This is a genomic window from Xanthobacter luteus, from assembly GCF_040049235.1.
Taxonomy (GTDB): Bacteria; Pseudomonadota; Alphaproteobacteria; order Rhizobiales; family Xanthobacteraceae; genus Xanthobacter.
Genome location: NZ_JBDZDO010000001.1, coordinates 1222775 through 1331977 on the forward strand (window position 1 = coordinate 1222775; position 109203 = coordinate 1331977).

The 109203-nt window shown below is 69.6% G+C and carries 118 protein-coding genes, 2 tRNA genes and 1 pseudogene (2 of these 121 only partly in view); 49 read left to right on the forward strand and 72 right to left on the reverse strand.

What is annotated here, in order from left to right; translation table 11 throughout:
* Positions 1 to 424, reverse strand: partial view of a hypothetical protein gene (locus tag ABLE88_RS05940; protein ID WP_348830519.1) — the 5' portion only. Its footprint begins 20 nt before the window's first position; only the first 424 of its 444 coding nucleotides appear in the window; it begins with the start codon at positions 422 to 424; the stop codon falls past the left edge of the window.
* Between the two features lie 273 nt (positions 425 to 697).
* On the opposite strand from ABLE88_RS05940, the gene gph reads away from it, so the two are divergent.
* From gph to ABLE88_RS05955, 3 genes are all read left to right on the forward strand, one after another.
* Positions 698 to 1381 carry a phosphoglycolate phosphatase gene (gene gph, locus ABLE88_RS05945; protein WP_348830520.1) on the forward strand — a complete coding sequence of 228 codons (684 nt, stop codon included), beginning with the start codon at positions 698 to 700 and terminating at the stop codon, positions 1379 to 1381.
* 164 nt (positions 1382 to 1545) lie between these two features.
* Positions 1546 to 1620 (forward strand) — tRNA-Val (locus tag ABLE88_RS05950).
* A gap of 150 nt (positions 1621 to 1770) precedes the next feature.
* Positions 1771 to 2886: an acyltransferase family protein gene (locus ABLE88_RS05955; protein WP_348830521.1), complete on the forward strand. Its 1116-nt coding sequence runs from the start codon at positions 1771 to 1773 to the stop codon at positions 2884 to 2886.
* 170 nt (positions 2887 to 3056) lie between these two features.
* Here ABLE88_RS05955 and ABLE88_RS05960 read toward each other — a convergent pair whose 3' ends face one another.
* Entirely contained in the window at positions 3057 to 4355 is a 1299-nt protein-coding gene (locus tag ABLE88_RS05960) for a hypothetical protein (protein ID WP_348830522.1), read from the reverse strand.
* 247 nt (positions 4356 to 4602) lie between these two features.
* On the opposite strand from ABLE88_RS05960, the gene ABLE88_RS05965 reads away from it, so the two are divergent.
* On the forward strand, positions 4603 to 5415 hold the full coding sequence (locus ABLE88_RS05965) for an alpha/beta fold hydrolase (RefSeq protein ID WP_348830523.1): 813 nt from the start codon (positions 4603 to 4605) through the stop codon (positions 5413 to 5415).
* 194 nt (positions 5416 to 5609) lie between these two features.
* A complete protein-coding gene (locus ABLE88_RS05970; protein ID WP_348830524.1) occupies positions 5610 to 6200 on the forward strand; it encodes a L,D-transpeptidase in 591 nt (196 codons plus the stop codon).
* Between the two features lie 113 nt (positions 6201 to 6313).
* On the opposite strand, the gene ABLE88_RS05975 is transcribed toward ABLE88_RS05970, so the two are convergent.
* From ABLE88_RS05975 to ABLE88_RS06010, 8 genes are all read right to left on the reverse strand, one after another.
* Entirely contained in the window at positions 6314 to 6520 is a 207-nt protein-coding gene (locus ABLE88_RS05975) for a cold-shock protein (protein ID WP_348831097.1), read from the reverse strand.
* A gap of 336 nt (positions 6521 to 6856) precedes the next feature.
* The gene (locus tag ABLE88_RS05980) at positions 6857 to 7879 is read right to left on the reverse strand and encodes an ABC transporter substrate-binding protein (protein ID WP_348830525.1); all 1023 of its coding nucleotides are present in this window, start codon (positions 7877 to 7879) and stop codon (positions 6857 to 6859) included.
* A 37-nt stretch (positions 7880 to 7916) separates the two neighbouring features.
* A complete protein-coding gene (locus tag ABLE88_RS05985) occupies positions 7917 to 8732 on the reverse strand; it encodes an ABC transporter permease (RefSeq protein WP_348830526.1) in 816 nt (271 codons plus the stop codon).
* A 5-nt stretch (positions 8733 to 8737) separates the two neighbouring features.
* Positions 8738 to 9586, reverse strand: coding sequence for an ABC transporter ATP-binding protein (locus ABLE88_RS05990; RefSeq protein WP_348830527.1), 849 nt, complete (start codon positions 9584 to 9586; stop codon positions 8738 to 8740).
* 220 nt (positions 9587 to 9806) lie between these two features.
* Positions 9807 to 10301 carry a DUF2165 family protein gene (locus ABLE88_RS05995; protein ID WP_348830528.1) on the reverse strand — a complete coding sequence of 165 codons (495 nt, stop codon included), beginning with the start codon at positions 10299 to 10301 and terminating at the stop codon, positions 9807 to 9809.
* A gap of 198 nt (positions 10302 to 10499) precedes the next feature.
* A complete protein-coding gene (locus tag ABLE88_RS06000; protein ID WP_348830529.1) occupies positions 10500 to 11312 on the reverse strand; it encodes a hypothetical protein in 813 nt (270 codons plus the stop codon).
* A 24-nt stretch (positions 11313 to 11336) separates the two neighbouring features.
* Positions 11337 to 11612: a translation initiation factor IF-1 gene (infA, locus tag ABLE88_RS06005; protein WP_012115181.1), complete on the reverse strand. Its 276-nt coding sequence runs from the start codon at positions 11610 to 11612 to the stop codon at positions 11337 to 11339.
* Between the two features lie 261 nt (positions 11613 to 11873).
* Positions 11874 to 13532, reverse strand: coding sequence for a DEAD/DEAH box helicase (locus ABLE88_RS06010; RefSeq protein WP_510182855.1), 1659 nt, complete (start codon positions 13530 to 13532; stop codon positions 11874 to 11876).
* A gap of 354 nt (positions 13533 to 13886) precedes the next feature.
* On the opposite strand from ABLE88_RS06010, the gene ABLE88_RS06015 reads away from it, so the two are divergent.
* From ABLE88_RS06015 to modC, 4 genes are all read left to right on the forward strand, one after another.
* Positions 13887 to 14411 carry a DedA family protein gene (locus tag ABLE88_RS06015; protein WP_348830531.1) on the forward strand — a complete coding sequence of 175 codons (525 nt, stop codon included), beginning with the start codon at positions 13887 to 13889 and terminating at the stop codon, positions 14409 to 14411.
* A 141-nt stretch (positions 14412 to 14552) separates the two neighbouring features.
* Complete coding sequence (gene modA, locus ABLE88_RS06020; RefSeq protein WP_348830532.1) at positions 14553 to 15362, forward strand: molybdate ABC transporter substrate-binding protein; 810 nt, start codon at positions 14553 to 14555, stop codon at positions 15360 to 15362.
* 134 nt (positions 15363 to 15496) lie between these two features.
* Positions 15497 to 16186, forward strand: coding sequence for a molybdate ABC transporter permease subunit (gene modB / locus ABLE88_RS06025; protein WP_348830533.1), 690 nt, complete (start codon positions 15497 to 15499; stop codon positions 16184 to 16186).
* Positions 16186 to 17385, forward strand: a complete 1200-nt coding sequence (gene modC / locus ABLE88_RS06030) for a molybdenum ABC transporter ATP-binding protein (RefSeq protein ID WP_510182873.1) — start codon at positions 16186 to 16188, stop codon at positions 17383 to 17385. Before modB ends, modC begins: the two co-directional genes overlap by 1 nt.
* Here the strand turns inward: modC and ABLE88_RS06035 are convergent.
* From ABLE88_RS06035 to fldA, 3 genes are all read right to left on the reverse strand, one after another.
* Positions 17291 to 17722, reverse strand: coding sequence for a winged helix-turn-helix domain-containing protein (locus tag ABLE88_RS06035; protein WP_348830535.1), 432 nt, complete (start codon positions 17720 to 17722; stop codon positions 17291 to 17293). The two genes, modC and ABLE88_RS06035, sit on opposite strands and share 95 nt — an antisense overlap.
* Before the next feature lie 75 nt (positions 17723 to 17797).
* Positions 17798 to 18202, reverse strand: a complete 405-nt coding sequence (locus tag ABLE88_RS06040) for a DUF2023 family protein (protein WP_348830536.1) — start codon at positions 18200 to 18202, stop codon at positions 17798 to 17800.
* A complete protein-coding gene (fldA, locus tag ABLE88_RS06045) occupies positions 18181 to 18663 on the reverse strand; it encodes a flavodoxin FldA (protein WP_348830537.1) in 483 nt (160 codons plus the stop codon). Before fldA ends, ABLE88_RS06040 begins: the two co-directional genes overlap by 22 nt.
* 378 nt (positions 18664 to 19041) lie before the next feature.
* On the opposite strand from fldA, the gene ABLE88_RS06050 reads away from it, so the two are divergent.
* Both ABLE88_RS06050 and ABLE88_RS06055 read left to right on the forward strand, forming a co-directional pair.
* Entirely contained in the window at positions 19042 to 19884 is an 843-nt protein-coding gene (locus tag ABLE88_RS06050; RefSeq protein ID WP_348830538.1) for a substrate-binding periplasmic protein, read from the forward strand.
* Between the two features lie 233 nt (positions 19885 to 20117).
* Positions 20118 to 20627 (forward strand): YybH family protein, encoded by a 510-nt coding sequence (locus tag ABLE88_RS06055; RefSeq protein WP_348830539.1) that lies wholly within the window; start codon positions 20118 to 20120, stop codon positions 20625 to 20627.
* A gap of 36 nt (positions 20628 to 20663) precedes the next feature.
* Here the strand turns inward: ABLE88_RS06055 and ABLE88_RS06060 are convergent, their stop codons facing one another.
* From ABLE88_RS06060 to ABLE88_RS06090, 7 genes are all read right to left on the reverse strand, one after another.
* Positions 20664 to 20873, reverse strand: coding sequence for a hypothetical protein (locus tag ABLE88_RS06060; RefSeq protein ID WP_348830540.1), 210 nt, complete (start codon positions 20871 to 20873; stop codon positions 20664 to 20666).
* Positions 20842 to 21135 (reverse strand): BrnT family toxin, encoded by a 294-nt coding sequence (locus ABLE88_RS06065; protein ID WP_348830541.1) that lies wholly within the window; start codon positions 21133 to 21135, stop codon positions 20842 to 20844. The genes ABLE88_RS06060 and ABLE88_RS06065 overlap by 32 nt, the downstream gene beginning before the upstream one ends.
* A gap of 98 nt (positions 21136 to 21233) precedes the next feature.
* Positions 21234 to 22253: a ketol-acid reductoisomerase gene (gene ilvC / locus ABLE88_RS06070; RefSeq protein ID WP_348830542.1), complete on the reverse strand. Its 1020-nt coding sequence runs from the start codon at positions 22251 to 22253 to the stop codon at positions 21234 to 21236.
* Between the two features lie 35 nt (positions 22254 to 22288).
* Positions 22289 to 22630, reverse strand: coding sequence for a type II toxin-antitoxin system PemK/MazF family toxin (locus ABLE88_RS06075; RefSeq protein ID WP_348830543.1), 342 nt, complete (start codon positions 22628 to 22630; stop codon positions 22289 to 22291).
* Positions 22611 to 22952, reverse strand: coding sequence for an AbrB/MazE/SpoVT family DNA-binding domain-containing protein (locus tag ABLE88_RS06080; RefSeq protein WP_348830544.1), 342 nt, complete (start codon positions 22950 to 22952; stop codon positions 22611 to 22613). Before ABLE88_RS06080 ends, ABLE88_RS06075 begins: the two co-directional genes overlap by 20 nt.
* A gap of 86 nt (positions 22953 to 23038) precedes the next feature.
* A complete protein-coding gene (gene ilvN, locus ABLE88_RS06085; protein ID WP_348830545.1) occupies positions 23039 to 23554 on the reverse strand; it encodes an acetolactate synthase small subunit in 516 nt (171 codons plus the stop codon).
* Between the two features lie 190 nt (positions 23555 to 23744).
* Positions 23745 to 25505, reverse strand: coding sequence for an acetolactate synthase 3 large subunit (locus tag ABLE88_RS06090; protein WP_348830546.1), 1761 nt, complete (start codon positions 25503 to 25505; stop codon positions 23745 to 23747).
* 398 nt (positions 25506 to 25903) lie between these two features.
* Here ABLE88_RS06090 and ABLE88_RS06095 point away from each other — a divergent pair, with 398 nt between their 5' ends.
* From ABLE88_RS06095 to lpxK, 7 genes are all read left to right on the forward strand, one after another.
* Positions 25904 to 26380 (forward strand): hypothetical protein, encoded by a 477-nt coding sequence (locus ABLE88_RS06095; RefSeq protein WP_348830547.1) that lies wholly within the window; start codon positions 25904 to 25906, stop codon positions 26378 to 26380.
* A gap of 9 nt (positions 26381 to 26389) precedes the next feature.
* A complete protein-coding gene (gene ubiA, locus ABLE88_RS06100) occupies positions 26390 to 27337 on the forward strand; it encodes a 4-hydroxybenzoate octaprenyltransferase (RefSeq protein WP_348830548.1) in 948 nt (315 codons plus the stop codon).
* A gap of 86 nt (positions 27338 to 27423) precedes the next feature.
* Positions 27424 to 28257, forward strand: coding sequence for a 3'(2'),5'-bisphosphate nucleotidase CysQ (locus ABLE88_RS06105; protein WP_348830549.1), 834 nt, complete (start codon positions 27424 to 27426; stop codon positions 28255 to 28257).
* The gene (locus ABLE88_RS06110) at positions 28254 to 28502 is read left to right on the forward strand and encodes a DUF4170 domain-containing protein (protein WP_348830550.1); all 249 of its coding nucleotides are present in this window, start codon (positions 28254 to 28256) and stop codon (positions 28500 to 28502) included. The genes ABLE88_RS06105 and ABLE88_RS06110 overlap by 4 nt, the downstream gene beginning before the upstream one ends.
* Positions 28503 to 28711: 209 nt before the next feature.
* Positions 28712 to 29416 carry a lysophospholipid acyltransferase family protein gene (locus ABLE88_RS06115; protein WP_348830551.1) on the forward strand — a complete coding sequence of 235 codons (705 nt, stop codon included), beginning with the start codon at positions 28712 to 28714 and terminating at the stop codon, positions 29414 to 29416.
* Positions 29413 to 30708 (forward strand): 3-deoxy-D-manno-octulosonic acid transferase, encoded by a 1296-nt coding sequence (locus ABLE88_RS06120; RefSeq protein ID WP_348830552.1) that lies wholly within the window; start codon positions 29413 to 29415, stop codon positions 30706 to 30708. The genes ABLE88_RS06115 and ABLE88_RS06120 overlap by 4 nt, the downstream gene beginning before the upstream one ends.
* Positions 30705 to 31736: a tetraacyldisaccharide 4'-kinase gene (lpxK, locus tag ABLE88_RS06125; RefSeq protein ID WP_348830553.1), complete on the forward strand. Its 1032-nt coding sequence runs from the start codon at positions 30705 to 30707 to the stop codon at positions 31734 to 31736. The genes ABLE88_RS06120 and lpxK overlap by 4 nt, the downstream gene beginning before the upstream one ends.
* Before the next feature lie 25 nt (positions 31737 to 31761).
* Here the strand turns inward: lpxK and ABLE88_RS06130 are convergent, their stop codons facing one another.
* The gene (locus tag ABLE88_RS06130; RefSeq protein WP_348830554.1) at positions 31762 to 31983 is read right to left on the reverse strand and encodes a DUF2093 domain-containing protein; all 222 of its coding nucleotides are present in this window, start codon (positions 31981 to 31983) and stop codon (positions 31762 to 31764) included.
* 179 nt (positions 31984 to 32162) lie between these two features.
* A complete protein-coding gene (gene xseA / locus ABLE88_RS06135) occupies positions 32163 to 33695 on the reverse strand; it encodes an exodeoxyribonuclease VII large subunit (RefSeq protein WP_348830555.1) in 1533 nt (510 codons plus the stop codon).
* A gap of 134 nt (positions 33696 to 33829) precedes the next feature.
* On the opposite strand from xseA, the gene purD reads away from it, so the two are divergent.
* From purD to ABLE88_RS06155, 4 genes are all read left to right on the forward strand, one after another.
* Positions 33830 to 35095, forward strand: a complete 1266-nt coding sequence (purD, locus tag ABLE88_RS06140) for a phosphoribosylamine--glycine ligase (protein WP_348830556.1) — start codon at positions 33830 to 33832, stop codon at positions 35093 to 35095.
* Between the two features lie 30 nt (positions 35096 to 35125).
* Positions 35126 to 35557 carry an acyl-CoA thioesterase gene (locus tag ABLE88_RS06145; protein WP_348830557.1) on the forward strand — a complete coding sequence of 144 codons (432 nt, stop codon included), beginning with the start codon at positions 35126 to 35128 and terminating at the stop codon, positions 35555 to 35557.
* Between the two features lie 186 nt (positions 35558 to 35743).
* Positions 35744 to 36319: a DUF1214 domain-containing protein gene (locus ABLE88_RS06150; RefSeq protein WP_348830558.1), complete on the forward strand. Its 576-nt coding sequence runs from the start codon at positions 35744 to 35746 to the stop codon at positions 36317 to 36319.
* 2 nt (positions 36320 to 36321) lie between these two features.
* A complete protein-coding gene (locus ABLE88_RS06155) occupies positions 36322 to 36951 on the forward strand; it encodes a DUF1254 domain-containing protein (RefSeq protein WP_348831098.1) in 630 nt (209 codons plus the stop codon).
* A gap of 36 nt (positions 36952 to 36987) precedes the next feature.
* Here the strand turns inward: ABLE88_RS06155 and ABLE88_RS06160 are convergent, their stop codons facing one another.
* The 4 genes from ABLE88_RS06160 to ABLE88_RS06175 form a co-directional block, all read right to left on the reverse strand.
* Complete coding sequence (locus ABLE88_RS06160; protein WP_348830559.1) at positions 36988 to 37182, reverse strand: hypothetical protein; 195 nt, start codon at positions 37180 to 37182, stop codon at positions 36988 to 36990.
* A gap of 103 nt (positions 37183 to 37285) precedes the next feature.
* Complete coding sequence (locus ABLE88_RS06165) at positions 37286 to 37630, reverse strand: DUF1491 family protein (protein ID WP_348830560.1); 345 nt, start codon at positions 37628 to 37630, stop codon at positions 37286 to 37288.
* Complete coding sequence (locus ABLE88_RS06170; protein ID WP_348830561.1) at positions 37630 to 38325, reverse strand: peptidoglycan-binding domain-containing protein; 696 nt, start codon at positions 38323 to 38325, stop codon at positions 37630 to 37632. The genes ABLE88_RS06165 and ABLE88_RS06170 overlap by 1 nt, the downstream gene beginning before the upstream one ends.
* Positions 38322 to 39758: a sensor histidine kinase gene (locus tag ABLE88_RS06175; protein ID WP_348830562.1), complete on the reverse strand. Its 1437-nt coding sequence runs from the start codon at positions 39756 to 39758 to the stop codon at positions 38322 to 38324. Before ABLE88_RS06175 ends, ABLE88_RS06170 begins: the two co-directional genes overlap by 4 nt.
* Before the next feature lie 347 nt (positions 39759 to 40105).
* Here ABLE88_RS06175 and ABLE88_RS06180 point away from each other — a divergent pair, with 347 nt between their 5' ends.
* The 4 genes from ABLE88_RS06180 to cydB all read left to right on the forward strand — a co-directional run bounded on the left by ABLE88_RS06180 (position 40106) and on the right by cydB (position 44075).
* Positions 40106 to 40603: a DUF5330 domain-containing protein gene (locus tag ABLE88_RS06180; protein WP_348830563.1), complete on the forward strand. Its 498-nt coding sequence runs from the start codon at positions 40106 to 40108 to the stop codon at positions 40601 to 40603.
* A gap of 93 nt (positions 40604 to 40696) precedes the next feature.
* The gene (locus ABLE88_RS06185; protein ID WP_348830564.1) at positions 40697 to 41119 is read left to right on the forward strand and encodes a SufE family protein; all 423 of its coding nucleotides are present in this window, start codon (positions 40697 to 40699) and stop codon (positions 41117 to 41119) included.
* A gap of 536 nt (positions 41120 to 41655) precedes the next feature.
* Positions 41656 to 43053, forward strand: coding sequence for a cytochrome ubiquinol oxidase subunit I (locus ABLE88_RS06190; protein WP_348830565.1), 1398 nt, complete (start codon positions 41656 to 41658; stop codon positions 43051 to 43053).
* A gap of 17 nt (positions 43054 to 43070) precedes the next feature.
* Positions 43071 to 44075: a cytochrome d ubiquinol oxidase subunit II gene (gene cydB, locus ABLE88_RS06195; RefSeq protein ID WP_348830566.1), complete on the forward strand. Its 1005-nt coding sequence runs from the start codon at positions 43071 to 43073 to the stop codon at positions 44073 to 44075.
* A 291-nt stretch (positions 44076 to 44366) separates the two neighbouring features.
* Here cydB and rnhB read toward each other — a convergent pair whose 3' ends face one another.
* Positions 44367 to 45104, reverse strand: coding sequence for a ribonuclease HII (gene rnhB, locus ABLE88_RS06200; protein ID WP_348830567.1), 738 nt, complete (start codon positions 45102 to 45104; stop codon positions 44367 to 44369).
* A gap of 214 nt (positions 45105 to 45318) precedes the next feature.
* Between rnhB and map the strand changes: the two genes are divergently transcribed.
* Together map and radC are read left to right on the forward strand one after the other, a co-directional pair.
* Entirely contained in the window at positions 45319 to 46146 is an 828-nt protein-coding gene (map, locus tag ABLE88_RS06205) for a type I methionyl aminopeptidase (RefSeq protein ID WP_348830568.1), read from the forward strand.
* Between the two features lie 10 nt (positions 46147 to 46156).
* Positions 46157 to 46861, forward strand: a complete 705-nt coding sequence (radC, locus tag ABLE88_RS06210) for a RadC family protein (RefSeq protein ID WP_348830569.1) — start codon at positions 46157 to 46159, stop codon at positions 46859 to 46861.
* Between the two features lie 12 nt (positions 46862 to 46873).
* Here the strand turns inward: radC and ABLE88_RS06215 are convergent, their stop codons facing one another.
* From ABLE88_RS06215 to ABLE88_RS06230, 4 genes are all read right to left on the reverse strand, one after another.
* Complete coding sequence (locus tag ABLE88_RS06215) at positions 46874 to 47860, reverse strand: Bug family tripartite tricarboxylate transporter substrate binding protein (RefSeq protein ID WP_348830570.1); 987 nt, start codon at positions 47858 to 47860, stop codon at positions 46874 to 46876.
* Between the two features lie 163 nt (positions 47861 to 48023).
* Positions 48024 to 48986 carry a Bug family tripartite tricarboxylate transporter substrate binding protein gene (locus ABLE88_RS06220; protein ID WP_348830571.1) on the reverse strand — a complete coding sequence of 321 codons (963 nt, stop codon included), beginning with the start codon at positions 48984 to 48986 and terminating at the stop codon, positions 48024 to 48026.
* 319 nt (positions 48987 to 49305) lie between these two features.
* Positions 49306 to 50502 carry an amidohydrolase family protein gene (locus tag ABLE88_RS06225; RefSeq protein WP_348830572.1) on the reverse strand — a complete coding sequence of 399 codons (1197 nt, stop codon included), beginning with the start codon at positions 50500 to 50502 and terminating at the stop codon, positions 49306 to 49308.
* Between the two features lie 17 nt (positions 50503 to 50519).
* Positions 50520 to 51107 (reverse strand): amino acid synthesis family protein, encoded by a 588-nt coding sequence (locus ABLE88_RS06230; RefSeq protein WP_348830573.1) that lies wholly within the window; start codon positions 51105 to 51107, stop codon positions 50520 to 50522.
* Between the two features lie 76 nt (positions 51108 to 51183).
* On the opposite strand from ABLE88_RS06230, the gene ABLE88_RS06235 reads away from it, so the two are divergent.
* Together ABLE88_RS06235 and ABLE88_RS06240 are read left to right on the forward strand one after the other, a co-directional pair.
* Complete coding sequence (locus ABLE88_RS06235) at positions 51184 to 51855, forward strand: DUF4286 family protein (RefSeq protein ID WP_348830574.1); 672 nt, start codon at positions 51184 to 51186, stop codon at positions 51853 to 51855.
* 24 nt (positions 51856 to 51879) lie between these two features.
* Positions 51880 to 52530 carry a GntR family transcriptional regulator gene (locus tag ABLE88_RS06240; protein WP_348830575.1) on the forward strand — a complete coding sequence of 217 codons (651 nt, stop codon included), beginning with the start codon at positions 51880 to 51882 and terminating at the stop codon, positions 52528 to 52530.
* A 144-nt stretch (positions 52531 to 52674) separates the two neighbouring features.
* Here the strand turns inward: ABLE88_RS06240 and ABLE88_RS06245 are convergent, their stop codons facing one another.
* The 9 genes from ABLE88_RS06245 to ccmI all read right to left on the reverse strand — a co-directional run bounded on the left by ABLE88_RS06245 (position 52675) and on the right by ccmI (position 65641).
* Positions 52675 to 55644, reverse strand: coding sequence for a bifunctional [glutamine synthetase] adenylyltransferase/[glutamine synthetase]-adenylyl-L-tyrosine phosphorylase (locus ABLE88_RS06245; protein WP_348830576.1), 2970 nt, complete (start codon positions 55642 to 55644; stop codon positions 52675 to 52677).
* 94 nt (positions 55645 to 55738) lie between these two features.
* A complete protein-coding gene (locus ABLE88_RS06250) occupies positions 55739 to 57133 on the reverse strand; it encodes a sensor histidine kinase (RefSeq protein WP_348830577.1) in 1395 nt (464 codons plus the stop codon).
* 28 nt (positions 57134 to 57161) lie between these two features.
* Entirely contained in the window at positions 57162 to 57878 is a 717-nt protein-coding gene (locus tag ABLE88_RS06255; protein ID WP_348830578.1) for a winged helix-turn-helix domain-containing protein, read from the reverse strand.
* Between the two features lie 191 nt (positions 57879 to 58069).
* The gene (locus tag ABLE88_RS06260; protein ID WP_348830579.1) at positions 58070 to 59638 is read right to left on the reverse strand and encodes a Do family serine endopeptidase; all 1569 of its coding nucleotides are present in this window, start codon (positions 59636 to 59638) and stop codon (positions 58070 to 58072) included.
* Between the two features lie 299 nt (positions 59639 to 59937).
* On the reverse strand, positions 59938 to 61440 hold the full coding sequence (locus ABLE88_RS06265) for a carboxypeptidase M32 (protein ID WP_348830580.1): 1503 nt from the start codon (positions 61438 to 61440) through the stop codon (positions 59938 to 59940).
* A gap of 94 nt (positions 61441 to 61534) precedes the next feature.
* A complete protein-coding gene (locus ABLE88_RS06270) occupies positions 61535 to 62020 on the reverse strand; it encodes a cytochrome c-type biogenesis protein (protein ID WP_348830581.1) in 486 nt (161 codons plus the stop codon).
* A 5-nt stretch (positions 62021 to 62025) separates the two neighbouring features.
* On the reverse strand, positions 62026 to 64017 hold the full coding sequence (locus ABLE88_RS06275) for a heme lyase CcmF/NrfE family subunit (protein WP_348830582.1): 1992 nt from the start codon (positions 64015 to 64017) through the stop codon (positions 62026 to 62028).
* A 4-nt stretch (positions 64018 to 64021) separates the two neighbouring features.
* Positions 64022 to 64510: a cytochrome c maturation protein CcmE gene (gene ccmE, locus ABLE88_RS06280; RefSeq protein ID WP_348830583.1), complete on the reverse strand. Its 489-nt coding sequence runs from the start codon at positions 64508 to 64510 to the stop codon at positions 64022 to 64024.
* A 3-nt stretch (positions 64511 to 64513) separates the two neighbouring features.
* Entirely contained in the window at positions 64514 to 65641 is a 1128-nt protein-coding gene (gene ccmI, locus ABLE88_RS06285; RefSeq protein WP_348830584.1) for a c-type cytochrome biogenesis protein CcmI, read from the reverse strand.
* Positions 65642 to 66085: 444 nt separating this feature from the next.
* On the opposite strand from ccmI, the gene ABLE88_RS06290 reads away from it, so the two are divergent.
* Entirely contained in the window at positions 66086 to 68455 is a 2370-nt protein-coding gene (locus tag ABLE88_RS06290) for a transglycosylase domain-containing protein (RefSeq protein WP_348831099.1), read from the forward strand.
* 134 nt (positions 68456 to 68589) lie between these two features.
* Here the strand turns inward: ABLE88_RS06290 and ABLE88_RS06295 are convergent, their stop codons facing one another.
* Positions 68590 to 69441 carry a flagellar biosynthesis protein FlhF gene (locus ABLE88_RS06295; RefSeq protein ID WP_348830585.1) on the reverse strand — a complete coding sequence of 284 codons (852 nt, stop codon included), beginning with the start codon at positions 69439 to 69441 and terminating at the stop codon, positions 68590 to 68592.
* Between the two features lie 212 nt (positions 69442 to 69653).
* Here ABLE88_RS06295 and ABLE88_RS06300 point away from each other — a divergent pair, with 212 nt between their 5' ends.
* Together ABLE88_RS06300 and ABLE88_RS06305 are read left to right on the forward strand one after the other, a co-directional pair.
* Positions 69654 to 70250 (forward strand): superoxide dismutase, encoded by a 597-nt coding sequence (locus ABLE88_RS06300; protein WP_348830586.1) that lies wholly within the window; start codon positions 69654 to 69656, stop codon positions 70248 to 70250.
* A gap of 256 nt (positions 70251 to 70506) precedes the next feature.
* Positions 70507 to 72138 carry a glycosyltransferase family 39 protein gene (locus ABLE88_RS06305; protein WP_348830587.1) on the forward strand — a complete coding sequence of 544 codons (1632 nt, stop codon included), beginning with the start codon at positions 70507 to 70509 and terminating at the stop codon, positions 72136 to 72138.
* Positions 72139 to 72253: 115 nt separating this feature from the next.
* On the opposite strand, the pseudogene ABLE88_RS23805 reads toward ABLE88_RS06305, so the two are convergent.
* The 5 genes and pseudogenes from ABLE88_RS23805 to ABLE88_RS06330 all read right to left on the reverse strand — a co-directional run.
* Positions 72254 to 72709: pseudogene (locus tag ABLE88_RS23805) on the reverse strand (esterase-like activity of phytase family protein); the annotation flags it as partial.
* 86 nt (positions 72710 to 72795) lie between these two features.
* Positions 72796 to 73776 carry a zinc transporter ZntB gene (locus ABLE88_RS06315; RefSeq protein WP_348830589.1) on the reverse strand — a complete coding sequence of 327 codons (981 nt, stop codon included), beginning with the start codon at positions 73774 to 73776 and terminating at the stop codon, positions 72796 to 72798.
* 96 nt (positions 73777 to 73872) lie between these two features.
* Positions 73873 to 75294 carry a M20/M25/M40 family metallo-hydrolase gene (locus tag ABLE88_RS06320; RefSeq protein WP_348830590.1) on the reverse strand — a complete coding sequence of 474 codons (1422 nt, stop codon included), beginning with the start codon at positions 75292 to 75294 and terminating at the stop codon, positions 73873 to 73875.
* Positions 75295 to 75657: 363 nt separating this feature from the next.
* Positions 75658 to 76092: an ANTAR domain-containing protein gene (locus ABLE88_RS06325; protein WP_348830591.1), complete on the reverse strand. Its 435-nt coding sequence runs from the start codon at positions 76090 to 76092 to the stop codon at positions 75658 to 75660.
* A gap of 213 nt (positions 76093 to 76305) precedes the next feature.
* Positions 76306 to 77913: a helicase HerA-like domain-containing protein gene (locus ABLE88_RS06330; protein ID WP_348830592.1), complete on the reverse strand. Its 1608-nt coding sequence runs from the start codon at positions 77911 to 77913 to the stop codon at positions 76306 to 76308.
* 185 nt (positions 77914 to 78098) lie between these two features.
* Between ABLE88_RS06330 and ABLE88_RS06335 the strand changes: the two genes are divergently transcribed.
* The 3 genes from ABLE88_RS06335 to ABLE88_RS06345 all read left to right on the forward strand — a co-directional run bounded on the left by ABLE88_RS06335 (position 78099) and on the right by ABLE88_RS06345 (position 79575).
* A complete protein-coding gene (locus ABLE88_RS06335; RefSeq protein ID WP_348830593.1) occupies positions 78099 to 78479 on the forward strand; it encodes a DUF2267 domain-containing protein in 381 nt (126 codons plus the stop codon).
* Between the two features lie 65 nt (positions 78480 to 78544).
* A complete protein-coding gene (locus ABLE88_RS06340) occupies positions 78545 to 78952 on the forward strand; it encodes a DUF4332 domain-containing protein (protein ID WP_348830594.1) in 408 nt (135 codons plus the stop codon).
* A 547-nt stretch (positions 78953 to 79499) separates the two neighbouring features.
* Positions 79500 to 79575 (forward strand) — tRNA-Thr (locus tag ABLE88_RS06345).
* 59 nt (positions 79576 to 79634) lie between these two features.
* On the opposite strand, the gene ABLE88_RS06350 is transcribed toward ABLE88_RS06345, so the two are convergent.
* The 23 genes from ABLE88_RS06350 to ABLE88_RS06460 all read right to left on the reverse strand — a co-directional run bounded on the left by ABLE88_RS06350 (position 79635) and on the right by ABLE88_RS06460 (position 95364).
* On the reverse strand, positions 79635 to 80018 hold the full coding sequence (locus tag ABLE88_RS06350; RefSeq protein WP_348830595.1) for a hypothetical protein: 384 nt from the start codon (positions 80016 to 80018) through the stop codon (positions 79635 to 79637).
* Between the two features lie 5 nt (positions 80019 to 80023).
* Positions 80024 to 82396, reverse strand: coding sequence for a phage tail tape measure protein (locus tag ABLE88_RS06355; RefSeq protein ID WP_348830596.1), 2373 nt, complete (start codon positions 82394 to 82396; stop codon positions 80024 to 80026).
* Positions 82389 to 84002, reverse strand: coding sequence for a terminase large subunit (locus ABLE88_RS06360; RefSeq protein WP_348830597.1), 1614 nt, complete (start codon positions 84000 to 84002; stop codon positions 82389 to 82391). Before ABLE88_RS06360 ends, ABLE88_RS06355 begins: the two co-directional genes overlap by 8 nt.
* Positions 83968 to 84378 carry a phage terminase small subunit P27 family gene (locus tag ABLE88_RS06365; RefSeq protein ID WP_348830598.1) on the reverse strand — a complete coding sequence of 137 codons (411 nt, stop codon included), beginning with the start codon at positions 84376 to 84378 and terminating at the stop codon, positions 83968 to 83970. Before ABLE88_RS06365 ends, ABLE88_RS06360 begins: the two co-directional genes overlap by 35 nt.
* Entirely contained in the window at positions 84375 to 84692 is a 318-nt protein-coding gene (locus tag ABLE88_RS06370; protein WP_348830599.1) for a phage head closure protein, read from the reverse strand. The genes ABLE88_RS06365 and ABLE88_RS06370 overlap by 4 nt, the downstream gene beginning before the upstream one ends.
* Positions 84689 to 85096 (reverse strand): DUF3168 domain-containing protein, encoded by a 408-nt coding sequence (locus ABLE88_RS06375; RefSeq protein ID WP_348830600.1) that lies wholly within the window; start codon positions 85094 to 85096, stop codon positions 84689 to 84691. The genes ABLE88_RS06370 and ABLE88_RS06375 overlap by 4 nt, the downstream gene beginning before the upstream one ends.
* Positions 85093 to 85347, reverse strand: a complete 255-nt coding sequence (locus ABLE88_RS06380; protein WP_348830601.1) for a hypothetical protein — start codon at positions 85345 to 85347, stop codon at positions 85093 to 85095. The genes ABLE88_RS06375 and ABLE88_RS06380 overlap by 4 nt, the downstream gene beginning before the upstream one ends.
* Positions 85344 to 85676 (reverse strand): hypothetical protein, encoded by a 333-nt coding sequence (locus ABLE88_RS06385; RefSeq protein WP_348830602.1) that lies wholly within the window; start codon positions 85674 to 85676, stop codon positions 85344 to 85346. The genes ABLE88_RS06380 and ABLE88_RS06385 overlap by 4 nt, the downstream gene beginning before the upstream one ends.
* Positions 85676 to 86173 (reverse strand): iron ABC transporter substrate-binding protein, encoded by a 498-nt coding sequence (locus tag ABLE88_RS06390; protein WP_348830603.1) that lies wholly within the window; start codon positions 86171 to 86173, stop codon positions 85676 to 85678. Before ABLE88_RS06390 ends, ABLE88_RS06385 begins: the two co-directional genes overlap by 1 nt.
* 7 nt (positions 86174 to 86180) lie before the next feature.
* Positions 86181 to 86597 (reverse strand): HK97-gp10 family putative phage morphogenesis protein, encoded by a 417-nt coding sequence (locus ABLE88_RS06395; protein WP_348830604.1) that lies wholly within the window; start codon positions 86595 to 86597, stop codon positions 86181 to 86183.
* Positions 86584 to 86901, reverse strand: a complete 318-nt coding sequence (locus tag ABLE88_RS06400) for a head-tail connector protein (protein ID WP_348830605.1) — start codon at positions 86899 to 86901, stop codon at positions 86584 to 86586. Before ABLE88_RS06400 ends, ABLE88_RS06395 begins: the two co-directional genes overlap by 14 nt.
* Before the next feature lie 150 nt (positions 86902 to 87051).
* Positions 87052 to 87375, reverse strand: a complete 324-nt coding sequence (locus tag ABLE88_RS06405; protein ID WP_348830606.1) for an HNH endonuclease signature motif containing protein — start codon at positions 87373 to 87375, stop codon at positions 87052 to 87054.
* 9 nt (positions 87376 to 87384) lie between these two features.
* Positions 87385 to 87648, reverse strand: coding sequence for a spike base protein, RCAP_Rcc01079 family (locus ABLE88_RS06410; RefSeq protein WP_348830607.1), 264 nt, complete (start codon positions 87646 to 87648; stop codon positions 87385 to 87387).
* 229 nt (positions 87649 to 87877) lie between these two features.
* Positions 87878 to 88264: a hypothetical protein gene (locus ABLE88_RS06415; protein WP_348830608.1), complete on the reverse strand. Its 387-nt coding sequence runs from the start codon at positions 88262 to 88264 to the stop codon at positions 87878 to 87880.
* 13 nt (positions 88265 to 88277) lie between these two features.
* Positions 88278 to 89834, reverse strand: a complete 1557-nt coding sequence (locus ABLE88_RS06420) for a phage major capsid protein (RefSeq protein ID WP_348830609.1) — start codon at positions 89832 to 89834, stop codon at positions 88278 to 88280.
* Positions 89834 to 91060 (reverse strand): phage portal protein, encoded by a 1227-nt coding sequence (locus ABLE88_RS06425; protein ID WP_348830610.1) that lies wholly within the window; start codon positions 91058 to 91060, stop codon positions 89834 to 89836. Before ABLE88_RS06425 ends, ABLE88_RS06420 begins: the two co-directional genes overlap by 1 nt.
* A gap of 322 nt (positions 91061 to 91382) precedes the next feature.
* Positions 91383 to 92417 (reverse strand): AAA family ATPase, encoded by a 1035-nt coding sequence (locus tag ABLE88_RS06430; protein WP_348830611.1) that lies wholly within the window; start codon positions 92415 to 92417, stop codon positions 91383 to 91385.
* Positions 92414 to 93064, reverse strand: coding sequence for a hypothetical protein (locus ABLE88_RS06435; RefSeq protein ID WP_348830612.1), 651 nt, complete (start codon positions 93062 to 93064; stop codon positions 92414 to 92416). The genes ABLE88_RS06430 and ABLE88_RS06435 overlap by 4 nt, the downstream gene beginning before the upstream one ends.
* Positions 93064 to 93312 (reverse strand): hypothetical protein, encoded by a 249-nt coding sequence (locus ABLE88_RS06440; RefSeq protein WP_348830613.1) that lies wholly within the window; start codon positions 93310 to 93312, stop codon positions 93064 to 93066. Before ABLE88_RS06440 ends, ABLE88_RS06435 begins: the two co-directional genes overlap by 1 nt.
* A complete protein-coding gene (locus tag ABLE88_RS06445; protein WP_348830614.1) occupies positions 93309 to 93617 on the reverse strand; it encodes a hypothetical protein in 309 nt (102 codons plus the stop codon). Before ABLE88_RS06445 ends, ABLE88_RS06440 begins: the two co-directional genes overlap by 4 nt.
* Entirely contained in the window at positions 93614 to 93859 is a 246-nt protein-coding gene (locus tag ABLE88_RS06450) for a helix-turn-helix transcriptional regulator (RefSeq protein ID WP_348830615.1), read from the reverse strand. Before ABLE88_RS06450 ends, ABLE88_RS06445 begins: the two co-directional genes overlap by 4 nt.
* 1 nt (position 93860) lies before the next feature.
* Complete coding sequence (locus ABLE88_RS06455; RefSeq protein ID WP_348830616.1) at positions 93861 to 94523, reverse strand: hypothetical protein; 663 nt, start codon at positions 94521 to 94523, stop codon at positions 93861 to 93863.
* A gap of 538 nt (positions 94524 to 95061) precedes the next feature.
* Positions 95062 to 95364 carry a hypothetical protein gene (locus tag ABLE88_RS06460; RefSeq protein WP_348830617.1) on the reverse strand — a complete coding sequence of 101 codons (303 nt, stop codon included), beginning with the start codon at positions 95362 to 95364 and terminating at the stop codon, positions 95062 to 95064.
* 95 nt (positions 95365 to 95459) lie between these two features.
* Between ABLE88_RS06460 and ABLE88_RS06465 the strand changes: the two genes are divergently transcribed.
* The 4 genes from ABLE88_RS06465 (at position 95460) to ABLE88_RS06480 (ending at position 96700) form a co-directional block, all read left to right on the forward strand.
* A complete protein-coding gene (locus ABLE88_RS06465) occupies positions 95460 to 95669 on the forward strand; it encodes a helix-turn-helix domain-containing protein (RefSeq protein ID WP_348831100.1) in 210 nt (69 codons plus the stop codon).
* 1 nt (position 95670) lies between these two features.
* Positions 95671 to 95856 (forward strand): hypothetical protein, encoded by a 186-nt coding sequence (locus ABLE88_RS06470; protein ID WP_348830618.1) that lies wholly within the window; start codon positions 95671 to 95673, stop codon positions 95854 to 95856.
* Between the two features lie 234 nt (positions 95857 to 96090).
* On the forward strand, positions 96091 to 96486 hold the full coding sequence (locus ABLE88_RS06475; protein WP_348830619.1) for a hypothetical protein: 396 nt from the start codon (positions 96091 to 96093) through the stop codon (positions 96484 to 96486).
* Positions 96487 to 96490: 4 nt separating this feature from the next.
* Positions 96491 to 96700: a hypothetical protein gene (locus tag ABLE88_RS06480; RefSeq protein WP_348830620.1), complete on the forward strand. Its 210-nt coding sequence runs from the start codon at positions 96491 to 96493 to the stop codon at positions 96698 to 96700.
* On the opposite strand, the gene ABLE88_RS06485 is transcribed toward ABLE88_RS06480, so the two are convergent.
* Positions 96693 to 97931, reverse strand: coding sequence for a site-specific integrase (locus ABLE88_RS06485; protein WP_348830621.1), 1239 nt, complete (start codon positions 97929 to 97931; stop codon positions 96693 to 96695). The two genes, ABLE88_RS06480 and ABLE88_RS06485, sit on opposite strands and share 8 nt — an antisense overlap.
* Positions 97932 to 98297: 366 nt before the next feature.
* Here ABLE88_RS06485 and ABLE88_RS06490 point away from each other — a divergent pair, with 366 nt between their 5' ends.
* Positions 98298 to 98570 (forward strand): hypothetical protein, encoded by a 273-nt coding sequence (locus tag ABLE88_RS06490; protein WP_348830622.1) that lies wholly within the window; start codon positions 98298 to 98300, stop codon positions 98568 to 98570.
* A gap of 56 nt (positions 98571 to 98626) precedes the next feature.
* Here ABLE88_RS06490 and ABLE88_RS06495 read toward each other — a convergent pair whose 3' ends face one another.
* Positions 98627 to 100696 carry an ATP-dependent helicase gene (locus ABLE88_RS06495; RefSeq protein WP_348830623.1) on the reverse strand — a complete coding sequence of 690 codons (2070 nt, stop codon included), beginning with the start codon at positions 100694 to 100696 and terminating at the stop codon, positions 98627 to 98629.
* An 85-nt stretch (positions 100697 to 100781) separates the two neighbouring features.
* Here ABLE88_RS06495 and ABLE88_RS06500 point away from each other — a divergent pair, with 85 nt between their 5' ends.
* From ABLE88_RS06500 to ABLE88_RS06515, 4 genes are all read left to right on the forward strand, one after another.
* Positions 100782 to 101537: a substrate binding domain-containing protein gene (locus ABLE88_RS06500; RefSeq protein WP_348830624.1), complete on the forward strand. Its 756-nt coding sequence runs from the start codon at positions 100782 to 100784 to the stop codon at positions 101535 to 101537.
* 206 nt (positions 101538 to 101743) lie between these two features.
* A complete protein-coding gene (locus ABLE88_RS06505) occupies positions 101744 to 102946 on the forward strand; it encodes an ROK family transcriptional regulator (protein WP_348830625.1) in 1203 nt (400 codons plus the stop codon).
* Between the two features lie 105 nt (positions 102947 to 103051).
* Complete coding sequence (locus ABLE88_RS06510; RefSeq protein WP_348830626.1) at positions 103052 to 103744, forward strand: cyclase family protein; 693 nt, start codon at positions 103052 to 103054, stop codon at positions 103742 to 103744.
* Positions 103741 to 105111 (forward strand): amidase, encoded by a 1371-nt coding sequence (locus ABLE88_RS06515; protein ID WP_348830627.1) that lies wholly within the window; start codon positions 103741 to 103743, stop codon positions 105109 to 105111. Before ABLE88_RS06510 ends, ABLE88_RS06515 begins: the two co-directional genes overlap by 4 nt.
* Positions 105112 to 105113: 2 nt before the next feature.
* Here the strand turns inward: ABLE88_RS06515 and ABLE88_RS06520 are convergent, their stop codons facing one another.
* Complete coding sequence (locus tag ABLE88_RS06520; RefSeq protein WP_348830628.1) at positions 105114 to 105683, reverse strand: GAF domain-containing protein; 570 nt, start codon at positions 105681 to 105683, stop codon at positions 105114 to 105116.
* A gap of 88 nt (positions 105684 to 105771) precedes the next feature.
* On the opposite strand from ABLE88_RS06520, the gene ABLE88_RS06525 reads away from it, so the two are divergent.
* The 4 genes from ABLE88_RS06525 to ABLE88_RS06540 all read left to right on the forward strand — a co-directional run.
* Positions 105772 to 106869, forward strand: a complete 1098-nt coding sequence (locus ABLE88_RS06525) for a mandelate racemase/muconate lactonizing enzyme family protein (RefSeq protein WP_348830629.1) — start codon at positions 105772 to 105774, stop codon at positions 106867 to 106869.
* Positions 106870 to 107079: 210 nt separating this feature from the next.
* Positions 107080 to 108024, forward strand: coding sequence for a TRAP transporter substrate-binding protein (locus ABLE88_RS06530; protein ID WP_348831101.1), 945 nt, complete (start codon positions 107080 to 107082; stop codon positions 108022 to 108024).
* 52 nt (positions 108025 to 108076) lie between these two features.
* Positions 108077 to 108613 (forward strand): TRAP transporter small permease, encoded by a 537-nt coding sequence (locus tag ABLE88_RS06535; RefSeq protein ID WP_348830630.1) that lies wholly within the window; start codon positions 108077 to 108079, stop codon positions 108611 to 108613.
* A 12-nt stretch (positions 108614 to 108625) separates the two neighbouring features.
* Positions 108626 to 109203, forward strand: partial view of a TRAP transporter large permease gene (locus ABLE88_RS06540; protein ID WP_348830631.1) — the 5' portion only. The gene runs 703 nt beyond the window's last position; 578 of the gene's 1281 nt are visible here — the first part of the coding sequence; the start codon lies at positions 108626 to 108628; its stop codon lies beyond the right edge, outside the window.

Consider the following 109203-nt stretch of genomic DNA (forward strand, 5'->3'; position numbering starts at 1 on the left):
ACAGGATGATGGGATCGGTCTTGCCGGCCTGCGGCGCATCGCGCACGTAGCAGATGCTCATCTCGCCGGTGTCGCGGTTGACCCGGAAGATGCCGGTCTCGCCGGCGAAGCGGGTGGGGACGAGATCGTAGCTGCCCGCCGCCTGCGCGCCGGCCCCGTCGCCCTGGGCGAAGCACCGGGTGATGCCGGCAAAGCTGCCCGCCGGACGCTCGAACTGGCACACCGACATCTCGCCGGTCGCGCGGTTCACGCCATAGACCCGGTTGGCCTCCGCCGAGGGCGGCGAGGCGAAGCTGTAGGCGCCGGGAGACTGCGCCGCCGCAGGGCTCGCCAGGGCCGCGCCCGAGAGCGCGGCGATAAGCCCGCGCGTCAGGGCGCGCCCGATCGGTCCGAAGCCCGCCCTCCCGTCGTGCACCATCCGCATCGGCAACCTCCTCGTCCATTAAGAAAAAACAGGCTTCCCCCGGCCGCGAGGGGCCGGGTTCCGAAGCTGCGCGCCGAGCCGTGGCCCGCACGCCGGCTGCGCTGCCCGGCCGCAGGACGCTGGCGCCAAAAAGCGGCAGGATTTAAGGCAGGGTGCTGCGGCGGCGCGCGACGACGGGATCGGCCCGTCCCGCCGGCGCGCCGCATCGTCCGGGATCGCGCGGCCGAGCGCCGCTTCGGTCCGCCCCCGAGGGAAGAACCGCCAAGGACCGCCATGCCCGAAATGCCCGTGATCGCCTTCGACCTCGACGGAACCCTGGTCGACACCGCGCCCGACCTCCTCGACGCGCTCGACGTGGTGCTCGCCGCCCACAAGATTCCGCCGGTGGATCGCGCCGCGGCGCGCAACATGATCGGCGGCGGTGCGCGCCTCTTGATCCGCCGGGCCCTGGCGAGCGAGGGCATCGCGCTGCCGGTGGAGGAGATCGAGGTGCTGAACGCCCAGTTCATCGCCTATTATGCCGACCATATCGCCGACGGCTCGCGGCCCTTCCCCGGCCTGGTCGGGGCGCTGGACCGCCTCGCCGACCGCGGCGCCCGGCTCGCGGTGTGCACCAACAAGTTGGAACGCCTCGCCCGGATGCTGCTCGACCGGCTGGAGCTGACGGACCGCTTCTGCGTCATCGCCGGCGCCGACACCTTCGCGAAATCGAAGCCCGACCCGCTGCCGCTGCTCTCCACCATCGCCGCCGCCGGCGGCGGGGCCCGGCGCGCCGTGATGGTGGGTGACAGCATCACCGACGTGACCACCGCGCGCGCGGCGGGCGTCCCCTCCATCGCGGTCTCGTTCGGCTATACCGAGACGCCGGCGCACGAACTCGGCGCCGACCGGCTCATCGGCCATTTCGACGAGCTGGAGGAGGCGGTCCTGGCCCTGCTGGCGCGCGCGGCCGCCTGAGACCAAGCGCGCGCCCCGCGCGGGAGCCCGAGCACGGCGCAAACGGCCCGGCGCGGCTGGCGGCGGCAGGCCCCGCGGGCAGGCGTGGGCCTGGGGAAACCGGCGGTGCGCCCCTTGACAGCCGGGGTGCTCCCGCCCTACATCGCCGGTCTCGCAATTGGAGCGGGCGATTAGCTCAGCGGGAGAGCACTCCCTTCACACGGGAGGGGTCGCAGGTTCAATCCCTGCATCGCCCACCATTCTCAGCGAAACAGTGCCGCCATCGAACGCCTGCACTGTTTTTTGGTACCGAAGCGGATACCTTTTCGCCTCTTCGCAGCGCAAAATCCAGCCTTCCGCTCTGCACCAGAGCATGCCAAAGTGCGCGCGCGGTCCATGGAGGTGGGGCGATGAAATCGACGTCAGGCGAGTATTATCAGGGACTCGACCACATTCGAGCCATGGCCGCCTTCATGGTGTTCTCGTGGCACTTCGTTCATATCGGCAACGCAAGTGTCCCCTACGAATATGTCCCGACCTTTCCTCTCGCCTCATTGTTTGAAGAAGGACACACTGGCGTCGCCCTTTTCATGACGCTTAGCGGATATCTTTTCGCTAAAATGCTCAACGGCAAGCAAATTATATACAAATACTTTTTTTTCAATCGAGCATTGCGGCTTCTTCCTCTTCTGGTGCTGGTCATCTTCATCGTCGGATTGAGAAAGTATTTTGAGGGCGAGAATATTGCCGCCTATGCCGCGTCCATCGCCAAGGGCGTGGTAATGCCTACCCTTCCGAACGGCGGGTGGTCCATCACGATTGAGGCTCATTTTTATCTGATTCTGCCGTTGCTTTTTCTGATAAGCGCCCAGAATCATAATAGATTACTCTTGATCATTCTCGCATTCGTCCTCCTACGGACTGCAATATTTTTGACTACCGGTACAGTTCAATACCTGTCATACTGGACGATTATTGGACGCATTGACCAGTTTATATTTGGAATGATTCTGTCTTACTGGAGTCCATTTTTAAAAGGGCGACACATCTCCGCACTTTTGGTCGCGATTATATTTTGTATTTATTATTGGATGTTTAATTTGGCCGGAGGATTTTATAAAATAGTCCAATATCCGTCTCCCTCCCCAATCTGGATTATTATGCCGACCATAGAAGGCTTTGGATACGCATTTTTAATTGCCTACTATGATGAGACGTTTCAGTTTAGCAACGCCCTCTGGGCAAGAGCCCTCGCTTTAATTGGAACTATATCTTATTCGATCTATTTGATTCATTTTTTCTTCTATGGACCCATGGTTAAGTTCATTCACGCACACATCATGTCTATCGACAATTACCCTACAGCCTTCCTTTGGTCGGTCGTTGGCTTTCTACTGACATGCCCCATCGCCTACGCGAGCTATCGCTTCGTCGAGACTCCCTTCCTTCGCTTCCGGCGCCCTTACACGATCAAATCCAATAGCATTCAGGAAAGATCGGAGAGCCTGAGCACGAAAACGGCATGACTGCAGCCTCCGGTTGACCGTTTGTGCCCAAGTCTTCCGCCGCACCCTCCCCGCCGGGGACGACTGGAAGCGCGGCATGATCGGGAGCGATTGTCAGGGCACTCGCGATCAGGGCGCTGGCTGGGTCGCCGGTGTGGAAGCCGGCGCCTCCGCCGGAGGCGCCGGGCCGATCAGTTGGCGTCTTCCTCGTCCCGCACGCTGTCCAGCACGCGGTTGGAGCACACGAGCGCGTTCTCCGGCTCCTGAAAGGCGGTCTGGGTCAGGAAGGAGCAGGCGGTGCCTTCGCCCGCCGCGATCCAGCTGGCGATGCGATGATCGACGGCGGCGACCGCCGCCGGGTCCTGCACCGCCTTGAAGGCGGCCTCGTCCGGCGCCTGGGCGCCGGTCCGGCGCGCGGTGCGCAGGCGGGAGACGGACGGCAGAAGCGAGATCGTGTTGCCAGTGTCGGCTGCGGTCACGAGCGGCGTGAGCGTGAGGGTGAACTGGTCGATCTCGCCCTTGCCGAGCCGCGTCGCCTCGGCATCGCCCTGGAGCGTCGCCCCCACAAAGGCAAGGCCGGCCGCGTCGCGCCCCACCTGGAGCCCGGACAGCTTGAACTTGCGCGCGCCGGGGCCGCGGGCGCCCGGCTCGGCGCCGGAGATCAGCCGCGGCAGCACCTGCTCCGCATAGGCCTTGAGCTTGGCCTCGCTCACCTCGGCGCCGTCCATGATGCGCTCGCGCGGCACCGAGACGAGAGCCATCTCGCCGCAGGAGGACGGCAGCGCCACCGCCGTCACCTGCGGCAATGCGCGCAGGGCGCGGGCGAGCTTCGCCTCGCCGCCGAGCGGCGCGCGCACGTCGACGGTGACCGGGGTGGCGTCGGCGGCCAGCACCGCCAGGCGCAGCCGCGGCCACACGTCCTTCAGCTTGGCGGTGGCCCGATTGGCGCGGTTGGGGCCGAGCACCACGTCGAGCGTGGCGAGTTCGGCCGGGGGCTCGGCCGTGCTCTTCAGCGCCTCGGTGCGCAGTTCGACCGCAAGGCCGCCGATGAGCTGCCCGCACCAGTTCGCGCCGAGATGCTGCAAGGCGAGGCCGCTTTCCGAAAAGCCGCCCACCGGCCGGAACAAAGCGACGGGGTCGAGATCGGCGACCGGCGCCGTCTCGCTCCAGACCTGCTGGATGTCCTGCTCGCCCTCGCGCAGATCGAGCGCATAGGCATTGGTGCCCGCGCCGATGACCAGCGTCATGCGCCCGTTGGCGAGCGTGCCGGAAAGCGGCAGGGGCGCGCGCGGGTCGCCGGCCGGCGGCGCCAAGGTGCCGCTCACCTTGCCGTCGTGCACGTCGATGGTGGCGATGGCCACCCGATAGGGCTCGAAGAAGGGCAGGCCGAGGGTCATGTAGCTCTCGGCCGCGCGGGCCGGGGCGGGCGCGAGCGCCGCGCCGCACAGGAGCGCGAGCGCAAGCGCCTGGAAACGGAACCGGATCTGCATGTGCATGCTCCCTGACGTGGTCGGCGCACTCGGAGGCTTACTCGGACGCTTCTTTTGGACGCTAAGCCGGCTCGCCCGCCGGCGGCGAGCGGAAGCTGCGATTCGCCGCTCCTGGTCGCTCATTGAGGCGATACGCCATCGGCGGATCAAGCTCCAGACACGTTCCAGGGGCTTGGCAGACGCCGCGACCTGAGGCAAGCCTCGGACCATGACGGATGCCGCCTTCCCTCCCCCAAGACCGCTGACCGTGGCCACACCCGACGGGCTTTCGATCGCCGCCAGCGTATGGGAGCCGGACGGCGCGGCGGCGGGTCCCGATGTGCTCTTCATCCACGGCTTCTCCCAGTGTGGCCTGTGCTGGTCGCAGCAGGTGGCGAGCCCGCTGCTGGCGCGCCGGCGCCGCGCCACCTACGATTTCCGCGGCCACGGCGCCTCCGACAAGCCGGAGGATGCGGCCTTCTACCAGGAGGCCGGGCGCTGGGCGGGCGAGCTCGCCGCGGTGATCGCCCAGGCCGGGCTGCGCCGGCCGGTTCTGGTGGGCTGGTCCTATGCCGGGCGCATCATCTGCGATTACCTCGCCGCCCACGGCGCGGCCGCGCTGTCCGGCATCGTGTTCGTGGACGGGGTGGTCTCCAACGAGAAGAGCTATTACGGCACCTCCAATCGCCTCATGCGGCAGATGTGCAGCACCGACCCCGCCACCAACGTCGCCGCCACCCGCGCGTTCCTGCGCAATTGCTTCGCGCGGGAGCCGGACCGCGCGGGGTTCGAGACCCTGCTCGGCCTCAACATGATGGTGCCGGCGAAGGTGCGCGCGGGAATGTTCGGGCGGCCGGCGGACTACGACGCCGTCCTGTCCGCCCTCGATCTGCCGGTCCTGGTGGTGCAGGGCGGGCGCGACATCGTGGTGGCGCCCGCCATGGCCGCCCACATCGCCGCGACCGTGCCGGGGGCGCAGCTGCTGATGTTCGACGAGGCGGGCCATGCCCCGTTCCTGGAGCTGCCGGAAACCTTCAACGACGCCCTCGCGCGCTTTCTCGCGGCGATCGGCGGCCCTTGAGCGGCTGCCGGTGCCGGGCGCCGGCGCGGCGGGTGGCCAGGCCGACCGTTGCCGGCGCACCGCAGGGCGCGCGAAAAGCGCATCACACTGGCGTGCGCCGCCGCCGAGTGAGGCACAAACCGGTTGCAGTCGTGTCGGATTTATGGCGACAACGTGCGGGGCCGTCCTTTGCGCCCGCGAGCCGAGACTGAGCCATGATGCATGTGAGAACCCTGGTCGTCGTCGCCTTGGCGGCGCTTCTGGCGGCTGCCGCACCGGCGCGCGCCGACGACCGCTACGAGATCTTCGACTTCTTCAAGATGTTCCACCCGCCGGCCGGCGGCATGTCGATGGGCGGCTCGGGCCCGATCCCGCGTCAGACGGTGTCCATCGACGGCAAGTATGCGCCCGGCACCATCGTCATCCGCACCTCCGAGCGCCGGCTCTATTACGTGACCGGCCCCGGCCAGGCGATCCGCTACGGCATCGGCGTGGGGCGCGACGGCTTCCGCTGGTACGGCGTGAAGTCGGTGAGCGCGAAGCGGGAATGGCCGGGCTGGACGCCGCCGCCGCAGATGCTGCGCCGCCGCCCTGACCTGCCGCGCTACATGCCCGGCGGCATCGAGAACCCGCTCGGCGCGCGCGCCATGTATCTCGGCTCGAGCCTCTACCGCATCCACGGCTCCAACGAGCCGGAGACCATCGGCCAGGCGGTCTCCTCGGGCTGCTTCCGCATGACCAACGACGACGTCGTGGACCTCTACAACCGGGTGCGCATCGGCGCGACGGTCTACGTTCAGCAGTGATCGCGCCGGCGCGGCGGCGTCTTGAGACGGAAAAGGCCCGGGTCGCGAGACCCGGGCCTTTTCGTTTCGCGCGTCAGGCGCGGCGCGGCTCCGGCCAGCCGGCCGGATCGCGCTCAGAGCGCGGCGATGTTCGACGCCTTGTTCTTCCCGCGGTTGTCGGCGACCACGTCGAAGGATACCTTCTGGCCGTCGCTCAGGGAATAAAGGCCGGAGCGCTCCACATCGGAGATGTGGACGAACACGTCGGGGCCGCCACCCTCCTGCTGGATGAAGCCGAAGCCCTTCTGGGCGTTGAAAAACTTGACAGTACCCGTGGCCATTGTGGCCTCCTTGCGTTCGGGCTCGTGATGCGAACCCGGTGCGGCGCCCACGCGCTCGCGCGCCGGCGGCTGCACCCGGTTCAGGACAAGTCCGAAGAAGGAAGGCTTATTTTGACGCGGCCCGAAGGATACGAAAAGAAGCAGGCCGAACCACGAACTGTCCATTGGGCTCGTCCCTTCGCGCACGATGAGAACATGCAAGCGAAGGGAACGAACACCCTTGCCGTCGCGGGATCGGAGTACATCCGTCCGTCTCCCGCACGCGCTCAAAAGCACGTTGTCCGGCTTGGGTGGTCCTGAGATAGGCTTCGATTGCGGCGTTTCAAGGGTAAGGCGTCACTTTCCCCCTTCCGACGCCTTCTTCACGAAGCGCGGATCGAAGGTCTTGGCGAGGTCGACTTTGGCCGCCTTCAGCTCCGGATCGAACTCCACCAGCATGTTGAGGGCGTTCTTCATGCCGCTCTCGGGGATCATGCCCGTCCTCGAATAGATCGGCAGGGAGTTTTTCACCGCGGCGACGTAGAGCGCTTTGTCGCCCAGCAGGTATTCCTCCGGCACCACCGCCGCCACGTCTTCGGGCGTGGCCGTCTTCAGCCAAGCGAGTGCTTTGTAGAAGGCATTGACCAGCTTCTGCGTGGTCACCGGATTCTGCGTCACGAAGTCGGTCTTCATGTAGAGCACGGCGGCCGGATTGGTGCCGCCGAAGATCTTGTCGTTGCCCTGCTCGGTGCGGCTGTCGGCCAGCACGATCACGTCGCCGTCGCTCTCCAGCTTGGTGATCACGGGATCGAGGTTCGACATGGCGTCGAGGCCGCCGCGCTTCATCTGCGCCACCGCCGAGGCGCCGCCGCCGACGCCCACGAACGCCACGTCCTCGGGCTTCAGGCCCTCCTTGGCGAGCAGGAAGTTGACGAAGAAATTGGTGGAGGAGCCCGGCGCGGTGACCCCGATCTTGGCCCCCTTCAGATCCTTCAGGCTCTTGATATTGCTGTCTTTCTTCGCCACCAGAACGATCCCGGGAAAGCGCCCGAGCTCGATCACCGAGACGATGTCCTGCCCCTTGGCCTGCATGCGGATGGTATGCTCATAGGCGCCGGTGACCACGTCCACCGACCCGCCGATCAAGGCCTGGAGCGACTTTGCGCCGCCGCCGAAATCGTTGATGGAGACGTCGAGGCCCTCGTCCTTGAAGAAGCCCTTGCGCTCGGCGATGGTCAGCGGCAGGTAATATAGCAGCGGCTTGCCGCCGACGCCGAGGGTGAGCTTGGGCTTTTCCGCCTGCTGGGCGACGGCCGGCACGGCCGTTGCGGCAATGCCGAGCGCCGCCACGAGGGCGAGCGCAGACTGCAGCACTTTCATCTTATTCCTCCCACTTCGCGTGCACTTCCCGTTGGTCTCATCCCTGCCCGGCGGCGGACTGCGGGCGCCATACCATGAGCCGGTTCTCGACCGCGCTCACCAGCGTGTCGATGAGGATGACGAAGATGGCGAGCACCAGCATGCCGGAGAACACCCCGGTCACGTCGAACACCCCCTCCGCCTGATGGATGCGGTAGCCCAGGCCCGCCGCCGAGCCTAGGTATTCTCCCACGACCGCGCCCACCAGCGCGAAGCCGACGGCGGTGTGGAGCGAGGAGAACATCCAGGACAGCGCCGAGGGCCAGAACACGTTGCGCATCAGCTGGCGCTCGTTCATGCCGAGCATGCGGGCATTGGCGAGCAAGGTCGGGCTCACCTCCTTCACGCCCTGATAGACGTTGAAGAAGACGATGAAGAACACCAGCGTCACCCCGAGCGCCACCTTGGACCAGATGCCGAGGCCGAGCCACAAGGCGAAGATCGGGGCGAGCACCACCCGCGGCAGCGCGTTCGCCATCTTCACATAGGGATCGAACACGGCGGCGAGCAGCGCCTTCCGGGCGAACCAGAAGCCGATCAGCACCCCGCCCGCGGCGCCGATGACGAAGGCGAGCATGGTCTCGAGCAAGGTGATGCCGAGGTGATACCAGATCACCCCGGTGTAGAAATCGTGGAAGGTGCGCTGGAACACCGCCACCGGCGTGGAAAAGAAGAACGGGTCGAGGGGATAGAACGGCTTCGGCGAGAGCGCCGGAAGGTCCAGCTTGAGGGTGGAGCCGAAATGCCAGATCGCGATCAGCACCACGGCGACCAGGATCTGCAGCGCCGCGAGCGCCAGGCGGTTGCGCGTCATCGTCGTCAGCCCGCGCTTTCCGATTGCCTGTAGCCCTTCACCACCTCGTCCTTCAGCGCGGTCCAGATCTCCCGGTGCAATTGGTGGAAGGCGGGTTCGAGGCGCACGTCCATGTCGCGCGGGCGGGCGATGGGCACGCGCCATTCGCCGATGATGCGCGCGGCCGGACCGGCGCCCATGATCACCACCCGGTCGGCGAGCGCGATCGCTTCCTCGAGATCGTGCGTCACGAACATCACCGCCTTGCGGTCGGCGCTCCACAGGTCGAGCAGCAGCGCGCCCATGATCTGGCGCGTCTGGGCATCGAGCGGCCCGAACGGCTCGTCCATGAGCAGGATCTTGGGATCGCGGATCAGCACCTGGGCGAGGCCCACGCGCTTTCTCTGGCCGCCCGAGAGCATGTGGGGATAGCGATCCGCGAATGCGGCGAGGCCGACCCGCGCGAGCCACTGCCGCGCCTGCGCCCGCGCCTCCTCATGCGGCGTGCCGACGATGTCGAGGCCGATGGCCACGTTGTCGAGCGCGGTCTCCCAGGGAAACAGCGCCTCGGCCTGGAACAGGTAGCCCGCCTGCCGGTTCAGCCCGGCGAGCGGCGCGCCGAAGATGGAGACCGCGCCGGCGGCGGGCGCGAGCAGTCCGGCGGTGGCGTTCAGCAAGGTGGACTTGCCGCAGCCGGTCGGCCCGACGATGGCGACGAACTCCCCGTCCGCCACGTCGAGATCGACCCCGTCCACCGCCACGAAAGGCGCATCCGCGCGCCCCGATCCGGGGAAGGCGATGCGCACGCCCGCAAGGCTGACGGCGCGCTTCGCCGTCTCGCGGCCTCCCTGCACCACGCTCAAGGGTCGCGACACCCGCGTCTCCTCCGCCCTTCCACGCGCCCGCTTTGGCCGGCGCCGCCGGTTGTTCCGGCTTGAAGCCTTTCGGCCATCGCGGCCGGGAGGCCAAGGTAGCCACGGGCGCAAAAGAGGCAAGGGGTGCGGAAGCTGCCGCGATGCGGCGCAGGCGCGATCGGCGCAAACGGATCCGGTCTGCGCGGCGAAGCGCCCGCAAAACTCGTGGACAGCGTGTTCTCTAGCGGACCTCCCGCTCCGGCAAAGCGAGCAGGATCAGAACGCCAAGCACCGCCGTGTACAAGCGGAAGGCCGCGGCCTGGCCGTTCCAGTCGCGCGACTGCCACATGGCGAAATACTCGCCCGCGACCACCATGAAGCCGAAGAACCAGACCATGAAGGCGAGCGCGCAGCCGAGATAAGCGAGGCCCTTGGCGCGCTCGAACGCGGCGGCGGGCGCGCCGAGACGGAGCGCCATGCGCACGCCTGCGGCGGCGAGCAGAAGGCCGGTCAGCCCCTCCGCCGCGATGATGGCGGCATAGGCGGCGCGCCAGACGCGTTCGTCGGTGATCGCCCGGCCCCTCAGCGCGTTGCCGGGAAAGGTCGTGTCCATGCTCAGCACGTGGCGCACGAACTGGTAATTGGAATCGTAGTCGACGATGTTGCCGTAGGCGACGACGAGGGCGAAGGCGGCCAGCGCGGCCACCAGCACCACCTTGGCGAAGCGAAGCTCCATCTTCCCCTCCCCTGGCACGGCGCGACGCCGGAATCCGGCGGCCCGCCCCTTCCCGCCGGCGGGGCAAGCACCAGCCGCCGCCCGCAGCCGCGGCCTGCCATCAGCGACGGCGGGCGCCCGCGGCCCAGAAATGGCATTAAGCAGCGTGGACTTGCCGAGGCAAGGGCCGGAAATCGGGCGCGGCCGCGGCCCGCGCGGTCAGGCGCGCCCGGGCAGCGGTGCGGTCTTCCGCCGGGCCAAGCGGGCGGACGTGGTGCCGGAGAAAACCAGCAGCGCCGCGGCACTCGCCACCAGCCACACCATCCGCCCCTCGTAGCGGCGGTTGGGGTTGGAGAGGGCGCCGCAGATGAAGGCATTGCCCAGCACGGCCGCAAGGACGGCCATCGCGAACAGGGCTTGGCGCGGCGCGCGCCGCACCGAAAGCGTGAACACAAGCAGGACCGCAAGGGAGCTGCCCATCACCGCCCGGGTCGGCCAGTTGAGGAGCGAGAAGTCGATGCCGCGCTGCTGCCGCGAATTCCGGAAGGCCTGTGCGCTGTCGGGATACCAGGCACCGATGTGCTGAAGATAATATGGCGAGCGCGGCTGAAGGCCATCACCGGGGTCGGGCATGAGCAATTGCGCGACGGTGAGGTCCAGCGCCTGCCGCGCCACGGCGCCGGGCATGGTTTCCAGCGCCCCGTCCACCAGCGCCTCCGCCTCGCCGCGGACCGCATTCCAGCCGCCGAGGGCATAAAGGGGCGAGGCGATGCGGTTCCAGAGGAATTCGTTGGCCGTGCGCGGCAGCGCATGGCGACAGGCGCAGAGCCGGAACGGCGGCCGCTCTCCATGGTCGGCGGCGTCGGCGCAATGATGGTCCAGATAGGCCTTGGCGACGCCGCCTTCCACCAACATGCCCAGCGTCTGCACGGCAAGGGCCATGAGCGCCCCGGCGGCGAGCGCGCCGGCGCGCTCCTTCTCGCGTGCGCCAGGCGGGGTCTCCGGCAACTCGGCGTGACGCGAAGACGGCATCTGGCTGCCAACCCGAGGAGGGTCTCAGCGGCGGCGGAAGTTCTGTTGGCGGCGCGCGCCGGGCGGCGGGGCGTTGCCCTCGGCCTTGTGGCGGAAGTTGATGCGTCCGCGATCCAGATCGTAGGGCGACATCTCGACCACCACGCGGTCGCCCTCGATGGTGCGGATGCGGTTCTTCTTCATCTTGCCGGCGGCATAGGCCAGGATCTGATGGTCGTTGTCGAGCCGCACGCGGAAGTTCCCGTCCGGGAGCACTTCCGTCACCGTTCCTTCGAACTCCAGCAATTCTTCCTTCGCCATATAGTCGTCTCCGAATGCGCCGTAGGGGGCGCGGAAGAGGCGGACTTCTCGCACAATTCCGGCCCGCGGCCTATAGCCAGTTTGGTCCGCGCGGGACAATCGCCCCGCTTGGCACCGGTTCTCGCGGCTGCAAGCCCGGGAGCCCGCGCCGATCGGCGCGCGGGGCGAGCGATCGGCAAACCCGTTGTCCCGCGTCACGCTGGAGCGCGACCGGCCGGCCAAGCCGCTGCGGCCTGGCCGGATCGCGCGCCAGGGCGTTTTCTAGCGCGCCGGCCGGCGGGCCGGCTTCGCCGCGCCGCTGGCGGGCTGGGCACGCGGCTGCGCGCGCTCGGGCACCGCCTTCATGAAGCCGATGGCACCGATCGGCTTGCTGACGCCGGCCGGGCCGCGCTCGGCGCGCGGGCCGCGGCCCTCGGACCGCTCGGGGCGGCCGGCGCCATGGGCGCGGGCCTCGTCCGAACGGGAATGGTCGGCCCGCGGGTGATCGCCGCGGGCACCGGGGTGGCGCGGCTTGTGCGCCTCCTTGCGGCCATCCTCGCGCCGCTCGCTTGCGCGGGCCTCGCCGGAGCGCGCCTCGATCGGGCGGCCCTCGCCGCTGCGGCCTTCCGCATGGCGGCGCGGCGGGCGCCCCTCGCGCACGGGCTGGCCCTCGCCGAAGCGCTGACCCCCCGGTCCGCCGCGGCGGCCGGCATTTTGCGGCCGCGCGGGCGGGCGGTCGTCCTGGCCGCTGTCGATGATCGCCTCGGGCGCGGCGGCGCCGCGCCGGTCGCTCGCCGGGATCTGCAGCTTGATGAGCCGCTCGATGGCCTTGAGGAAAGCGCGCTCCTCGTGGTCGCAGAACGAGATGGCGATGCCCTCGCGGCCGGCGCGCGCGGTGCGGCCGATGCGGTGCACGTAGCTCTCCGGCACGTTGGGCAGATCGTAGTTCACCACGTGGGACACGCCGGTGACGTCGATGCCGCGGGCGGCGATGTCGGTGGCGATCAGCACCCGGATCTCGCCGTCGCGGAACGCCTGGAGCACGCGGTCGCGCTGGTTCTGGGACTTGTTGCCGTGGATCGCCTCGCACGGATGGCCGGCCTTGGCGAGGATGCGCACCACCTTGTCCGCGCCGTGCTTGGTGCGGGTGAAGACGAGCGCGCGGTCGACCGGCTCCTGGGTGAGCACCTCGGCCAGCAGGGCGCCCTTGCGGGCCTTGTCCACGTGGATCACGCGCTGCTCGACGCGGTCGGCGGTCTTGGCGACCGGGGTCACCGCCACCGTCACCGGGTCATGCAGCATGGACCCGGCGAGATCGGCGATGGCGTGCGGCATGGTGGCGGAGAAGAACAGCGAGTGCCGCTTCTGCGGCAGGCGCCGGACGATGGCGCGGATCGCGTGGACGAAGCCCATGTCCAGCATCTGGTCGGCCTCGTCGAGGACGAGCACCTCCACCTGGTCGAGCCGCACCGCGCGGTTCTCGGCGAGGTCCATGAGGCGGCCGGGGGTGGCCACCAGCACGTCGACGCCGCGCGCCAAGGCGCGGATCTGCCGGCCCATGGGCACGCCGCCGATGGCGAGCTCGGCGCTGATGCCGGCATGGCGGCCGAAGCTCTGGAACGCCTCGACGATCTGGCCCGAGAGCTCGCGGGTGGGCGAGAGCACGAGCACGCGCACCGACTTCGGCTCGGGCCGGATGCGATGGCGGATGAGACGGTCGAGGATGGGAAGGGCGAAGGCGGCGGTCTTGCCGGTGCCGGTCTGGGCGATGCCGATCAGGTCGCGGCCGGCGAGGATCTTCGGGATCGCCTGGTCCTGGATGGGGGTCGGAGTCGTGAGACGCGCCTCTTCGAGGGCGCGGACGAGGGGCTCGGCGAGGCCGAGGGTCGAAAAAGAGGTCAAGCTCTGTCTTTCATGGGGCAGCGCGCGCCGGCGGCCCATGGGGCGCGGCGTAAGGCTGCGGGGTCTTCGACAACCCGCGTGGCCTGGGGTGTCCGTCAATCAGGGATGAGATCGGGCAAAGCCGCGTCTGCAAGCTTCTGAAAGCTCCGAGCGGTCTCCGCTACGCGGCCCGAGTGCGCCCCTTCGGGCCGAAGCGGCCGGAATTGAGCGAAGCGCGTGCACTTCATATGCCAAGGGTGATGTCGATTTCAAGGCGCATCTCGCAAGAACGTCGCCGCGGCGGCCGCCTGCGCGGTTTCGTCGCTCCTTCCCTAACGGCATATTTCGGCAGCGCGGCCGCGCACGCTCTTGCGCGCGCGGGGGCTTCGGCCGACATAAGGTGCGAGAGGTGACATGATCGATCCGGCCGCCATCGTCGACGCGACGACGACCTTCCTGAAGGACCATCCGAACCTCATGCCGTTGGTGATGTTCGCCCTCGCTTTCGGGGAATCGCTCGCGATCATCTCCTTCCTGGTGCCCGCCACGGTTCTCATGCTGGCCATCGGCGCGCTGCTGGAGGTGAGTGGCCTCAGCCTGTGGCCGGTCTGGCTGGCGGCGGTGGTCGGGGCCTCGCTCGGCGACGCGGTGTCCTACTGGCTGGGCTTCCACTACAAGGACCGCGCCCGACGCTTCTGGCCGCTCTCCCGGCGTCCGGACCTGATCCTGCGGGCAGAGGACTTCTTCACCCGCTTCGGCGTGTGGGGGGTGGCGATCGGCCGCTTCTTCGGCCCGCTGCGCGCGGTGGTGCCGCTGGTGGCCGGCATCCTCGCGATGCGCCAGGTGCCGTTCCAGGTGGCGAACGTGTCGAGCGCCATGGTGTGGGCCTTCGCCATGCTGGCGCCGGGCGCGGCCGCGACCAAGCTCCTGGGGTTCTGACGCCGCGCCGCCACGCGCCCCCTCCCCGCCGCGCAATCGGTGACGCCGGAGCCGTCCCGCGACCCCGCCGGGGGCGGGCGCGGCTATTGTCTTGCCATGCGATCCTATATATGAACGAACATATCACTTGGGAGCATTGCCATGACGACATTCGTGCACCTTAGCCGCGGAATGGCTCTGGGCCTCATTCTGGCCGCCACCGTCGCCGTATCCGCCCGGGCCGAGCAGCCCGCCGCGACCACCGCCGGCGCCACATCGACCGTCACCACCTTCGCCGCCGCCAGCCTCACCAACGCCTTCCAGGACATCGGCAAGGTCTACGAGGCCAAAGGCGGGCCGGCGGTGCGCTTCTCCTTCGCCGCCTCCTCGGCGCTCGCCAAGCAGATGGAGGCCGGCGCCCCGGCCGGCATCTTTGCCTCGGCCGACCTGAAATGGATGGACTACACCGACGGCAAGGGCCTGACCCTCAAAGACACCCGCGTGACCGTGCTCGGCAACACGCTGGTCCTGGTGGCGCCGGCCGACAGCGCCAAGCCGGTGACCATCGCCAAGGGCATGGACATCGGCGCGCTCCTCGGCCCCACCGGGCGCATCGCCACCGGCCTCACCGACAGCGTTCCGGTCGGCATCTACGCCAAGACCGCCTTCACCAGCCTCGGCGTGTGGGACAAGGTGGCCCCGCGCATCGTCGGCGCCGAGAGCGTGCGCGCCGCGCTGGCGCTGGTGGAGCGCGGCGAGGTGCCCTACGGCGTGGTCTATGCCACCGACGCCGCCATCGCCAAGAATGTGAAGGTGGTCGCGACCTTCCCGGCCGACAGCCACCCGCCGGTGGAATACCCCTTCGCGCTGGTGAAGGGGCAGGACACGCCGGCAACCCGAAACTTCTTCGCCTTCCTCGTCGGTCCGGAGGCGAAGGAGATCTATAAGAAGTACGGCTTCTCGGTCCGCTGACCTGAACCGGACGCCCGGCGAAGCCCCGCTCCGCCGGCGCCCATGCGGGCCGCGCCGGAGACGGCGCGCCGGGAGGCTTCTCACCGCGGCCGTGCCCGGCTTAAGATTTGCATCGTGCTGGCCGGGATGACGCAATGCTGACGCCGGAAGAATGGACCGCCGTGCGGTTGAGCCTGGAGGTCGCCTTCTGGGCGACGCTCTGGAGCATGCCGCCTGCCATCGCGGTGGGCTGGGCCCTCTCGCGCGCCCATTTCCCCGGCAAGGGCCTGTTCGACGGCATCGTGCACCTGCCGCTGGTCCTGCCCAAGGTGGTGGTGGGCTATCTGCTGCTCCTCACCCTCGGCACCCGCGGCTATCTCGGCCAGTATCTCTACCAGTGGTTCGGCGTCAGCCTCGTCTTCACCACCGCCGGGGCCACGGTCGCCGCCGCCGTGGTGAGCTTCCCGCTCACCGTCAACGCCATCCGCCTCGCCGTCGACGGCGTGGACAAGGGCGTCGAGACCGCCGCCCGCACGCTCGGCGCGTCCAGGCTCGACGCCTTCTTCACCGTGACGCTGCCTTTGATTCTGCCGGGCATCCTGTCCGGCGCGCTGATCGCGGTCGCCTCGGCGCTGGGCGAGTTCGGCGCCACCATCACCTTCGTCTCCAATGTGGAAGGCGAGACCCGGACCATCCCGCTCGCCATCTACAGCGCCACCCACATGCCCGACGGCGACGCCATGGCGCTGCGCCTCACCGCGGTCTCGGTGGTGCTGGCGCTCGGCGCGCTGATCCTCGCCGAGATGGCGGACCACCGCATCAAGTTCGCCCTGGGGCGCATATGATCGAGATCGACGTCTCGCTGTCGCGCGCCACCGGCTTCACGCTCGATGCGACCTTCACCGCCCCCGGCGCGGGCGTGACCGCCTTGTTCGGCCGTTCCGGCTCCGGCAAGACCACCATCATCCAGATCGTCGCCGGCTCGGTGAAGCCCGACCGCGGCCACGTGCGGGTCGACGGCGAGACCTTCGTCGACACCGCCAAGGGCGTGGACCTGCCGATCGAGAAGCGCAACGTCGGCTACGTGTTCCAGGACGCGCGTCTGTTCCCGCACATGAACGTGGAGAACAACCTGCGCTACGGCGAGCGCCGCACGAAGCGCGCGCGCACCATCTCGTTCGACGCGGTGGTGGGCATGCTCGGCATCGGTCACCTTCTGGCGCGGCGCCCCCACACCTTGTCCGGCGGCGAGAAGCAGCGCGTCGCCATCGGCCGGGCGCTGCTCGCCCAGCCGCGCCTGCTGCTCATGGACGAGCCGCTCGCCTCCCTCGACGAGATGCGCAAGGGCGAGATCCTGCCCTATCTGGAGCGCCTGCGGGACGAGCTGAAGCTGCCCATCCTCTATGTCAGCCACTCCATCGAGGAGGTGCTGCGCCTGTCCAGCGCGGTGGCGGCGGTGGCGGACGGCAAGGTGATCGCCTGCGGGCCGCTCGCCGACGTGCTCTCGCGGCCCGAGCTGCTGCCGGTGATCGGCCGCTTCGACGTGGGCACCATCTTCGAATGCATGGTGACGGCGCACGACACGGCCTTCGGCCTGTCCACCGTGTCGTTCGCCGACGGCGAGCTGCGCGTGCCGCTGGTGGGCAGCCCGGTCGGCGCGCCGGCGCGGGCGCGCATCCGCTCGCGCGACGTCTCGCTTGCGCTGTCGCGGCCCATGGATGTGTCGGTGACCAACCGCCTGTCGGGCACCATCGCGCGGATCACCCGGGCGGAAGGCCCGTTCGCGGACGTGGAGGTCGCGCTTGCCCACACCAAGCTCACCGCCCTGGTGACCCAGGAGAGCGTCCAGCGCCTGGCATTGGAGCCGGGCATGACGGTGTGGGCCATGATCAAGGCGGTGACGGTGGATTCGCGGCCCTCCGGATTCTCCTCGCCCGGCGCGGAGATCCTCAGCCCGCCCGCTTCCCCGACGCCGGAGGCGCCTCGACCTCATCGGCTTCTGCGTGTGGTCCCGGGCGGAAATCCGCCGCGAGGGACGCCGTGAGCTCGTCCACCGCCGCCCGGGTGGCCTTCGCCGCCTGCCGCTCGCTCGCCCGGTAGAGCGCGATCACGCGCGCGCCGAAGGCGGTCACCTCGGTGCCGGCGCCGCGCCGGCCGGGATAGGTGAGGATCACCTTCTCCTCGAACATGCGGTCGAGCTCGTCGATGAGCAGCCAGGCGCGCCGGTAGCTCATGCCGATGGCCTTGGCGGCGGAAAGGATCGAGCCGTGGACCAGGATCGCCTCCAGGAGCGCGATCTTGCCCGGCCCGAGCCTGCGCCCGTCGGGAAAGTCGATGCGCAGGAACAGGCGGGGCTCGGCGGGGCGGGGATCTACGGTCACGGCGGGCGCTCCTCGGTGGCAAAGCATAGCGCGCCGGGGCGCAAAAATCTCGCGCCCCCGCGCCCGCCCCCCGGCTCAGTCCATCGCCTCGGGCGCCACGCCGCCGCGCCGGGCCAAAAAGCGCCGGCACTGCTGCTCGCGGTCGTAGCCGAGCAGGGTGCCGAGCATGAAGTCCTCCTCCGGCGAGAGCGCCGTGAGGGGCTTATTGACCACCGAGCGGGTGGTCTCCACGAAGGCCGGGTTGCCGAAGAACAGATTGACCTTGTGGCCGTTCACGTCGTGCACGTAATGGGCGATGCATTCCCGGCACAGCCGGCCGACGATCTGCCGGCTCTCCGCCGCCGACATGGTCATCATGAACAGGCAGCGCACGCCGCGCCGGTATTCATAGAGGTTGTGGTTGAAGATCCGCGTGACGAGCGGATCGCCGGCACGATCCGGGGCGTCCGGACCCGGCCCTAGAGCAGCGACGCAAGCCATGCCGTGACCCGCTTTTCCGTCATGCCGGACTGGCCGTCCTGGTCGAGGGCGAGGCCGACGAACCGGCCGTCCCGCTCGGCGGTGGAGCCGGTATAGTCGTAGCCGGCGGTGTCGGTGAAGCCGATGACGGTGGCGCCCTTCTCGCGCACCTCGTCAAAAAGGATGCCCATGGCGTCGACGAAGCTGTCGGGATAGGTCGCCTGGTCGCCGGTGCCGAACAGCGCCACCTTCTTGCCGGCGAGGTTGGCCTCGCGCAGCTTGTCGATGTTCTCCTCCCAGTCGGTTTGGAGCGTGCCGTCGCCATAGGTGGGCGAGCCGAGGATGAGCAGGTCGCAATTCTCGAAGTCGGCCTTGCTGGCGGTCTTGATGTCGATGCTCCTGCCCTGGGCCTTCTTGGAGATCTTGGCAGCGACGCCCTTGGTGGCGCCGCCGTCGGAGCCGAAAATCACGTTCACAATCATCGCTTTGTCTCGTTATGGACGACTTATGAAGACAAGGGCGGCAAAAACCGGGGAGCGCCGCCACCACCGAATGCGATGAAAAATAAGTCACGCTCAAAGTTGTCTCAACTGAGGGGTGTCACGAATTGCCCGACACCGGCCGTTCTGCTATAAAGCCAAGAAGATTTTGAATTGCTCCATGTTTAATCTGGAGCACCGCGTCTTTATTCGTTCTGAAGTGCAGGCTCCGGACGTCTGTCCCGCGGTCCCTTGCCCGTAGGATCGCGCGACGCCGGGAGCTCGTCCGCCCTGGCGCGGCCTCAGGGGCGATCGAGTGGCCATTCCCGGACGCCGCGGGGCGATCTATGCTCACAGCCCTTTCGTTGCTCCGGGTCTCCGATGCCACAGCACATCCCCTCCCCGGCGCGGCCTCCGTGGCCGACCGCCTGGCTCTGCGCCGGCCTGCTGCTCCTTGCCCCTGCCGCCATGGCCGACCCGATCCGGACGCTCACACCCGGCGTGCTGAAGGTGTGCCTGTTCCCCACCTTTCCGCCCTTCGCCAGCAAGGATGCGGACGGGCGCTGGAGCGGCTGGGACGTGGCCTACCTCACCGCCTTCGCGGCGAAGCTCGGCCTCGCCTTCACCCCCGTGGAGGTCGACAGCTATGTGGGCTTCTGGAACCAGCCGGGCCTCGACCGCTGCGACATCGCCGCCTCCGGCGTCGCCAACCTCGCCTACCGGCGCGCGGAAACCGGCGACAAGGGCATCTGGTCCAAGCCCTACACCAGGGTCGTCCGGGCCTTCGGCGTGCGGGCGGGCGCGGGCACGGTGGCCTCGATCGAGGACCTTGCCGGGCGCACGGTGATGGTGGTGGAGGGCTCCACCGCCGAGATCGACCTGCGCAACCGCGCCGCCCGCGCCGGCGTGAAACTGACGGTCGTCGCCACCTCCAACGATGCGGACAATGCCCGCCGGGTGCATGAGGGCGCGGGGCCGGACGCGCCCTTCGCCTTCGGCTCGGGGCTCGCCAGCGTGGCCTATTTCAACGCCAAGCTTGGCGGCATGGATGTGGCGTGGCCCCATTGCCTGATGCTCGCCGACGGGACGCTGGACCCGGAACTGTTCTCCTTCATCGTGCGCGCCGCGAGCACCGGCCTTGCCGGCGCGCTCGACCGCGCCATCGCCGATCCGGCCAACCCCTATCCGGGCGGCGCGGGGCCCACCTGCGACCAATTGCGGTGAGCCGCGGCCGATGACGCCTGATCGAGGCGAAGCCGAGCTGAGGAGACGTCTGCACGCAGCCCTCCGGCCGGCGGGCGCGACAGATCAGGCTTGAGCCTCGTCCTTTGACGCGCCTTCCTGAGGCGGAATCCGAACCCGCTTTGCTGAGAACGCTCGATCCGAGACATCCCGTCATTCGGGCCCCCACCGCCACCGACGTTGCGGCGGCCCCCGTCGCAATGATGTAGTGAGGCTTGGCGTCCACCGGCGCGGAGATGTGCGAGATGCTGCGGCGCGCCGTCCTGATCCTGATCCTCGCTCTCACGCCGGCGCTTGCGGGGGCGGGGGAGCCCGCGACGGCCGAGGCCGCCATCCGCACGCGCCTCGCCGCATGGACCGAAGCCTTCAACCGCGGCGATGCCGCCGCCGCATGCACCCTGTTCGCCGACGATCTGAAATCGGACATGCAGGGCGCGCCCGCCGGCGACAAGGCCGCGGTGTGCGGACGCCTCGCGACGGCGCTGGCCAAGGGCGACCGGACGCTTTCCTATGCCTTCGACATCCACGAGATCCTGGTTTCGGGCGACCTCGCCGTGGTGCGCCTGACCTGGGTTCTCACGGAGGGGCCGGGCGGCAGGCTGCTCGCGCGCGACGAGGGCCTCGACATCTTCCGCCGCGGCCCGGACGGCGCCTGGCGCATCGCCCGCTACATGGCCTTCCCGGTGGAAGGCGAGGACGCGCGGGCAGGAAGCGGCGGGAAATAACGGCGGCAGATTGGGGAACGGTCTTCGGGCCGCGCGCTATTCCGCGGCCTTCTTCGGCGGCTTGCGGCGGCTCTTGGCGGGGATCACGAGATCGAACTCGGCGAGCTCTTCGTCCGTGGGCCAGGTCATGTCCTTGTCCCAGGCCCAGTGCGCGCGGATGTCCTCGTCGCTCATGGCGCGCAGCTTCTCCCAGTCGACCTCTTTGATCGCCCGGTCAGCTTCCTCCAATTGCTTCTTGGTAGGCACGCCGCTCGCTCCGCTTCGCCATCCTCAAAGATATGGCGCGGCGCTTCCTGTTCCGCCACGTCCACACGCACAATAACACATCCTCGCCGATGGCGGCGATGGTCTCGAAGCGCAGCTCGGTCTGGGGCGGCTTCAGCGAACGCCGATCGAGGCGCGGCCTGCCATCGAAGATGCGGCCGGCGACGGAGAGCGGCAAACCGTGCTTGGCGCGGTTCGCCGCATCCTTATCGTCGTCCCATTCGAGATCGTCGGTCTCGCCCATAACGCGCCTCTTGGCGGAATGCCGATCAGGCTAAGCTACAGTAACGGGCTATAAGGAACCCCTAACGATCTCTAAATTTTTCGCTATATTATCATACCTCAGTTCTTGGTCTTGTCCACCAGGGCCTTGGCCTTGATCCAGGGCATCATGGCGCGCAGCTTCTCGCCCACTTCCTCGATCTGGTGGGCGTTGGCCTTGGCGCGGGTGGCCTTGAACGAGGTCTGGTTCACCTTGTTCTCCAGCATCCAGTCGCGCGTGAACTTGCCGGACTGGATGTCGGTGAGCACGCGCTTCATCTCCGCCTTGGTCTCGGGCGTGATGATGCGCGGGCCGGTGACGTATTCGCCGTATTCGGCGGTGTTGGAGATCGAGTAGTTCATGTTGGCGATGCCGCCCTCATAGATGAGGTCGACGATCAGCTTCACCTCGTGCAGGCACTCGAAATAGGCCATCTCGGGGGCGTAGCCGGCCTCCACCAAGGTCTCGAAGCCGGCGCGGATCAGCTCCACCAGGCCGCCGCAGAGCACCACCTGCTCGCCGAACAGGTCGGTCTCGCACTCTTCCTTGAAGGTGGTCTCGATGATGCCGGCGCGCCCGCCGCCGATGGCCGAGGCATAGGACAGACCGAGGTCGTGGGCGTTGCCCGAGGCGTCCTGGGCGATGGCGATCAGGGTCGGCACGCCGCCGCCGCGCAGATATTCCGAGCGCACGGTGTGGCCCGGGCCCTTGGGGGCGACCATCAGCACGTCGAGGTCGGCGCGCGGCTCGATCAGGTTGAAGTGCACGTTGAGGCCGTGCGCGAACAGCAGGGCGGCGCCGTGCTTCATGTTGTCGACGAGGCTGTCGCGGTAGATGTCGGCCTGCAGCTCGTCGGGGGTGAGCATCATCACCACGTCCGCCCACTTGGCGGCGTCCGCCGGGCTCATCACCTTGAAGCCCTCGGCCTCGGCCTTCTTGGCGGTGGCGGAGCCGGGACGCAAAGCGACCACAACGTCCTTCACGCCGCTATCGCGCATGTTGAGCGCATGGGCATGGCCCTGGCTGCCATAGCCGACGACGGCGACCTTCTTGCCCTTGATGAGGTTCAGGTCGGCGTCGCGATCGTAGTAAACGCGCATCAGTGTCTCCTTGTGGGCGTTTTCTTAAGGAATGGTCAGGCGGGAAGCGGGATGCCGAGGAGCGTCACGAGGCGTCCGCGGACTTCCGCCAGGAGCTCTTCGGGTCCGCGCTCGATCAGACCGAAAATGCGTGCGGCCTGATCGACGGCGCGCAACTGGTCGACAAGGACCATGCCCCGGGTTCTCGTGCCGTCCGGCAGGGGCACGTTGTAGGGCCAGTCCCTGATGCGCGAGGTGATCGGGCATATGAAGGCGCGGCGCGAGGTCAAATTGTAGAGTTCCACCGAGACCACGAGCGCGGGGCGTCGCCCCGCCTGCTCGCTTCCTCGGACGGGGTCCAGCTCGGCCCAGACGATGTCACCGGCGGCGAGAGGCATCGTCGCTCTTGCCGGGCGCCGGGACATCCTTGCGGCTGCCAGCGGTGTTCGACCACGCGTCGTCGATGATCTCGGAGCCGACGTCAGGCCCCCAGTCCACCGTTTCAGGCTCATTCTCCGGTCCCAGCCGCTTCATCTCTGCCACCAGATCCTCGATCCGGTAGCGCGGAATCTTCACCTTCGGCTCGGCGTGGATAGAGACCGACGCCCCGTCGCGTTCAAGCTCGACGATGCTGCCCGGACGCAAGCCGAGGTCGTCCGCGATGGACTTGGGAATCCGCACGGCGACGCTGTTGCCCCATTTTGCGACCTTGACCTTCATGGCCGTATCGGACCTTCATTGGATATCCGGGCGTATATCCCCAGCGGGCAGAGGGCGCAAGCCCTCCACTGCCGTCATCGAAACGCTCACATCCCCTCCGGCCCGCGGGAGATCGCCACCACGCCGGTGCGCGCCACCTCCACGAGGCCGAGCGGCTCCATGAGCCAGGCGAACTGGTCGATCTTGTCGGACTTGCCGGTGATCTCGAACACGAAGCTCTCGCGCGTCGCGTCGATCACCCGGGCGCGGAAGGCCTCCGCAAGCCGCAGGGCCTCGCCGCGCGCCTCGCCGACGCCGCGCACCTTCACCATGGCGAGCTCGCGCTCGAGCGCGGTGCCCTCCACCGTGAGGTCGCGCACCCGGTGCACCGGCACCAGGCGGTCGAGCTGGTTCTTGATCTGCTCGATCACCATGGGCGTGCCGGTGGTGACGATGGTGATGCGCGAGAGGTGGCCCTCGTGGCTCACCTCCGACACGGTGAGGCTGTCGATGTTGTAGCCGCGGCCGGAGAACAGGCCGATGACGCGCGCCAGCACGCCCGGCTCGTTGTCCACCAGAATGGAGAGGGTGTGGCGCTCGATGGGCTCGGAGGTGTGGGGCATGAGGGGCTCGGGATGAGGGGTAAGGACGGACGCAATCGGAGCGGGCTCCCTCTCCCCTTGCGGGAGAGGGTTGGGGTGAGGGGTCGCGCGGCTTGCCGGAGATCGGGCTCTTCGCCCGGCCTCCCCCTCACCCTTGGCCCCTCTCCCGCGAGGGGAGAGGGAGAAATGCGGGGTGAGGGGCAAAGGCGCCTCACACCAGCATCTTGCCCTCGTCGGTGATGGCGGCGTCGAGGTCCATGGCCATGTCGCCGAGGATCATCTCGTTGTGGGCGCGGCCCGACGGGATCATGGGGAAGCAGTTTTCCTGCTGGTCGACGATGCAGTCGAAGATCACCGGCCGCTTCACGGCGATCATCTCGGCGATCGCCGCGTCGAGGTCGGCGGGCTTCTCGCAGCGCAGGCCCACGCCGCCATAGGCGTCGGCGAGCTTCACGAAGTCGGGCAGCGCCTCCGAATAGGAGTGGGAGTAGCGCCCGCCGTGCAGCAGCTCCTGCCACTGGCGCACCATGCCCATGTATTTGTTGTTGAGGATGAAGATCTTCACCGGCAGGTCGAACTGCACGGCGGTCGACATCTCCTGCATGTTCATGAGGATCGAGGCCTCGCCCGCAATGTCGATGCACAGCGCGTCCGGGTGCGCCTTCTGCGCGCCGATGGCGGCGGGCAGGCCGTAGCCCATGGTGCCGAGGCCGCCGGAGGTCATCCAGCGGTTCGGCTCCTCGAAGCGGAAGAACTGCGCCGCCCACATCTGGTGCTGGCCCACTTCGGTGGAGATGTAGACGTCCTTGTCGCGGGTCGCCGCATAGAGCCGCTCGATGGCGTATTGCGGCTTGATGATCTCGTCGGACGCCCGGTAGGCGAGGCAGTTGCGCGCCCGCCAGCGGTCGATCTGGGCCCACCAGGCCTCGAGCGCCGCGCGGTCCAGCTCGAGCGCGCGCGCCTTCCAGGCGGCGACGAGGTCGGCGAGCACCCGGCCGCAATCGCCGATGATGGGCAGGTCCACCTTGACGTTCTTGTTGATGGACGAGGGGTCGATGTCGATGTGGATCTTCTTCGAGCCCGGCGCGAAGGCGTCGAGACGGCCGGTGATGCGGTCGTCGAAGCGCGCGCCGATGCACACCATCACGTCGCAGTCGTGCATCGCCATGTTGGCTTCATAGGTGCCGTGCATGCCGAGCATGCCGAGCCACTGGCGCGAGGCCGCCGGGAAGGCGCCGAGGCCCATCAGCGTCGAGGTCACCGGCACGCCGGTGAGCCGCGCCAGCTCGCGCAAGAGGCGGCTCGCCTCCGGGCCGGCATTGATGACGCCGCCGCCGGTGTAGAAGATCGGCTTCTTGGCGCCCGCGATCAGCTCCACCGCCGCGGCGATCTGCGGCGCCTCGGCCTTGAGCTTCGGACGGTAGGTCTTGTGCTGGATGTTCTCGCGGCCGACATAGGTGCCGGTGGCGAACTGCACGTCCTTGGGGATGTCCACCACCACCGGGCCGGGGCGTCCGTTCTGCGCCACGTAGAACGCCTCGTGCAGCACGCGCGCGAGGTCGTTCACGTCGCGCACCAGGTAATTGTGCTTGGTGCAGGGGCGGGTGATGCCCACCGTGTCGCATTCCTGGAACGCGTCGTTGCCGATCAGGTGGGTCGCCACCTGGCCGGTGATGCACACGATCGGGATCGAATCCATCAGCGCGTCGGTGAGGCCGGTCACCGCATTGGTGGCGCCGGGGCCGGAGGTGACCAGCACCACGCCCACCTTGCCCGACGAGCGCGCATAGCCCTCGGCCGCATGCACCGCCGCCTGCTCGTGGCGCACCAGGATGTGCTCGATCTCGTTCTGGTGGAACAGCGCGTCGTAGATGGGCAGCACCGCGCCGCCCGGATAGCCGAAGATGTGGGCGACGCCCTGGTCGGCGAAGGCCTGGATCACCATCTCGGCGCCGGTCATCTGCTTTTCCATTGCCTCAAACTCCTTGGGGCGCCTTCGCGCCGCTCGACCCTGCGGGCGCCCGCGCGCCCCGAACCCGAGGGCCCCGGACGCGGCGTGCCGCCGGCGAAGGGCCCTAGAAACGACGAAGGGGCCCGAAGGCCCCCCATGCGCGCGCCACCTGTCGTCCGACCGACCGTCAGGCCGATCCGGCAGTGGCGCGCCCCCCTACGATAAGGATAACGATGTTGCGCATGACGGCGCCGTCCCTTTCAAAAGTTGCGCGAAATTACCGGCGGTCCCGCACCGCGTCAAGCGTCAATGCGCGCCGGGTGCCGCCGGCACCGGCCCCTGCCGTGATGTTGCCCTATCTTTAGGGTCTCTGTATCAACGTTTCCCCTGGGGGCGGCAAAGAGAAGGGGCGAAGCTCCATGAACAGATTCACGCTCGCGATCGCGGTCGCCGGGGTTGCAAGCGCGCTTGCCGCTTCGGGCGCCATGGCGGACTGCCAGACCGACGCCACGGCGGCGCGCGGCGCGCTGGAGGAGGCCGGCAAGGCGCTGGGCGCAGCCACCAAGCGCACCAAGGACCCCCAGACCCTGTGTCCGCTGTTCCGCAACTATGCCAGCGCCGAGCTGCGCTGGAACAAGTTCCTGGTGGACAACAAGGACTGGTGCCAGGTGCCGGAGCAGGCGATCAAAGCCTCCAAGGCCAGCCTGACGAAGACCAATACCGTGCGCGACCAGGTGTGCCAGGCGGCCGCCGGCGGCGCCGGGCCGGGCGGCCCGGCCAAGCCGCCGCAGCAGGGCTCGATCTCGAGCGCGCTCGGCGTCACCACCGGCTATTCCCTGGGTGGCGCCGGCGGCACCGTGTTCGACACCATCAACGGCAACGTCATGAAGAAATAGGCGCGCGCCTTGAGTTCCACGGACCGGTCCGCCCCCCACGTCGCCGACGCCGCGCGCGGCAATTGGGTCGACCACCACGCGCCCGCCGCGCTGCGGCCCTATCTGCGTCTTGCCCGCGTGGACCGGCCGATCGGCACCTGGCTGCTGCTGCTGCCCTGCTGGTGGTCCACGGCGCTTGCCGCCATCGCCGCCGGCAGCCCGTTCCCCGATCCCGCGCTGCTGGCGCTGTTCGCGATCGGCGCGTTCGCCATGCGCGGGGCCGGCTGCACCTGGAACGACATCCTCGACCGCGACATCGACGGCCGCGTGGCGCGCACCCGCAACCGCCCGGTGGCCTCCGGCGCGGTGAGCGTGCCGGCCGCCTTCGCCTTTCTCGCCCTCCAGTGCCTGATCGGCCTCGCGGTGCTGCTCGCCCTGCCGCGCTTCGCCATCGTCACCGGCATCGCCTCGCTCGGCGTGGTGGCGGTCTACCCGCTGATGAAGCGCGTCACCTCGTTTCCCCAGGTGGTGCTGGGCATCGCCTTCTCCTGGGGCGCGTTGATGGGCTGGGCGAGCGTGTTCCGGGCCATCGAGGATCCGGCTCTGCTGCTGTTCGCCGGCTGCGTCGCCTGGGTGTTCGCCTACGACACCATCTACGCCCACCAGGACAAGGAGGACGACGCGGTCGTCGGGGTGCGCTCCACCGCCTTGTTCTTCGGCCGCAACTCCGCCCTCGTGGTGGGCCTGTGCTACGCGCTGACGGTGGTGCTGTTCGGCTTCGCGCTGCGCGCCGCGGGGGCCGGACCGCTCGCGGTCGCCGGCCTCGCCGGCTTCGCGCTCCAGCTCGCCTGGCAGGTGCGCGCCCTCGACATCGACGATCCGGCGCGCTGCCTCGTGGTGTTCAAGTCCAACCGCGACGCCGGACTGATCCTGTTCGCGGGGCTCGCGCTCGACACGCTCGTCCCGGCGCTGCTCTGACGCCGCCGGCGCCGGCGCCGCACGGCGGGTGCAATGCAGCACGAGGCGCCTTGCCTCCGGCCGCCCCGCCGCCTATTTGGCTCCCCATGAGCGCGATCCCTTCCGCCACGACCTGCGACACCGATGCCTTGATGCGCCCCCTCGCCGAGGCGGTGGCGCGGGCCGGCGCCCTGGCGCGCGACATGCGCGCGGTGGGTGTCGCCACCTGGACCAAGGGCAACGATTCTCCGGTCACCGAGGCCGACATGGCGGTCGACCGCTTGCTCCACGACGCCTTGATGGGCGCCGCCCCGGATGTCGCCTGGCTCTCGGAGGAGAGCGCCGACACCGGCGAACGCCTCGCCGCCGGCCGTCTGTGGGTGGTGGACCCGATCGACGGCACCCGCGCCTTCATGGCCGGCGGGGCCGACTGGGCGATCTCCGCCGCCCTGGTGGAGGACGGCCGGCCGGTGGCGGCGGCGCTCTACGCGCCGGCGAGCGAGGAGATGTTCCTTGCCGCCCGCGGCCGGGGCGCGACGCTCAACGGCGCCCCCATCGAGGCCAGCCGGCGGCAGGCGATCGCGGGCGCGCGGGTCGCCGGCCCGCCGGCCGAGCTCGACGCCTTCCGCCCCAAGGTGGCGTTGAGCCGCATGCCGCGCGTGCGCTCCCTTGCTCTGCGCCTCGCGCGGGTGGCGAGCGGCGAACTGGACCTCGCGCTGGTGGGGGTGAACGCCCACGACTGGGACCTCGCCGCCGCCGATCTGATCGTCGAGGAGGCGCGCGGACGCCTGACCGGCTATGGCGGCGCGCCGTTGCGCTACAATCGGCGCGTGCCGCGGCACGCGGCCCTGTTCTGCGCCGGCCTGCCGCTGCACGCCGCGGTGCTCGCCGCGCGCGGCCCCGTTCCCCTTTCGCCACCCTCCCAAGCGGATATGCCATGACCACCACGGCCAAGAAGCAGCTGCCCCACCTCGTGTTCGGCGGCGAACTCACCGCCCTCGACGGCACCGAGTTCAAGGATCTGTCCAAGCTCGACATCGTCGGCATCTATCCCGACTATGCGAGCGCGGCCGCGGCCTGGAAGGCCAAGGCGCAGCAGACCGTGGACAATGCCCTGATGCGCTATTTCGTGGTACATCTGCACCGCCTTCTGGACCCGGAGACCGGAAAGGCGCATGGCGACTGAAGCGTCCTTGCCCACCGGGGCGCACGATCTTGAAGCGGACGCGCGCCGTCCGCCGCCGGCCCGGCCAAATCCCATCTGGCCAAATCCCATCTGGCCAAGTCCCATCTGGCCAAGTCCCTTCTGGCCAAGTCCCTTCTGGCCAAGTCCCTTCTGGCCAAGTCCGATCTAACCAAGTCCGACCGACCGACCCAAGGTGAGAACAAGAAGACATGTGGCGTCGCATCCGGACCAATCGCGCGTTCCAGCTGGCCGCGGGCTCGGCCTTCGCGGGCTATTTCAAGCTCGTGGCCCACACCACGCGGTTCGTCATCGAGCCGGAGAACATCTTCGACGTCATCGACGAGAAGATGCCGGTGATCGTCACCTTCTGGCACGGGCAGCATTTCCTCACGCCGTTCGCCATGAAGCCGCACCACAAGGCCAAGGTGCTGATCTCGCGCCATGCGGACGCGCAGATCAACGCCATCGCCGCCGAGAAGCTCGGGGTGGGCACCATCCGCGGCTCGGGCGCCACCTCGCGCCACGACTTCCACCGGAAGGGCGCGGTCTCGGCGACCTATGAGATGCTGGAGACCCTGCGCGACGGCATCAACGTGGCCATGACCGCCGACGTGCCGAAAATTGCCCGCAAAGCGGGGCTGGGCGTCGTTACCATAGCACGGTATTCTGGCCGCCCCATTCTTCCGCTCGCCATGGCCACCCGCAACCGCATCACCCTCAAGAGCTGGGATCGCGCCAGCCTGAACCTGCCCTTCGGCCCGGGCGCGGCCGTGGTGGGGGAGCCGGTCTACGTGCCGCGCGACGCGGACGAGGCGCAGCTCGCGGCGGCGCGCGCGCTGGTCCAGGAGCGGCTCGAGGCGGTGACCGCCCGCGCCGAGGCGCTGGTGGGCCGTTCCGGCGGAAGCCGCCGATGAGGCCGCGCTCGCTCACCGTGACCCTGCGCCTCTACCGGGGCGCCAGCGCCGCGGCCGCGCTCCTGACGCCGGCCTGGCTCTCCTACCGGGCGGGCAAGGGCAAGGAGGATCGCGAGCGCCTGCCCGAGCGGCGCGGCGTCGCCAGCGCAGCGCGGCCGGAGGGCCCGCTGGTGTGGGTGCACGGGGCGAGCGTCGGCGAGGTGAATTGCGTGATGCCGCTGATCGAGCGGCTGGCGGCGCGGCGCTTCAACGTGCTGCTCACCTCCGGCACCCTGACCTCGAGCAAGGTGGCGGCGCGGCGCGCGCCGCCGGGCGTGATCCACCAGTTCATGCCGCTCGACGCCGGCCCGTTCGTCTCGCGCTTCCTCGACCACTGGAAGCCGGATCTGGTGCTGCTCGCCGAATCCGAGCTGTGGCCGAACCTGCTCTACGACCTCGGCCGGCGCAAGACGCCGGTGGTGCTGGTCAACGGCCGGCTCTCGCCGCGCTCGGCGCAGCGCTGGTCGCGCCTGTCGCGCAGCGCCCGGGCGCTGCTGTCGCGGGTCGATCTGTGCCTCGCCCAGAGCGAGGAGGACGGCGCCCGCTTCCGCGCCTTGGGCGCGCCGCGGGTGGAGGTGTGCGGCAACTTGAAGTTCGACGTGCCCGCCCCCGCCGCCGAGCCGCAGGCCCTGGCGGCGCTGTCCGCTGCCGTCGGCGCGCGCCCGGTGCTGCTCGCCGCCTCCACCCATGCGGGCGAGGAGGTGCTCGCCCTGGCCACCCACAAGGCGCTGCGCAAGGAGATCGGCGGGCTCCTCACCATCATCGCGCCGCGCCACCCCGAGCGGGGCGAGGAGATCGCCGCGCTCGCCGAGGAGGCCGGCCTCGCCATCGCCCTGCGCAGCGCCGGCGCCCTGCCGGAGGCCGGCACCGACGTCTATGTGGCCGACACGATCGGCGAAATGGGCCTGCTCTACCGCTGCGCGCCGGTGGTGTTCATGGGCGGCTCGCTGGTGGAGCACGGCGGCCAGAACCCGATCGAGGCGGCAAAGCTCGGCGCGGTGGTGCTGCACGGCCCGCACGTGTGGAACTTCACCGCCATCTACGCCCGCTTCGACGCCGACGGCGGTGCGCTGCCGGTGGCCGACATCAAGGACCTCGCCCGGCTCACCTTCGTGATGCTGCGCGACAAGGCGCGGCGCGAGCGGGTGGCGGCTGCCGCCCGGGTCAGCGTCGCTGCCCTCGGCGGGGCGCTGGAGCGCACGCTGTCGGCGATCGAGCCCTATCTCGTCCACATCCGGCTGCGGCACCGATGATCGCGACCGCCCCGGCCTTCTGGTGGCGCCCGCCGGGGCTCGCCGCGGCCGTGCTGGCGCCGATCGGCGCGCTGGTCGGCGCCGAGACGCTGCGGCGCATGGGCAAATCGGGGGGGCGCGTGCCGGTGCCGGTGATCTGCGTCGGCAATCCCACCGTGGGCGGCGCCGGCAAGACCCCGGCCGCGCTCGCTCTGCTCGACCTCATCGCGCGGCGCGGCGGGCATCCCTTCGCCTTGTCGCGCGGCCACGGCGGCACCGCGCCTGTGCCGGTGCGGGTCGACCCGGCGCGGCACACGGCGGCGGACGTGGGCGACGAGCCGCTGCTGCTCGCCCGGCGCGCGCCCACCATCGTCGCCGGCGGCGACCGGCTCGCCGGGGCGCGCCTCGCGGTGGCGGAGGGCGCGACCCACATCGTCATGGACGACGGGTTCCAAAATCCCAGCCTCGCCAAGGACGTGTCCCTGCTGGTGGTGGACCGGGGGGTCGGCGTAGGCAACGGCCGCGTGCTGCCCGCCGGCCCGCTGCGCGCGCCGCTCGGCGCGCAGCTGGCGCGGGCCGACGCGCTGCTGATCGTGGGCCCGGCCCCGGAACCCGACACCTTGCCCGCGCTCGCGGCGCTGGCGCGGGCCAATGGCTGTGCGCCCATCGAGGCGGTGCTGGAGCCAGATCCGGCGGCCGTCGCGCGGCTTCGAGGCCGCAAGCTGTTCGCCTTCGCCGGCATCGGCCGGCCGGCGAAATTCTTCGAGATGCTGGCGGCGCAAGGCCTCGACGTGGTGGAGCGCCGCCCCTTCCCGGACCATCACCTGTTCGGCGAAGGCGAGATGGCGGCGCTGGTCGCGCAGGCCAAGGCGCGCGGCCTCAGCCTCGTCACCACCACCAAGGACGCCGCGCGCCTCGCCGCCTTCACCGGCCTGCGGGCGCTGATCGAGGTGGTGCCGGTGACGCTGCATCCCGCCGACGGAGGGGCGCTCGGCCATCTGGTGGCGCAGGCGGAGGCGCGCGCGGCGGCGCGGATGGCGGGCTCCTGAAAGCGCCGGGTCGCGGGACGCCGGCTCAGCGGCCGGAGATCGCGCGCACCCGGGCCAGCACCGCCTCCGGGTCGGCATAGGCCTCCTGGAGGTCGACGCTCCAATAGCGCAGCTCGTCGAGCGCGATCGGCTGGCCGGTCACGGCGCAGCGCACGAAGCTGCCGGGCCGCAGGATCCGGAATTCGCCGTCGAGGTAGCGGACCTCCGCCTCCCCGTGGGGTTCCGGAAAACGTTCGAATCGATTCATCACGGCGAGACGGTCCCGATCCCCGCTTCGGCCGGATCGGAGGGCCGATCGACGCGGGCTCTTGCTATGAGCTTCGAGACGAGGCCGCCATCCCGGCTGGAACGGCCCGGGCGGCACCGGCTGGTGAAGCGATGCTCCTCAAGATAGTGCTTTGCCTGTCCTGGGGAAAGGTCTCCGGCTCAGGGATCGAACAGGGTCGGCGCGTCGGCGCCCGCCGCGCCTTGCTTTGCCGAGCCCCGGCGCGGCCGGCGCACGGCCCCTTCCCGCGGCGGCGGAGGCCCCTCCCCCGCCCCGGCGCGCACGGCGACGCGGCCGTCCGCGAACTCGATCTCCAGCCCCGCGCCCGGGGCGACCGCCGCGGCGGCGCGCACCGCCTGCCCCTGCGCGTCGCGCACCAAAGCGAAGCCGCGCTTTAGCACGCCGTGATAGGACAGGGCTTCCAGCAGCTGGGCGAGGCTGGCGAGCCGGCGCCGCTCGGCGCGCAGCACCTCGTCCACCGCCCGCCCGGCGCGCCGCCCGAGGTCGCCGAGCGCGCGGCGGCCGGCGCCGAAGGCGAGCCGCTGCGCCCGGCCCGCCGCCTCGAAGCGGGCCGCCTGGGCCGCGAAGCGTTCGCCGGAGCGCGCCATGCGGATGCGCAGGGTCTGCGGCGACAGCCGCGCCGCGGCGAGCCGCACCCGGTGCGCCACCGCATTGGCGGCGAGCGCGCGCGGCAGCCGGTCGGCGGCGCCGTCGAGCCGCTGGCGCGGCGCCTCCATGAGGCTCGCGGCGGTGGGCAGCAGGCGCGCGAGCGCGCGCAGATCGGCGCGCCGGCGCTCCTGGAGCCGCACCGGCGCGGCGGCGAGGCGCGCGCCGAAGCCCTCCACCAGCGCGATCAGGTCCGAGCGCACCGGCACCACCAGCTCGGCGGCGGCGGTGGGGGTGGGCGCGCGCAGATCGGCGGCAAAATCGATCAGCGTCACGTCGGTCTCGTGGCCCACGGCGGAGACCAGCGGGATGGCGCTCTCGGCCGCCGCGCGCACGACGACTTCCTCGGAGAAGCCCAGCAGGTCCTCCAGCGAGCCGCCGCCGCGCGCCACCACGATCACGTCCGGGCGCGGCACCGTCCCGCCTTCGGGCAGCGCGTTGAAGCCGCGGATGGCGGCCGCCACCTCGGCGGCGCTGGTCTCGCCCTGGACCCGCACCGGCCACACCACGACGTCGCGCGGGAAGCGGTCGGCCAGCCGGTGCAGGATGTCGCGGATCACCGCCCCCGTAGGCGAGGTGACGACGCCGATCACGCGCGGCAGGTAAGGCAGCTTCTTCTTGCGGGCGGGATCGAACAGGCCCTCGGCGGCGAGCCGCAGCCGGCGCTCCTCCAGCATCACCATGATGGCGCCGGCGCCGGCGAACTCCAGCGCCTCGATGACGATCTGGTAGCCCGATTTGCCCGGATAGGTTGTGAGCCGCCCGGTGGCCACCACCTCCAGCCCCTCCTCCGGCTTCAGCCGCAGGCGGGCGAAGGTGCCTTTCCAGATCACCGCGTCGAGCTTGGCGCCCTGGTCCTTCAGCGCGAAATAAGCGTGGCCCGACGAATGCGGGCCGCGATAGCCGGAAATCTCGCCGCGCACCCGCACGTGGCCGTAGGCGTCCTCCACCGTGCGCCGCAGCGCGGCGGACAGCTCGGACACGCTCCATTCGGGCGCGTTGACGCGGGTATCCTCGGTTTCTGCCATCGAATCGGATCGCCTGGGCTGCACGAGGTCAGCATAAAGGGGCAGCCCCCATGCGGCGAGCGCAGAGCCTTGGGGCTTGTTCGCGAGCCCATGAGCCGATAGCCAATAAGGCAAGAAGAAGGAGAATGCGCGGCATGAACGTTTTGCTGCTCGGTTCGGGGGGGCGAGAGCACGCGCTGGCATGGAAGCTGGCGCAGAGCCCATCCATGGGCCAGTTCTACGCCGCGCCGGGCAATCCCGGCGTCGCCGAGCACGCCGATCTGGTGGAAGGCATTCCCCTGTCGGCCCACGACACCTTGGTGGCGTTCTGCCGCGACCACGGCATCGAGTTCGTGGTGGTGGGGCCCGAGGCGCCCTTGGTGGCCGGGCTGGTGGACCGGCTCGACGCCGCCGGCATCCCCGCCTTCGGTCCCACCGCCGCCGCGGCCCGGCTCGAAGGCTCCAAGCTCTTCACCAAGGAGCTGTGCCGGGCCAACGGCATCCCCACCGCCGCCTTCGGCCGCTTCACCGACCTGGACTCTGCATGCCGCTACGTCAATGAGCAGGGCGCGCCCATCGTCGTGAAGGCGGACGGCCTGATGGCCGGCAAGGGCGTGGTGGTGGCCCTCACGGTGGAGGAGGCGACCGACGCGGTCGCCCAGGTGTTCGCCGGCGGCGGCACCGAGGTGCTGATCGAGGAATTCATGGAGGGCGAGGAGGTAAGCCTGTTCGCTTTGGTGGACGGGCAGACCGTGGTGCCGTTCGGCAGCGCCCAGGACCACAAGCGCGCCTATGACGGCGACCTCGGCCCCAATACCGGCGGCATGGGCGCCTATTCGCCCGCCCCGGTGCTCACCGCGGACCTCGAGGCGCGGGCGATCGCCGAGATCCTGGTGCCCACCGCCAGGGCCATGGCGGCGGCCGGCACGCCCTATCGCGGCGTGCTCTATGCCGGCCTCATGCTGACCGCGCAGGGGCCGAAGCTGGTGGAATACAATTGCCGCTTCGGCGATCCCGAATGCCAGGTGCTGATGCCGCGCTATGCCGGCGACCTGCTGGAGGTGCTCTACGCCACCGCCACCGGCCGCCTCGCCGCGGTCACCCCCGCTTGGCACCCCACCTCGGCCATCACCGTGGTCTATGCCAGCCGCGGCTATCCCGGCCCGCACCAGACCGGCAGCACCATCACCGGCGTGGACGCCGCGGGCGCGGGCGAAGGCGTGCTGGTGTTCCAGGCGGGCACCCGTCTCAAGGGCGCGAACCTGGTCTCGAACGGCGGGCGCGTGCTCAACGTCACCGCCAGCGGCGCGACCCTCGCCGAAGCACGCGCGCGCGCCTACGGCGCCATCGCCAAGATCGACTGGCCGGAGGGATTCTTCCGCAGCGACATCGGCTGGCGCGCGCTCGGCCGCCTTGCCTGACCTCGCCCTTCCGTCGATGGAGCCCGTGCCGTGACCGATCGCGAGAAGCCGCCTTTGCCCACCCTCGACAGCTTTCCGGTGCGCGCCTTCGACACCATCCGCTTCGGCGACACCGACATGCTGGGCCATGTGAACAATGCGGTGTTCTCCACCTATCTGGAGACCGGTCGCACCCAGCTCCTGCGGACGGGCGACCGGCCCATGGCGCCGGACGGCACCTTCTTCTCGCTGGCGCGCATCGTGCTCGACTTCCGCGCCGAACTGATCTGGCCCGGCACGGTGGAGGTGGGCACGCGGGTGGTGAAGGTCGGCCGCAGCTCGCTCACCCTCGAGCAGGCGCTCTACCAGGACAAGAGGTGCGTCGCCACCGCCGAGACGGTGATGGTGCTGGTGGACCGGCAGACGCGCCGCTCCACGCTATTGCCGCCCGATCTCGCCGCCCACCTCGGCGCCTTGTCCTGACCGCCTTCGGGCGGTCGCGGGCGGCGAGGAGCGGCCCGCCTTTTCCCGGCGCGTGTTTTTGTTCTATCAAGGCGCGAGGGCGCGCCCGACCGGTCATCCGCCTGGCGGGCGGTGGTCGCGGCCGCGTCATCCGATCGGATTGCCGCGCAGCGCGATCTGCGCGTTCTCTCGTGTAGGACCTTTTCGGTGCGCCTGCTGCCGCTCGCCTTCACCCTCCTCGCCGCCACCGTGCTCGGGCTCGGCGTGACCTGGTTCGCCGTCACCGAGAGCCGGGGGCTCGACGTGGTGCGCTCCGGCCCCTGGCAGGGCTGGCCGCGCGCCGGCACGGTGAAGGCCGATCCCTATGCCCGCGCGGCGCTCGCCCGCTCGGGCGAACTGCCCATCGAGCTCGCGGACGGCCTGCTGTTCCTCGCCAGCAGCGACGATCAGGGCCGGCCGATCGACGGACGCTGCGTCACCCGCATCGTCGGCGTGCTGCCCCAGGCGCGGCTGTGGACGCTCACCCTCATGGACGCGGACGGGCGTCTCATCCCCAACGACGCCGGGCGCTACGGCTTCACCAGCGCCGAGGTGGTCTATTCCGACAGCGGCGCCATCGACGTGCGCCTGTCGCCGCGGGCTCGCGCGGGCAATTGGCTGCCCACCGGCGCGCGCAGCCGGGTGAAGGTGGTGCTGCGGCTCTACGATGCGCCGTTCTCCTTCGCCTCGGGCGCGGGCGATGCCATGGCGCTGCCGCGCATCGAGCGGGAGGCCTGCCTGTGAGCATGATCGACGCTTTGCGGCACCGCCTGCCCCCCGCCGGCCCGGCGCGCCGCCGGGTGGAAAGCCTGTGGGCGCGGCTGGCGCGCTGGCCGGCCGGCATCCTGTTGTCGGCGGCGGTGGCGGTGGTGCTGGCGGGCATCGCCCACATCATCTCCATCCTCGCCATGCCGGCGCTGGCGGAGCGCAACGCCTATGCCCGGCTGTCGGAGCTCGCCGAGAGCAACCAGATGGTGATGCTGGCGGACCCGACGCCGCAGGAGAGCGTGCTGCCGATGATGGACCCGGCGTTCGTCTCGGCGGTATGCCTCTACGACCTCACGCAGCGGCCGCTGAAGGTGCGCGTGCCGGCCACCGCCGACTACACCTCGGTCTCGTTCTACACCGCCGAGGGCCTCGCTTTCTACGCGCTGAGCGACCAGGCGGCGGGCGCGGTGGTGGAGCTGGACCTCATGACCCCGGCCCAGAAAGCGGCGCTGCCGGAGGACGAGGAGATCACCGCCGCGGACCGGCTGGTGATCGTCTCGCCGACGACCGAGGGCGTGGTGATGGTGCGGGCATTCGTGCGCGAACGGGGCCTGCGCGCCGGGGTGCGCAAGCAGCTCGAGGCGGCGGGCTGCGGCGAGGCCGGCTGACGCCGGCATTGCGCGTCGGCCGCGCTCCTCGGCGGCTCAGTGGACCTTGCGGCCCCAGTCGGGAACGGCGCCGCGCGCTGCGCTCCCGCCATCGTCCGGCGCGGCATGGCGCTCGATGCGCACCACCGGCAGGATCACCACCTTCGGCCCGGAAAGCGGTGCCGGACGCTCCGGCGCGAGCGCGGCCTCACGCCGTCGCCGCGCCGCGCTGAACAGAATGACCGTGCTCATGCCCCTCGTCCTCTTCATGGCAAGCCCACGAACAACGCGTTTCGGGCCGTTATGGTTTCCTGAACCTTAACGACCCATTAACCACGTCGGCGCGGGCACGCCGTCACAGGGGCACCACGTCGAGGAAATGGCGGCCGTCGCGGTCCTCGATCGCCACCACGAAGATGTCGGGGTCGAACTTCGCCTCGCGGGCGATGCGCGCGTCCGCCTCCGCCTCGGGGCGGCCCGGCGGCACCATCTCCACGAACTTGCGGTCGGCGGGGTAGGCCTCGTCGAAGGCGGTCTGGGGGGCGGGGCCGTAGAGCGCGGCGGTGCCGTCCGGGGCCACCACCTTGACGAAGATGGCCCCCGCCTCCTCGGCGCCGCGCCGCGCCACCACGCCGAACGCGCCCTCGACGCTGGCGCGCCGCAGCAAAGCGGAGACGAAGATGGCGCTCTTGAGCCGCATCAGTAGACCGCCGTGCCGGTGACGGCGGCCAGTTCGCGCACCAGGCGGTCCGAGATCTCCCCGTCCGCCGGCAGGTTGCGGTCGCGCTGGAAGCGCTGGATGGCGAGCCGCGTCTCGGCGCCGGGGCGCCCGTCCGCCTTGATGGGGCCGTAGCCGATGCGCGACAGCGCCTTCTGCACCGAGAGCACGCGCCCGTTGGCGGGCAGCTCCGCCGGCGGGCGCACCGCCCCCGTCACCTCGGGCACCGGCGCGGTCCCCACCGCGGCGAGCGGGCGCCGCACGCTTTCGGCCTGGGCGCGCGGCGCGGGCGCGGGGCCGGGCGCGGCGGGCGGCGGGCTGCCGGTGCTGCGCATGACGAGATAGCCGAGCGAGCCCTCGGTGGCGCCCCCCACCGGCGCCGGATGGGCCGGCGCGGGCGCGGCGGCGGGCGCCGGCGCGACGACCTTGGCGGCCTTGGTCCGATCCGGCGCGGCCTCGGCCGCCGGGCGCCGCGGCGGGACCGGCGCGCCGCCGCCCGGGCCCTGCAGCACCAAGGCGTTCACTGCGACGGCGATGCTGAGCGCGGCGAGCAGCGCGCCGGCGGCGAAGTCCGCCGCCTTCAGGCGCCGCCCGCCGCCCGGCGCCGCAGGCTCGGGCGAGACGTCGGACGGTTCGGCGAAATCGGTCATGTCGTGCGCAAGGCCGTGGGGCGTCATGCGGTCCTCCGGGCGGAATGTTCGGTGCCGGCGCGCGGCGCGAAGGGCGCCACCACCTCGCCTGTCGGAGCGTCCACCCCGTCGCGCGCCGGGCGGGCGAGCGGCAGGCGCACGGTGACGCAGGTGCCGCGGCCGAGCACGCTGTCGACCTCGAAGCTGCCGCCGTGAAGCCCGATGAGCCCCTTCACCACGGCGAGGCCGAGGCCGGAGCCGCGCGCCCGCTGGTCGGCGTCGCCGGCCTGGAAGAACGGCTCGCCGAGGCGCTTCAGCTCCTCCGGCCCCATGCCGGGCCCGCTGTCGCGCACGCGCACGCAGAGGCGCTCGGCCTCGGTGCGCAGCACCACCTGGACCCGGCCGCCGTCGGGCGTGAATTTCACCGCATTGGCGATCAGGTTGATCAGGATCTGCCGCAGCGCGCGCCGGTCCGCCTCCACCTTTGGCAGCCGCGCGCCGAGCCCGGCGCGGATGGCGACGGCGCGGCGCGCGGCCTCCACCTGCATCATCTCCACGCAGCCCGACACCAGCTCGGCGGCGTCCACCGGCTCGAAATCCAGCTGGTAGGCTCCGGCCTCCACCCGCGACAGATCGAGGATGTCGTTGACGAGGCCGAGCAGGTGGCGGCCGCTGTCGTGGATGATGCGGGCATAGTCGGCCTTGCGGGCGGCATCCATGGGGCCGCTTGCCTCGGTGGCGAGGATCTCCGAGAAGCCGATGATGGCATTGAGCGGGGTGCGCAGCTCGTGGCTCATGGCGGCGAGGAAGCGGCTCTTGGCGGCGTTGGCGGCCTCGGCCTCGGCGCGGGCGCGCGCCTCCTCCTCGGCCCGCGCCTTGTGGGCGCTGGCCGCGCGCCAGATGCAGCGCACCTCGCCCCGGCGCGCCGGCAGCAGGCGCACCTCGAACGGCAGGAAGGCCGGCGGCCCGCCGGCCGCGGCGCGCGCCCGGAGGTCGCAGGTGGCGGGCACGCCGCGCGCGGCCACCGCCAGCGCCGACAGGAAGGCCGGGCGGTCGGCCACCAGGATGCGCGCATAGACGCCCTGGCCCAGCAGGCCGGCGCCCGCATCGGCGGCGGCCGGGCGGCCGGGGAACGTCGCGCCGCAGGCGGCGGCACCGGACGGGGCATCGAGGAACGGGCCGTCGCGCCGCTCCACGGCGAGCGCGGCGCCCTGGCGGTTGTGGCGGGTGACGAGCAGCGCGTCGTCGTCGGCCTCGCGCCGGCTCACCTGGGCGGCGGCGGCGGCGAGGCCGCGCGCCACGGCGGCGAGCGCGGCGCAGACCAGGCCGGCGCCGAACAGGAAGAAGGCGTCGGCGAGCGCGCCCGAGGCGAGCCCCGCCGCCTCGGCGAGGAACACCGCGCCCGCGCTCGAGGTCGCCACCAGAGCGAGGGCGCCGAGGATGGCGGCGGCGAGCCGCCCGAGGCGGGCGAGCCGCCCCATGCGGTCCCGCCCCGCGCCGGCGGGCGCGCGGAGCCTGCGCGAACGATCATAGGTGAAAAGCGGCACGGCGCCCCTCTGCCCCCCTCTTGGATCCGCGGAGCCCGGGCCGGCCCGGCCGGCGAGCCCGGCCGGCCGTCTCGGCCGAGCGGCGGCGCGCATGCGCGGCCTCCGCCTCGGTCCGGAGCTTGGCGCCGCACCGTTTAAGCAATGCTAAGCGGCCCGCCGGCGACCTGCCCCCAGCGTTAACGATGTCTTTAAAAGTCGCGCCCGCGGGGCCTCGGCGAAGGCCCCGCCTCTGGTATGATCACAGGGCTCGCAACTGGATCGCGGGCGTCAACGAGGCGGACATGTTCTTCCTTTTGCGCATGGGCTTCCTGGTCGCCATCGTGCTGGCGCTGCTGCCCCTCGGGCTGAAGGGGGAGAGCGGGCGCGACGTGAGCGTGTTCGAGGCCATCGGGCTGGTGCAGGCGGTGATCGCCGACGCGCGCGGCTTCTGCGACCGCCAGCCCCAGGCTTGCGACGTGGGCGGGCAGATGGCGGTCCATTTCAAGGAGAAGGCGCAGGTCGGCGCCAAGTGGCTCTACGAGGCGGTGGGCGAGGCCCGCGCCCCGGAGCCGGCCCAGGACCTCGCCAAATCCGGCGGCGCGCCCGCGCCCGCCGCCAGCGCCGCCGGCCTCGATCCGGCGCGCCTGCCCTCCGCCGGCCAGCTCGATCTGACGCCGCAGGACCTCCTGCCGGCCTGGGGCGGCGGCGGCAACCTCCACGCGACGCCGCCGGCGCGGGCGGTGCCGGCCGCGGTGCCCGCGCCCGCCTCCGCGCCCCTGCCCCCGCGCCGCCCGGCGTGAGGACACCGGCCGGCGATGCCGGTATAGTGTCGCCCTGAAGGCCGCCCCGGCGTGCCCGCGACGCCGCCGGACCGCCGGAAGGGATCGAGCTTCATGGATGTCGAGGACCTGATCGCCGACTTCGAGTTCCTGGACGACTGGGAGGACCGGTACCGCCATCTGATCGAGCTCGGCCGCGCGCTGCCGCCTTTCCCCGAGGCGGAGCGCACCGATGCCAACAAGGTGCAGGGCTGCGCCAGCCAGGTGTGGCTGGTGTGCCGGCGCAAGACCGGGCCGGCGGGCGAGGTGCTGGAGTTCGAGGGCGATTCGGACGCCCACATCGTGCGCGGCCTCGTCGCCGTGCTGCTGGCGCTGACTTCCGGCCGCACCGCGCAGGAGATCCTGGAGACCGACGTGCTCGCCATCTTCCGCCGGATCGGCCTCGAGGGTCACTTGACGCCGCAGCGCTCCAACGGCCTGAGATCCATGGTGGATCGCATCCGCGGCTACGCCCGCGCCGCGCACGCCGCCGCCTGAGGCGGGCGGCGCGGCCGGCCGCGCCGCCCCTCCCCCATTGGGCCTGCGGCAAGCTGACCGCTCCAAGGTCGCGCCGGCGGAAAAAGCCAGCGCCCGCCAGGGTCGGCGGGCGGCGCCCCGGCACCGGTCGGCCGGCCGGAGCACCCGCGGGCATCGACGGCGCCGCCGGACTTGGCTATGGTCCGTCCGCAGCAGATTTGGAATGTCTCGAAGGCGCGTCGGTCAGAGCCGGATCCGCCCGGGGCGCGTCGCCCAAGCGATTCGCCACGGGCAGTGAATTCGTATCTACTCAATAAGTTAGAGCACGATCCGCGGGGCCGGCGCCGCGCCGGGACGATCCCGGGGCGCGCCGCCGATGACATCCGGACCTGAACCGCGGCGCGCGCAACGCCGCCATGGGTCCGCAGCGAAGGATTGGGCGCGCTTCCCGAGACCGGCCCCCGTGGCCGCGGGCGGCGGCCCGGCGCGCAAGAGCGGCATCCGGAGCCCGTGCAAATCGCAGGGGGCTGGCCGTCGCGACAATGAAGGAGCCGGCAATGGATCTCGATCCGGTCACTCTCGCACGCATCCAGTTCGCGTTCACCGTCTCCTTCCACATCATCTTCCCGAGCTTCACCATCGGCCTGTCGGCGTTCATCGCCACGCTGGAGCTGCTGTGGCTGAAGACCGGGCGCGAGGTGTTCCACCGCCTGGCGCGCTACTGGACCAAGATCTTCGCGGTCTCGTTCGCCATGGGCGTGGTGTCGGGCATCGTGCTGTCCTACCAGTTCGGCACCAATTGGAGCCGCTTCTCCGAAGTGGTGGGATCGGTGATCGCGCCGCTGATCGGCTTCGAGGTGCTGACCGCCTTCTTCCTGGAGGCCACCTTCCTCGGCATCATGCTGTTCGGCTGGAACCGGGTGCCGGCGTGGCTGCACGTGCTGTCCACCTGCGTGGTCGCGTTCGGCACCTTCATGTCGGCGTTCTGGATCCTGTCCGCCAACAGCTGGATGCAGACCCCCGCCGGCTTCGAGATCCGCGCCGGCGTCGCCTACCCGCTCGACTGGCTGGACATCATCTTCAACCCGAGCTTCTTCCTGCACCGGCTGCCGCACATGCTGCTGGCCGCCTATCTCACCACCTCGCTGGTGGTGCTGGCGGTGGGCGCGCGCTATCTGCTCGCCGGCCGGTTCGAGGAAGAGGCCAAGGTGATGATGGTGATGGCGATCGGCATGCTCGCCGTGGTCGGCCCGATCCAGGCCTTCGTGGGCGACGCCCACGGCCTCAACACCGCCAAATACCAGCCGGCCAAGATCGCCGCCATCGAGGCCCACTGGGACAGCTCCAAGCCTGCCCCCCTGGTGCTGTTCGCCTGGCCCGACGAGAAGGCCGAGAAGAACCTGTTCGAGATCTCGATCCCCGGCGGCGCCTCGCTGATGATCACCCACTCGCTCAGCGGGCTGTTCCCGGGCCTCAAGGACTTCGCGCCGCAGGACCGGCCGCCGGTGATCGGCCCGTTCTTCGGCTTCCGCGCCATGGTGGGCGTCGGCGTGGTGATGATCCTGTTCGGCTGGGTCGGCGCCTTCCTCCTGTGGCGCCGCAAGGTGTTCGAGACCCGCTGGTACCTGTGGTCGGCCTCGCTGTCCTGGCCGCTCGGCTTCATCGCCATCCTGTCCGGCTGGATCGTCACCGAGCAGGGCCGCCAGCCCTGGGTGGTGCAAGGCGTGCTGCGCACCGCCGACGCGGTCTCGCCGGTGACCGGCTGGAGCGTGGCGGTGACGCTGGTGCTGTTCGTGATCGTCTACACCATCGTCTTCGCCACCGGCCTCTATTTCATGAACCGGCTGATCGTGAAGGGTCCGGGCGGCACGCTGATCGAGCCGCCCCGCAAGGAGCGTCCCAGCCGGCCCCTGGCCGCCGCCCACGGCGAAGGACAGATCACCCCCGGCGAATAAAGGCACAGGAGCGGACCATGGAATGGTATCTGCCCGTCATATGGGGCCTGATCATCGGCGTCGCGGTGATCATGTACGTGATCCTCGACGGCTTCGACCTGGGCATCGGCATTCTGTTTCCCTTCGCCAAGGAGGAGAAGCAGCGCGACACCATGATGAACACGGTGGCGCCGTTCTGGGACGGCAACGAGACCTGGCTCGTGCTCGGCGGCGGCGGCTTGTGGGTCGCCTTCCCCCAGGCCTATGCGGTGGTGATGCCGGCGCTCTATCTGCCGGTCATCGTCATGCTGCTGGCGCTGGTGTTCCGCGGCGTCGCCTTCGAGTTCCGCTGGGTTGCGATGACGAGCCGCAAATGGTGGAACTTCGCCTTCTCCGGCGGCTCGGTGGTGGCCGCCTTCTGCCAGGGGGTGATCCTCGGCGGCCTGGTGCAGGGCATCACGGTGGCCAACGGCCAGTTCGCCGGCGGGCCGCTCGACTGGGCGACGCCGTTCGCGCTCCTGTGCGGGCTCGGCGTGGTGGCGGGCTATGCGCTGCTGGGCGCCACCTGGCTGCTCATCAAGACCGAGGGCGCGATCGCCGATCGCGCCCGCGCCCAGGCGCTGGCGCTGCTCTATATGGTGCTCGCCTTCATGGCGGCGGTCAGCCTGTGGACCCCGCTCGCCTTCGACCGCATCGCGGTGCGCTGGTTCTCCACCCCCAACCTGTTCTTCCTGGCGCCGGTGCCGATCGTCACCGCTCTCGTCGCCTATCTGGTCTGGCGCTGGCTGAAGGAGGGCAAGGAGATGCTGCCGTTCTTCGGCACGGTGGGGCTGTTCCTGCTGGGCTTTTTGGGGCTCGCGATCTCCACCTTTCCGTATCTCGTGCCGCCCTCGCTCACCGTGTGGCAGACCGCCGCCGCGGCGCCGAGCCAGATCCTCATGCTGTTCGGCGTGATCTTCCTGCTGCCGGTGGTGCTCGGCTATATCGTGTTCGTGTACTGGATCTTCCGCGGCAAGGTGCGCGAGGGCGAGGGCTACCACTGAGCCTCCGCCGGGCCGTGCACGGCGAGGGCCGGCGGCACCGACGCCATGGCGGCGCGGCGCTGTTCCATGGGGCCGGATCGCGCTTCGGGGCCGACCGGCGCCGGCATGCGGGCGGAGGTCGACAGGGGTAACCCGCATCGGACGGCGGCGCGCCCCCGCCCTGCCCTCTCCCGCCGCGCAGAGGGGTCTGGCCTCGCGCGAAGGCGCTCCCTCTGCCGGAGCGCGCGCCGGGGGCAAAAGGTTCAGCCTTCTGCCAGGACACAGTCCGGCGTTCGGGCCATGGGCCGAAGCCTATTCCGGCACGTCCTCGGCCGCGAACAAGCCGAGCTGCTGCTCGCGCACCGGCGCGAACGAGCGGCGGTGGTGGATGCACGGCCCGTGCCGCACCAGCGCCGCGCCGTGCTCGGGCGTGCCGTAGCCCATGTGGCGCTCGAAGCCGTAATCGGGAAAGCTCAACCCCAATTGCGCCATCAGCCGGTCGCGCGTCACCTTGGCGACAATGGAGGCGGCGGCGATCGAGGCGATGAGCCCGTCGCCGCCGATGATCGCCTCCACCGGACACGGCAAAGACGGCGGGTCGTTGCCGTCCACCAGCACGAAGGCGGGCTTGAGGGGCAGCGCGCGCACCGCATTGGCGAGCGCCCACAAGGTGGCCTGGCGGATGTTGTCGCGGTCGATGCGCGCCGGCGGGGCGAGGCTCACGGCCACGTGCGCGGTGGCGCAGATCTCGAGATAGAGCGCTTCCCGCCGTAGCTTCGGCAGCTTCTTGGAATCGTCGAGGCCCCGCGGCACCCGCGCCGGATCGAGGATCACGGCGGCGGCCACCACCGGTCCGGCGAGCGGGCCGCGCCCCACCTCGTCGGCGCCCGCCACCGGCAGGTGGCCGGCCGCGAGCAGCGCCGCCTCACGGCGGAAGCCGAGCCCCTTGGCGGGCCCCTTGGCGGGCGCCCTGGCGCCGCCGGCCAGCGCGCGCCCGCGGCGCGCGGCGCCTTCGGCGGTCTTGAGGGTGGCGGGCGGCTTCGGCGGCATGGGCGGACCTGGATCGGCGGACCGGGATGGGCGGACCTGAATCGGCGGGCGGAAGCGGCCCGCATCTCCTCCATAGCACAGGGCCAGCGCCCGCCGCGCCTCCCCGCGCGCGCCGGCAGGCGGCGCCTCGCGCGCGCAAGGCTTGCTTTGCCGCCCGCTTGGCCTAAATCTGGTGCCTGAACAAGGCGGCGAGGGCGGCCGGAAGGCAGGATCGATGAGCTACGTAGCAGCGGCCAGCGCGCCGCTCCGCAAGACCGGACACATCAAGCTTTACGGCGCCGACGGCTTCGCCGGCATGCGCCGGGCCGGACAACTCACCGCCAGCGCGCTCGACGCGGTGGCCGAGTTGGTGCGCCCCGGCGTCACCACCGAGGCCATCGACAAGCTGATCTTCGACTTCGCCATGGACCACGGCGCCTATCCGGCGACGCTGATGTATCGCGGCTACCGCTATTCGGTGTGCACCTCCCTCAACCATGTGGTGTGCCACGGCATGCCCAATGCCCGGCCGCTGCGCGAAGGCGACATCGTCAACGTGGACGTGACGCTGGTGCTCGACGGCTGGTACGGGGATTCGAGCCGCATGTTCGCCATCGGCGCGATCCCGCGCCGCGCGGAGCGGCTGCTGGACGTGACCTACGAATCCATGATGCGCGGCATCGCCGCGATCCGCCCCGGCGGCCATGTCGGCGACATCGGCGCGGCGATCCAGGAATTCGTCGAGCCGCAGCACATGAGCGTGGTGCGCGACTTCTGCGGCCACGGCGTCGGCCAGGTGTTCCACGACGAGCCCAACATCGTCCATGTGGGCCGGCGCGGCGAGGGCCCGCAGCTGGTGCCCGGCATGATCTTCACCGTGGAGCCGATGATCAATCTGGGGCGCCCGCATGTGAAGGTGCTCTCGGACGGCTGGACCGCGGTGACGCGCGACCGCTCGCTGTCCGCCCAGTTCGAGCACGCGGTCGGCGTCACCGAGACCGGGGTGGAGATCTTCACCTTGAGTCCGAAGGGCTATCACAAGCCGCCCTACAAGATCGCCTGACAGGCGCGCCATGGCGGAGGAGCCCGAGGACGGCGTCGCCGAGGCCCCCCACTTCCACGGGCACCGCGACCGGCTGCGCGAGCGTTTCCGCGAGGCCGGCCCCGAGGCGCTCGCCGACTACGAGCTGCTCGAACTGGTGCTGTTCCGCGCCGTGCCGCGGCGCGACGTGAAGCCGCTGGCGAAGGTCCTGGTGGACCGCTTCGGCTCGTTCGCCGAGGTGATCGCCGCCCCGCCCAGCCTGCTCGCCGAGATCCCAGGCGTGAAGCAGGCCATCATCACCGAGCTGAAGGTGGTGGAGGCGGCCGCCCAGCGCCTCGCCAAGGGCCAGGTGAAGCGGCGGCCGGCCTTGTCCTCGTGGAGCGCGGTGCTCGATTATTGCCGCACCGCCATGGCGTTCCAGGACCGCGAACAGGTGCGCGTGCTGTTCCTCGACAAGCGCAACCAGCTGATCACCGACGAGGTGCTCCAGACCGGCACCGTCGACCACGCCCCGGTCTATCCCCGCGAGGTGGTCAAGCGCGCGCTGGAGGTGTCGGCCTCCGCCATCATCCTGTGCCACAACCACCCCTCGGGCGACCCGACGCCCTCGCGCGCCGACATCGACATGACGCGCAAGATCATCGAGGTGGCCAAGCCGCTCGGCATCGAGGTGCACGACCACATCATCGTCGGCAAGGACGGGCACGCGAGCCTGAAGGGCCTCAGGCTGATCTGAGCTGCCGCCGCCTCAGTTGATCTCGATCCCGGCGGCCTTGACGATCGCGCCATAGCGCGCCGTGTCGGCCTTGATGCGGGCGAGGAAGGCCGGGCCGTCGAGCCCCACCGCCTCGGCGCCGGCGGTGTTGAGGCGCGCCACCACCGCCGGGTCGGCGAGCGCCGCCTTGAGGTCCGTCGTCACCTTGGCGACGATGTCCGCCGGCGTGCCCTTGGGGGCGAACAGGCCGACCCAGATCGAGGCGTCGAAGTCGGCGATGCCGGCCTCGCGCGCCGAGGGCCAGTCGGGGGCGAGCTGGGTGCGCGCCTGCGTGGTCATGCCCAGCACCTTGACCTTGCCGGACTTCACGTGCGGCAGAGCGGAGGAGACCGCGAGCACGCTCACCGGCACCTCGCCACCGGCGATGGCGGCCGCCGCCGGCGCGCCGCCCTTGTAGGGCACGTGCAGCAGCTTGGTGCCGGTGAGCGTGGCGAACCATTCGGCGGTCAGGTGGTTCATGGTGCCGGCGCCGGGCGAGGAATAGGCGATGTCGCCGGGCTTGGCCTTGGCGGCGGCGATGAACTCCACCAGCGAGGAATAAGGCGCATTCGCGTTCGCCGCCCACAGCAGCGGCGTATTGGTCACCATGGCGATGGGGATCAGATCCTTCTGCGGATCGTGGGTCAGGTTCTTGTAGAGCGCCGGGTTGATGGTGATCTCGCCGTTGGTGGCCATCAGCAGGGTGTAGCCGTCCGGCGCGGCGCGCACCGCCGCGTCGACGCCGATGGTGCCGCCGGCGCCGGGCCGGTTCTCCACCACCACCTGCTGGCCCCACGTCTCGGCGAGCTTCTGGCCCACCACCCGCGCGGCGATGTCGGTGACGCCGCCGGGCGCGAACGGGACGATCAGGTGCACCGGCCGGGTGGGAAAGTCCTGCGCGGCGGCGGTCTGCGGCGCGGCGAACAGCGCGAGCGCGGCGAGCGGCGCGCACAGGCCGGCGCGGGCGATGGTCTTCAGCATGGTCATCCCCTGGAAGGTTCGGGTTTCGCCCGCGAAGGCGGCCGCCTTCGTGCGGGCACAGGCGCGCCGTCCGGCGCCCCAGGCGGGGCGCCGCGCGCAACGTCGCATCGGTCGCGTCAGGTGCCGGCGCCGCGCCCGGCCGGCGGCCGGGGCGCGGGGCGGATCACTTGTCGGGCTTGAGGCCGATGGCCTTCACCAGCGGGCCGAAGCGGGCGTCCTCGTTTTTGTAGAACTGCGCCAGCTCGGCCGGGGTGGAGCCCACGAACACCGCGCCCTGGGGCATCATGCGGCCGCGCAGCTCGGGGTCGGCGGTGACCTTGGCGATGTCGGCGCTCATCTTGTCGACGATCGCCTTCGGCGTGCCCTTGGGCACCACAACCGTGGTCCAGGACTGGGCCTGGAGGAAGGGAAAGCCCGCCTCGGTGGAGGTCGGCACGTCGGGAAGCTGGTCGGAGCGCGTGGGGGCGAGAACGGCGATCGGGCGCAGCTTGCCGGCCTTGATGTTGGGCATCACCTCGGTGGGCACCCCGGCATAAAATTGCAGCCGGCCCGCCACCAGGTCCACCACGCCCTGCCCGCCGCTCTTGTAGGGCACGTGCACGAGGTCCAGCTTCTCCTGCTGCGCCAGCATCTCGCCGATCAAATGCGGCGTGGTGCCGGCGCCCGGCGAGGGATAGGTCAGGCCGGGATTCTTGCGCGCATATTCCACCAGCTCCTTCATGGTCTTGATGGGCAGATCGGCGTTCACCACCAGCACCAGCGGGTAATAGGCGACCAGCGAGACCGGATCGAAGCTCTTGTCGGTGGAATAAGGCAGGTCCGGATAGACGTGCTGGGTGATGATGAAGGGCGGCGGCGCGATCATCATCGTGTAGCCGTCCGCCGGCTGCTTGGCGGTGTAGGCGGTGCCGACCGTGGTGGTGGCGCCGGGCTTGTTCTCCACCACCACCGGCTGCTTCCACATCTCCGAGAGCTTCTGCGCCAGGCTGCGGCCCATGATGTCGGACGAGCCGCCGGGCGCGTAGGGCACCACCAGCGTCACCGGCTTGGTGGGGAAGTCCTGCGCCTGCGCCGCCAATGGGGCGAGGAGCGGCGGCAGCAGCGCGAGAGCATATTTCCAGCTCATGTGTTTGGTCCCTCTGGTCATCTGAAAATATGAACGTCAGACAATCTTCATGTGCATCCGCACCCCTGTCAATATGCCTACGGATCGAAGCTAATTTTTTCAGCATTCGCCTCGTTCCGCGCCAGAATGGGAAGCCGAACTGCCCATCCCGGACGCGTTCTTGGCCCTGCCCGGCGCGACAGGCACAGCCCGCGGCACGGGGCGCGGACGGGGCGCGCAGACATGGCGAAGCCGCCGCGCCCGATGCCTCGGGCCGGCGGTCGCTGTCGATCGTCCAGGGGCTGGGGCGGGCGCGGCCTATCTCACCGCGCCGGGCCGGTCAGTGGCCGGCGCCGCCGAAGTCCTGCGGCACGGTGTTCTTTACCACGCGCACCTTCCGGATGGTCTCGGGGGTGTTGCGCGAGCGGCCGACCACGCGCGGCACGCCCGCCGTCACCACCGCGCCCACCGCCGGCACGTCGCCGTTCGCGAGCCCGGCCAGGGCATCGTTCTGCGAGCCGCCGGCGCAGGCGTCGATCACCACCACGTCGGCGTCGCGGCCCGGAGCGATGACGCCGTTGTTCAGCCGGTAGACGCGGGCATTGTTGCCGGTCGCCGCGGCGATGGCGATCTCCGGCGCGACGCCGCCGAGCGAGGCGAGATGGCTGATGGTGTAGAACATGCCGAGCGGCATGATCCCGCTGCCGGTGGGGGTGTCGGTGGCGATCAGCAGCCGGTCCATGCGCCCCGCTTCGGCGAGCAGCTTGCCCACCAGCAATGTGGTGCGCAGATTGCCGGCGGTGCACACCTGCATGGCGACCGCGCTCTCGTTCACGAGGCGCGGGAAGTCGGCGTCCGGAATGGCGGTGGGGCCGCCATTCACATGGTACGACACGTCGGGATCGATCTTCAGCACATGGTCGGCCCAGATGCCCGACGAGCCGGGGATGGACGAGCCGCCGGTGTGCACCATGGAGACCATGCCGTGCGCCCGCGCCATGGCCACCAGGGGGGCGTAGTCGTAGGGCGTGGCGAAGGCGCCGAAGCCGGCCTTCACCATCCACACGCCGAGCTTTGCCAGCTCGGCGAAGTCCGCCCCGGTGAGCCCCGGCTCCAGGATCAGCGAGCCGGCATGCACGCGCATGCCGCCCGGCCGGTAGGTCTCGAAGCACTTCATGGCGGCGACCGCGAGCGCCTTCACCCCGGCGACGTCCTTCGGGCGGCCGGGCACGTGGACCTCGGAGGCGCTGATGGCGCAGGTCACCCCGCCATGGACGTAGCTCTCCAGGAAGCCGACGGTCTTCTGGCGCGGGGTGTAGTCGCCGAAGGTGATGTGGACGTGGGAATCGATCAGGCCGGGCATGGCGGTCGCGCCGCCGGCGTCGATCACCACGTCGCAGGCATCGAGGGCGGCGGCATCGAGCGTGCCCACCGCCGCGATCCGGCCGTCGGCCATGAGGATGGCGTCGCCCGCTATGAGCGGAGCCGACAGGTCGCCGGAGACGATCCGGCCGAGATTGACGATCGCCGTGCGCATGGGCGCGTCCTCCCTGCTCAGACGGAGGCCTTGGCCTTGCGCGCCACCACCTCGTCGTGGGTCATGCCGCCCACCCGCGCGTTCTGGCGCCCGCCGCTGGCGAGGCAGAAGATGATCGCCACCTCGTCCGGCTGCGGGCCGTCCGGCACCACCACCGACATGCCGTCATAATGGGAGCGCACGTAGACGTCGTCCTTGTGGTTCATGGGCACGTCGATCATCGTGCCGGGCGCGGCGACCTTGGTCATGGACGAGATCCAGGCGTCGGCGCCGCCGATGGCGTCGCGGATCGGGTTGGCGAAGGCGGTGGTGAGCAGCGCGTTGGCGTGCTCCTGGGCGCCGGCGAGGCCGACGATGCCGCCCTTGCCGTAGCTCTGCACCTCGAACGGCGCGAGCGCCTCGACCGCGAGCTTGGCGATCATGCGGCCGAGCGGCACGCTGGCCTCGATCAGCGGCCCGAGGTCCTCCACATAGCCCTTGCCGGCGAACGGATTCTCGACGATCGCGACCACCGCCGCCTTGCGCACGGGCACGGCCGCCTTGCGCCCTTCCGCCTCGCTGCGATCTTCCACGGTGACGATGGTTCGGCGCACATTGAGCTGCATGCGGATCTCTCGAAGGCTTGACTTCAGCGGTCGTCTGACTATGACTTTGTCAGACAATTTGTCAATCGGAAGATCCATGATGCAAGCGAAAGCGCCGTCGATCCTGTTCTCCGAAATGACGCCCGGTCCCGACTTCGAGGACAAGTTTCACCGCTGGTACGACGAGGAGCACATCCCGGTGCGCATGGCGTGCCCCGGCTTCGCCAGCGCGCAGCGCTACGCCCGCGAGGACGGCAAGGGCTATCTCGCGGTGTACGAGATGGCGAACCTCGGCGTGATGTCCTCGCCGGCCTACAAGGTGGTGAAGGAGCAGCCCTCCGAGCTCACCGCCTGGATGCTGAAGAACGTTTCCGGCTTCACCCGCTATCTGTGCGACCAGACCTTCGAGCGGTCCCAGCCCGGCGCCTTCGATCCGATCGACGCGCCGGTGCTCTACGCCGTCTCCTTCACCGTGCCGAAGGAAGCGGAAGGCGAGTTCGACGCCTGGTACGAAAGCGAGCACATCCCGATGCTGATGGCCTGCCCCGACTGGCTGATGGTGCGGCGCATGCGTGTTGCCGACGGGGTGCCCGAGCCCTATACCCATCTGGCATTGCATTATCTTGCCGATTCGCGCGCCCTCGCCTCCCCGGAGCGCGAGATGGCACGCCAGACGGAATGGCGCGCGCGCCTTGCGGCCAACCCCTGGTTCAAGGCGAACTACGCCGTCTTCCGGCGTCATGGTCCGCGTCAGCTGGGTCGAGGTTGAACCGTGCGCCCTTCCGATCTCCGCGTGTCCCCCAAGACCGTCCAGCAGCAGGCGGTGGAGAAGCTGCGCTCGGCCATCATCGCCGGCATCTTCAAGCCGGGCGACCGGCTGGTGGAGGTGGAGCTGTGCGGCATGCTCGGCGTCTCGCGCCCCTCGGTGCGCGAGGCCCTGCGGAGTCTGGAGGCCGAGCGCCTGGTCTCGATGATCCCGAACCGCGGGCCGCAGGTGCCGATCCTGACCCTCGAGCATGCGAGCGAGATCTACCAGGTGCGCGCGCTGCTGGAGGGCGAGGCGGCGGCGCTGTGCGCGCGCAAGGCCGCGCCGGCCGACGTGAAGAAGATGGCGGGCGCGCTCGCCGCCTTCGCCAAGGCGGTGCGCGGCGACGACGCCGAGGGCCGGATCGCCGCCACCGCCGATTTCTACCGCGAGATCACAAGGGTGTGCGGCAACCGCATCATCGAGGAGACCCTCCAGAGCCTCAACGCGCGCATCAACTTCCTGCGCGCGCGCTCCATGTCCCTGCCGGGGCGCGGCAAGAAGAGCCACGAGGAGATGAAGGCCATCCTCGATGCGGTCGAGAAGGCCGACCCCGAGGCCGCCCGCGCCGCCGCCGTGCGGCATGTGGAGCAGGCCCACCTCGCCGCGCGCCACGCCTTCGAGGGCACCGACGCCTGATCTCCCGCGCGGGGCGGCAGGCCGCCGCCGCCGGCCCGTGAGGCGCGCATGCGCCCAGCCGGCGACCGCCCGGAGCGATCGCGCGGGCGGGGGCCTCGCCGATCACCGGAACCGCGCGGTGGGTTCATTTGCGCCGATCGGGGCCTAGCCGGCCTCGGCCTCCAGGAGCCGGGTGAAGATCTCCCGCACCTTGGCCTGGGTGTCCACCAGATGCGCCTCGAAGGTCGCGAAGTCGGGCATCTCGCCGGCGCGGGCGAGCAGCGCCCGCAGCGCCGGGCTGGCATCGAGCGGCACCACATGGGCGTCCACCGCGAGGCGCAGCACCTGGGTCAGGTCCTGGTAGAGCCGGCAGGCGCGGATCAGCACCTGGGCGTCCTCCGGCTCCAGCAGGCCGAGCCGCCCGGCGGCGCCCAGCACGCGCGCCGTCGCGGTGTCCACCACCTCGGGATGCTCGGCGGCAAAGGCCAGCACCAGATATTGGGCGAGGAACTCCACGTCCACCTGCCCGCCCGCGGCGTGCTTCAGATTCCAGCGGTCGTCCTCGCCCTTCTCGGCGGCGATGGCGCGGCGCATGTCGAGGATGTCGCCGGCGAGCCGGCGCCGGTCGCGCGGGCGCGCCATGATGGCGTGGACCACGCGGCCCACGGCGATGCCGAAATCCGCCTCGGCGGCGACCACACGGGCGCGGGTGAGCGCCATGTGCTCCCAGGTCCAGGCCTCCTCGAACTGGTAGGTCTCGAACGAGGAGAGCCGCGTCGCCAGCGGCCCCGAGCGCCCCGAGGGACGCAGCCGGAGGTCCACGTCGTAGAGCTTGCCGGCATTGGTGAGCGCGGTGAGCGCCGAGACCAGGCGCTGGGTGAAGCGGGCGAAATACTGCGCCCCGGCGAGCGGGCGCGCGCCGTCCGACAGGGCGTCGCTGCCGCCGGCATAGTCGTAGAGCACGATCAGATCGAGGTCGGAGCCCGCCGTCATCTCGCGCCCGCCGAGCTTGCCCATGGCCACCACGGCGGCGCGCCCGCCGGCCATGTGGCCGTGGGTCTCGGCGAAGCGCGCGCGCACCCGCTGGAACAGCGCGCGGATGATGACCTCGGCGAGCCGGGCATAGGCCTCGCCCGCGCGCGCCGCCGGCAGCGTGCCGGAGGCGATGCGCACGCCGATCAGCACGTGCTGCTCCTGGCGGAAGCGCCGGGCGCGGTCGAACTGCTCCTCGTCGGTGGCGGCGGTGTCGAGCAGGTGATCGAGGCGGGCCTTGAGCTCCTCCTCCCCGGGCAGCACGTCGAAGAAAGCGGGGTCGAGCAGCGCGTCGGTGAGCGAGGGCCGGCGCGCCAGCGTCTCGCCGAGGCGCGGGGCGGCGGTGAGGATGGTGGCGAGCAGGCGCACCAGGTCCGGGTGCCGGTCGAGCGCGGCGAGCAGGCGCGGCCCGGGCAGTTCGGCGAGGAAGCGGTCGGCGGCGATCAGCGCGCCGTCGGGATCGCCGCCGCGCGCCAGCGCCTCCAGGAACAGCGGCGCGATGCGGGCGAGATGGGCGCGCGCCGCCTCGGTCTTCAGCGCCCGCGGGCCGCCCACGAGCCAGCCGCGCACGATGGCGCTCGCCGCCGCCGGGTCGCGGAAACCGAGCCGGGCGAGCGAAGCGAGGGTCTGGCGGTCATTCTCGCCGGCCGGGAACACCAGCGCCTCGCTCAAGGCGGCGGGCGGCGGGGCGTCCTCGAACAATTGGGCGTAGTGGCGCTGCACGGTCTGCAGGCGCTCCACCAGAGCGGCGGCGAAGGTGTCGCGGTCGGCGTAGCCCATGAAATGGGCGAAGCCCTCCATGGCCTGCCGGCTCTCGGGCAGCTCGTGGCTCTGGGCATCCGCCACCATCTGGATGCGGTGCTCGACCCGGCGCAGGAAGCAATAGGCCTCCTTCAGCTCGTCGCGCACCTTCGGGGCGATCCAGCGGTGCTCCACCAGCGCGTCGAGCGCATCGAGGGTGCGCGAGGCGCGCAGCATCGGGTCGCGCCCGCCGGCGATCAGCTGCTGGGTCTGGACGAAGAACTCGATCTCGCGGATGCCGCCGCGCCCGAGCTTCACGTTGTGGCCCTCCACCGCCACCACGTCGTGGCCGCGGAAGGCATGGATCTCGCGCTTCATGGCGTGGACGTCGGCGATCGCCTGGAAGTCCAGCACCCGGCGCCACACGAACGGCGACAGCTCGGCGAGGAAGGCGCGGCCGACCTCCAGGTCGCCGGCCACCGCGCGCGCCTTGATATAGGCGGCGCGCTCCCAGGTGGCGCCCTCGCGCTCGTAATAAGCGAGCGCGGCATGGGTGGAGAGCGCGACCTGGGTGGAACCGGGATCGGGCCGCAGCCGCAGGTCGACGCGCAGCACGTAGCCGTCCGCGGTGCGCTCCTGGATCAGCCGCACCAGCCCCTTGGTGATGCGCACGAAGAACGGCGAGGGCTCGAGGCCCGCCGCCAGCGGCGCCTGCTCGCGGTCGTAGACCACCACCAGGTCGATGTCGCTCGAATAATTGAGCTCGCGCGCGCCGTGCTTGCCCATGGCGATCACCGCGAGCCCGCTCGGCCCGCCCGGAACGGCGGCCTCGGGGGCGATCTTGCCCGCGCGCGCGGCGTCCTTCAAAAGGAACGCCAGCGCCGCGCGCACCGCGGTGTCGGCCACGTCCGCCAGCGCGCCGGTGACCTGATCGAGATCGAAGGCGCCGCCGATGTCGGCGAGCGCGATGGTGAGCGCCGCCTCCGCGCGCATGCGGCGCAACGCGCGCATGACCTCGGCCTCGTCCTGCGTCGCTTCGGCCACCGCGCGCGCGCCCGCGGTGAGCGCCCCCAGATGGGCGAAGGGGTCGCGGCCGAGCGCGCGCACCAGGCGCCCCGGCTCGGCGCGCACGAGGTCGAGCAGGAACGGCGAGCCCTCGGCGAGGCCGAGGCAGGCCGCCAAGGCGAAGGGGTGACCCGCAAGCAGCGTGGCGAGCGCCGCCGCGGCCTCCGGATCCAACCGCTCCGTGGCCTGGGAAAGCTTAAGCTTTGCCGCCTGATGATCGGCAACCACCGGGGCTTCCCGCATCAGCGACGCGAGCGGCAGGAGGCCGGGCGAATCCGGTTCGTGGGGCGCGTGCATTTCGCGACCTAAAGGCACGAGGCCGCGCTGCAGCGCAAGCCCCCGCGCGCGGGATCGGCATCATGGCGGGCGCCGCGCCCGGTGCGGCGGCGCCTCAGGCGGGCTTCGCCGGCAGACGCAGCGTCGCCACGAGGCCGGGCTCGTTGTCCGAGAGAACCAGGCTGCCGCCGTGCAGGTGCGCCACCGCGGCCACCAGCGCGAGGCCGAGCCCCGACCCCGGCCGGGTGCGGCTCGCCTCCAGGCGCACGAAGCGCTCCACCACGCGGCCGCGCTCGCCGGCGGGGATGCCCGGCCCCTGGTCGGCCACCGACAGCACCGCCTCGCCGCCCTCCCGCGCCAGGCGCACGGCGATGCGGCGCCGCGCGCCGTCCTGCGGGGCAGCGTACTTGATGGCGTTGTCCACCAGGTTCGAGAGCGCCTGGGCGAGCAGCTCGCGCACGCCGTGCACCACCACCGGGGCGGCCTCGACCTCGAGGTCGAGGCCCTTCTCGTCGGCCAGCGGCTCGTAGAGCTCGGAGACGTTCTCGGTGATCTGCGCGAGGTCCACGTCGCTCATGGACGCCCGCGCCTGGCCGGCCTCGGCGCGGGCGATCATGAGCAGCGCGTCGAAGGTGCGGATCAGCGCGTCGCTCTCCTCGATGGTGTCCTCCAGCGCCCGGCGCCACTGCGCCTCGGTGGCGGCGGTGCGCAGCGCCTCCTCGGCCCGGTTCCGGAGGCGCGTGAGCGGCGTCTTCAGATCGTGCGCGATGTTGTCCGAGACGTCCTTGAGCCCCTGCATGAGGGCCTCGATGCGCTCCAGCATGGCGTTGAGCGAATGGGCGAGGCGGTCGAACTCGTCGCCGGTGCCGGCGAGCGCGAGGCGGCCGGTGAAATCGCCGGCCATGATGGTCTCGGAGGTCGCCGTCATGGCGTCGATGCGCTTCAGCACGCGCCGCGTCACGAACACGCCGCCGGCAAGGCCGAGCCCGACGATCAGCAGCACCGCCCATTGGGCCGGGCGGGTGACGAGCGCCCGCAGGGTGTCGCGCTCCTCGATGTCGCGGCCCACCAGCAGCCGGTAGCCGCCGGGCAGGATGTCCACCGCCACGAAGGCGACGTGGCTCTTGGCGCCGGTCTCGTCGGGGCGGTTGTAGGTGGTGAAGCGCGTGCCCGGCTGGTCCAAGAGCCCGAGCGGGAGGTCCGACACGTTGGTGGCGATCACCTCGCCCTGGAAGTTGGCCAGCATGTAGATGGACGAGCCCGGCCGGCGGGTGCGTCGGTCGATCACGTAGACCAGGCGCTGGATGCCGCCGATGCGGTACTGGTCGGACAGGAAGCGCACCTCGCGGTCGAGATCGTCCGCCACCTGCACCTCGATCAGGTGACGGGTGTGCCAGGCGGTGTAGGCGATCACCGACACCGCGAACACCGCGAACACCAGGAGGTAGGCGGCGAGCAGCTTGAACGCGGTGGTGCGCACCAGCCGCGCAAGATTGGCGAACGCCTTCATGGGCGGCCCCCGGCGCCCGGCCGGGCGCTCATTTCAGCCCCGCGCGCACCATGTAGCCCGCGCCGCGCACCGTATGGAGGAGCTGAGGGTCGAAGCCCTTGTCGATCTTCGCCCGCAGGCGCGAGACATGGACGTCGATGACGTTGGTCTGGGGGTCGAAATGATAGTCCCAGACATTCTCCAGCAGCATGGTGCGGGTCACCACCTGGCCGGCATGGCGCATGAGATATTCGAGCAGGCGGAACTCGCGCGGCTGGAGCACGATCTCCTTGCCGCCGCGGGTCACCGAATGGGACAGCCGGTCGAGCTCCAGGTCCGCCACCTTGTAGACCGTCTCGGCGGCCTGGGGCGCGCCGCGCCGCGACAGCGCCTCGACCCGGGCGAGCAGCTCGGTGAAGGCGTAGGGCTTGGGCAGATAGTCGTCGCCGCCGGCCCTCAGGCCCTGGACCCGGTCGTCCACCTGGCCGAGGGCGGAGAGGATGAGCACCGGCGTGGTGTGCCCGCGCCCGCGCAGCTCGGACACCAAGGACAGGCCGTCGCGCTGGGGCAGCATGCGGTCGACGATCATCACGTCGTATTTGCCGTCGAGCGCCAGAGCGAGGCCCTCCTCGCCGTCGGCCGCGAGGTCCGCCACGTGGCCGGCCTCCTTGAAGGCCTTGCGCAGATATTCCGCGGCGTCGCGGTCGTCCTCGACCAGCAGGAGGCGCATGGGATTGGAGGTGCCCGGATCGAGAGTCGCAATCATGGCACTCTAGCCGAGCCTCGCTTCAGGTCCACACTGGGAACGGGAGGGGGCGCGGGAAGCCCTCTGGAGACTTCCCGCGCCGTCGGTCCGAAGCGGCTGGGGGCGACAGGGATAGGGCCGCCTCGGGTCCGATGGGGAAAGCAACCCGGCACCGCCAGGAGGGCGGCGCCGGGCTGGGTCGAACACGGGGTTCAGCCGCGCGCCTTGGCGTCCAGCGAGATGGCGACGAAGCGGATGCCCTGCTCGCCCTTCACCTGGATCAGCACCGCCTTGCGGTTCTCGGCCTTGGCGGCGGCGAGGCCGTCGCGGATGTCCTTGGCGGTGGAGACGGTCTTGTCGCCCACCTTCAGGATCACGTCGCCGGTCTTCACGCCGCGCTGGGCGGCGGCGCCGTTGGGATCGACGCCGGTCACCACCACGCCCTCGGAGCCGGCGCCCTGCACCGACTTGGCCGGGGCGAGCTGGAGGCCGAGCCGCGGCAGGTTCTTGGCCTGCGGGCCGCCGTCGTCGTCGTCCTGATTGCCGCTGCGCGCGGCGACCTTGTCGTTCGGCAGCTGGCCGAGCACCAGCTTCACGTCCATCGGCTTGGTGTCGCGGATCACCGAGAGCTGCACCTCGGCGCCGGGCTTCATCATGCCCACCTTGCGGGTGAGCTCGCGGGCCTCCTTGATGACCTCGCCGTTCACCTTGGTGATCACGTCGCCGCTCTTCAGGCCGGCCTTCGCCCCGGGGGTGTCGGGCTGGACCTGGGCCACGAGGGCGCCCTCGGCGTCCTTGATGCCGAGGCCGGAGGCGAGTTCCTCGGTCACCGGCTGGATCTGCACGCCGATATAGCCGCGGGCCACGGAGCCGCTCTCGCGCAGCTGGGCCACCACCGTCTTCACGGTCTCGGAGGGGATGGCGAAGGCGATGCCCACATTGCCGCCCGAGGGGGAGACGATGGCGGTGTTCATGCCGATCACCTCGCCGTTCAGCGAGAAGGTCGGGCCGCCCGAATTGCCCCGGTTGATGGGGGCGTCGATCTGCAGGAAGTCGTCATAGGGGCCGGCGCCGATGTCGCGGCCGCGGGCCGAGACGATGCCGGCGGTCACCGTGCCGCCGAGGCCGAACGGGTTGCCCACCGCGATCACCCAGTCGCCGATGCGCGGGGCGGTGTCGGAGAGCTTCACCCACGGCAGGTTGGAGACGCCGGAGATCTTCAGCAGGGCGACGTCGGTGCGCGGATCGGTGCCGATCACCTTGGCGACATAGTCCTTGCCGTCGGTGGCGGTCACGTCCACCTCGTCGGCGCCGTCCACCACGTGGTTGTTGGTCACCACATAGCCGTCGGCGGAGATGATGAAGCCGGAGCCCTGGCCGACCACGGCGCGGCCGCCGGGGCCGCGCGGACCGCGCGGGCCCATGCCGGGGCCGCCCGGACCCATCGGGCCCTGGCCGAAGCCGAAGCGCTTCAGGAACTGCTCGATCTGGGGCGGGACGTTGCCGCCGAAGCCGCCCTCGTCGTCGTTCATGGCGACCGCGTCGTTGCGGTCCTTCTTCACCTTCACCGAGACCACGGCGGGCGAGACCTTCTCGACGATGTCGGCGAAGGAGAAGGTGCCGGCGGGCTGGCTGGTGGTGATCTGGGCGAGGGCCGGGCTGTTGGCCGGGGGCACGAATTGGCCGGCCACGACGCCGGCGATCGCGAGCCCGAACACACCGGCAAGCAGGGCCTTCCGGTGGCGCTTGGTCACGGAAGAGGGGGTGTCGGAGCGGGTCATGTGCGTGCTGATCTCTCTTGCTGGCCTGCCGGTGCGGGCAGGTTCGAGAGCCAAGCTAGAGCGGCGACCCTTACGGCGCTCTGGCGGGGAGATTACGGTTTCGTAATGTGGCGCACGGTGGCGTGAGCAAGGGGGTGAGGGCGCGGGGCGGCGGCAACGCCGGCGGCCGGATGCCGCTTGCCCCCGCGCCTCTCCCACAGGAGCGCCATCCCCCAGGCCCGCGCCGGACCCAACCGTTCGCGCCCCCTCTCCCCTCGTGGGAGAGGGGCGCAGGACGGCGCCAGGCTTGGAAGCGCCCCTCAGTGCGCCGTCGCCTCGCTGCCGTAGCGGCGCAGGAGGTGGGCCTTGAACACCGCGGCGTCGAGCGGGCGGCCGGTGGCGCGGGCGAGCAGGTCGTCGGTCTCCAGGAGCGAGCCTTGGCCGTGCACGTTGACGCGCAGCCAGGCGAGCAGCGGGGTGAAATCGCCGCGCGCGATCGCCTCGGGGATCTCCGGCACCGCGCGGCGGGCGGCGTCGAACAATTGCGCCGCGGTCATGGCCCCGAGCGTGTAGGTGGGGAAATAGCCCCAGCCGCCGCTCGGCCAGTGGATGTCCTGGAGGCACCCCAGACTGTCGTCCGGCGGGGTGATGCCGAGCAGATCGCGCATGCCCGCATTCCAGGCGGCGGGCAGATCGGCGAGCGCCATCTCATCGCCGATGAGCGCCTTCTCCAGCCGGTAGCGCAGGATCACGTGGGCGGGATAGGTCACCTCGTCCGCATCCACCCGGATGAAGCCGCGCTCGACCTTGGTGTAGAGGCGGTAGAGGTTGTCGGCCTCCCAGGCCGGTCCGGTGCCGCCGAAGGCAGCGCGCATCAGCGGCGCGGCGAAGGCGAGGAATTCGCGCGAGCGGCAGGCCTGCATCTCCATCAGCAGCGACTGGCTCTCGTGCACGCTCATGGAGCGCGCCTGGCCCACCGGCTGGTGGATCACCGCCTGCGGGCGGCCCTGCTCGTAGAGCGCATGCCCGGTCTCGTGCATCACCCCCATGAGCGCGCGGGCGAAGTCGGCCTCGTCATAGCGGGTGGTGATGCGCACGTCGTTGTCGGCGCCGCCGCAGAACGGGTGGGTGGAGACGTCGAGCCGGCCACGATCGAAGTCGTAGCCCACCACCTTCATCATCTGAAGTCCGAGCGCGCGCTGCGCCTCCACCGGGAACGGGCCGAGGAGCGGCAGGGGCGCCGGCCGGCGCGCCTGCGCCTCCAGCACCTCCTGGGTGAAGCCGGGCAGGAATTGGGCGAGGTCGTCGAACAAAGCGTCGATGCGCGCCGCCCGCCCGCCCGGCTCGTAGTCGTTCAAGAGCGCGTCGTAGGGGGCAAGGCCGAGCTTCTCGCCCTTCACGGCGCCGATCTGGCGCTGGAGGAGAAGAACTTCGGTAAGGAGCGGGAGAAGAGACGCAAAGTCCGCGTCCGCCCGCGCCTGGCGCCAGGCCATCTCGCAGCGCGAGACGGCGCGGCTCGAGGCCTCCACGAGGTCGGCGGGAACCGCGGTCTGGACCGTCCAGAGGCGCTGGATTTCCCGAAGGTTGGCGCGCTCCCAGTCGCCCAGCCCCGCCTGCGCGCCGGCCTCGGCGAGCCAGTCGCCGACGCGCGGATCGCTCACCATGCCGTGGTGCAGAACCCGAAGCAGCGCAAGGCTTTCCGCCCGGGTCTCGGCGGCGCCCTTGGGCATCATGGTGTCGCTGTCCCACTGCAGGATGCCGATGGCGTTGGCGAGCGCCGCGGCGCGGGAAAAGTGAGCGGCGAGATCGGCATAGGCGGGCATGGCATCCTCTTGGCAGGCGGCGCGGCGCAAGCTTCGGCGCGGCCCCAACCGTAGGCGAAAAGGCGCGCGCCGCGCCAGATCCCACCGGCCGGCCTCAGCCTTTCCCGGCGTCGGTCCCCTTGCCCTCGGCGAGGAGCCGGGCGAGCCTTGCCTCCTCCTCCGGCGAGAGCCGCTCGACCTTGTCGCCCGCCCGGCGCCGCAGCGCCACGACGGCGATCAGCGCGCCGAGGCCCAGCACCAGGACCGGCGTGCCCCACAGCAGCGCGTTGCGCCAGGAAAAGCGCGGGCGCAGCAGCACGAACTCGCCGTAGCGCTGGACCATGAAGTCGAGTACCTGCCGGTCGCTGTCGCCCGCGGTCAGACGCTCGCGCACGATGAGGCGCAGGTCGCGGGCGAGCGGGGCGTCGGAATCGTCGATCGACTGGTTCTGGCACACCATGCAGCGCAGTTCCGCCGAGAGCGCGCGGGCGCGGCTCTCCAGCACCGGATCGCCGAGGATCTCGTCCGGCTGCACCGCGTTTGCGGGGGCGGCGAGAAATCCGGCCGCCAAGACGAGGGCGAGAAGGAGGATGCGGCGCATGGGCATCACTCCGCCGGAGTCGGGGCCGGCTGGGGCAGGCGGCGGGCGGAGGGCTTGGGCGCGCCCACCCTGAGCCGCCGATCGGTGAGCGAGAGCGCCCCGCCGAGCGCCATCACCACGGCGCCGAGCCAGATCAGCAGCACCCGCGGCTTGAACGAGGCGCGCACCGCGACATGCCCGTCGGCCGTCTCCTCGGCGACGCTCACATAGAGCTGGCTCGCCCCGAAGGTGCGGATGCCGGCCTCGGTGGTGCCCATCTGGCGGGCGGCGAAATGCCGGCGCGAGGCCTCGACGGTGCCTTGCGAGACCGCGCCCTCGCGGATGGAGAACACCGCCGTGCGGGCGCGGAAGTTGGGCCCGGTGCGGTTCTCCATGCGCTCCAGCGTGAGCGTGCGGGTGCCCACCTTGAGGCTGTCGCCCACCCGCAGGGAGGTGATGGTCTCGGTGCTCCAGGAGGCCTCGCAGACGATGCCGAGCAGGCAGACGCCGACGCCGAGATGGGCGATGGAGGTGCCGTAGGCCGAGCGCGGCACGCCGGTGAGGCGCCGCAGCGCCACCCGCGCGCTCACTTTGCCGAGGCCGGCGCGCTCCGCGAGGTCGGTGAGGGCGCCGAGAATGACGAACGCCGCGAGCCCCACCCCCACCGGCGCGAACACCGAGCCGCCGTCCGCCGCCGCCGCCGTGACCACCACCGCCACCACCGCGAGGCCCGCCGCCAGCATCAGGCGCTGGGCGACGCCCAGCAGATCGCCGCGCTTCCAGGCCAGCAGCGGCCCGAACGGCATGGCGAACAGGAGCGGGATCATGAGCCCGCCGAACACCAGGTTGAAGTAAGGCGGGCCGACCGTGATCTTCGCCCCGGTGAGCGCCTCCAGCGCCAGCGGGTAGAGCGTGCCCACCAGCACCGAGAAGGTGGCGGCGGTGAGGAACAGATTGTTCAGCACCAGCGCGCCTTCCCGCGACACCGGGGCGAACAGGCCGCCCTGGCGCAGCGCCGAGGCGCGCAGCGCGAACAGCGTCAGCGAGCCGGCGATGAAGAACGTGAGGATGGCGAGAATGAACACGCCGCGCGTCGGGTCGGCGGCGAAGGCGTGCACCGAGGTCAGCACGCCCGAGCGCACCAGGAAGGTGCCCACCAGGGAGAGCGAGAAGGCGAGGATGGCGAGCAGCACCGTCCACACCTTGAGCGCGTCGCGCTTCTCCATCACCACGGCCGAGTGGAGCAGCGCGGTGGCCGCGAGCCACGGCATCAGCGAGGCATTCTCCACCGGGTCCCAGAACCACCAGCCACCCCAGCCGAGCTCGTAATAGGCCCAATAGGAGCCCATGGCGATGCCGAGCGTCAGGAACACCCAGGCGGCGAGCGTCCAGGGCCGTGTCCAGCGCGCCCAGGCGGCGTCGATGCGCCCCTCGATCAGCGCCGCCACCGCGAACGAGAACGACACCGAGAGCCCCACATAGCCGAGATAGAGCAGCGGCGGATGGATGGCGAGGCCGGGGTCCTGCAGGATCGGGTTGAGGTCGCGCCCCTCGGCCGGCGGCGGCACGAGACGCAGGAACGGGTTGGAGGTGAAGATCACGAACGCGAGGAAGGCGGTGGCGATCGCGCCCTGCACCGAGAGCACCAGCGCCTTCAGCCGGTCCGGCAGATTGGAACCGAACAGCGCCACCAGCGCGCCGAAGACGCCGAGCACCAGCACCCACAGGAGCATGGAGCCCTCGTGGTTCCCCCAGGTGGAGGTGATCTTGTAGATCAGCGGCATCTGGGAATGGGAGTTCTCCACCACGTTCGCGACCGTGAAGTCGGACGACAGATAGAGCTCGACCAGCGCGCCGAAGGCGAAGGCGATGAACGCGAACAAGGCGAAGGCGATGGGTCCCGCCACGCCCATGAGCACGGCGTCGCCCTTTGCGGCGCCCCAGGCGGGCAGCGCCACCTGCAGCAGCGACAGAGCGAGGGCGAGGATGAGGGCGTATTGCCCGAGTTCGGCGGTCACGGCGTCAGCTCCCCGGCGCGCGGACAGGGGTGGGGCCGCCGGCTGCGGTGCCGGGGGCCCGATCGCCCTCCTTCCACACGCCCTGCGCCTTGAGCGCGTCCGCCACCTCGCGTGGCATGTAGCGCTCGTCGTGCTTGGCGAGCACGCTGTCGGCCTTGAAGGAGCCGTCGGGCTGGAGCGCGCCTTCGGCCACCACCCCCTGCCCTTCGCGGAACAGGTCGGGCAGAATTCCGGAATAAGAGACCTTTACCGCGGCATTGCCGTCGGTGACGGCGAAGGTGGTGAGCGTGCCGGCCTTGGCGACGCTGCCGGTCTCCACCAGCCCGCCGAGGCGCAGCCGGGTGCCCGGCACCACCTGCTGCTGCGCCACCTCGGTGGGCGTGCGGAAGAACACGATGGTGTCGTTGAGCGCCGACAGGATCAGCGCGGCGGCGAGGCCGAGCACCCCGACCCCGGCGCCGATCATGACCAGGCGACGGCCCTTGCGCGTCATCTCCTACCCTCCCCTGGCGAGGTCTTTCTCGGCCGCGTCGATGCGGCCGAGCGCCTTCTGATTGTCCTTGAAAGCCGCGCGCGCGGCATTGATCGCGCCCAGGGCCTTGTCGTTCTGTCCGAGCACGGTGAAGGCGCGGGCGAGCCGCAGCCAGCCGTCGAGGTCGTTCGGGTCCGCGGCAAGGCGCGCCTCGAGCCGGTCCACCATGCCGCGCACCATGGCGCTGCGGTCCTCGGCCGACAGGGCGGCCGCCGCCTGGAGGTCCGCGGCCGAGGGGCCGGGCGCCGGCGCAGCACCGGCGCCTGCCTCGGCCTCGGCGCGGGCGAGCGCGGCCTGCACCATGGGGATATAGGGCGCCTGCGCGGGCGCTTGCGCGATCATGCGCCGGAAGATGGCCGCGGCCTCGGCCGGGCGGCCGTCCTGTTCGGCGGCGACGGCGGTGAAGAACAAGGCGCGCGGCTCCTTGGGATCGAGCGTGAGCGCCGCCTTGAAGGCGCGCTGCGCCTCGGCGGTAACCAGGCCGTCGGCGGCCACCATCAGCGCCTCGCCGCGCGCCGAGAGGCGCTCGGCGGTGGGGCCGAGGATGCGGATCGCCTCGCCGAACGCCCGGGCGGCGTCCTCCGGGCGGCCGAGGCGCAGGTAGACCGGGGCGAGAATCTCGTAGCCATTGCCATCGTCCGGATGGGCGGCGAGGTGGTCCTCGACGCGCCGCACCAGGATCGCGACGTCGCCCCGGTCCGGCGGCGCGGCGAGGCGCTCGGCCAGCGGCGCGCCGGGCACGTCGGGCGAGCCGAGCAGGCCGTAGAGCCCGGCCGCGCCGGCCGGAATCAGCACCAGCGCCGCCACCGCCGCGGCGCGCCGGCGCCACGTGGCCACGCTGGTCGCCGCGCCCGTGCCGGTCTCGCGCACGGCGTCCGCGGCGAGCATGCGGCGGGCCACCTCGACGCGCGCGGCTTCCGCCTGCTCGGGCGGCAGCCGGCCGCTTTCCCGGTCCCGACCGATCTCGGCCAGTTGATCGCGATAGACGGCAAGGTCCGCCTCCCGCGCCCCCTTGAGCGCACGCGTGCGGCCGAGCGGCCACAGGACGGCGAGTGCCGCGGCAGCCGTCATGAGCGCGAAAGCGGTGAACAAGGAAGCGGATATCATGCCACGTAGCCGATAGACACAACGCCCTCGAAAGCAAGTGCCCTTGGGGCCTCAGCGGCGCCGGGCCGCAGCCCCGGCCGTGCCACACCGGCACGCCGGGAAGTCCTTGACACTCCCCGCATACCGCAGGACCCCATGGGAAGGGGAGTGGCGGTGAATTTCAAGGCGCAAGTGTGGCGCCGGCGGGGACCGCGACCCCACGCCGCCCTCGGTTGCCGCACCAGGGGTCGCGCCGCGCACCTCGCGCGGGGTGCGCCTTCGCGCTATATGGAAGGGTGGGGATTTCGGCCGCCGTTCGGGGCCGAGGCTGGAGCGATGGGACCCATGAGCTGGGACCCGCTAACTTGGGACCCGACAAACCGGGCCCCGGATTCTTGGACCTGACATCTTGGACCTGACGCCGTGACCGCCCCCGACCGCACCTCGCTGATGACGCGGCTGCGCAACGCCCTGCTGGACTTCGACGCGTTCCTCGACAGCGGCCTGTTCACGCTGGGCGCGGGCACGCGGCGGGCGCTGTCGGCCTACGCGGCGTTCACCGAGCGATTCAACGTCACCGGCTTCGCGCGGGTGTTCGTGGGCCTCGCCTCCGATCTGTTCACCCTGGGCGCGATCGGTGCGGTGGCCATGCTGGCGCTCGCGGTGCCGGCATTCCGCGAGACCTCGGACGACTGGCTGAAGCGCACCGAACTCGCCGTGACCTTTCTCGACCGCTACGGGAACACCATCGGCGAGCGCGGCGTGAAGCAGAACGACACCGTGCCGCTGGAGGACTTCCCCGACACCCTCATCAAGGCGACGCTGGCCACCGAGGACCGGCGCTTCTACGAGCATTGGGGCATCGACGTCTCCGGCACCATGCGCGCTTTGGTCTCCAACGCGCGGGCGGGCGGCGTGGTGCAGGGCGGCTCCTCGCTGTCCCAGCAGCTCGCCAAGAACCTGTTCCTCTCCAACGAGCGCACGCTGGACCGCAAGATCAAGGAGGCGTTCCTCGCCATCTGGCTGGAATCGCACCTCACCAAAAGCGAGATCCTGAAACTGTATCTCGACCGCGCCTATCTGGGCGGCGGCGCCTACGGGGTGGACGCCGCGGCGCGCTATTATTTCGGCAAGTCGGTGCGCGAGGTGAACCTCGCCGAGGCGGCCATGCTCGCCGGCCTGTTCAAGGCGCCCTCCAAATATGCCCCGCACATCAACCTGCCCGCCGCCCGCGCCCGCGCCTCCACGGTGCTCGACAATCTGGTGGAAGCCGGGTTCATGACCGAGGGCCAGGTGTTCGGCGCCCGCCGCAACCCGGCGACCCCGGTCGACCGGCGCGCGGAAGCGGTGCCGGACTACTACCTGGATTACGCCTTTGGCGAGGTGAAGAAGCTGGTGGAGCAGCTGCCCGCTTCGGTGGTGGAGCGCAATTTCATCGTCCGCACCGGCCTCGACCCCAACATCCAGAAGGTGGCGGACGCGGCGCTCGAGAGCTCGCTGTCCGAATTCGGGCGCGACTACAAGGTCAAGCAGGGCGGCATCGTGGTGAGCGAGCCCAACGGCACGGTGCGCGCCATGGTCGGCGGGCGCGACTATGGCGAGAGCCAGTTCAACCGCGCGACCGACGCCTTGCGCCAGCCCGGCTCCTCGTTCAAGCCGTTCGTCTATACCGTGGCGCTGATGGGCGGCATGAAGCCCTCGACCATGGTGCAGGACGCGCCGATCTGCCTCGGCAACTGGTGCCCGCAGAATTACGGACGCTCCTACAAGGGCTCGATCACGCTCGAAACGGCGCTGCAATATTCGCTGAACACCGTGGCGGTGCGCCTCGCGGAACGGTTCGGGCGCCGGAAGATCGTCGACCTCGCGCACCAGATGGGCCTGCGCACGCCATTGCCCATCAGCGCCCCGTTGCCGCTCGGCGCCGCCGAGGTGACGCTGGTGGACATGACCACCGCTTATGCGGTGTTCGCCAATGGCGGGCGCTCGGTCTATCCCCACGCGGTGGTCGAGATGCGCATCGGCAATGGCGACGTGGTCTGGCGCTTCGACCGCGACGCGCCGAAGAGCGTGCAGATCATCCCGACGCCGCAGCTCAACGACATCAACGTCATGCTGAACAACGTGGTGGAGAACGGCACGGGGCGCCGGGCGCGCCTCGCCAACGCCAAGGTCGCCGGCAAGACCGGCACCACCAACGCCTATCGCGACGCCTGGTTCATGGGCTTCACCGGCAACTATGTGTGCGGCGTGTGGTTCGGCAACGACGATTATGCCCAGATGAACAAGATGACCGGCGGCTCGCTGCCGGCCATGACCTGGCAGAAGGTGATGGCCTATGCCCACCAGGGCATCGAGATCAAGCCGATCCCCGGCGTCTCCTCGCCGATCCCGAAGATCGAGGAGCCGCCGCCGCTCGTCGACGTGCCGGGCCTCGCCAGCTCGGAGCGGCCGGTGACGCTCTCGCCGCGCGCCGCCGAGCGCCTGGTGGCGCTGGAGAAGCTGCTGAAGGAGGCCGAGCAGGTGGCGATGCCCGAGGTGGTGGCCTCTGCGGCGCGTCCCCTGCCGCCCGCAGCGCCCGCGGCGCCCGCGCCGTCCCAGAGCGCACCGTCCCAGAGCGCACCCGCGCGGACCGCCCCGGCTCAGCCCGCGCCGGCGGCGCTGCCGGTCCCGGCCCCCGGCCAGCCGCCCCAGACGCGCCCCCAGGCCACCCCGCCCCGGCCCGCCCCGACGGCGCGCCCGGCGCCCCAGCAGCCGGCGCCCAACGGGGCGCCGCGACCGCCCGCGCCCATCGGCCAGTCCCGCTCCAGCATCTATTGAGGCTGGCGGATCGCGACCTCGAGGCGGCGCCGCGCGCCGTTGCCGGCGAGGTCAGGGCGCAGACGCGGTGCGGGTCTCGCCCAAGGGGGCGGCGCCTGGCGCATCCGCCCGGTGCACGGCGCGCCGGGGCCGGCTCAGCGGTTCTGCTGGGCCTGGGCGACGTGGTCGCGCAATTCCTGAAGCGAGGCGAAGCGCACCACGCCGTCGGGCAGCTCCGCCTGGATCGAGCCGTCGGAATAGAGCGTGTAGGCCATGCCGCCGACAATGCCGGACTTCAGGATGCGCGGCTCGTCCGGGCTTTCGGCGCGGCGAGCCCCTGCGGCCGGCGGCAGGGTGGAGGGCGGCCGCACCGCGGACGAGCCCTTGGACACGTTGCTTTCATAGCGCGAGCGCGGACCGAGCCGGGCATCGGCACGCGGCTCCGGACGCGACTCGACCCGCGGCTCCGCGCGGGCCTCGCTGCGCGCCTCCGGCTCGGCACGGCGCTCCAGGCGCTGGCGCCGGGCCTCCACCATGGGGTCCGGGGCGCGCTCGTCGGCGCTGCGCTCGTCGGAAGCGGGGCGCTCCTCCACCCGTCCGGGACGGGGCGGCGGCACCGGCCGCGTACGCGGCGGCGGCGAAAATTCCGTCTCTTCCTGCGCTTCTTCCGCGCCGGTCTCCAGAAGTTCGTCCGCGGCGAGCCGGGGCGCGCCGCCGGCCCGGGCGCGCGGCGCGGGAACAACGGCGGGGGCGGCCGGCTCGGCCGCCGGGACGCGGTCCCCGGCCTCAAGCCCGCTCAAGCCCGCCTCGATCCGGTCCGACAGACGCTCCAGCTGGCGCAGGACCAGGCCCATGGCGGTGATGACGAAGCCGCCGGAGGCCGCCACCGCGCCGGTGGTGATGAGCGTGTTGCCGATGCTCGAGACGAAGATGGACACCCCAAGGCCAATCACCGCGAGGCCGGCGAGGGCGATCAGCACCCCCAATAGCACCAGGAACCACCACATCTCGTTACTCCACTACGCCTCGCCGGACCGGCGACTATGAAGCCACAAGGCCCCCCGCCCGAACACGCCTGAATTTCGACGGCACCACGGTTGTTTGAAGGCGGCCCCAGCCCTATCTAGGTCGCAGCTCGGACGTTCCCGATGCTTCCGGCCTCGACCGGCTGCACGGCGCGGGGCCGGGCCTTGTGCCGGATCGATTGCGGAGATCATTCATGTCCTTCACGCTGCCCGACCTGCCTTACTCCTACGATGCCCTCGCCCCGTACATGTCGCGGGAAACGCTCGAATATCACCACGACAAGCACCACCTCGCCTATGTCAATAATGGCAACAATCTCCTAAAGGGAACTGAATTTGAAGGAAAAACCCTTGAGGAGGTGGTGAAGGGGTCGTTCGGCAAGAACGCGCCGCTGTTCAACAATGCCGCCCAGCACTACAATCACGTGCTGTTCTGGCAGTGGATGAAGCCCAACGGCGGCGGCGCCGTCCCCGGCGAGCTCGAGAAGAAGATCGTCGCGGACTTCGGCTCGATGGACAAGTTCAAGGAGGACTTCGTCGCCGCCGGCATCGGACAATTCGGCTCCGGCTGGGCCTGGCTCGCGCTTGTGGACGGCAAGCTCGCGATCACCAAGACGCCCAACGGCGAGAACCCGCTGGTGCACGGCGGCACGCCTCTGCTCGGCGTCGATGTGTGGGAGCACTCCTACTACATCGATTATCGCAACCGCCGCCCGGACTACCTGAAGGCGTTCGTTGACCATCTCGTCAACTGGGAATATGTCGCCGAGCTTTACGCCAAGGCTTCCTGACGGTCGGGAAGGTCAGTCCCGTTTCCGCAACTTGCGGAAACGGGACACCCCATGCCGCTGATCTGCCATGATTTTCCTGGATGCATGCCGGCCTGCCGCCGGTTGGAATTCCCACTGCATGTATGTTTTGCAGTGCATCGCATAATTTTGTTGCAGTTTTTCCTCCGGCGATCTTAGCTGCTGCGCCTTCACGTTTCCGCGAGGTCCCTCCTCGGGCCGTCGAAGGCGCCGCCCGCCTCCGAGGTCGTCCCGCATCATGCCGTCTTCCGCCTGGAAACTCCCGCGCCGGCTCACCGCCGACCCGGCCGACGCGATCGCGGTCGCGCTGCTGTGCGCGCTCGCCATACTGAGCGGCCTGACGTTCTCGGACTATGGCCTCGGATGGGACGACTTCACCCACTCCGAATATGGCGAGCTTCTGCTGCGCTATTACCGGTCGCATTTCAGCGACCGGACGGCGTTCTCGTTCGTCAACCTGTTCTATTACGGCGGCGGCTTCGACCTGATCGCGGCGATCCTCGCCAAGGTGCTGCCGCTGGAGCTGTTCGACGTGCGCCGCCTGCTGGGCGCGGCGATCGGCCTCGTCGGCTTCTTCCTCGTCTGGCGCACCGGTCGCCGCCTCGCCGGCCCGGTGGGCGGGCTCGCCGCGCTGAGCCTGCTCGCCATCTGCCCGCTTTATTACGGGCAGATGTTCATGAACGCGAAGGACGCGCCGTTCGCGGTGGCCATGCTCGGCGTCACCTATGCGCTGGTGCGGGCGTTCGACGAGTATCCGCGCCCGACGCCGCGGACCGTCGCCCTGTTCGGCGCCTGTCTCGGCTTCGCCATCGGCGCGCGCGTGCTGGGCCTGCTGGCGGGCGCCAATCTCGTGCTCGCTTTGGGCGTGCTGCTCGTCCTCGAGGCCCGGACGCGGGGCTTCGGCTCTGCCGCGCAGCGCGGCGCCGGGTTCGTCGCCTTGCTGGCCCTGGGCCTGCCGCTTGGTTACTTCATGCTCGCGGTGGTCTGGCCGTGGGCCGTGGTCGAGCCCTCCAACCCCTTGGTGGCGCTGAAATACTATTCCCATTTCTGGGAAGTGCCCTGGCGCGAGATGTTCGAGGGCCAAGCCATTTCGGTGCCAGACATGCCGCGCCGCTACGTGCCCACCCTGTTCGCGCTGCAGATGCCGGAGATGTTCCTCGGGCTGTGCCTGCTCGGTGCCGGCTGGGCCGCGTTGCGCGTCGTGCGCGGTTCGGAGACGCCGCAGGCCCGGGCGCGCTACGTGCTGCTGCTGTCGGCGGTGCTGGTGCCGATCGCGCTGGTGATGGCGACCCGTCCCGCCATGTACAACGGCATCCGCCACTTCGTCTTCGTCACCCCCGCCATGGCGCTGCTCGGCGGCGTGGCGGTCGCCGGCCTGTGGAACCTCCTGGCCCGGGCGCCGGCTCCCGCGCGGGCCGCGGCGGCGGCCGCCTTCGCGCTTGGCCTCGGCGCGCCGGCGGCCACGTTCCGCGACATCCACCCTTATGAATATACCTACTACAACAATCTGGTGGGCGGCGTGCGGGGCGCCGACGACAAGTTCATGATCGACTATTGGGGCCTCGCCTTCAAACAGGCCGCCGAGGAGCTCGACAAATACGTGGAGACCCACCGCGCGTTGCTGCCCCAGGGCCGCAAGCTGAGGGTCGCGGTGTGCGGTCCCCTGCTCGCCGCCAAGGCGGAGTTCGGCCCCCAGTTCGAGCTCACCTATGACAGCAAGAATGCCGATCTCGCTCTGGTGCAGGGCGAGTTCCACTGCGCCGACGTGAAGGCGCCGGTGATCGTCGAGGTGGCGCGCGAAGGCGTCGTCTATGCGCGCGTCTATGACGTGCGGGGCCGCCAGCTCCAGAGCATCGTCGCCGGCCCCTAAGGCGCGGCGGCGAGCGCCGGGACCTCTCCATGGCGATGGGATGAGGCAGCCTGAAGTCCGGATCGCTGAGGAAGATGCTGGCGCGCCGGGTCAGGGTGCCGCGCGCGAAGTCCGGCGCCAGGCGATGCACCATGAGCATGGCGTCGGGCGAATTGGCCCGGGCGCCGAAACCGTTGTCCGACACAGCGAGGAAGGCGCCGTCGCTGTCCGGCACCAGCCCCGACACGCCCTGCACCGGCTGGCCCGCGAACGGCGTGGCAAGGCTGCCGACCGCGTGACCGGGAACGGCGGACAGCATGATGGGTGCCGGGCGCACACCGATCCCCTCGGTGCGCCGCCGCTCGGGATTGAGGAATTTTCCGCGCGTTTTGAGCGCGTCCGGCGCATCCGCCGGCGCCGCGACGAAGCGCACGGCCGGCAGGATGGCGCGGCCCAGCAGCCGGCTCGCCAGCTCCGGCTCGGCGCGCGCGTCCCGCCCTGGCGGCTCGACCTGCCGCGCGCGAACGGCGGCGCCCGGCGCCAGCAGGGCCGCGGCGAGGCACAGCACGGCGAGACGGGATGGCACGGGCATGGGCTGTTCGGGTGTTGCCACCGCCGCTGTCTTCCCCTTGGCGCTGCCCCCGGCCCGCTCCGCCGGGCGCACCACGCCGGGGCGCGCTAGATCCAGCGCAGGCGCTTGAAGGCCCAGAACATCAGCGCGCCGATGGCCAGCAGGATGATGCTGACGATCCAGAAGCCCTCGCCGTTGTCGGAGCCGGGAATGCCGCCGACATTCATGCCGAACATGCCCGAGATCAGTGTCAGCGGCGCGAACACCACGGTCACCACGGCGAGCACCAGCATCGACTGGTTCATCTGCTCCGCCCGTCGGTCCACCATCTGATCGCGGATCACGGCGGCGCGCTCGCGCACGCTGTCCAGCTCCTCGGTGAAGCGCGTGACGCGGTCGGCGGCATCGCGCAGGCGGTTGCGGTCCTTGGGGCCGAGCCAGGCGTCGTCCTCGAGCGAGAAGTGGTTGAGCGCCTCGCGCTGCGGCGCGATGTGGCGGCGCAGCTTGATGGCCACCCGCCGCATCACCGCGAGCCGCGGCAGCAGATCGGACACCTGGGCGCCTTCGACCTGGTCCTCCAGATCGTCGGCGTCGTCGGTGAGCGCGGTGACCACGGCATCGAGGCGCTCCACCAGACGGGTGGCAAGTTCCGCCACGAACTCGCCCTGGGTGCGCGGGCACCGGCCGCGGGTGAGCGCATCCTCGAAGTCCTCCACCGCCGAGAGCGGCTCGTGCTGGACCGAGACGATGCGATTCTTGTCGACCCAAAGATGGACGGTGACCACGTCTTCCGGCAGCGCGTTGCGGTAGAGGTTGACGCCGCGCAGCGACAGGAGCGCCCCCTCCGCGAACACCGCGCAGCGGGGCCGGGCCTGGTCTTCGAGCAGGCTCTCGACCACCGAGGGATCAAGACCGCTCGCCTGCCGGAGCCACTCCTCCTTCAGGCGGTCCATGCGGCGGAAGTGGAGCCAGACGAACCCCTCCGCGGGCTGGGGCGCCATCGCCTCCTCCCACGAGAGGCGGCGGCCGGCGCCCTTGCCGTCCAGGGACCAGATGGAAATCAGCGCCTGCGTGTCGATCTTGTCCATGCCTGCCAGCCGCCCGTCCCGCCCGCACGGGGCTCCCCGCTCTTCCCGCCTTCCTCGCACGATTGCGCGACACCCGGAAGATGGCGCCGCGAGACCTCAACCGAGGGCCTGGAGGATGCGCACCCAACTGCGGGTGCCCTTGTGGAACGAGGTCACGTCGTATTTTTCGTTGGGCGAGTGGATGCGGTCGTCGTCGAGCGCGAAACCGATCAGCAGCGTGTCGATGCCGAGATGGCTCTTGAACTGGCCGACGATGGGGATGGAGCCGCCCGAGCCCACCATCACCGGCGCCACGCCCCACTCCGCCTCGAGCGCCCGCGCCGCATGGGCGAGGTCCGGGCTCGCCGGGTCCACGAGGAAGGCGCGGCTGCCGCCATGGCCGGTGAAGCTGGCGCCGCAGTCGGCGGGCAGGCGGGCGCGCACGAACCCCTCGAAGGCGGCGGCGATCTTGGCGGGGTCCTGGTCCGCCACCAAGCGGAAGGAGATCTTGGCGGTGGCCTTGGCCGGGATGATGGTCTTGGTCCCCTCCCCCGTATAGCCGCCGAAGATGCCGTTCACCTCCATGGTGGGGCGGGACTGGATCTGCTCGATCAGCATCCGGTCGCGCTCGCCCGCCGGCACCGAGAGGCCCACCGGCTTCAGGAAGTCCTCCGGCCCGAGCGCGAGGCGCGCCCAGGCGTCGCGCACCGGGTCGGGCATCTCCCGCACCTCGTCGTAGAAGCCGGGAATGGTGATGCGCCCATCCGCGTCGCGCGCCGCGGCGAGGATGTCCGCGAGCACGTGGATGGGGTTGCGCGCCGCCCCGCCATAGAGCCCCGAATGCAGGTCCCGCGAGGCGCCGGTGATGGTCACCTCCACCGGAAGGATGCCGCGCAGCGAAGTGGTGATGGAAGGCGTGGTCGGGTTCCACATGCCGGTGTCGCAGACCAGAGCGAGGTCCGCCTTGAGCCGTCCGGCCTCGGCGGCGAAGAAGGCCGGAAGGCTCGGCGAGCCGCACTCCTCCTCGCCTTCCAGGAAGACGGTGATGTCCACCGGCGGGGCGCCGCCGGCGGCCCGGAACGCGCGCAGCGCCTCCAGGAATGTGAGCACCTGGCCCTTGTCGTCGCTCGCCCCGCGCCCGACGATGGTGCGCCGGCCGTCCGCGCCGGCGCCGAAGCGCGGTGCGAACGGCGGCGTCTCCCACAGATCGAGCGGGTCGACCGGCTGCACGTCGTAATGGCCGTAGAACAGCACCCGGCGCCGGGCGCCGGTGTCGGTGCGCGCCACCACCACCGGATGGCCGGTGGTGGGGATGACGGTGGCGGCAAGGCCGAGGTCGTCCAGCGTCGCGGCGGCCCAAGATGCGGCCTCGCGGCACCGCTCCCGATAGGCCGGATCAGTGGAGATGGAGGGGATGCGCAGAAACTCGAACAGGCGCCCCAGCGCCGCATCGAGCCCCGCATCGGCGGCCGCGAGCGCCTTGCGCCCCAGGGTCTCCCCAGTCAACCCACCGTCAATCTGCGCGCCGCTCGCCGTCATGTCCGCCTCCTCGCACCGCCGGCCCCGCACCGCCGGCGCCCGCGCGGATGCTGGCCGCGAAGGACGCGCCTTGCAAGCGCGCCCCGCGGGCTCCGGCGATGCTTTTCAGGCTTGGATGCGCGCCCGCATGCGCGCTGCCGGTGACGGCACAGCGCGCGGCGCTGTCGCTGCTGGAGGAAGCGGCGAAGTGCAAGGACCTCGCGCACAGGGACCGCGCGCGCAAGAACCCAGCGCGCAAGAACCCAACACGCAAGAACCCAGCCCTCAAAGCCTCAGGGTGCGAACCGACGAGACACGAAGCGGCGAGGCGAGAGGGAGATGAGGCGCGAGGCGGCTGGCGGGTGCGCCGGCCGCTCGCGCGCCTCAGCCCGCCTCTGCGAGGCCGACCATCTCGGGCTTGGGGACCGATAAGGATGGCCGTGCGGCGCGGCGGGCGCGCTGGAGCACCGAGCCGATGCGACGGTAGAGCAGGCGCGCCTGAAGCGGCGTGCCGAGCCCGGCATCGTAGCCGCCGCGTCCGGCCGCCCGCGCGATCATGGGGGCGAGGCCATCCACCACCAGGATGGCGGGCACGGCGCCGCCGTCACGGAAGGGATTTTCGGGAACCTGGTCGAGATCGTCGATCTGCATCACGAGCACGTCGACCATGCCGGCGCCCATGGGCGGCTGGACATCCTCGAAACGCGCCGCCTCGACGACCGCCCCCACCCCGAAGGCCGTCAAAGCTTGCCGGGTCGCCTGGCGGCGTTCGGCATCAGAATCCACGAGCAGAATGCGGGCGGTTGGTAACACCTTCATGGGGCGCTCCAATATGGATGCGCGTCCGGTCCGCAACTAAAGCCAGACACGCGGCGTTGAGCAGCTCCGGCCGACACGACCCCGCAATCGCATCGACTCGCATTAGAAAATAGCGGCACCGGGAAACCGAAGCAACCATCCTCGCAAGGGCCGGCCAAAGTTCCGCGCGCCGCGCCGCCATGCTCCGGCGCTGGGCTGCACGGCCGGCCGCCCTCAGCGGCTGATATTGCCGAGGATGCCGCGCAGGATGGCGCGGCCGAGCCGGGTGCCCACTTGGCTGGCCACCGAGCGCGCCACCTGCCGCACCACCACCTCGGTGGTGGTCATCCGGGTGGACGTGCGGCCCTTCGGAGCACCGGCGCCGCCGGGCGCCGGCGTCCCCGTGCCGAGCACGCTGTCGAGGATGCCGCCCAGCAGCCCGCCGCCGCCGGCCGCGGCCTCGGCCGGCGGCTGGCTCTTCTGCTCGGCCCGCTGCTGAAGCTTCTCGAACGCGCTCTCCCGGTCCACCGTCTGGTCGTAGACGTGGCCCACCGGACTCTTCGCCATGATGACGGCGCGCTCCTCAGGGGTGATGGGCCCGACGCGGGCCGACGGCGGGCGGATCAGCGTGCGCTGCACCATGGAGGGGATGCCGTTGCCCTCCAGCATCGATACCAGCGCCTCGCCCTTGCCGAGCTCCATGATGACCTTGGCGGTGTCGAGGCCGGGATTGGGGCGGAAGGTCTCGGCCGCCGCCCGCACCGCCTTCTGGTCGCGCGGCGTGAAGGCGCGCAGCGCGTGCTGCACCCGGTTGCCGAGCTGGGCCAGCACACTCTCAGGCACGTCGAGCGGGTTCTGGGTGACGAAATAGACCCCGACGCCCTTGGAGCGGATCAGGCGCACCACCTGCTCGATGCGCTCCAGCAGCACCTTCGGCGCCTCGTCGAACAAAAGGTGCGCCTCGTCGAAGAAGAAGACCAGCTTGGGCTTGTCCGGGTCGCCGACCTCGGGCAGCTGCTCGAACAGCTCGGACAGCAGCCACAGCAGGAAGCAGGCGTAGAGGCGCGGCGCGCCCATGAGCTTGTCGGCGGCGAGGATGGAGATGGTGCCGTAGCCCGAACGGTCCACCCGCATGAGGTCGGCGATGTTGAGCGCCGGCTCGCCGAAGAACTTGTCCGCCCCCTGATTCTCCAGCACCAGGAGCTGGCGTTGGATGGCGCCCACGGTCTGCGTCGCCACGTTGCCGTACTGGGTGCCGATGGAGGCGGCGTTCTCCGCCACATAAGCGAGCAGCGCCCGCAGGTCCTTGAGGTCGAGCAGCAGCAGGCCCTGCTCGTCGGCGACCCGGAAGGCGATGTTGAGCACGCCCTCCTGGGTGTCGTTGAGCCCCATGAGGCGGGCGAGCAGCAGCGGCCCCATCTCCGAGATGGTGGCGCGCACCGGGTGGCCCTGGGTGCCGAACACGTCCCAGAAGATCACCGGGAAGCTGTCCGGCTGGTAGTCGATGCCGACCTCCTTGGCGCGCTCCAGCAGGAAGTCCTTGGGGGTCCCCGGCTCGGCGATGCCGGACAGGTCGCCCTTGATGTCGGCGGCGAACACCGGGACGCCGGCGCGGGCGAAGCCCTCCGCCAGCACCTGGAGCGTCACCGTCTTGCCGGTGCCCGTGGCGCCGGTGACGAGGCCGTGCCGGTTGGCGAGGCGCAGCGTGAGGAACTCGTCCTTGGCGCGCTGCGCCTTGCCGGTGCCGACGAAGCTGCGGCCCACATAGATCGTGCCCGCCCCGTCGGGCGCCTTCGGGTCGAGGGGGGCGGTGTCCGGTTTCGCGGCGCCGGAGGCGGTCATGGCGTGTCCTCGCGCAGGTCGGGCGGAAGAAGGATCAGGGCCTGTTTTCGCCCGTTTCGCCGCGCCGGGGCAAGCACATTGGCGCGCGGCGGCGGCCCGGTCGGCGCGCTTTGCCTTGCGGGAACGTCGCGCGGCCTTCAAATTCGCGGTCTATCTCTGCCGCGGTGCGGCGCCGGGGAGATCCTATGGACGAATTGCTGTCTCGGCTGGAGGAGCGCGTGGGCATCGAGCCCGACGCCGGGCGAAAGGTGGTCACCATCGTGGTCCAGTTCCTCGGCCGGGAGGCTCCCGCCGAGGCCATGGCGCCGCTGCTGGCGCGCCATCCCTGGATCGCCGACCTGGTGGCGCAGACCCCCGAGCCGGCCGCGCTGGCTTCGGCGAATCGCCATTTCGGGGGCATGGCGCGCCTCATGGAGGTGGCGAACCGGATGATGGCCCACGGCCTCACCATGGGCGAGGTGCAGGGCGCGGTGCGCGAGATCGTCGCCTATGCCCGCGAGACCGCCGGCGCCGAAAGTGTGGACGGCGTGGTCGCAGCCATTCCCGGACTGCGGCCGCTGGTTTGACTTTCGCGGAGGTTGTGGCCTCATCATCCCGGCTCGGCTCGAGCCACGCCATTCAGGGGGGAATCATGTCCTATCCCATCATCGACATTGAGGGCATCGGCCCGGTCATGGCCGAGAAGCTGAAGACGGCGGGCATCACCAATACCGGCGCCCTGCTCGACGCCGCGAAGGCGCCGAAGGACCGCAAGGCTTTGGCGGAGAAGGCCGGCATCGACGAGAAGCAGGTCCTGAAATGGGCCAACATGGCCGACCTCATGCGCATCAAGGGCGTGGCTGAGGAATATTCCGAGCTTCTCGAGGCCGCGGGCGTCGACACCGTCAAGGAATTGAAGACCCGCAACGCCGCCCACCTCACCAAGGCGATGGCCGAGGTGAACGAGAAGAAGAAGCTGGTGCGCCTGCTGCCGGCCGAGAGCATGGTGGAGAAGTGGATCGCCCAGGCCAAGGAGCTGCCGCCGATCCTCACCTACTGACGCGGCCGTGCGCCGGCCGGGCAGGTCTCGGCCGGGTGCGGTATAGGCCGGATGCCGGTATCGGCATCCCCGCATGCGTTCCGAGCCCGACGGACGTGAGGCTCTCGGGCCTAGCCATCTTCGTGCCCCCGCGCCATCCGTGGGCTGGCGTTCGGGCCCTGGCGAATTCGGGCTTTGCTGCCTCCGGGCGCTGGCGTTCGGGCTCCGGCGCTCGGGCTCCGGCGCATTCTCGCCTTGGCGTGTTCGCAGCTGGGCGCGGCGCGGCCGGGCACGTCACGGCCGGGATTTGTTCGGCCGCGCGCCGCCTCGATCGTTCGGCCGCTTCGGCCAGGTACCGGCGCCGCCGCGTCCGTCCGCGGTCGGGTCGCGTTCCCGTCGGGTGCCAGGCTGGTGGCGGGCGTTTCGGCTGCGTTCCCTGGGGCAGGATTTCGACGGCGCGGCGCGGGCCGCCTGGCCCGCATGGCCCGGCCTCCCGCCTGCGCCGGCCCTGGCTTCGCACCCGCCCGCCCTTGAAAAGCGCCGGTGCTGCCCGTATGAGAAGCGGCGCGCCGCGGTAGCTCAGCTGGTAGAGCAACGCATTCGTAATGCGTGGGTCGGGGGTTCGAATCCCTTCCGCGGCACCATAAAATCAAAGACTTAGCTAAGTTCCTCGCCCGCTTCGAGCCTTCAAGTAAGCACAAAGTCAGCTCACCACGGCAGGCGGGAACACCCACATTCGGAACGTCACCTTGACGAGGCTGTTGCCGGCGCCCGCGTAGCTCAGGCTTGCCGGTTCCATCTGCACCGTACGCTCGGTGAAGGTCGATCCGTCGAGGCAGACCATCATGCGGAAGCGGCCGGCGCCGTCGCCGAGGTCGCTCTCAACGAAGGTCTTGAACGCCGCCATGGCGTCGGGCTTCAGCAGTCGCCCCCACTCCAGCGATGGCAGCACCCAGGGGCGACGGCGCACCCGCACGTTTCCAGCCTCCATCTCGGTGACGAGGTGGGTGTTGCCGATGGGGGTGTTTTTCCACAGGTCGTCAAACGGCTCATAGGGCACAGCGCCCGGCCAAGTCGGCAAGCTCATTTCCGTCACCTCCTCATCGCCATGCCGCGCGCGGGATTGAGGCCGAAGCGTCCCGTCATAGCCTTCGCGAGCGGCCCCATGTCTTCCAGATCCTTGATGAACTGCGCACGGAAGGAATTGAGGAGCGACTTGTTATTGCCCTCCAACACCTTCTGCCAGTCCATCGGCCCCATCTGCGAGCCCTGCCCCGCCGTAATGTTGTAGGTCGGCGCCAACGTGGTGCTGTTCGTGAAGCTCGGCGCCGCCACGCTGCCGCGCACGTCGGGCACGCGCATTTCGACGGGGATGCGCCGGCCGTCCGGAAGCGGCACCGCCGCCTCGGGTCCGGCCTCGCCGAAGATCGCCGCCTTGCGGGACACGCCGCCGGAGGCATAGCGCTTCAACTTGCGCGGCCCCTGCGGCGTCATCACGCCACCATCGGCGAAGCCGAGCATGCCGGACAGGCCCATGCCCCCGCCCATGCCACCCCCACCAGGCATGAGCATGGAAAAGAGCCCCAGCAGCATGCGCTCCAACATCATGTCTAGGATGCGCTTGAGGAGATTTTTCAGAGAATCGGCGAAGGCGTCGGAAGCATTCTTTCCGTCCATGAGCCCGCTCGTGAAGTCGGAGAGGAACCCCTTCGTCAAATCCTTGACTTGATTCAACTGCTCCTGCGCCGCCTTTGTCTGCTCAATGGCCGCGGTCACTTCGCCGTACTTGCGGGCCATCTCGCCGAGCTGCGCCATCTGCTCCGGCGTGAGGGCGATGTTCTGGCGCCGCGCCTCGGCCTCCGCCTCCTGCATGAAAATGTACTCGGCGCCCGCCTGCTTCGTCATGCCGAGGGCGTTGCGCTCCATCTCCAGCGCGCGTACCCGTTCCTCGGCTGACTTGAGCACGTCGGCGCCGGACGGCCCCTTGGACGGCAAGGCGGGATCATAGGTCGCGGCAGGCGTGGCCGAGGGCGCGGTCGCGAGCTTCGCCTGAAGGTCGGCAAGCCGCTTCTGCGCCTCCTGCACCCGCTTGATGCTCTCCTCCACAGAGGCCGCCATGTCCGCCGCGTTGGTGGTGGGCATGGTCGCGCCGTACTTCGCCGCCCACCCGCCGAGCTTCTGGTTTGCCGCCACCGCCTTTGCATATTCGAGTTCGGCTTCAGCATCGGCCAACGCGCGCTTGGCGTTCTCGACGTGCTGCTCGCCGAGGCTCTTCAGGGCTGCCTCGGCGCCGGGCACCCTGCCCTTCACCGCCGCGATGGCCTTGTCGAGTTCCACCATGGCGGTGCGGTGGTTGTCGGCCGCGAGCTTGGCTTGATCCTGCCGAGTGGCGAGCAATGCGATGGCGCCGACAAGCGCGGTAATGGCGATGCCGGCCGGGCCGCCGAGAAGGCGCAGGGCCGCGCCCAAGCCGGCGCTTGCGAGCGTCGCCGCGCGCTGTGCAGCCGCCACGGCAAGGATAGTGGCATTAAGCCGGGTGAGCTGCACGCCTGCCGCGACGGCACCGGCCGCCGCCGCCCCCAGGGACGCCACCAGCGGGCCGAGAAGCGCACCTGCGCCGATGGCTCCGATGGCCACGCCAACGCCGATGATCTCGGCCTTGTACTTCTCCAGCGCCGCCGCGCCCTCCAGCACTCCGGTCTTGAGCGCCACCTCGATCCGCGAGCCCAGCTCGTCGAACTGCCGCGCCACCTCCTGCGCCTGCTTCCCCACGTCGTCGGAGATGACAAGGCCGAGTTCGCGGGCGCGCTCGCGGGCGCGGGTCAAGGAACCCTCGCCCTGCTCCATGAAGCGCACGAACTGCTCGCCGCCGGTGCCGCCGAAAATCTCATCGGCGATGCGGATTTGCGCCGCCTTCGAGAAGCCCTTCAGCTTGTCGATGATCTCTTCAAAGAGCGCCGCCGGGTCCTGGAGCTTCTGCTTCAGATCCTCGGCCGAGTAGCCCAGGCGCTTGAAGGCTTCCTCGCTGGAGCCGGCGCCGGTGCGGATGAATTCGTCGGCGCGAAGCTGCATCTCCTTCAGCCCGTCCGCGAGCGCGTCCACCCCCACGCGGCTCTGCTCGGCCGCATACTTGAGTTCCTGGAAAGGCTCAAAGGCCACGCCCGCCTTCTGCGCCTCGGCCGCTAGGTCGGCAACGGAGGTGGCCGCGGTCTTCAGTGTCGCGACGATGCCCGCCAGGCCGCCACCCGCGATGATGCCGGCACCGCCCAAGGAATTGAACGCGCCGGTGATGGCCGCGCCTGCGCCCGTGAACGCGGCCTTCAGCGTCGCGGCCGAGGACTGCGCCCGCCGTTCGATCGCCGTGAAGCGGGCGTTGGCGGCCTTCTGCGCCCGCTCGAAATTCTTCTCGAAATCGCGGATGCGTGCCTCAAGCGAGACGACAAGCCGCTCGTTACCGTCAGCCATTGAGCCACCTCATCAGTTCGTCGGTTCCCTCGGCGTCATCGAAGCCGGAGCCAGCGCCGGCCTCGGCCGAGGCGCGCGCCACCGCCATCGCGGCAGCGACGGCGCCGTCGATCCGGTCCCGGCTCTTGCCCTTGTGAAACATGCGGTTGCCCGCGGGGTCGGTCTTCGTGACGATGTTCTCGAAGTGCCAGCGCAGGATTGGATGGCCGCCATGGGTGAAGCAGCGGCCGATGATGGCCCGCTCCAGCTCCTTCACCGCAGGCGCCATCGTCACCCACCCCTGCCGCATCTCCACGGCGGGCAGCCCTTCCTCCAGAAGCGTGTTCAGGCTGTTGCGGGCCAAGTGCGGATCGAAGGCGATCTCTTGCACCCGAAACCGCTCGCACAGGTCGCGAACGGTCTGCTCCACCGTTCGGAAGTCCACCACGTTGCCGGGTGTCGGAATGATGAGGCCTTCATCTGCCCAGGCGGGATATGGCACCCCGTCGCGCTCGGCGCGGGCGCGCAGGTTGTCCGCGGGACAGAAGAACCAAGGATGGACGATGTAGCCGCCTTCCCCGTCGCGCCAGGCCGCCACGATGCAAGTGAGGTCGCCGTTCGATGACAAGTCCACCGCAAGCCAGCACGGTTCACCTTCGAGCGCCGCGAGGTCCACAGGCCCGTTGCCTTCGTCGTACACGTCCATCTCGACAAAGGGATCTTCGGAATGGTCCAGCCAGATATTCAGGTTGAGCTGGCGGAAGGCCTCCCGGTCGCCGAGGCGCCGCTCACCTTCACGGGCGAGCTGGCGCAGGCCCTCAATGTCCGGATAGCCATGGGCAAGGCCAGGGTTCACCCGGTGCCACACCGCCTCGTCGCGCCAATCCTCGTCTTTCCCGGCCTCGAAGAGGATCGGGAGAATGGACGGGTCCACCACCTCGCCGCGCGCCACCTTGCGGGCGTCTTCGACGATGTCCGCGGCAATGTTCTCCTGCCCCCGGCCGGCCGTGGTGGCGACGATCAGGAGCGAGCCCTTCACCTTCACGAGGCCTGACTTCAGCACGTCCCACAGGTCGCGCTTTTTCCAGGCGTGCAGCTCATCGGCGAGCACGAAAACGGGCGTGCGGCCGTGCTGTGTGCCGGCATCGCAGGAGATGGCTTCGTAGAAGCTGCCCCACTTCTTCGACGTGATCCGGTTGCGGTAGTCCTGCAAGGCCGTGACGGCGCCGAGCCGGCGGTCGCTCCGGATGATTCCGAGCGCCTCCGCATAGCCCAGGCGCGCCTGCTTGCGGTCTGCCGCCGCGCTCAGCACCTCCCCACCGGGAATGCGCTCGGGGCCGAGGGTATGCAGGAGCGCCAGCGCCGCCGAGAGCGAGGTCTTCCGGTTGCCGCGCGGTAGCAGCAAGACGACGGTTTTCACGATGCGTGTGGCGTCGGCATGGCGCGGGCCATAGATGCGCCGCACGACACGCTCTTGCCAGGGATCGAGCTGGAAAGCCTGCCCAGGGGCCGGGTTCTTTGGGTGCTTGAGCGCGCGCAGGAACCGCACCGCCCGCTCGCCATAGCCGAACGGGTCCGCGATTTCCGAGCCGTCAAAGATCCAGGTCGGATGCGTCTTCGGGATCATGGCTGTCTCGCATTGCCGGCCGGCTCCGGCTCACGGGCGTCAAGCCCAGCTCGCCGCCGAGTTGGCGCACCTGCGTCATGGCGTCGTGCCGGATGCCCACCGCGGGATGCTTCTTCGGCATGCCGCTGTCCGAGCTGTAGGTGAGGCCCTCCTTCGCAAGAATGCGGCTGGCCTCCTGCACCTGCCCCACGGCGGCGCAATAGGCCGCCAGCGTGGGAAGGTCCGCCTCGCTCAGGGTCCGGCGCTCGTTGACCAGGATGGGGCACACCCGGCGCCATTCGGCCTTCGCGTCCTTCGAGAGCCAGGCGGGCGCGGTCGGCACCTTCTCCACGGGCGAAACGTCCGGCTTGATGTTGGCGGGCTTGCGTCCCCTCATTGGTTTCGCGCCACCGTGCGCAGCTCCAGCCCATGCCGCCGGCCAATCTCCTTCACTTCCTTGATGTCGTGCGCCACGCCCTCGAAGAGCACGCGGTCGCGCACCGTCACGCCCGCCAGGAAGCGGGTGCGGAAGATCACCGCGGCCTCGCCCTGGAGGCCCGCGGCCTGGAGAAACTCGGCGGTGCTCGCCTGCACCAGCGCCGCGCGCATGGTGGCGAGGGTCGCCCATGTGGTCGTGACCACGCCCAAAGCGTCCCGCGCCTCGGTGGCGCGCTGGATCGTGACGACGCGGTCAAGCGTGCCCGCCCTCATGGCGCCACCTCCAGAAGGCAATCCACCGTGAGCACGCCGTGCGCCGCCTCGCCATCAGGATCGCGCAGGAATCGCACCTCGCGCACCACAGTCGAGATGGCGTGGTGCCCGTCCTCCAGCACCAGGGGGGTGCTCTCCACCGCGGCCGTCACGGCGCCACCGATGGCCCGTGCCGCCGGCATGCTCTTGGCCCAGAGGTGGAGCGTCGCATAGGTGCGCCGGTGGCGGGCCGCCAACGTGAGCGGCTCGCGCACCACCTGCCCCTCCCCGAACACGATGGAGGGGAAGCGCTGGGGAATGCCGAAGCCGTCCACCATGGACGCGGCAGGCACGAGGGCGAGCACGTCCGCATCCGCCGCGAGGCGGGCGAGCAACGCCTTCTGCAATGCCAGGTCAGGGCTCACGGCTTCTTCTTCCTCTTCACCTTGCGGGTGCCCCTCAGGGACATGGCCGCCTTCAACTTCGCGCCCAGGGAAGCACTGCCCCCCGTGGCCTTGCCCTCGCCGCCGCCGAAGATCGCCTTCAGCATCTCCATGCGGCCTTCAAAGGCCGCCTCGATCTGCGGAATGGGCGTCGCCAGCGCCACGGCCGGAGGCCAGCCGAGCCAGCCGGTGGCCGCCTTGAAGAGCCAGGCGTAGAACTCCGCCAGGCTCACGCGCCGAAAGGGCCGGCTGCCTTCTCTTCCTCCGGCTTCACCGGTTTGCCGCCGTTGGCCAGCATGATGACGAAGCGAAGGAGGAGCGGCGTCAGCTCGATCAGGCCCGCCGCGAACACCTGTTCCTCGGTGGTGCCGCGCTCGTGGTCGCCCCGGCCGAGGCCGAGGTGCACCACGTCCGCCGCCGCCGCGAGGTCGTATGCCTCCAGCTTCGCCAGGAGCGTGCCGAAGTTCTCGTGCCGCCGGTTGAGCGCCATCGCGGCGCCCAAGGTCGGTGCGAGGGTGACGTGCCCGCCCGCGAGCGGGACTTCAACGTGCCCCTCCATCATCACGGGGTTTCGGGCTCTTCGGCCGCGATCTCTTCGATGATCGCCGAGTTGATCGCGAGCGAGAACGTGGTCTTCACCACGTTGTCCACGGTGCCGAAGGAGTTCTTCGCGCTCATCACCAGGACACGCATGTAGAAGGTGGTGGGAGTGCCATCCACCGGCGCGTCATTGGCGACGATCTTGAGGTTGTACTCGTCCTTCACCTTCTCGGCCGCGATGAGCGCCGCCTGCCCCGCGTCCAGGGGATCGCGTCCGCAGATCAGTTCGATCACGCCCGCGTCGCGAACGCCCTTGAAGCGCCGCATGCGGCTATCGCCGATGGAAGAGAAGGTGACTTCGGACGACTCGTCGCCGAACTCGCCGAGGTCTTCCACCTCCTTGATCTCGACATAGCTGTCGCCCTCGAAATCGGCGAGGGCGTCGTTGTCGGTGGTGAAGTCGATCGCGGCAGTGGTGCCGAGATAGACCTTTGCATTCGCAGTCGTCGAAACAGTCATTTCCTTTTCACCTCGCGGTTTTCACTGCCTTCGATACGGCGCGCTTGATGCGCCCCGTGAGCTTCTTCCTGTTGAGCCGGACGGCGGGCCAGAAGAACGGCTGCGCCGCCGCCGCGGTGGTGCCGTATTCCACCAGGTGCGCGTACCGAACATTGGTGTTGCCTGCCGTCACCATGACGGCGTTCTCGGGCACCACCTGCTCGCCCCCCGGCTGGGAATAGGGAGGCGTCCGCTGTCCGGCCGGCGTAACGGCGATGCTTTCGATCAGGTCGCCGGTGTCGCGCGACGCCTCGGCGAGTTGGCGCATGTCCTTCGCGAGGTCCGCGCCGGCCTTGGTCAAGGCGGGCTGTACCGCCTCCTTCACCACGGCCGGGATGGCCTTCAGGCGCCGGTTCAAGCTGGCGAGGCCGTTATTCTTCGCCATCGCCGAAGGCCCATTTGCGGTGCGGGTTGATGAGGTCGAAGAGGCCGAGCGGCACCTCGGAGCCGGAGCCGGAGAAGGTGGTGGCCTCCCGGTTCTCGTAGAGGTGTCCGGCGTAGAGCTTGAGGGCATGCTTCAGCGCGTGAGGCACGTCGCCCTCGATGTCGTCGAAGCCCCCGCACCACCCCTCGATGAAGCCGCGCGCCGCCTCCAGCATGCCGCCGAGCACGCCGTCGTCCGTGTCGGTGGTGACGTTGAGGTGTGCCTTCAGGTCCGCGAGGGACACGATGTCGGTGGTGTCAACCATCACGGAACCTCATGGAACAGGTCAAACCCATGAGAAAAAGTGCGAAATGGGCTCGATGACGCGCGATCTTCCCCCGCCGGTCCCGGCCGGACGGTAGGAAGTCGGAAACCACCCCCGGCATGGGGCAGGGCGCGACGCCGTGGCGCGGGCTCATGCGCTGCGCTCCCGGCTCTGCTTCCATCGGTCGTGGCAGGGGCGGCACAGGGGCTGCCAGTTGGACCGGTCCCAGAAGCGCTTGTGGTCCCCTCGGTGGGGCGCCTTGTGGTCCACCACCGTCGCGGGGCTGGGGCAGCGGGCGCAGGTCGGGTGTGCCTTCAGGAAGGCGGTGCGCTCCACGTCCCACTTGGTCGAGTAGCCGCGTTCCCTCGCGCTCGGCCGGCGGGTGTCCGCCTCGGCCTTCCGCTTGCGCTCGCACGGGCACCGCTCGCCAGAGACGATGCGATGGCCGCAGCCGCAGATGCGAGGGGCGCGCATGGGCATGTGTCAGCCCTCGATAGTCGCAATGGTGGCCGTGGCCGCCGTCACGCGCCGGACGCGGTAGGGACAGACCCAGCCCGCGGGCACACCGGTGAAGGCCAGGGTGTCGCCGTTCGCGTTCTCGACAGGGACGACGGTCACGTTGCCCGTGGTGAGCGCCGTGATGCTCTTGGCGATGGGATCGAGGTCGGAGCTGCCAGGGGTCACGATCCGCCCCTTGGTGCCGAATGTGGCGGGCGTCGCGCTGTAGCTGGAAAAGGGGTCTGCCATGTCTCTGTTCCTCTTGGTGGTGTGGGAGGGGATCCATCCGGAGCCCCTCCCGTTCGGGTATCCACCCGATTGCCGAGCCCTTGGCGGCTGCCCATTGCAGCGCTGGTGCTCGCGACCTTGTCCACCTTGAACCCCATATGAACGGCTTGCGCCGCGGGCACCGGGCAGGTGGACTTTCCGCTATGGGGCGGGCCGCTACGCGCCCTTCAGAAGTCGGTGCCCACAAAGCTCAGGTGACGGGCCGCTCGGTGGCGCCGCCGGAGACGAGGACCGCACCCGCCGCGATGGACGTGCCGGAGTTTTTCGTCATGACGAGGCGCACGTAGCGCTTGAAGCCGGCGTATCCGACCTTCACGACGGCGTTGGCCTCCAGCGCCGAGGGGAACGTGCCCTGAAGCTGCGCCGCCACCACGTCCGCGAAGTCCTCGGTGGCCGTGGTGTCGCTGTCCTGGAGCTTCGGCGTGAAGTTCCCGGAAGAGGCGATGGCGCCGGTATTGATCACCACCATGGCGCTGTTCACGCCCAGGAGGTCGATGGCCTCGGAAGTGACGGTGGCCGCCTGCACGGCCGGAGCCACCACCTGCACGACGGAAATGTTCGATGCGATGTCACGCATGGTCTTGGCCTCCTCAGCTCGTGGCCATCTTCAGCTTGCGCAGGGCCTTGGCCTGCACGACGCCAGCACCCACCCGGCGGGTGGCGTGAATGCGCGTGATGCCCTCGGTGGCGCGGCTGTAGGGGTTCACCAGGATCGACAGGGCGAGCCGGTCGATGATGCGATAGGCGGTGGCGAAGTCGCCGAAGAGGATCGGGAATTCGCCCGAGGCCACGTCCGGCATGTCCACCGCCTCCACCACCGGCCGGCCGAGGATCGTCTCGGGCACGTCGGCGGCATAGGACGGCTGCCACAGATAGTTGCCCTGCCCATCCTTGAGCTTGCGGATGGTGGCCAGGGTGCTGCCGCTCAGGAGCCAGGTGCCGCGCTGGCGATAAGCCGCCGGCAGGGCGTACATGCACGTGATCAGGGCATCGGCCGAGAGGTTGGTCGCGTGGCCGTTGGCCGTGTACGCGATGCCGGGATCGGTCAGGAGGCCCATGGGCTCCAGCACGCCGTCACCTTCGACGAAGGCGAGGCCCTCCTTCTGGCCGAAGTCCTCGGCGAGCGCGAGGCGCACCTCGGCCTCGGCCTGCCCCGCGCTGTCCGCGAGAAGCTGGTTCGACACGTCCACATAGGTATTCACCTCGCGGATCTGAATTTCGAGCTGGCCGAAGCCGGGCTCGCTCTCCTCGGCCGCCTGCGTCTCGCCCTTCCACTTGGCGTTGGTGATGCCGGTGCGCTTGGGATAGGTGACGCTCGGCGCGCCGGTGGTGCGCACGCTGGCGAGGGTGCGGATGGGCGAGAACTCCACCAGGTCGCGCACGAACTCGGTGCTCATCTCGGCCGGCGCCAGATAGCCGCCCTGCGGATCGCTGGAGACGGTGAGGGTCTTCAGCTCATCGACGGGCGCGCGGTCGCCGTGGCGCAGGTAGATGGCGAAGGCCTTGCGCTCGGCGCTCGGGTCGTCCTTCTTCTCGCCGCCGGCCGGGCGGTTGAGCTTGGCCTCGATCTTGTCGAGACGCTCGGTGAAGCCCTTCTGCACGGGCTCCAGCGCCTTGGTGACGAGGGCGGCAACATCCACGTCGGCCGCCTCCTGCTTCGGCGTGGTGTCCGCCGCGGTCTGTTCCGTCATGTCGATATGCTCCGCACCCTTGATGCTGGTGAGCCGGGCGCCGGGGTGCGCGGGCGCGGCCACAATGGAAATCTCGACGAGGTCGAGGTCGGAGATGGTCCGGCCGCCGCCCTTGCGCGGCGCGGCCTTCTTGGTGACGAAGCCGATGGAGAGGCCACCCACGGCGCCGGCCTTGGCGAGCGCGTGCACCTCGCGGGCGCGCGCCACGTCCTGCACCAGGAGCCGGCCGCGCACTTCGAGGCCCTTCTCGGTCTCGGTGACGGCATCCCACACTCCCACGGTGTCCCGTTGGTCGTGGGCGAAGAGCATGGGCAGGGTCTTGCCTACCGAGGCGCGGAAGGCGCCCTTCTCCACCATGTCGCCCACGCGATCGGGCGAGCCGAAAGGCCAGGCGATGCCGGTCACGGCGCCGGCCTCATCGGTCAGGAATTTGCAGTCGAGCGTGAGCCGTTCCATCACGCCGCCCCCTCGGGCTGGGGGGCCGGAGGCTCATTGCCGGGATTTCCGGCATTATCCTGCGGTGCCGCGGCGCCGGCCTGATTGGCGCCGGTGTTCGGATTGGCGAAGGCGTCGCCGCCCTCATAGGCGGGCAGTCCCTCCCAGGCGCGCACCTCGTTCGGGTTCACGACGCGGGCCGAGATGAGCGAGCTATAGGCGGTGGCGCGCTGGCCAAGGTCCGCCCGCGTTAGGTCGTCGCGCTCGAAGTGCACCCGGTGCGTGCGAGATTCGTCCGCGCTGAAGAGCGCCAGGCCGAGCGCACCTTCGAGGGCGCGAAGCCAGGGCTCCAGCGTGTAGGTCAGGAACTCGCGGCCCATCTGCTCGCTGTTCGACCAGGTGGCGCGCGTGAGGTCGAAGAGCATCTGCGGCGGCACGCGGAAGGCGCGGGCGATCTGGAGCACCTGAAAGGCCACCAGCTCGGCGAACTGTGCATCGACGCTGGAGAGGACAAGCTGCTTGTAGTCGGCGCCGCCGTCCATGAAGGCCGTGTTGCCGGTCTTGGTGCTCTCCAGCATGGCGCGGAATGCCGCCGCCGCCTGCTGGATCGCCGCGGGCGTCATGCGGTCTTTGAAGCTCACCATGCCGGCAGGGCGCGAGCCGGAGCCGAAGAGCTTGGCCGCGTGCTTCTCCAGCGTAATGGACAGGCCGATGCTTTCCCGCGCCAGGGACACGGGCGAGCGGCCGAAGGGCGAGCGAAGGTGGATGATATCCGCCGCCGGCATCTCGCGGCCGTTGAGGAAGTAGCGATAGGCGCCGGTGCCGTCCTCGTGGCGCTGTGCAGTCAGGCGCGAGGGATCATAGGCGATCACCTCCACCGGCCGGCCGTTGACACGGTTCACCCACGCGAGGCCGCCCTGATCGTGCAGGAGCGCCGACGCGACGATGTCCCGGATGAACTCGAATGAGCACGTCCAGTCGTTCGCGCGGTCCCGCAGCAAGATCGCCACCGGGTGTTCCGGCGCTTCGTCCTCGCCCACCATCACCTTCGCGTCCAGCGTGGCGACGGCTTCGGAGATGGCGCGCACCGCGGCGCTCACGGCCGGAACCTGAAGGGCAGTTCCAGGCCCCACGTTCACGCCCGCCGCCGTGGGGTTGGACGCGCCGAAGAGCGCCCGCAAATCGCTATCAGGCGAGGCGAGCGACTTCCGGTCGGGAGCAAAGAACTGTCGAATGCGATGAAGCATGCGCCATGATTTGGCTGAACCAAGTCAAATGGCAAGTATAGTCAGGCCTTCAATAGGCACGTGACCTTGACTGTCTATGCGCTCAATTGATGATGATTGTTCCATGGCTATAGGTGCGCAGATGAAGGGGTGTCTTCTGATATCAATATCGAGAGATATTTAGAGAAAGAGAGAGTGAGGCCCAGGCGCGCGGAAGGGTCCACGGGGAAGCCCCGCAGACCCTGTCAGATCGGGCGTTACCGGCGTTATCGCTGTTATCGGGGGTCACTGTTATGGGCGGATAACACCGAGGGGCGATAACACCGATAACGCGATAACGGACCTACTCCTCGTCGTCCTCCTCTTGCGGACGTGGCGCCCTCAGAAGGTCCATTCGCTCGGGATGGACATAGTGCTTCCCATCCTTCACCACCTCGCCGGCCTTCGTCATCTTGAAGAGCAACTGGCGAACGTTGGCGCTCGACCACCCAAGAGCGCCGGAGAGGTCGCTGGGGCTCAACGGCTCCGTGGCGTCTTTCAGCACGTCAAGGATCTGCGTCCGCTCATCAGAGCGGCGCACCTCGGAAGCCTCTCCGATCACCCGCCAGCGACACGAGACGCGGTCGAACTCCACCGCGCTCTCCAGCTCTTCGATGTCCCGGCCGCGGGCATAGAGGCTCGCGCCGTTCCCGTCGCGGTCCAGGATCACCGCCGCGTCGGCCGCGCCCGTGAGCCCCAGCGTGCCGCTCACCTTCTCGAAGGGGTCCGCCTCGCCCGCGCCCTTGCGGGTGTGGTGCACGACGACGATGCCCACACCCGTCTCCGAGGCCAGCGCCTGGAGCGCCTTGATGGCTCCGTAGTCCCGTTCATACGGCGCGGCATCGCGTGGTGTCTGCGCCGGCCGGAACATGGCCAGCACATCCACGATGACGAGGCGGGCGTCATGGGTTTCGTCAATCCAGCGCTTAATTTCCGCGATACCGCCCTCGTTGGCGCGCGGCCATTCGGTGGCAAGGTGGAGGCGCTCCGGCGCCTCGAACCCCGACACGATGATCTTGCGCAAGCGGCGCTGAAGCCGGCGCCGATTATCCTCTAGAGCCAGGTAAAGCACACTGCCCTGGATGCAGCGGATGCCGCCGAGGCAAGTATCGCCCTCGGCCACCGCATACGCCCATTCCAAGCACAGCCACGACTTGCCCAGCTTCGGCCTGCCGGCGAGCAGCGTCAGACCTTCGGCCACATACCCAGGCACGATGAAGTTCACCGGCTCGAACTGCTCGGCCATCAGGTCGAACGCAGTGAAGACTGTGGGCGGCTTGCGCGGCGGCTCCCGGCCACCGCGGCGCTCGAACGCATCCAGCGCGATCACGTCCGTCACGCGGCGGCCCTCCTTGCGGTGGTGGAGCGCACGAAGACCTTGGGCGGCTCAGGCGGCGCCAGGGCCGCGCGGATGTCCCGGGCGTGCGCGAGGTCCTCGCCGGAGAGGGGCGGCCCCTCCCGCAGGCGGCGCCATGCGTACACCGGATCGAGAATCACGATCCCGCGGCCGCCGGACGCGAGCCAAGCGAGCGGCGTCCGGAAGACGGGCACCGGATCGTCGATGAGCCGGCAGGCGAGATGCTCCTCGCCGAGGATGGTGGCCCGGCCAGAGATGCGCGCCCACTTCTCCGGCCGGGCGATGGGCCAGGCGATCACGTCGATCACGTCGCCGAAGGTGTCGCGCGCCATGAGGAGAAGGACGGGAGCGCCGGCCGGATCGTAATCCCACCGCCGCCGGGCGAAGAACCGGGCCGAGGCCTCGGTCGGGGAGAAGTCGCGGATGGCCGTATCGGGCACACCGGCGGCCCGCAGCGCGGCGATGGCCTCGCGGCTCGGAAAGCCGGCCGCCAGGGCTTCGCATTCCAGTTGCGACGGCAGGGGTCCGAAGCTAGGTTCCGGGCTGGGAAGGGGAAGCAAATCCATCCCGCGGGCGTCGGAGTGGGTACCAGCCACTTCGGCGCCTTCTTGTTCGCGAAGGCCTACCATCAATGGAGCCTCCCCGAACGATCCACGAGACGGGCACCTTCCCGCTCCCACTCGCTCGCCACCCGCCGGGCCTCGTCATAGGAGGCGCCGTCCCAGATGCCGAGCGAGCACCCGTCCGGGTCGACGAAGGTCACGAAGAAACGGTACTGCCCCATCTCGTGCGGGAACGGCGAGGCCGTGACGGTGCCGGCGTCGATCACGATCCGCGACACGGGCCGGGGCTCGAAGGGCAAGATCTTGGCGCTCATGCCGTGCCCTCCGCGGGCTGCACCGCGAGCGACATGGCGCCAAGGGCGGAGAAGAAGGACTCCTCCATCGTCTGCACCATCAGCTCGGCGGCATGCGGGGCGTAGGGGTCGGTTTCGTCCTTCATCCAGCGCTCGACCTCGCTCCGGATGATCTCGCGGGCGCGGACGAAAAGGCGCTCCCACTCCGCGGGGCCGGCGCTATCGCCGAGCGCGGCGACGCCCGCCATGTAGATGGTCGCATACCCCGCGCCAATCTTCCGCAGGTTGTCGAGGCAAGCGTTCACCTCGGGATCATCGAAGGTCACGGGCGCACCTCCGAAGTCGAGTTCATGGGGGCGCCGACGCGGGCCGCAGCCCAGATGTCGATTTCGGCCCGGTGGTAGGTGACGGCGCGCCCGACCTTGTGAAAAGCCGGGCCACCACCGCGGCAGCGCCAGGTGGCGAGGGTCGCCAGGGCGCAAGGGACACCTGTCGCGTGTTCGATGTATTCCGCAGCCTGTTCGGGGCGGAACCACTTCCGGTTCAGGTGGGGAGGAAGGTCTTCCATCTCACTCCTCCTCGAGTCGGCGCGCCGCCGTCTTGGTCGACTTCTTGGGCTTCGGCACCTCGCCTGCATCTGGAAGCATCGCTTGAGCCGCCATCCGTTCGGCGTTCAGCAGCCAATCTTCCGCGTCACGCGGGAAGCCGAGGGCGACGCGCACGGCGTCGACGAGTTCGTTCAAGTAGAGGTAGACGGCGCCCTGATTGAAGTGGTCGCCACCGGGGAGCGCCCATGCGAAATGGGCTGCAAATGTGTCGGTCGGCCCCACACGTCGCACCTCGGGGAGGTCATCGGCGATGGCGGGAAGGGCAAGCACCGTCATGACGCTGCCGCCCCACAACCTGCCGGGAAGGCGCCAAAACTCCGGTGCATTCTTGTCCTGATCGCCGGTGTGGGCGAACGTGTACGCGGCATAGGCCGCGCGGCCGGGAGTGACCCCCATTCGCGCGAGCGCGCCGGTGATGCCGATGCCGATGGCGGTGCGCCCAGACACAAGTCGGGCGAGCCCCTCGCCGGGGTTCTCCTTGTCCGTCATGCCGATGGTGAAATGCCCGCGTCCGTACCACGTCCGGATGGTGTTCACGGGAACGCCAGTCGCCGCCGCGACCTGCGACAAGGCGAAGGCGGGCGTGTCGAATCCCGGCGGCCCCTCGATCTTCAGGATGTCCATTACCAACCTCATTCATACGAATAAGCCTGCCGGGAGCCTGACCTAGTTCACGTGAATAAGCAAGGAGGTTGCCGCACGTGACTTTGCGCGGCCTTGTTTTCCACAGGGCGGCGCCTCAAAGATCAACCAGCGCAAGCCTTTCAGAGACACGGCGAAAGTCGCCCTGCTCGCGCTAGCGAAGCGGATGGCTCAATTCTGAGCCATCTCGAAAAGTCGGCACCTCCCCCGCGCGAGTGAAACGGCAACCAGACCGTTATGAGCGGTCCGGCCGCCGACGCGGGGCAAGCTAGTGCCGGGTTTCCAGCATATCCAGCAACGCTTCCCAGGCCGCATCTTGGTTCCTGTATTTTCCGGGAACCCGCAGATATCTGTGCTGACACTTGCACGGCCTGGCGCAGGTCTCTAGGTCGTCAGGATCAACGTCAATGATCAACCCTACCCAGTTCCATGAACGACTGCGTTCACGCATTACGTTGAGCGGAAACCATCCTGCCACGTCACCTTCCAGATATTTTAGTGACATCGATGCCTTCCTTCCTCAGCGTGATTGTGCCTTCGGAAACTTGAACTTGTGCAGCTTGTGCCAAGCTTCGCCCCTGAATTCTTTGACCTCGCGACATTGACTCTTGATGATGCTCGCAATGCGGTAGACGGAGCAGCTTTCGTCTTCTCCAAGTTCTGGAGCCATAATCTCCAGCGCGTTAGCGAGATCGAAGATGGTCATGAGCGGGTTTTCCATCTCGCTCAACGCATCGAAGGCCTCGATCGCCGATTTGGCATCGAACGCCTGAGGATCGACAGACCTAGGGGTGACGTTTGACGCAGCGGACTTCGCTGGCATTGTATTGCTCCGGTGACTACAGTAGGGTGTTTACCCTGTGAACATGCATAAGGGTGTTTACCGTGTCAACAGGCATCACGCCTGCGCAATGTAGGATGGCCCGCGCCGCACTTCAGATCGGAGTGCGGGACTTGGCGAAGCTTGCGGGCATCTCCGCCATGACAATTACTCGCTTTGAGAATGGGCACTCCAGTGGAGCGCCGGAAACGGTCGCCGCTATCCGCGCTGCGCTCGAAGCCGCGGGCGTGATCTTCGTCGATCAGAACGGCGAGGGGCCGGGGGTGAGGTTGAAGAAGGAAACATGAGATGGAAGATATCGAAGCTGCGCTGATCGACCTAAAGCGCTCGATCGACAAGCAAAATGAGGTTCAGGAGCAGACAAACAATTTGTTATATGCTGTAAACGATTCGATCAGAGCTACAGCGCAGGAAATAGCCGACCTAAAGGCTTTTCTGCTTCAGGGAACCAAAGCGGGCGCCAAGCCCGATTAGTACATTGGAAAACACGATGCCCCGCCGAAGACTTACGCTCCCCAGCGCGCGGGCGCCAGAAAATACATGGCTCAGTTTTGAGCCATCTCGGGAAATACTCCCCCTGCGCCCGGGCGCGAGTAAATGCCCCTCTGGGAGGCATTTGGAAGGGGCCGGGCGCACATCTGCGGAAGGCCTCTTGACATCCGTTACGTAACAAGCCCACGCTCCACTTGTTACGTAACGGGTGGCATCATGGCCTTATCGAACGCTGAACGTCAGAAGCGGCACCGCGAGCGCCTGAAGGCCCGCGCATCGTCTTCCACGATCCCCGAGCCCCGGTCGAGCTTCACAGGCGTGGATGATCCGCTTGAAGCGGATAGCGAAGAGTTCCTCGGGATGGATCGGCACGAATGGGCGGTGGCGCCGGAACCGCTCATCGATCTGTGCGGCTTGCGAGAAGCTGTGAACAGATGGCGCCTCGCATACTATGCCAGGCTGGGCAAAGGCGCAGATAATCTTTTCAATGAGCGATGGAACGACATAGATGTCATTCGCAAAGGTCTTGGCCTCAAGCCACGCAAGGACGATCAGGAAGGGCCTTATGCGGAAGTGAAATCGTTACGTAACGGTCCTAAGCATAGGAGATAGAGCCATGCCGGAGGCTGATAAACAGATCGCCGCACTCAAAGAGCTTCGCGAATATGTGCTCGAAACAAGGCGCACTAGTGCCGTGGCGATTGGCGATAAGGACGAGAGGATCAAGAGCATAATCGAATGCCAACAGGCCCTTCGCGCGATCGATGAAGCTATCGCCGAGGAAGAGAAGGCACGGACTGCAAATCCAAGCGTGCGCTTTATCTAACAGCCTTTTTCATCGCCTCTGCGATCTTCTTCGCCGTCGCGTCGGCCACCGCCTTGAGCGGATCATCCCGCAGGTGCGCATAGATTTCCGTCGTGCTCGCCTGCTTGTGGCCTAGCACCTTCCCCACCAGATAGAGCGCTGCACCGTCCGCCACCGCGAAGCTGGCGAAGGAGTGGCGCAGGTCGTGCAGCCGCAACTCGGGCATGCCGGCCTTCTCCCGCACGTCGCCCCAGGCCTTGGACAGGCCAGCAATGTGCCCCTCCCCTCCCCGCGTTGCCGGGAAGACGTAGGGCACGCCCTTCCTGCGCTTGATGGCCTTCAAGATATCCGCCGCCGGCTCCGGCAGGGGCGTGACCTTCGCGCCGGTCTTGCTGTCCGGGAAGCGGATCATCCCGCGCTCGAAGTCGATCCACTCCCACTGAAGGCCCTCGATCTCCCCGCGCCGGCAGCCGGTGAGCATGAGGAGGCGGATGCACGCGGCGAAGGACGGGTGCAGCTCGAAGCGCTCTTCCATTTCTGTGATGGTCGCGGCGAGCGTCGCCACTTCCTTCTCCGACAGGAAGCGCTCCACCTTCTCCTGCTTGAAGAGCTTCACGCCCGCCGCCGGGTTCGCAGGGATGATGCCGCGCTCGGCCGCGAAGGAGAGCATGGCCCGCAAGGTTGCGGTCGCGCGCGCGGCGATGCCCTTGCCGCCGGTGACGCGCGCGGCACCCCGCGGCTTCGTCTTGCTGGTGCGCGCCGTCTTGCCCTCGGCCACATCGAACTGAAACTTGGCGATGTCCGCCCGCGCCAGGCTCTTCACGGGCGTGGTGCCCAGGAGCGGCTTGATATGGGAACGGGCGATGGCCGCGTCGGTGTCCCAGCTCCGCTTCTTCTTGTTCGGCCGCTCGGCCGGTCCTTCCTTCAGGTAGAGGTCCACGAGGTCGGCCACAGTCGCCGCCGAGCGGGCCGCTGCCTTCACCGCCAGGGGATCGATGCCGTGGAGCGCCAGGCTGCGCAGCGCCTCCCGCGCCTTCTCCCGCGCTTCATCCACGGTCCAGGGCGAGCCGTGCTTGCCGATGGTCAGCCGCCGGGATCGGCCCTCGGGCGTGCGATACTGGAGGATATAGGACTTCACCCCGGCGGGGGTGACGCGCAAGGCGAAGCCTTTCACCTCCGAATCCCATATGAAGAACTGGGCACCGGAGGGCTGCGCGGCATCCACCATCCGCTTGGTGATTTTTGCTGACATAGGGCGCTCCTAGAGCGCCATGTAAGCACCAGGAGGCAAATTCGAGCAAACGCGAAAAATGCGTGTCACTTCCGATCAACGGCTATTCCATTGGTATTTCACGTATAATCATCGTTAGCCATATCGGCACAAATTACAGCAAAATAGGGTGGAAGCCATTCGTAATGCGTGGGTCGGGGGTTCGAATCCCTTCCGCGGCACCATTTCACCATCCAGACACGTCCAACCGGTCCGATAGGCGTTGAAAATCAAAGGTTTTTGCCATTGAGGCGTCCGGTCTCGTCGGCCTTGGTCCCGTCGCATCCGGAAACATTGGGGGGATTTTTGGGGGTATCGCATCGCCACCCCCAAGAGCGATACCCCCAGATGCCGCTTACCGACCTTGCCCTTCGCAACGCCAAGCCGGTGGAAAAGCCCTATAAGCTTGCCGCCCCCGCCCTAAAGACCTGCGGACTTGGCTCCCAGCGGCTGTCCATGCGCGTCGAGCGGATGGTGCAGGGCGGGCGGACGATGGGGCGCAACCAGGATCGGCGGCTCATCAGGGCGCGGCAAGCGCGAATTCCCCCCGGATGCGACCGGCATCATATCGTCGCCTTCCTGATGCCAACGCCTCCGCACGGCCGCGGCACCCGCCAGTAAAGCGCCCCTGGATGCGCCGTGGCCTGCGGCGCGGGCATGCGGAGGGTCTGACACCGCTACTGCCACATGCTTCGCAGACGGGCACCCACGTCGATCTTGACGTGCCGGACCGCGCCGTTTCCGGCCTCTTGGGCACCGGCCTTCGGCCAAGACACAGGCTGGAAGTGCGCAAGAACGGATTTCGGAATGAAGCGCGTGCGCGCGGCATAGACGTGCCGATCGCCTTTGGCATGCTGGCCGTGGACGAAGAAACGCTGCGGCGTGACGAGATGCAGGGCATCCCGCGCCCGCGTCATGGCCACATAGAGCAGCCGTCGCTCCTCCTCCAGCTCGTCGGTCTGGCCCGCGCCGAGGTCGGAGGGAATGCAGCCATCGACCACGTTCATGACGAAGACGGACTTCCACTCCTGGCCCTTGGCCGAATGGATTGTGGAGAGGATGAGATAGTCCTCGTCCAGCAGCGGCACGCCCGCCTGGTCGCTGGTGGCATCGGGCGGATCGAGCGTCAGCTCGGTCAGGAACCGCTCGCGTGAGCCGTATCCGGCCGCGATCTGCTCCAGTTGGGTCAGATCCGCCGCGCGCATGCTGGCATCCTCGTGGATGCGCTCGAGATGCGGCTCGTACCAGAGCCGCGCCAGCTCGATCTGCGCGGGCCAGGCCGCCTTGGAAATCCCCTGAAGCGTCGCGACCAGCTGGCTCCAGGCATCGCCCGCCTTCGCCGGGGCCTGCACCTCCGACAGGGCAGCAATGGGGTCCGGCTGGTCGGCGACCCGATCGAGGATCTTCTGGGCCGAGGCCGGGCCGAGACCGGGCAGCAGTTGCAGGAGGCGGAAGCCCGCGATGCGGTCGCGTCCGTTCTGGGCAAAGCGCAGGACCGCCAGCAGGTCCTTCACATGGGCCGCATCGAGGAACTTCAGCCCGCCGAACTTCACGAACGGAATGTTTCGGCGGGTGAGTTCCACCTCCAGCGGCCCGGCATGGCTGGAGGTGCGGAACAGCACCGCCTGCTGCTTCAGGGCCGTGCCCCCTTCCCTGTTGTCCAGCACGCGGTCGGCGATGAAGCGGGCCTGCTCCATCTCGTCGCGCACGCTCACCAGTTCCGGCTTCTCGGCGGAGGCGCGATCGGTCCAGAGGTTCTTGGTGAAGCGCTCGCTGGCAAGGCCGATGACGGCGTTGGCGGCCGCGAGGATCGGCTGGGTGGAGCGATAGTTCCGCTCCAGCGTGACCACCTGCGCGGGCGGGTGGAAATGGCCGGGAAAGTCCAGGATGTTGCGCACCGTCGCCGCGCGGAAGGCATAGATGGACTGGGCGTCGTCGCCCACCACCGTGAGCCCGCGGCCATCGGGCTTGAGGCCGAGCAGGACGCAGGCTTGCAGGCTGTTCGTGTCCTGATACTCGTCCACCATCACATGGTCGAAGCGTGCGCCCATGTCCCGTGCGATCGCCGGCTCGGTGACGAGCTGCGCCCAATAGAGCAGAAGATCGTCGTAATCGAGCACGTTCTGCGCCTGCTTGGCCTCGACATAGGCGCGAAAGAGCTGCTTCAGCTCGTCATGCCAGCCGGCGCACCACGGGAAGGCGCGGGCCAGAACCTCCGCCAGCGGCTGGGTGGAATTGACCACGCGGGAATAGATGGCCAGACAGGTGCCCTTGGAGGGAAAGCGGGACTGGGTCTTGGAAAATCCGAGCTCGTGCCGAATGAGGTTCATGAGATCGGCGGCATCCTCCCGATCATGGATCGTGAAGGCGGGGTCGATCCCCATCTGCTCCGCATAGTCCCGCAACAGCCGGGCGCCGATGCCGTGGAACGTGCCCGCCCAGGTCAGGGCCTCCGTCAGGACTCTGCCCCGTCCCGCCAGCACCTTGTTGCAGATGCGCTCCACGCGCTTTGTCATCTCGGCGGCGGCACGCCGGGAGAATGTCATGAGCAGAATGCGGTTCGGATCGGCGCCGGCCACGATCAGATGGGCCACCCGATGGGCCAGGGTGTTGGTCTTGCCCGACCCGGCGCCGGCAATGATGAGAAGCGGCGAGGCGGCCGGCACCGCGCCCTCCGCCACGCCATGTTCGACCGCACGCCGCTGCTCGGGATTGAGATCGTCCAGATACGCCGTCGCTGCCCCCACCGGTCCCAATCCCATGGCTAAGATTGGCGACCAGCCTTGCAGATTCTTGTTTTGTTCGCAATGTCGGCCTGCTCTGGCCGGTCACGTGCGCCAACCCGCGGCGGATCCGGCTGGCGGACGAGGACACTGCGCTCTTGATCATCGCCGTCGCGCCAGAACCCGGCATGGGCTGCGCTGTCCGATCCGGCCGTGGGCCGCCGAACTGGAAGCGCGGGGCGCCGGCGCGGGCCTGTCGGGACGCCTGCGCGTCTCGGCGGCGACCACCTTCGCGCGCCTGCTCATCGTTCCGCGCTTGCCGCAATTCCTCGCCCGTCATCCCGACATCGAAATCGACGTGCTGCTCGATGACCGGGTCATTGATCTCGTCTCCGAGGGCATCGGTCTGGCCCTGCGGATGGGCGAGCTCACCGATTCCGCCGCCATCGCCCGGCGCATCGCCCGCGGGCGGCGCTCGGTGCTCGCCACGCCCGCTTATCTCGCCCGTGCGGGCACGCCCCTGGCTCCGGCCGATCTCGCGATCCACGAGGCGATCGTCTACAGCCAGCTCGGCGCCAGCTGGACCTTTCGCCGGAACGGCACGGAGGCCTCGGTCGCGGTGCGGGGACGCGTGCGCCTGAGCGCGGCGGAGGGCATCCGCGCCGCCGTGCTCGCCGACATGGGGCTGACGGTCAATTCCGACTGGATGTTCGCACCCGAGCTGGAGACCGGCGCAGTGCGGCGCGTGCTGGAAGACTGGGAGCTTCCGCCGGTCGATCTGTGGGCCGTGTTCCCGACAGGACGTCTCGCCAGCGCCAAGGCGCGCGCGTTTGCGGACTGTGTGGAGCGCATCTTGGGCCAGTGAATCTGATCGACCGAAGCCCGCGTCTCCATCAACTGCTTGCCGCTTGCCGCTTGCCGCGGGGGCCAAACGACCTGCGGGCGCCGCGCGACGTTGCGCCGCCGGAATGTCGCCGGCGGCAGGCCGTCGATCACCCGCGCGCACGGGAATGAGTTGCGCGCGGCGGCTGCCGCGGTAGCCTTGCGGCCGAATCCAACATCGAGGCCTTGATGATCAATCCGCGGCCGGAACCGGTCGGAGTTCAGATTCTCCGTTCCAACAACCGGACCCACATCGTCCGCGAGGTGGCGCGGCAATCGGGAATCTCCCGCTCGGAGATCGCCAAACGCATCAACCTCACCGAGGCGGCCGTCTCGCGCATCAGCCGCGACCTGATCGACCAGGGGCTGATCCGGGAGGTGGGCGAGATCGTTGTCTCGCGGCCGGGACGGCGCCATATCGGCCTCGAGCTCAATCCCGGCGGCGCCTACGTGCTGTCCGCCTGCCTCGCCATCTCGGAACAGACCCTCAGCCTCGTCAATCTCGCCGGCGAGGCGATCCGGACCGAACCGCTGGCGGAGGTCCTCAATCTCGACGGCGAGGCGGTGGTCGGCTACATCGCCGACCAGTCGCGCAAGATCCTGCGCGCCGCCCGCCTGCCGCGCGAGCGGGTGCTGGGCATGGGCGTGGTGACGGCGGGGGCGGTCGATCACGGCCGTGGCACGGTCCTCGTCTCCTCCATCAAATCCCTGACCGCATTGTCCGTCGGCCCGGCGCTGGAACAAGCCCTCGGCATTCCGGTGCGCATCGAGACCATCGGCAATGCGATCAACAGCGCGGAAGCCTACCACCGCAAGGACTCCGCCCCCGGCCAACCGGCCGTGGAGATGCTCGTCCACATCGCCCTCGGCCTCGGCGCCAGCGTGATGATCGATGGCCGGCCCTATCGCAGCACGCAGGATGAGCGTCTGCTCGGCCATACCCCCGTGCCTGGCTCCAGCAGGCGGTGCGGCTGCGGCGCGATCGGCTGCCTGACCACGCTCGCATCGGGCCATGCGCTGCTGCGCCAGCTTTCGGTGGAACACGCAATGCCGCCCACGGACGGCGACGATGTCAGCCGCGAGATGACCGCCATCGTGAATGCCGTGCGGCGCGCCAACGAGGGCGATCCCGCCTGGGCCAGCCTGTTCCACGATGCGGGCATGGCGCTCGGGCTTCAATTGGCGCCGGCCAGCAGCGTCATGCCGCCCCAGCGGGTGACGCTGGCCGGACCCATGCCCCAGGCGCGCGCCTATGTGGACGGGGTGCGGGCCGGCCTCATGGAGACCTATGGCCGCGTCCATCAGGTGGCGCCCGAGGTCCACGTATCGCAGACCGGCTACACGCGCGCCGCGGAAATCTTTGCCTTGGCCGAATTCCTGTTCGCGGCCTGAAGGCGCGCGGCCTCGACCTCGCCCGGCCTTGGACGGCGTTGCGCGGCCTTGCACGGCCGGCGGTTTTCCCATTTAATTGTCGCCAGCAACCAAATGGGTGGCCGCATGCAATTCGTCGATCTCAGCCGCGAAATCTACCACAAGATGCCGCGGCTCCTGAACCATCCGTCCATCGTCATCACGCCCTACAGCACCCATGACGAGATCCGCGAGGCGGAGGGCGTGAAATTCTCCTCGGCCACCTTGTCCCTGGCGATCGGCGACCATGCCGGCACGCATGTGGACGCGCCGGTGCACTTCAACGCCGCGCCCGGCGCCAAGGCGATCCACGAGCTGCCGCTGGAGGACTTCTATCTCGAAGCGGTCTGCCTCGACCTGTCGCACAAGGAGCTCAAGTCGGACATCTCGATCGCCGATCTTGAGGCTGCGGAGAAGGCGGCCGGCGTGACCATCGGGCCGCGGGACATGGTCCTGCTGCACATGAACTTCTACAACCGCTGCTACGACACGCCCGGCTATCTCACCGACTTCCCCGGCCTGACCAAGGAATCCGCCGAGTGGCTGGGGGCGAAGAAGATCGCCATGTTCGGCGTCGAGGCGGTCAGCCCCGGCCGGCCGGGCAAGAACAATTTCGAGGTCCACATGGTCTGCCGCGACATGGGCTTCACCCATGTGGAGGGGCTCGTGAACATGGAGGCCCTGATCGGCAAGGGGCGGTTCCGGTTCATCGGCTTTCCGCTGAAGATCCGCGGCGGCACCGGCAGCCCGATCCGTGCGGTGGCGATCCTCGATCAATGAGCCCGACCGGCGCTCCCTGGCGCCTCACGGCCGCCGAGCTGGCGGCGGCTTATGCCGCAGGCGAGACCGACCCGGTCGCGGCGCTGGAGAGCTGCCTCGGCCGGCTCGACGCGGTGAACGGCGCGCTCGTGGCGGTCGTCACGCCGGACGCCGCAGGCGCGCGGGCCGCGGCCGCGCAGTCGCGCGCGCGCTGGCGGCGCGGGGCGCCTTTGTCGGACCTCGACGGCGTGCCGGTCACGATCAAGGACAATCTGTTCGTGCGCGGGCTGCGCGCCACCTGGGGCAGCCGGCTCTACGCGGATTTCGTGGCGCCGGAAGACGATCTGCCGGTCGCACGCCTGCGGGCGGCGGGCGCGATCATCCTCGGCAAGACCAATACGCCCGAGCTGTCGCTGGCCGGCTTCACCTCCAACGCGCTGTTCGGCTCGACCGCCAATCCCTGGGACCCGCGCCTGTCGCCCGGCGGCTCCAGCGGCGGCGCCGTAGCTGCGGTCGCCGCCGGCATCGCGCCGATCGCGCTCGCGACCGATGCCGGCGGCTCGACCCGGCGGCCGGCGAGCCATGCGGGGTGCGTCGGCCTCAAGGCCTCCATCGGGCGGATCCCGCGGGGCGCCGGCTTTCCCGCCCTCACCGGCGATCTGCAGACCATCGGCGTCATCGCGCGCAGCGCCGAGGACCTGCGCTCGGTCATGGATTGCATCGCCCGCCCCGGCCGGACGGCTCACGCGGCCGGCCGGTCACGGCTGATCGGCGCCTTTAGCGACCTGCCCGGCTGGCCGCTCGATGGACAGGTCCGCCGCAGCTACGCGCAGGCCATCGGCCACCTGGAGCGCCTCGGCCACAGCGTGCGCACGATCCCGGCACCCTACGATCCCGACGCGGTCAACGCCCTGTTCAGCACCCTGGCCGCGGCCGGCGTGGCGCGGACGGTGCGGCGGTTTTCCGACTGGCAGCAGCGCGTCACCGCGCCGATCGCCGCTTTGGCGCAGACCGGCGCGGCGCTGGGGGCCGCCGACTATGTGGATGCGCTCGACGCGGTGGCGGCGCTGCGCCGCCGTCTGGAGGCGCTGTTCGAGGGGCTCGACATGCTCCTGACGCCGACCGCGGCGGCGCTGCCCTGGCCGCGGGAAGAGCCCTTTCCCGCGACCATCGACGGGCAGAGTGCCTCCGCGCGGGCCTCGGCGGTCTTCACCACTTTTGTCAACCTGGCCGGGTTCGCCGCGATCAGCGTTCCCGCGCGCCCCTCGGCGGACGGATTGCCGATCGGCATCCAGCTCGTCGCGCCGGCCGGCGGCGAGGAGGACCTGATCGCCCTGGCGCAGGCCCTCCAGCAGCAAAGCCCCTGGGAGCAGCTGGCGCCGCTATGAGCTCAGCTCGGCGCGCTGCGCTCCGGCAGCATGTCGAGGTCGAGCGCCGCGAGCCAGGCCGGCCCGCCATGGGCCAGCCACAGGGTCGAGGCCAGCGACGCATACGCCTGGTGCACGATGAGATCGCGTTCGCGGAAGGTGTTCTGGGCCGCGCTCGCGCAGATCATGCAGCCGAGATAGGCATTGCCCCACATCAGCGGCGCGAACATCGCCGAGCCGGCGCGGAAAGTCTGCAAAATCTTCACGAAGCTGGTGTGGTGGCCGGTATTGGCGAGAATCAGCGGCTGCTGCGTCGCCGCCACATGGCCGGGATGCCCCAGCTCGAGGGCCACCTTCTCGTGATGCTGGTCGCTGGCGAAATTGACCGGCGCCGTGATGAGGTGAAACCGCCGGTCGGGCGTCAGGATGAACGCCGTGCAGGCGGTCGCCGGCTGGGCGCCGTCGTTGCGCTCGAGGAAGAAGGACGGCAAAGCGCGGGTCACGACCCAGAGCGCCGCTTCCGGCCCGTCGGCGAAGCTGGCTTCGCGCGCCAGCCTGCCGATGCCGATCAGTGCATCCGTGTGATTGTCCAAGGGCCACCTGTTTCAAACCAGACCGCTATTGGTTACTGTCTGTAACGAACTGGCCGGAAATGCAAGCTGCAGCGGCAACGGAGAGGCAATGGCGACCATCGTCCGCATCGACACCTTCCCCGTCGCCATTCCGCTGCGGGCGCCGATGACGCTGGCGAGCGAGACCATCGCCGCCGCGCACAATCTGATCGTGAGCGTCGGCGATTCCGAGGGCAATTGCGGCTGGGGCGAGAGCGCCAGCGCCCCCACCATGAACGGTGAGCTGCTCGCCGGCATGACCGCCGCGGTGCGCCAGCGCATCGCGCCGGCGCTGCTCGACCAGGACTGCGACGGCCTGCCGGCCCTGGAGCAGCGCCTCGATCAGGCCATCCGCGGCAATACCGGGGCCAAGGCCGCCGTCGCCATCGCCCTCGGCGACCTCGCGGCACGCCGCAGGGGCGTTCCCTTCCATGAACTCCTGGGTCCCCGCCGCCAAGATCGCGTCCCGCTGATCGCCATGATCGGCAGTTCCGATCCGATCGGGGAGGTGGCGCGCGCCAAGGCCGAGGGCTTCACTCACTTCAAGATCAAGGTGGGACGCGCCGACATCGCCGCCGACATGCGCCTCACACAGGCGGTCCGCGACGCGATCGGGCCGCAGGCGCATCTGGCGGCCGACGCCAACATGGGCTGGAGCGTCGCCCAGGCCGCCGCCTATCTTGCCGCCGCGACGGACGTGGGCCTCGCTTATCTCGAGCAGCCCGTCGGCGACGCGGACCACGCCGGCTTTCGCACGCTGGCCCAGTCGTCCCGCACGCCGCTCTGCCTCGACGAGGGGCTGCACGCGCTGGGCGATCTGGAGGCCTACGCGCAGAGCGGGGCGATCGGCGGCGCCGGCCTCAAGGCCCTGAAGTTCGGCCCCTTGGGGCGCTTGGTCGCCGCCATCGACCTGATGCGCCGATACCGTCTGGTCCCGGTGGTGGCCAGCAAGATCGCCGAGACCAGCATCGGTTCCGCCGCGAGCCTGCACCTGGCGGCGCTGGCCCATGATGCCAGCTGGGGCGTCAGCCTGACCCACCGATATCTTGCCGCCGACGTCGTCCACGAGCCGCTGCCGGCGGCCGGCGCGGCGCGGGTGCCCACCACGCCGGGTCTCGGCGTCGCTCCCGATGCACAATTGATCCGGCGCCATATGGTGCCGGTCTGACTAAGCGGACGCCATCCGCTGCAGATATTTTGGACGTCTGCGCAAGAAGGCTGCAAATCGCGCCAAAGTAAGCCTGCCTGCCCCATTCCGTCCTTGACGCCCCGCGCGGTGACGCATTTGATTGCCGTCGGTATCCAAACCCTGCGGAGGATCCCCGTCATGGACTTTAGGCACGCGATGAACGTGGTTGCGGCTGTTGCCGTTGCGGCGATGGCCGTGTCGTCGGCCTCTGCGCAGGAGGTCACGTTGCGGTATGCCGGCACATTGCCCGCATCCCACCACATGACCGATGGTCAGAAGCTGTTTGCGAAGCTCGTCGCCGAGAAGACCGGCGGCCAGGTGAAGGTCGAGGTCTATCCTTCCGGCCAGCTCTACAAGGCCCACGACATTCCCACCGCCGTGGCGTCCGGGGCGCTCGACATCGGCGACAATCTCACCAACGTTTGGACCGCCGACGCCATCTCCGAACTCAACGACCTGCCGTTCCTGTTCCGCGACGCGCGACACGCGGCGAAGGCCTGGGCGCCGGGTGGCCAGCTGTTCGAAGCCTACACCAGGAAAATGGCCAAGCGCCGCATGAAGCCGCTCGGCGTCATGTTCTTCGGGTCGCTGTTCGACTTCTCCATGCGCGACCGCGCTTTGGTGCAGGCCGAGGACTTCAAGGGCACGAAGATCCGCAGCTACGGCGCGCTGGCCTCCGAGTCCCTGCGGCTTCTGGGCGCCTCGCCGGTGACCATGGATCCCGGCGAGATGTATCTGGCGATCCAGAGCGGCACCATCGACGGCGCCATCACCGGCGTGTCCTCGATCGATTCCCGCAAGCTCTGGGAGGCCGGCAAGGAGACCACCGTGGCGCAGGTGGCGTTCGGCGTGTTCGCCATGAACATGAATCTCGCCAAGTTCAACTCGCTTTCGGAAAAGAACCAGAAGGCGCTGCTCGAAGCCGGAAAGGAGGCCTTCCTCTGGAGCGTCGATGAATCCATCGCGCGCGACAAGAAGAGCACCGAGTTCCTGCGCACCAAGGGCAATGTGACGATCCTGACCCCCGAGCAGAAGCAGAAGTGGGCGGTCATCCTCGAGCCGGTCTATGCCAGCTGGGGCAAGCGTGCGGATGCCGAGGACATGGCCCTCGTCAAATGGGTGAAGGGTCTGTGAGCGGCAGGGCGCGGCAGGGTTCCTGCCGTGCCCCCGGCGCCGCGCGGGAGGGATGGCGATGTTGAACCTGTTGGACCGGGCGATCGGCTGGATTTCCCTGGCCGCGGCCTTGCTGGCGATCGGCGGGCTCGCCTGCGTGTTCGTTTCGGTGACGTGGGAAGTGATCTCGCGCGACCTGTTGGGCCACGCCACCATCTGGAGCAACGAATTCTCCATCTACGGCGTGATCGCGATCGCCTTTCTCGGCGCCGGACACGTGCTGCGGCTGAACGGGCATCTTGAAGTGGACCTGATCACCGCGCGCCTCAGCAAGCGCGTGCGCGACGGCCTGGGCGCAGCCACCGATCTGGTGGCGGCCGTCTTCTGCGCGCTGGTCGTCCATTCCGGGGTGAGCTTCGTCGAACTGTCCAACATCCTCGGCGCCGTCAGCGTGGGGGAGCTGCGGATCCCGCTCTGGATCCCGCAATCGATCATTCCGGTGTCGTTTCTCGTGCTGACGCTCGAATTCCTCGCGCGAGCCCTCGTCCGGCTGGGTCTTGTCCGCCGCGAGGCCGCGACCTTCAGCTCCGATCCCGTCCTGCCGGTCTGACGGGAGCAGGTCATGGTCCTCGCGCTGATCACAGTCCTGCTGCTCGTGCTCGCCACGGGCATTCCCATCGGCATCGGTCTCGGCATCATCGGGCTCGGTGTGGCCGTGATCCTGGACGGGCCGCACGCTCTGTCCATGCTCGGGCCGACCCTCTATGCGGCGAACAACTCCTTCTTGATCACCGCCATCCCGCTGTTCGTGCTGATGAGCGAGATCCTGCGCCGCGCAGGCGTGACCGAGATCCTGTTCGAGGCGGTCACACGCTGGGTCGGGCACCTACCCGGGGGCCTGGGCGTGTCGACGGTGCTGACCAGCGCCATCGGCGCCAGCATCACCGGCAGCTCGATCGCCAATGCCGCCAGCATGGCCATGGTGGCCATGAAGCCGATGCTCGATCGCGGCTATGACCGCCGCCTGACGTTCGGGCTCATCGCCGCGTCCGGCACGCTGGGTATCCTCATTCCACCCTCGATCCCGCTGCTGCTGTACGGCGCGATCACCGACCAGTCGGTCGGCAAGCTGTTCACCGCGGGCCTCGTTCCCGGCATCGTGCTGACGGTGATGCTGGTCGCGTACGTGATCGTGAGGGC

Coding starts and splice junctions, on each gene's coding strand:
- ABLE88_RS06015 (WP_348830531.1), top strand. CDS start 13,887: ATGATCGATCCGGCCGCCATCGTCGACGCGACGACGACCTTCCTGAAG.
- ABLE88_RS06190 (WP_348830565.1), top strand. CDS start 41,656: ATGGATCTCGATCCGGTCACTCTCGCACGCATCCAGTTCGCGTTCACC.
- ABLE88_RS06050 (WP_348830538.1), top strand. CDS start 19,042: ATGCCACAGCACATCCCCTCCCCGGCGCGGCCTCCGTGGCCGACCGCC.
- ABLE88_RS06175 (WP_348830562.1), bottom strand. CDS start 39,758: ATGGGGCGGCTCGCCCGCCTCGGGCGGCTCGCCGCCGCCATCCTCGGC.
- modA (WP_348830532.1), top strand. CDS start 14,553: ATGACGACATTCGTGCACCTTAGCCGCGGAATGGCTCTGGGCCTCATT.
- ABLE88_RS06355 (WP_348830596.1), bottom strand. CDS start 82,396: ATGGCTGACGGTAACGAGCGGCTTGTCGTCTCGCTTGAGGCACGCATC.
- ABLE88_RS06215 (WP_348830570.1), bottom strand. CDS start 47,860: ATGCTGAAGACCATCGCCCGCGCCGGCCTGTGCGCGCCGCTCGCCGCG.
- ABLE88_RS06370 (WP_348830599.1), bottom strand. CDS start 84,692: ATGAGGGCGGGCACGCTTGACCGCGTCGTCACGATCCAGCGCGCCACC.
- ABLE88_RS06105 (WP_348830549.1), top strand. CDS start 27,424: ATGAGCGCGATCCCTTCCGCCACGACCTGCGACACCGATGCCTTGATG.
- ABLE88_RS06260 (WP_348830579.1), bottom strand. CDS start 59,638: ATGACCCGCTCCGACACCCCCTCTTCCGTGACCAAGCGCCACCGGAAG.
- ABLE88_RS06255 (WP_348830578.1), bottom strand. CDS start 57,878: ATGATTGCGACTCTCGATCCGGGCACCTCCAATCCCATGCGCCTCCTG.
- ABLE88_RS05960 (WP_348830522.1), bottom strand. CDS start 4,355: ATGCAGATCCGGTTCCGTTTCCAGGCGCTTGCGCTCGCGCTCCTGTGC.
- ABLE88_RS06420 (WP_348830609.1), bottom strand. CDS start 89,834: ATGGAACGGCTCACGCTCGACTGCAAATTCCTGACCGATGAGGCCGGC.
- ABLE88_RS06305 (WP_348830587.1), top strand. CDS start 70,507: ATGCCGTCTTCCGCCTGGAAACTCCCGCGCCGGCTCACCGCCGACCCG.
- ABLE88_RS06515 (WP_348830627.1), top strand. CDS start 103,741: ATGAGCCCGACCGGCGCTCCCTGGCGCCTCACGGCCGCCGAGCTGGCG.
- map (WP_348830568.1), top strand. CDS start 45,319: ATGAGCTACGTAGCAGCGGCCAGCGCGCCGCTCCGCAAGACCGGACAC.
- ABLE88_RS06120 (WP_348830552.1), top strand. CDS start 29,413: ATGAGGCCGCGCTCGCTCACCGTGACCCTGCGCCTCTACCGGGGCGCC.
- ABLE88_RS06000 (WP_348830529.1), bottom strand. CDS start 11,312: ATGCCGTCTTCGCGTCACGCCGAGTTGCCGGAGACCCCGCCTGGCGCA.
- ABLE88_RS06400 (WP_348830605.1), bottom strand. CDS start 86,901: ATGGTTGACACCACCGACATCGTGTCCCTCGCGGACCTGAAGGCACAC.
- ABLE88_RS05995 (WP_348830528.1), bottom strand. CDS start 10,301: ATGGAGCTTCGCTTCGCCAAGGTGGTGCTGGTGGCCGCGCTGGCCGCC.
- ilvN (WP_348830545.1), bottom strand. CDS start 23,554: ATGCCCCACACCTCCGAGCCCATCGAGCGCCACACCCTCTCCATTCTG.
- ABLE88_RS06090 (WP_348830546.1), bottom strand. CDS start 25,505: ATGGAAAAGCAGATGACCGGCGCCGAGATGGTGATCCAGGCCTTCGCC.
- ABLE88_RS06390 (WP_348830603.1), bottom strand. CDS start 86,173: ATGACTGTTTCGACGACTGCGAATGCAAAGGTCTATCTCGGCACCACT.
- ABLE88_RS06330 (WP_348830592.1), bottom strand. CDS start 77,913: ATGACCGCCTCCGGCGCCGCGAAACCGGACACCGCCCCCCTCGACCCG.
- ABLE88_RS06110 (WP_348830550.1), top strand. CDS start 28,254: ATGACCACCACGGCCAAGAAGCAGCTGCCCCACCTCGTGTTCGGCGGC.
- ABLE88_RS06235 (WP_348830574.1), top strand. CDS start 51,184: ATGATGCAAGCGAAAGCGCCGTCGATCCTGTTCTCCGAAATGACGCCC.
- ABLE88_RS06230 (WP_348830573.1), bottom strand. CDS start 51,107: ATGCAGCTCAATGTGCGCCGAACCATCGTCACCGTGGAAGATCGCAGC.
- ABLE88_RS05955 (WP_348830521.1), top strand. CDS start 1,771: ATGAAATCGACGTCAGGCGAGTATTATCAGGGACTCGACCACATTCGA.
- ABLE88_RS06325 (WP_348830591.1), bottom strand. CDS start 76,092: ATGAAGGTGTTACCAACCGCCCGCATTCTGCTCGTGGATTCTGATGCC.
- ABLE88_RS06490 (WP_348830622.1), top strand. CDS start 98,298: ATGCCGCTTACCGACCTTGCCCTTCGCAACGCCAAGCCGGTGGAAAAG.
- cydB (WP_348830566.1), top strand. CDS start 43,071: ATGGAATGGTATCTGCCCGTCATATGGGGCCTGATCATCGGCGTCGCG.
- ABLE88_RS06535 (WP_348830630.1), top strand. CDS start 108,077: ATGGCGATGTTGAACCTGTTGGACCGGGCGATCGGCTGGATTTCCCTG.
- ABLE88_RS06265 (WP_348830580.1), bottom strand. CDS start 61,440: ATGCCCGCCTATGCCGATCTCGCCGCTCACTTTTCCCGCGCCGCGGCG.
- ABLE88_RS06415 (WP_348830608.1), bottom strand. CDS start 88,264: ATGCGTGACATCGCATCGAACATTTCCGTCGTGCAGGTGGTGGCTCCG.
- lpxK (WP_348830553.1), top strand. CDS start 30,705: ATGATCGCGACCGCCCCGGCCTTCTGGTGGCGCCCGCCGGGGCTCGCC.
- ABLE88_RS06470 (WP_348830618.1), top strand. CDS start 95,671: ATGGAAGATATCGAAGCTGCGCTGATCGACCTAAAGCGCTCGATCGAC.
- ABLE88_RS06180 (WP_348830563.1), top strand. CDS start 40,106: ATGTTCTTCCTTTTGCGCATGGGCTTCCTGGTCGCCATCGTGCTGGCG.
- ABLE88_RS06300 (WP_348830586.1), top strand. CDS start 69,654: ATGTCCTTCACGCTGCCCGACCTGCCTTACTCCTACGATGCCCTCGCC.
- ABLE88_RS06405 (WP_348830606.1), bottom strand. CDS start 87,375: ATGCGCGCCCCTCGCATCTGCGGCTGCGGCCATCGCATCGTCTCTGGC.
- ABLE88_RS05975 (WP_348831097.1), bottom strand. CDS start 6,520: ATGGCCACGGGTACTGTCAAGTTTTTCAACGCCCAGAAGGGCTTCGGC.
- ccmE (WP_348830583.1), bottom strand. CDS start 64,510: ATGACGCGCAAGGGCCGTCGCCTGGTCATGATCGGCGCCGGGGTCGGG.
- purD (WP_348830556.1), top strand. CDS start 33,830: ATGAACGTTTTGCTGCTCGGTTCGGGGGGGCGAGAGCACGCGCTGGCA.
- ABLE88_RS06295 (WP_348830585.1), bottom strand. CDS start 69,441: ATGTGGTGGTTCCTGGTGCTATTGGGGGTGCTGATCGCCCTCGCCGGC.
- ABLE88_RS06335 (WP_348830593.1), top strand. CDS start 78,099: ATGGACGAATTGCTGTCTCGGCTGGAGGAGCGCGTGGGCATCGAGCCC.
- ABLE88_RS06080 (WP_348830544.1), bottom strand. CDS start 22,952: ATGAAGGTCAAGGTCGCAAAATGGGGCAACAGCGTCGCCGTGCGGATT.
- ABLE88_RS06095 (WP_348830547.1), top strand. CDS start 25,904: ATGAACAGATTCACGCTCGCGATCGCGGTCGCCGGGGTTGCAAGCGCG.
- ABLE88_RS06350 (WP_348830595.1), bottom strand. CDS start 80,018: ATGAGCTTGCCGACTTGGCCGGGCGCTGTGCCCTATGAGCCGTTTGAC.
- ABLE88_RS06385 (WP_348830602.1), bottom strand. CDS start 85,676: ATGATGGAGGGGCACGTTGAAGTCCCGCTCGCGGGCGGGCACGTCACC.
- fldA (WP_348830537.1), bottom strand. CDS start 18,663: ATGATTGTGAACGTGATTTTCGGCTCCGACGGCGGCGCCACCAAGGGC.
- ABLE88_RS06360 (WP_348830597.1), bottom strand. CDS start 84,002: ATGATCCCGAAGACGCATCCGACCTGGATCTTTGACGGCTCGGAAATC.
- ABLE88_RS06160 (WP_348830559.1), bottom strand. CDS start 37,182: ATGAGCACGGTCATTCTGTTCAGCGCGGCGCGGCGACGGCGTGAGGCC.
- ABLE88_RS06510 (WP_348830626.1), top strand. CDS start 103,052: ATGCAATTCGTCGATCTCAGCCGCGAAATCTACCACAAGATGCCGCGG.
- infA (WP_012115181.1), bottom strand. CDS start 11,612: ATGGCGAAGGAAGAATTGCTGGAGTTCGAAGGAACGGTGACGGAAGTG.
- ABLE88_RS06290 (WP_348831099.1), top strand. CDS start 66,086: ATGACGCGGCTGCGCAACGCCCTGCTGGACTTCGACGCGTTCCTCGAC.
- ilvC (WP_348830542.1), bottom strand. CDS start 22,253: ATGCGCGTTTACTACGATCGCGACGCCGACCTGAACCTCATCAAGGGC.
- ABLE88_RS06315 (WP_348830589.1), bottom strand. CDS start 73,776: ATGGACAAGATCGACACGCAGGCGCTGATTTCCATCTGGTCCCTGGAC.
- ABLE88_RS05985 (WP_348830526.1), bottom strand. CDS start 8,732: ATGACGCGCAACCGCCTGGCGCTCGCGGCGCTGCAGATCCTGGTCGCC.
- ABLE88_RS06165 (WP_348830560.1), bottom strand. CDS start 37,630: ATGCGGCTCAAGAGCGCCATCTTCGTCTCCGCTTTGCTGCGGCGCGCC.
- ABLE88_RS06475 (WP_348830619.1), top strand. CDS start 96,091: ATGGCCTTATCGAACGCTGAACGTCAGAAGCGGCACCGCGAGCGCCTG.
- ABLE88_RS06065 (WP_348830541.1), bottom strand. CDS start 21,135: ATGGGCGAGACCGACGATCTCGAATGGGACGACGATAAGGATGCGGCG.
- ABLE88_RS06455 (WP_348830616.1), bottom strand. CDS start 94,523: ATGGACATCCTGAAGATCGAGGGGCCGCCGGGATTCGACACGCCCGCC.
- ABLE88_RS06115 (WP_348830551.1), top strand. CDS start 28,712: ATGTGGCGTCGCATCCGGACCAATCGCGCGTTCCAGCTGGCCGCGGGC.
- ABLE88_RS06250 (WP_348830577.1), bottom strand. CDS start 57,133: ATGAAGGCGTTCGCCAATCTTGCGCGGCTGGTGCGCACCACCGCGTTC.
- ABLE88_RS06460 (WP_348830617.1), bottom strand. CDS start 95,364: ATGCCAGCGAAGTCCGCTGCGTCAAACGTCACCCCTAGGTCTGTCGAT.
- ABLE88_RS06075 (WP_348830543.1), bottom strand. CDS start 22,630: ATGCCTCTCGCCGCCGGTGACATCGTCTGGGCCGAGCTGGACCCCGTC.
- ABLE88_RS06525 (WP_348830629.1), top strand. CDS start 105,772: ATGGCGACCATCGTCCGCATCGACACCTTCCCCGTCGCCATTCCGCTG.
- radC (WP_348830569.1), top strand. CDS start 46,157: ATGGCGGAGGAGCCCGAGGACGGCGTCGCCGAGGCCCCCCACTTCCAC.
- ABLE88_RS05980 (WP_348830525.1), bottom strand. CDS start 7,879: ATGAAAGTGCTGCAGTCTGCGCTCGCCCTCGTGGCGGCGCTCGGCATT.
- ABLE88_RS06425 (WP_348830610.1), bottom strand. CDS start 91,060: ATGCTTCATCGCATTCGACAGTTCTTTGCTCCCGACCGGAAGTCGCTC.
- xseA (WP_348830555.1), bottom strand. CDS start 33,695: ATGGCAGAAACCGAGGATACCCGCGTCAACGCGCCCGAATGGAGCGTG.
- ABLE88_RS06465 (WP_348831100.1), top strand. CDS start 95,460: ATGGCCCGCGCCGCACTTCAGATCGGAGTGCGGGACTTGGCGAAGCTT.
- gph (WP_348830520.1), top strand. CDS start 698: ATGCCCGAAATGCCCGTGATCGCCTTCGACCTCGACGGAACCCTGGTC.
- ABLE88_RS06485 (WP_348830621.1), bottom strand. CDS start 97,931: ATGTCAGCAAAAATCACCAAGCGGATGGTGGATGCCGCGCAGCCCTCC.
- ABLE88_RS06530 (WP_348831101.1), top strand. CDS start 107,080: ATGGCCGTGTCGTCGGCCTCTGCGCAGGAGGTCACGTTGCGGTATGCC.
- ABLE88_RS06155 (WP_348831098.1), top strand. CDS start 36,322: ATGATCGACGCTTTGCGGCACCGCCTGCCCCCCGCCGGCCCGGCGCGC.
- modB (WP_348830533.1), top strand. CDS start 15,497: ATGCTGACGCCGGAAGAATGGACCGCCGTGCGGTTGAGCCTGGAGGTC.
- ABLE88_RS06410 (WP_348830607.1), bottom strand. CDS start 87,648: ATGGCAGACCCCTTTTCCAGCTACAGCGCGACGCCCGCCACATTCGGC.
- ABLE88_RS06320 (WP_348830590.1), bottom strand. CDS start 75,294: ATGACGGCGAGCGGCGCGCAGATTGACGGTGGGTTGACTGGGGAGACC.
- ABLE88_RS06130 (WP_348830554.1), bottom strand. CDS start 31,983: ATGAATCGATTCGAACGTTTTCCGGAACCCCACGGGGAGGCGGAGGTC.
- ABLE88_RS06450 (WP_348830615.1), bottom strand. CDS start 93,859: ATGGAAGACCTTCCTCCCCACCTGAACCGGAAGTGGTTCCGCCCCGAA.
- ABLE88_RS05970 (WP_348830524.1), top strand. CDS start 5,610: ATGATGCATGTGAGAACCCTGGTCGTCGTCGCCTTGGCGGCGCTTCTG.
- ABLE88_RS06435 (WP_348830612.1), bottom strand. CDS start 93,064: ATGGTAGGCCTTCGCGAACAAGAAGGCGCCGAAGTGGCTGGTACCCAC.
- rnhB (WP_348830567.1), bottom strand. CDS start 45,104: ATGCCGCCGAAGCCGCCCGCCACCCTCAAGACCGCCGAAGGCGCCGCG.
- ABLE88_RS06395 (WP_348830604.1), bottom strand. CDS start 86,597: ATGGCGAAGAATAACGGCCTCGCCAGCTTGAACCGGCGCCTGAAGGCC.
- ABLE88_RS06185 (WP_348830564.1), top strand. CDS start 40,697: ATGGATGTCGAGGACCTGATCGCCGACTTCGAGTTCCTGGACGACTGG.
- ABLE88_RS06245 (WP_348830576.1), bottom strand. CDS start 55,644: ATGCACGCGCCCCACGAACCGGATTCGCCCGGCCTCCTGCCGCTCGCG.
- ABLE88_RS06365 (WP_348830598.1), bottom strand. CDS start 84,378: ATGAGGGGACGCAAGCCCGCCAACATCAAGCCGGACGTTTCGCCCGTG.
- ABLE88_RS06440 (WP_348830613.1), bottom strand. CDS start 93,312: ATGAGCGCCAAGATCTTGCCCTTCGAGCCCCGGCCCGTGTCGCGGATC.
- ABLE88_RS06270 (WP_348830581.1), bottom strand. CDS start 62,020: ATGCGCCGCATCCTCCTTCTCGCCCTCGTCTTGGCGGCCGGATTTCTC.
- ABLE88_RS06010 (WP_510182855.1), bottom strand. CDS start 13,532: ATGGGCCGCCGGCGCGCGCTGCCCCATGAAAGACAGAGCTTGACCTCT.
- ABLE88_RS06040 (WP_348830536.1), bottom strand. CDS start 18,202: ATGGCTTGCGTCGCTGCTCTAGGGCCGGGTCCGGACGCCCCGGATCGT.
- ABLE88_RS06505 (WP_348830625.1), top strand. CDS start 101,744: ATGATCAATCCGCGGCCGGAACCGGTCGGAGTTCAGATTCTCCGTTCC.
- ABLE88_RS06225 (WP_348830572.1), bottom strand. CDS start 50,502: ATGCGCACGGCGATCGTCAATCTCGGCCGGATCGTCTCCGGCGACCTG.
- ABLE88_RS06170 (WP_348830561.1), bottom strand. CDS start 38,325: ATGACGCCCCACGGCCTTGCGCACGACATGACCGATTTCGCCGAACCG.
- ABLE88_RS06220 (WP_348830571.1), bottom strand. CDS start 48,986: ATGAGCTGGAAATATGCTCTCGCGCTGCTGCCGCCGCTCCTCGCCCCA.
- ABLE88_RS06340 (WP_348830594.1), top strand. CDS start 78,545: ATGTCCTATCCCATCATCGACATTGAGGGCATCGGCCCGGTCATGGCC.
- ABLE88_RS06480 (WP_348830620.1), top strand. CDS start 96,491: ATGCCGGAGGCTGATAAACAGATCGCCGCACTCAAAGAGCTTCGCGAA.